Annotated in this window: 105 protein-coding genes, 1 pseudogene and 1 riboswitch (1 of these 107 only partly in view); of the genes and pseudogenes, 58 read left to right on the top strand and 48 right to left on the bottom strand. The window is 67.4% G+C overall.

Going from position 1 to position 113,979, the window contains the following annotated elements:
* A protein-coding gene (locus NN2_RS12415; RefSeq protein WP_169812399.1) for a nuclear transport factor 2 family protein crosses the window boundary here: on the bottom strand, window positions 1-290 show its 5' portion. 52 nt of this gene lie to the left of the window's left edge; only the first 290 of its 342 coding nucleotides appear in the window; its start codon is at window positions 288-290; its stop codon lies beyond the left edge, outside the window.
* A 234-nt stretch (window positions 291-524) separates the two neighbouring features.
* Here NN2_RS12415 and NN2_RS12410 point away from each other — a divergent pair, with 234 nt between their 5' ends.
* From NN2_RS12410 to NN2_RS12400, 3 genes are all read left to right on the top strand, one after another.
* Window positions 525-1,307, top strand: coding sequence for a hypothetical protein (locus NN2_RS12410; RefSeq protein WP_063013244.1), 783 nt, complete (start codon window positions 525-527; stop codon window positions 1,305-1,307).
* 225 nt (window positions 1,308-1,532) lie between these two features.
* Window positions 1,533-2,507: a LacI family DNA-binding transcriptional regulator gene (locus tag NN2_RS12405; RefSeq protein ID WP_082856943.1), complete on the top strand. Its 975-nt coding sequence runs from the start codon at window positions 1,533-1,535 to the stop codon at window positions 2,505-2,507.
* A 331-nt stretch (window positions 2,508-2,838) separates the two neighbouring features.
* Entirely contained in the window at window positions 2,839-4,338 is a 1,500-nt protein-coding gene (locus NN2_RS12400; protein ID WP_063013240.1) for an FAD-binding protein, read from the top strand.
* 205 nt (window positions 4,339-4,543) lie between these two features.
* On the opposite strand, the gene NN2_RS12395 is transcribed toward NN2_RS12400, so the two are convergent.
* Together NN2_RS12395 and NN2_RS12390 are read right to left on the bottom strand one after the other, a co-directional pair.
* Window positions 4,544-5,233 carry a Dabb family protein gene (locus NN2_RS12395; protein ID WP_063013238.1) on the bottom strand — a complete coding sequence of 230 codons (690 nt, stop codon included), beginning with the start codon at window positions 5,231-5,233 and terminating at the stop codon, window positions 4,544-4,546.
* Window positions 5,226-5,573, bottom strand: coding sequence for a hypothetical protein (locus NN2_RS12390; RefSeq protein WP_063013236.1), 348 nt, complete (start codon window positions 5,571-5,573; stop codon window positions 5,226-5,228). The genes NN2_RS12395 and NN2_RS12390 overlap by 8 nt, the downstream gene beginning before the upstream one ends.
* A 104-nt stretch (window positions 5,574-5,677) precedes the next feature.
* Here NN2_RS12390 and NN2_RS12385 point away from each other — a divergent pair, with 104 nt between their 5' ends.
* On the top strand, window positions 5,678-6,394 hold the full coding sequence (locus NN2_RS12385) for a PadR family transcriptional regulator (RefSeq protein WP_063013234.1): 717 nt from the start codon (window positions 5,678-5,680) through the stop codon (window positions 6,392-6,394).
* Here NN2_RS12385 and NN2_RS12380 read toward each other — a convergent pair.
* Window positions 6,359-7,135, bottom strand: coding sequence for an IclR family transcriptional regulator (locus NN2_RS12380; RefSeq protein WP_063013268.1), 777 nt, complete (start codon window positions 7,133-7,135; stop codon window positions 6,359-6,361). The two genes, NN2_RS12385 and NN2_RS12380, sit on opposite strands and share 36 nt — an antisense overlap.
* Before the next feature lie 294 nt (window positions 7,136-7,429).
* Here NN2_RS12380 and NN2_RS12375 point away from each other — a divergent pair, with 294 nt between their 5' ends.
* The 10 genes from NN2_RS12375 to NN2_RS12330 all read left to right on the top strand — a co-directional run bounded on the left by NN2_RS12375 (window position 7,430) and on the right by NN2_RS12330 (window position 18,254).
* A complete protein-coding gene (locus NN2_RS12375; protein ID WP_063013232.1) occupies window positions 7,430-8,674 on the top strand; it encodes an ABC transporter substrate-binding protein in 1,245 nt (414 codons plus the stop codon).
* A 38-nt stretch (window positions 8,675-8,712) separates the two neighbouring features.
* Complete coding sequence (locus NN2_RS12370; protein ID WP_063013230.1) at window positions 8,713-11,484, top strand: ABC transporter permease subunit; 2,772 nt, start codon at window positions 8,713-8,715, stop codon at window positions 11,482-11,484.
* A 2-nt stretch (window positions 11,485-11,486) separates the two neighbouring features.
* The gene (locus NN2_RS12365) at window positions 11,487-12,230 is read left to right on the top strand and encodes an ABC transporter ATP-binding protein (protein ID WP_063013228.1); all 744 of its coding nucleotides are present in this window, start codon (window positions 11,487-11,489) and stop codon (window positions 12,228-12,230) included.
* A 220-nt stretch (window positions 12,231-12,450) separates the two neighbouring features.
* A complete protein-coding gene (locus NN2_RS12360) occupies window positions 12,451-12,984 on the top strand; it encodes a VOC family protein (protein WP_063013226.1) in 534 nt (177 codons plus the stop codon).
* Between the two features lie 234 nt (window positions 12,985-13,218).
* Window positions 13,219-14,175 (top strand): SMP-30/gluconolactonase/LRE family protein, encoded by a 957-nt coding sequence (locus NN2_RS12355; RefSeq protein ID WP_063013224.1) that lies wholly within the window; start codon window positions 13,219-13,221, stop codon window positions 14,173-14,175.
* Window positions 14,176-14,220: 45 nt separating this feature from the next.
* Window positions 14,221-15,126: an SDR family NAD(P)-dependent oxidoreductase gene (locus NN2_RS12350; RefSeq protein WP_174554965.1), complete on the top strand. Its 906-nt coding sequence runs from the start codon at window positions 14,221-14,223 to the stop codon at window positions 15,124-15,126.
* A 32-nt stretch (window positions 15,127-15,158) separates the two neighbouring features.
* Window positions 15,159-16,388 carry a cytochrome P450 gene (locus NN2_RS12345; RefSeq protein ID WP_063013220.1) on the top strand — a complete coding sequence of 410 codons (1,230 nt, stop codon included), beginning with the start codon at window positions 15,159-15,161 and terminating at the stop codon, window positions 16,386-16,388.
* Window positions 16,389-16,398: 10 nt separating this feature from the next.
* Entirely contained in the window at window positions 16,399-16,719 is a 321-nt protein-coding gene (locus NN2_RS12340; protein ID WP_063013218.1) for a 2Fe-2S iron-sulfur cluster-binding protein, read from the top strand.
* 2 nt (window positions 16,720-16,721) lie between these two features.
* Window positions 16,722-18,002 carry an NAD(P)/FAD-dependent oxidoreductase gene (locus NN2_RS12335; RefSeq protein ID WP_063013216.1) on the top strand — a complete coding sequence of 427 codons (1,281 nt, stop codon included), beginning with the start codon at window positions 16,722-16,724 and terminating at the stop codon, window positions 18,000-18,002.
* Between the two features lie 33 nt (window positions 18,003-18,035).
* The gene (locus tag NN2_RS12330; RefSeq protein WP_063013214.1) at window positions 18,036-18,254 is read left to right on the top strand and encodes a hypothetical protein; all 219 of its coding nucleotides are present in this window, start codon (window positions 18,036-18,038) and stop codon (window positions 18,252-18,254) included.
* Between the two features lie 114 nt (window positions 18,255-18,368).
* Here NN2_RS12330 and NN2_RS12325 read toward each other — a convergent pair whose 3' ends face one another.
* Window positions 18,369-19,610, bottom strand: coding sequence for an NADH:flavin oxidoreductase (locus tag NN2_RS12325; RefSeq protein WP_245658668.1), 1,242 nt, complete (start codon window positions 19,608-19,610; stop codon window positions 18,369-18,371).
* Window positions 19,611-19,624: 14 nt separating this feature from the next.
* The gene (locus NN2_RS12320) at window positions 19,625-20,221 is read right to left on the bottom strand and encodes a TetR/AcrR family transcriptional regulator (protein ID WP_227463140.1); all 597 of its coding nucleotides are present in this window, start codon (window positions 20,219-20,221) and stop codon (window positions 19,625-19,627) included.
* A gap of 133 nt (window positions 20,222-20,354) precedes the next feature.
* Between NN2_RS12320 and NN2_RS12315 the strand changes: the two genes are divergently transcribed.
* Together NN2_RS12315 and NN2_RS39190 are read left to right on the top strand one after the other, a co-directional pair.
* Complete coding sequence (locus NN2_RS12315; RefSeq protein WP_063013208.1) at window positions 20,355-21,206, top strand: SDR family oxidoreductase; 852 nt, start codon at window positions 20,355-20,357, stop codon at window positions 21,204-21,206.
* A 132-nt stretch (window positions 21,207-21,338) separates the two neighbouring features.
* Entirely contained in the window at window positions 21,339-21,638 is a 300-nt protein-coding gene (locus tag NN2_RS39190; protein ID WP_228795478.1) for a hypothetical protein, read from the top strand.
* Here the strand turns inward: NN2_RS39190 and adhE are convergent.
* The 7 genes from adhE to NN2_RS12280 form a co-directional block, all read right to left on the bottom strand.
* A complete protein-coding gene (gene adhE, locus NN2_RS12310) occupies window positions 21,611-24,271 on the bottom strand; it encodes a bifunctional acetaldehyde-CoA/alcohol dehydrogenase (RefSeq protein WP_063013206.1) in 2,661 nt (886 codons plus the stop codon). The genes NN2_RS39190 and adhE overlap by 28 nt on opposite strands.
* Before the next feature lie 722 nt (window positions 24,272-24,993).
* A complete protein-coding gene (locus tag NN2_RS12305; protein ID WP_063013205.1) occupies window positions 24,994-25,965 on the bottom strand; it encodes an alpha/beta hydrolase in 972 nt (323 codons plus the stop codon).
* Window positions 25,966-25,968: 3 nt separating this feature from the next.
* Window positions 25,969-26,679 (bottom strand): GntR family transcriptional regulator, encoded by a 711-nt coding sequence (locus NN2_RS12300; RefSeq protein WP_063013203.1) that lies wholly within the window; start codon window positions 26,677-26,679, stop codon window positions 25,969-25,971.
* On the bottom strand, window positions 26,676-27,950 hold the full coding sequence (locus tag NN2_RS12295; protein ID WP_063013200.1) for a CaiB/BaiF CoA transferase family protein: 1,275 nt from the start codon (window positions 27,948-27,950) through the stop codon (window positions 26,676-26,678). The genes NN2_RS12300 and NN2_RS12295 overlap by 4 nt, the downstream gene beginning before the upstream one ends.
* On the bottom strand, window positions 27,947-29,047 hold the full coding sequence (locus NN2_RS12290; RefSeq protein ID WP_063013198.1) for an acyl-CoA dehydrogenase family protein: 1,101 nt from the start codon (window positions 29,045-29,047) through the stop codon (window positions 27,947-27,949). Before NN2_RS12290 ends, NN2_RS12295 begins: the two co-directional genes overlap by 4 nt.
* Complete coding sequence (locus NN2_RS12285) at window positions 29,044-30,204, bottom strand: acyl-CoA dehydrogenase family protein (RefSeq protein WP_063013267.1); 1,161 nt, start codon at window positions 30,202-30,204, stop codon at window positions 29,044-29,046. The genes NN2_RS12290 and NN2_RS12285 overlap by 4 nt, the downstream gene beginning before the upstream one ends.
* Window positions 30,201-31,001 (bottom strand): enoyl-CoA hydratase-related protein, encoded by an 801-nt coding sequence (locus NN2_RS12280; protein ID WP_063013196.1) that lies wholly within the window; start codon window positions 30,999-31,001, stop codon window positions 30,201-30,203. Before NN2_RS12280 ends, NN2_RS12285 begins: the two co-directional genes overlap by 4 nt.
* Window positions 31,002-31,135: 134 nt before the next feature.
* On the opposite strand from NN2_RS12280, the gene NN2_RS12275 reads away from it, so the two are divergent.
* From NN2_RS12275 to NN2_RS12265, 3 genes are all read left to right on the top strand, one after another.
* Window positions 31,136-31,894, top strand: a complete 759-nt coding sequence (locus tag NN2_RS12275; RefSeq protein ID WP_030517585.1) for an SDR family NAD(P)-dependent oxidoreductase — start codon at window positions 31,136-31,138, stop codon at window positions 31,892-31,894.
* Window positions 31,891-32,289 carry a VOC family protein gene (locus NN2_RS12270; protein ID WP_063013194.1) on the top strand — a complete coding sequence of 133 codons (399 nt, stop codon included), beginning with the start codon at window positions 31,891-31,893 and terminating at the stop codon, window positions 32,287-32,289. The genes NN2_RS12275 and NN2_RS12270 overlap by 4 nt, the downstream gene beginning before the upstream one ends.
* Before the next feature lie 84 nt (window positions 32,290-32,373).
* Complete coding sequence (locus NN2_RS12265) at window positions 32,374-33,939, top strand: FAD-dependent oxidoreductase (RefSeq protein ID WP_063013192.1); 1,566 nt, start codon at window positions 32,374-32,376, stop codon at window positions 33,937-33,939.
* A gap of 45 nt (window positions 33,940-33,984) precedes the next feature.
* On the opposite strand, the gene NN2_RS12260 is transcribed toward NN2_RS12265, so the two are convergent.
* A complete protein-coding gene (locus NN2_RS12260) occupies window positions 33,985-34,785 on the bottom strand; it encodes an IclR family transcriptional regulator (RefSeq protein WP_063013265.1) in 801 nt (266 codons plus the stop codon).
* 238 nt (window positions 34,786-35,023) lie between these two features.
* Between NN2_RS12260 and NN2_RS12255 the strand changes: the two genes are divergently transcribed.
* The 11 genes and pseudogenes from NN2_RS12255 to NN2_RS12205 all read left to right on the top strand — a co-directional run bounded on the left by NN2_RS12255 (window position 35,024) and on the right by NN2_RS12205 (window position 47,226).
* Window positions 35,024-36,106: a ferredoxin--NADP reductase gene (locus NN2_RS12255; RefSeq protein WP_082856936.1), complete on the top strand. Its 1,083-nt coding sequence runs from the start codon at window positions 35,024-35,026 to the stop codon at window positions 36,104-36,106.
* Window positions 36,107-36,257: 151 nt separating this feature from the next.
* Complete coding sequence (locus NN2_RS12250) at window positions 36,258-37,454, top strand: 3-ketosteroid-9-alpha-monooxygenase, oxygenase component (RefSeq protein ID WP_063013190.1); 1,197 nt, start codon at window positions 36,258-36,260, stop codon at window positions 37,452-37,454.
* Between the two features lie 41 nt (window positions 37,455-37,495).
* On the top strand, window positions 37,496-38,680 hold the full coding sequence (locus NN2_RS12245; RefSeq protein WP_063013188.1) for an acyl-CoA dehydrogenase family protein: 1,185 nt from the start codon (window positions 37,496-37,498) through the stop codon (window positions 38,678-38,680).
* A gap of 19 nt (window positions 38,681-38,699) precedes the next feature.
* Window positions 38,700-39,077 (top strand): annotated as a pseudogene (locus NN2_RS12240) (VOC family protein); the annotation flags it as partial.
* 163 nt (window positions 39,078-39,240) lie between these two features.
* Window positions 39,241-40,866, top strand: coding sequence for a flavin-containing monooxygenase (locus tag NN2_RS12235; RefSeq protein ID WP_063013184.1), 1,626 nt, complete (start codon window positions 39,241-39,243; stop codon window positions 40,864-40,866).
* Window positions 40,867-40,941: 75 nt separating this feature from the next.
* Entirely contained in the window at window positions 40,942-41,910 is a 969-nt protein-coding gene (locus NN2_RS12230; RefSeq protein WP_063013182.1) for an alpha/beta hydrolase, read from the top strand.
* Window positions 41,911-42,019: 109 nt separating this feature from the next.
* On the top strand, window positions 42,020-42,907 hold the full coding sequence (locus NN2_RS12225; RefSeq protein WP_063013180.1) for an SDR family NAD(P)-dependent oxidoreductase: 888 nt from the start codon (window positions 42,020-42,022) through the stop codon (window positions 42,905-42,907).
* Entirely contained in the window at window positions 42,907-43,791 is an 885-nt protein-coding gene (locus NN2_RS12220) for an SDR family NAD(P)-dependent oxidoreductase (RefSeq protein ID WP_063013178.1), read from the top strand. The genes NN2_RS12225 and NN2_RS12220 overlap by 1 nt, the downstream gene beginning before the upstream one ends.
* Window positions 43,788-45,779 (top strand): flavin-containing monooxygenase, encoded by a 1,992-nt coding sequence (locus NN2_RS12215; RefSeq protein ID WP_063013176.1) that lies wholly within the window; start codon window positions 43,788-43,790, stop codon window positions 45,777-45,779. The genes NN2_RS12220 and NN2_RS12215 overlap by 4 nt, the downstream gene beginning before the upstream one ends.
* Window positions 45,776-46,969, top strand: a complete 1,194-nt coding sequence (locus NN2_RS12210; RefSeq protein WP_063013174.1) for an NADH:flavin oxidoreductase — start codon at window positions 45,776-45,778, stop codon at window positions 46,967-46,969. Before NN2_RS12215 ends, NN2_RS12210 begins: the two co-directional genes overlap by 4 nt.
* Window positions 46,966-47,226, top strand: a complete 261-nt coding sequence (locus tag NN2_RS12205; RefSeq protein ID WP_039778610.1) for a hypothetical protein — start codon at window positions 46,966-46,968, stop codon at window positions 47,224-47,226. Before NN2_RS12210 ends, NN2_RS12205 begins: the two co-directional genes overlap by 4 nt.
* A gap of 53 nt (window positions 47,227-47,279) precedes the next feature.
* On the opposite strand, the gene NN2_RS12200 is transcribed toward NN2_RS12205, so the two are convergent.
* Window positions 47,280-47,804: a nuclear transport factor 2 family protein gene (locus NN2_RS12200; protein WP_063013172.1), complete on the bottom strand. Its 525-nt coding sequence runs from the start codon at window positions 47,802-47,804 to the stop codon at window positions 47,280-47,282.
* Window positions 47,805-47,964: 160 nt separating this feature from the next.
* On the opposite strand from NN2_RS12200, the gene NN2_RS12195 reads away from it, so the two are divergent.
* The 3 genes from NN2_RS12195 (at window position 47,965) to NN2_RS12190 (ending at window position 50,470) form a co-directional block, all read left to right on the top strand.
* Window positions 47,965-49,668 carry a 3-ketosteroid-delta-1-dehydrogenase gene (locus tag NN2_RS12195; RefSeq protein WP_063013170.1) on the top strand — a complete coding sequence of 568 codons (1,704 nt, stop codon included), beginning with the start codon at window positions 47,965-47,967 and terminating at the stop codon, window positions 49,666-49,668.
* Between the two features lie 98 nt (window positions 49,669-49,766).
* On the top strand, window positions 49,767-49,919 hold the full coding sequence (locus NN2_RS37100; protein ID WP_156511315.1) for a hypothetical protein: 153 nt from the start codon (window positions 49,767-49,769) through the stop codon (window positions 49,917-49,919).
* Window positions 49,919-50,470, top strand: a complete 552-nt coding sequence (locus NN2_RS12190; RefSeq protein WP_063013168.1) for a flavin reductase family protein — start codon at window positions 49,919-49,921, stop codon at window positions 50,468-50,470. The genes NN2_RS37100 and NN2_RS12190 overlap by 1 nt, the downstream gene beginning before the upstream one ends.
* Before the next feature lie 181 nt (window positions 50,471-50,651).
* Here NN2_RS12190 and NN2_RS12185 read toward each other — a convergent pair whose 3' ends face one another.
* Window positions 50,652-52,544: a sensor histidine kinase gene (locus NN2_RS12185; protein ID WP_063013166.1), complete on the bottom strand. Its 1,893-nt coding sequence runs from the start codon at window positions 52,542-52,544 to the stop codon at window positions 50,652-50,654.
* Window positions 52,545-52,642: 98 nt separating this feature from the next.
* Window positions 52,643-53,449: an SDR family NAD(P)-dependent oxidoreductase gene (locus tag NN2_RS12180; protein WP_063013164.1), complete on the bottom strand. Its 807-nt coding sequence runs from the start codon at window positions 53,447-53,449 to the stop codon at window positions 52,643-52,645.
* Window positions 53,450-53,947: 498 nt separating this feature from the next.
* Here NN2_RS12180 and NN2_RS12175 point away from each other — a divergent pair, with 498 nt between their 5' ends.
* The 3 genes from NN2_RS12175 (at window position 53,948) to NN2_RS12165 (ending at window position 55,720) form a co-directional block, all read left to right on the top strand.
* Window positions 53,948-54,154, top strand: coding sequence for a hypothetical protein (locus NN2_RS12175; protein ID WP_156511314.1), 207 nt, complete (start codon window positions 53,948-53,950; stop codon window positions 54,152-54,154).
* Between the two features lie 220 nt (window positions 54,155-54,374).
* Window positions 54,375-54,854 carry a MaoC family dehydratase gene (locus NN2_RS12170; RefSeq protein WP_063013160.1) on the top strand — a complete coding sequence of 160 codons (480 nt, stop codon included), beginning with the start codon at window positions 54,375-54,377 and terminating at the stop codon, window positions 54,852-54,854.
* 74 nt (window positions 54,855-54,928) lie between these two features.
* Window positions 54,929-55,720 (top strand): SDR family NAD(P)-dependent oxidoreductase, encoded by a 792-nt coding sequence (locus NN2_RS12165; RefSeq protein ID WP_063013158.1) that lies wholly within the window; start codon window positions 54,929-54,931, stop codon window positions 55,718-55,720.
* 153 nt (window positions 55,721-55,873) lie between these two features.
* Here the strand turns inward: NN2_RS12165 and NN2_RS12160 are convergent, their stop codons facing one another.
* Window positions 55,874-56,995 carry an acyl-CoA dehydrogenase family protein gene (locus tag NN2_RS12160; RefSeq protein ID WP_063013263.1) on the bottom strand — a complete coding sequence of 374 codons (1,122 nt, stop codon included), beginning with the start codon at window positions 56,993-56,995 and terminating at the stop codon, window positions 55,874-55,876.
* A 124-nt stretch (window positions 56,996-57,119) separates the two neighbouring features.
* Window positions 57,120-58,133: an AraC family transcriptional regulator gene (locus NN2_RS12155; RefSeq protein WP_063910736.1), complete on the bottom strand. Its 1,014-nt coding sequence runs from the start codon at window positions 58,131-58,133 to the stop codon at window positions 57,120-57,122.
* A gap of 150 nt (window positions 58,134-58,283) precedes the next feature.
* Here NN2_RS12155 and NN2_RS12150 point away from each other — a divergent pair, with 150 nt between their 5' ends.
* Together NN2_RS12150 and NN2_RS12145 are read left to right on the top strand one after the other, a co-directional pair.
* On the top strand, window positions 58,284-59,291 hold the full coding sequence (locus tag NN2_RS12150) for a zinc-binding alcohol dehydrogenase family protein (RefSeq protein ID WP_063013154.1): 1,008 nt from the start codon (window positions 58,284-58,286) through the stop codon (window positions 59,289-59,291).
* 69 nt (window positions 59,292-59,360) lie between these two features.
* On the top strand, window positions 59,361-60,281 hold the full coding sequence (locus NN2_RS12145; protein ID WP_082856940.1) for an alpha/beta fold hydrolase: 921 nt from the start codon (window positions 59,361-59,363) through the stop codon (window positions 60,279-60,281).
* A gap of 5 nt (window positions 60,282-60,286) precedes the next feature.
* On the opposite strand, the gene NN2_RS12140 is transcribed toward NN2_RS12145, so the two are convergent.
* The 5 genes from NN2_RS12140 to NN2_RS12120 form a co-directional block, all read right to left on the bottom strand.
* Complete coding sequence (locus tag NN2_RS12140; protein ID WP_063013152.1) at window positions 60,287-61,687, bottom strand: WS/DGAT/MGAT family O-acyltransferase; 1,401 nt, start codon at window positions 61,685-61,687, stop codon at window positions 60,287-60,289.
* A gap of 56 nt (window positions 61,688-61,743) precedes the next feature.
* The gene (locus NN2_RS12135; RefSeq protein WP_063013150.1) at window positions 61,744-62,460 is read right to left on the bottom strand and encodes a polysaccharide deacetylase family protein; all 717 of its coding nucleotides are present in this window, start codon (window positions 62,458-62,460) and stop codon (window positions 61,744-61,746) included.
* A 45-nt stretch (window positions 62,461-62,505) separates the two neighbouring features.
* Window positions 62,506-64,518, bottom strand: a complete 2,013-nt coding sequence (locus NN2_RS12130) for an SDR family oxidoreductase (RefSeq protein WP_063013148.1) — start codon at window positions 64,516-64,518, stop codon at window positions 62,506-62,508.
* Window positions 64,519-64,835: 317 nt separating this feature from the next.
* Window positions 64,836-65,516: a biliverdin-producing heme oxygenase gene (locus NN2_RS12125; protein ID WP_063013146.1), complete on the bottom strand. Its 681-nt coding sequence runs from the start codon at window positions 65,514-65,516 to the stop codon at window positions 64,836-64,838.
* 392 nt (window positions 65,517-65,908) lie between these two features.
* Window positions 65,909-66,658 carry a helix-turn-helix domain-containing protein gene (locus NN2_RS12120; protein ID WP_063013144.1) on the bottom strand — a complete coding sequence of 250 codons (750 nt, stop codon included), beginning with the start codon at window positions 66,656-66,658 and terminating at the stop codon, window positions 65,909-65,911.
* 276 nt (window positions 66,659-66,934) lie between these two features.
* Between NN2_RS12120 and NN2_RS12115 the strand changes: the two genes are divergently transcribed.
* From NN2_RS12115 to NN2_RS12100, 4 genes are all read left to right on the top strand, one after another.
* Complete coding sequence (locus tag NN2_RS12115; RefSeq protein ID WP_245658667.1) at window positions 66,935-67,240, top strand: hypothetical protein; 306 nt, start codon at window positions 66,935-66,937, stop codon at window positions 67,238-67,240.
* A 243-nt stretch (window positions 67,241-67,483) separates the two neighbouring features.
* Window positions 67,484-69,328 (top strand): asparagine synthase (glutamine-hydrolyzing), encoded by a 1,845-nt coding sequence (gene asnB, locus NN2_RS12110; RefSeq protein ID WP_063013142.1) that lies wholly within the window; start codon window positions 67,484-67,486, stop codon window positions 69,326-69,328.
* Between the two features lie 186 nt (window positions 69,329-69,514).
* A complete protein-coding gene (locus tag NN2_RS12105) occupies window positions 69,515-70,750 on the top strand; it encodes a cytochrome P450 (RefSeq protein WP_063013140.1) in 1,236 nt (411 codons plus the stop codon).
* Between the two features lie 126 nt (window positions 70,751-70,876).
* Complete coding sequence (locus NN2_RS12100) at window positions 70,877-71,596, top strand: TetR/AcrR family transcriptional regulator (RefSeq protein ID WP_030517733.1); 720 nt, start codon at window positions 70,877-70,879, stop codon at window positions 71,594-71,596.
* A gap of 28 nt (window positions 71,597-71,624) precedes the next feature.
* Here NN2_RS12100 and NN2_RS12095 read toward each other — a convergent pair whose 3' ends face one another.
* Window positions 71,625-73,007 carry a threonine/serine exporter family protein gene (locus NN2_RS12095; protein ID WP_063013138.1) on the bottom strand — a complete coding sequence of 461 codons (1,383 nt, stop codon included), beginning with the start codon at window positions 73,005-73,007 and terminating at the stop codon, window positions 71,625-71,627.
* 200 nt (window positions 73,008-73,207) lie between these two features.
* On the opposite strand from NN2_RS12095, the gene NN2_RS12090 reads away from it, so the two are divergent.
* A complete protein-coding gene (locus NN2_RS12090) occupies window positions 73,208-75,229 on the top strand; it encodes an acyl-CoA dehydrogenase family protein (RefSeq protein WP_082856935.1) in 2,022 nt (673 codons plus the stop codon).
* Window positions 75,230-75,294: 65 nt separating this feature from the next.
* Entirely contained in the window at window positions 75,295-76,026 is a 732-nt protein-coding gene (locus NN2_RS12085; protein ID WP_245658665.1) for a phosphatase PAP2 family protein, read from the top strand.
* Window positions 76,027-76,058: 32 nt separating this feature from the next.
* Here NN2_RS12085 and NN2_RS12080 read toward each other — a convergent pair whose 3' ends face one another.
* A complete protein-coding gene (locus NN2_RS12080; protein ID WP_030517729.1) occupies window positions 76,059-76,952 on the bottom strand; it encodes a nuclease-related domain-containing protein in 894 nt (297 codons plus the stop codon).
* Between the two features lie 145 nt (window positions 76,953-77,097).
* Window positions 77,098-78,792, bottom strand: a complete 1,695-nt coding sequence (locus NN2_RS12075; protein WP_063013136.1) for a GMC oxidoreductase — start codon at window positions 78,790-78,792, stop codon at window positions 77,098-77,100.
* 272 nt (window positions 78,793-79,064) lie between these two features.
* Between NN2_RS12075 and NN2_RS12070 the strand changes: the two genes are divergently transcribed.
* From NN2_RS12070 to gcvP, 7 genes are all read left to right on the top strand, one after another.
* The gene (locus NN2_RS12070; RefSeq protein ID WP_036500985.1) at window positions 79,065-79,634 is read left to right on the top strand and encodes a CDP-alcohol phosphatidyltransferase family protein; all 570 of its coding nucleotides are present in this window, start codon (window positions 79,065-79,067) and stop codon (window positions 79,632-79,634) included.
* Between the two features lie 101 nt (window positions 79,635-79,735).
* Window positions 79,736-80,134 (top strand): glycine cleavage system protein GcvH, encoded by a 399-nt coding sequence (gcvH, locus tag NN2_RS12065; RefSeq protein ID WP_063013135.1) that lies wholly within the window; start codon window positions 79,736-79,738, stop codon window positions 80,132-80,134.
* Between the two features lie 219 nt (window positions 80,135-80,353).
* Entirely contained in the window at window positions 80,354-80,824 is a 471-nt protein-coding gene (gene odhI, locus NN2_RS12060) for an oxoglutarate dehydrogenase inhibitor Odhl (RefSeq protein WP_036500944.1), read from the top strand.
* 54 nt (window positions 80,825-80,878) lie between these two features.
* On the top strand, window positions 80,879-81,652 hold the full coding sequence (gene ftsR / locus NN2_RS12055) for a transcriptional regulator FtsR (protein WP_174554964.1): 774 nt from the start codon (window positions 80,879-80,881) through the stop codon (window positions 81,650-81,652).
* A 79-nt stretch (window positions 81,653-81,731) separates the two neighbouring features.
* Window positions 81,732-82,205 (top strand): bifunctional nuclease family protein, encoded by a 474-nt coding sequence (locus tag NN2_RS12050; RefSeq protein WP_030517724.1) that lies wholly within the window; start codon window positions 81,732-81,734, stop codon window positions 82,203-82,205.
* Window positions 82,206-82,399: 194 nt separating this feature from the next.
* Window positions 82,400-82,990, top strand: coding sequence for a MerR family transcriptional regulator (locus NN2_RS12045; RefSeq protein ID WP_051024556.1), 591 nt, complete (start codon window positions 82,400-82,402; stop codon window positions 82,988-82,990).
* Between the two features lie 92 nt (window positions 82,991-83,082).
* Window positions 83,083-83,178: riboswitch (glycine riboswitch) on the top strand.
* 169 nt (window positions 83,179-83,347) lie between these two features.
* The gene (gcvP, locus tag NN2_RS12040) at window positions 83,348-86,161 is read left to right on the top strand and encodes an aminomethyl-transferring glycine dehydrogenase (protein ID WP_063013131.1); all 2,814 of its coding nucleotides are present in this window, start codon (window positions 83,348-83,350) and stop codon (window positions 86,159-86,161) included.
* Window positions 86,162-86,184: 23 nt separating this feature from the next.
* Here gcvP and NN2_RS12035 read toward each other — a convergent pair whose 3' ends face one another.
* The 6 genes from NN2_RS12035 to NN2_RS12015 form a co-directional block, all read right to left on the bottom strand.
* Window positions 86,185-86,694, bottom strand: coding sequence for a winged helix-turn-helix transcriptional regulator (locus NN2_RS12035; protein WP_245658664.1), 510 nt, complete (start codon window positions 86,692-86,694; stop codon window positions 86,185-86,187).
* Between the two features lie 95 nt (window positions 86,695-86,789).
* Entirely contained in the window at window positions 86,790-88,463 is a 1,674-nt protein-coding gene (locus NN2_RS12030) for a substrate-binding domain-containing protein (protein WP_181063972.1), read from the bottom strand.
* 104 nt (window positions 88,464-88,567) lie between these two features.
* Window positions 88,568-88,828, bottom strand: coding sequence for a WhiB family transcriptional regulator (locus NN2_RS12025; protein WP_030517719.1), 261 nt, complete (start codon window positions 88,826-88,828; stop codon window positions 88,568-88,570).
* 55 nt (window positions 88,829-88,883) lie between these two features.
* Complete coding sequence (locus tag NN2_RS12020) at window positions 88,884-89,432, bottom strand: HNH endonuclease (RefSeq protein ID WP_063013127.1); 549 nt, start codon at window positions 89,430-89,432, stop codon at window positions 88,884-88,886.
* 53 nt (window positions 89,433-89,485) lie between these two features.
* Window positions 89,486-89,617, bottom strand: a complete 132-nt coding sequence (locus NN2_RS38930) for a hypothetical protein (protein WP_255401986.1) — start codon at window positions 89,615-89,617, stop codon at window positions 89,486-89,488.
* Window positions 89,618-89,900: 283 nt separating this feature from the next.
* Window positions 89,901-90,656, bottom strand: a complete 756-nt coding sequence (locus NN2_RS12015; protein ID WP_063013125.1) for an NAD(P)H-dependent oxidoreductase — start codon at window positions 90,654-90,656, stop codon at window positions 89,901-89,903.
* Window positions 90,657-90,860: 204 nt separating this feature from the next.
* Here NN2_RS12015 and NN2_RS12010 point away from each other — a divergent pair, with 204 nt between their 5' ends.
* Window positions 90,861-92,003: a serine hydrolase domain-containing protein gene (locus tag NN2_RS12010; RefSeq protein ID WP_082856933.1), complete on the top strand. Its 1,143-nt coding sequence runs from the start codon at window positions 90,861-90,863 to the stop codon at window positions 92,001-92,003.
* Between the two features lie 155 nt (window positions 92,004-92,158).
* Here the strand turns inward: NN2_RS12010 and NN2_RS12005 are convergent, their stop codons facing one another.
* Both NN2_RS12005 and NN2_RS12000 read right to left on the bottom strand, forming a co-directional pair.
* Window positions 92,159-94,342, bottom strand: coding sequence for a malate synthase G (locus NN2_RS12005; protein WP_063013121.1), 2,184 nt, complete (start codon window positions 94,340-94,342; stop codon window positions 92,159-92,161).
* 154 nt (window positions 94,343-94,496) lie between these two features.
* Window positions 94,497-95,579, bottom strand: coding sequence for a hypothetical protein (locus tag NN2_RS12000; RefSeq protein ID WP_063013119.1), 1,083 nt, complete (start codon window positions 95,577-95,579; stop codon window positions 94,497-94,499).
* A 97-nt stretch (window positions 95,580-95,676) separates the two neighbouring features.
* On the opposite strand from NN2_RS12000, the gene NN2_RS11995 reads away from it, so the two are divergent.
* The gene (locus NN2_RS11995; protein ID WP_063013117.1) at window positions 95,677-96,273 is read left to right on the top strand and encodes a TetR/AcrR family transcriptional regulator; all 597 of its coding nucleotides are present in this window, start codon (window positions 95,677-95,679) and stop codon (window positions 96,271-96,273) included.
* 140 nt (window positions 96,274-96,413) lie between these two features.
* On the opposite strand, the gene NN2_RS11990 is transcribed toward NN2_RS11995, so the two are convergent.
* From NN2_RS11990 to NN2_RS11980, 3 genes are all read right to left on the bottom strand, one after another.
* On the bottom strand, window positions 96,414-97,127 hold the full coding sequence (locus NN2_RS11990; RefSeq protein WP_063013115.1) for a hypothetical protein: 714 nt from the start codon (window positions 97,125-97,127) through the stop codon (window positions 96,414-96,416).
* 158 nt (window positions 97,128-97,285) lie between these two features.
* Window positions 97,286-97,936: a DUF305 domain-containing protein gene (locus tag NN2_RS11985; protein ID WP_063013113.1), complete on the bottom strand. Its 651-nt coding sequence runs from the start codon at window positions 97,934-97,936 to the stop codon at window positions 97,286-97,288.
* Window positions 97,937-99,514 (bottom strand): LVIVD repeat-containing protein, encoded by a 1,578-nt coding sequence (locus NN2_RS11980; protein ID WP_063013111.1) that lies wholly within the window; start codon window positions 99,512-99,514, stop codon window positions 97,937-97,939.
* A gap of 256 nt (window positions 99,515-99,770) precedes the next feature.
* On the opposite strand from NN2_RS11980, the gene NN2_RS11975 reads away from it, so the two are divergent.
* Window positions 99,771-100,145, top strand: coding sequence for a DUF8021 domain-containing protein (locus NN2_RS11975; protein ID WP_227463122.1), 375 nt, complete (start codon window positions 99,771-99,773; stop codon window positions 100,143-100,145).
* A gap of 56 nt (window positions 100,146-100,201) precedes the next feature.
* On the top strand, window positions 100,202-100,675 hold the full coding sequence (locus tag NN2_RS11970; protein WP_030517709.1) for a nuclear transport factor 2 family protein: 474 nt from the start codon (window positions 100,202-100,204) through the stop codon (window positions 100,673-100,675).
* Between the two features lie 19 nt (window positions 100,676-100,694).
* Here NN2_RS11970 and NN2_RS11965 read toward each other — a convergent pair whose 3' ends face one another.
* The 4 genes from NN2_RS11965 to NN2_RS11950 all read right to left on the bottom strand — a co-directional run bounded on the left by NN2_RS11965 (window position 100,695) and on the right by NN2_RS11950 (window position 105,811).
* Window positions 100,695-101,597, bottom strand: coding sequence for a hypothetical protein (locus NN2_RS11965; protein WP_063013109.1), 903 nt, complete (start codon window positions 101,595-101,597; stop codon window positions 100,695-100,697).
* Window positions 101,594-102,658 (bottom strand): hemolysin family protein, encoded by a 1,065-nt coding sequence (locus NN2_RS11960; RefSeq protein WP_030517707.1) that lies wholly within the window; start codon window positions 102,656-102,658, stop codon window positions 101,594-101,596. The genes NN2_RS11965 and NN2_RS11960 overlap by 4 nt, the downstream gene beginning before the upstream one ends.
* Window positions 102,651-104,033 carry a hemolysin family protein gene (locus NN2_RS11955; protein ID WP_063013258.1) on the bottom strand — a complete coding sequence of 461 codons (1,383 nt, stop codon included), beginning with the start codon at window positions 104,031-104,033 and terminating at the stop codon, window positions 102,651-102,653. The genes NN2_RS11960 and NN2_RS11955 overlap by 8 nt, the downstream gene beginning before the upstream one ends.
* Before the next feature lie 341 nt (window positions 104,034-104,374).
* Complete coding sequence (locus NN2_RS11950; protein ID WP_063013256.1) at window positions 104,375-105,811, bottom strand: GuaB1 family IMP dehydrogenase-related protein; 1,437 nt, start codon at window positions 105,809-105,811, stop codon at window positions 104,375-104,377.
* Window positions 105,812-105,879: 68 nt separating this feature from the next.
* On the opposite strand from NN2_RS11950, the gene NN2_RS11945 reads away from it, so the two are divergent.
* A complete protein-coding gene (locus tag NN2_RS11945) occupies window positions 105,880-106,338 on the top strand; it encodes a PPOX class F420-dependent oxidoreductase (RefSeq protein WP_030517704.1) in 459 nt (152 codons plus the stop codon).
* Here NN2_RS11945 and NN2_RS11940 read toward each other — a convergent pair.
* The gene (locus NN2_RS11940; protein ID WP_063013107.1) at window positions 106,335-106,862 is read right to left on the bottom strand and encodes a DnaJ family domain-containing protein; all 528 of its coding nucleotides are present in this window, start codon (window positions 106,860-106,862) and stop codon (window positions 106,335-106,337) included. The genes NN2_RS11945 and NN2_RS11940 overlap by 4 nt on opposite strands.
* A 143-nt stretch (window positions 106,863-107,005) precedes the next feature.
* Here NN2_RS11940 and NN2_RS11935 point away from each other — a divergent pair, with 143 nt between their 5' ends.
* Both NN2_RS11935 and eutC read left to right on the top strand, forming a co-directional pair.
* On the top strand, window positions 107,006-108,427 hold the full coding sequence (locus NN2_RS11935; protein ID WP_063013105.1) for an ethanolamine ammonia-lyase subunit EutB: 1,422 nt from the start codon (window positions 107,006-107,008) through the stop codon (window positions 108,425-108,427).
* Window positions 108,424-109,263, top strand: a complete 840-nt coding sequence (gene eutC, locus NN2_RS11930) for an ethanolamine ammonia-lyase subunit EutC (protein WP_082856932.1) — start codon at window positions 108,424-108,426, stop codon at window positions 109,261-109,263. Before NN2_RS11935 ends, eutC begins: the two co-directional genes overlap by 4 nt.
* A gap of 237 nt (window positions 109,264-109,500) precedes the next feature.
* Here eutC and NN2_RS38155 read toward each other — a convergent pair whose 3' ends face one another.
* From NN2_RS38155 to NN2_RS11905, 5 genes are all read right to left on the bottom strand, one after another.
* Window positions 109,501-111,042, bottom strand: coding sequence for a DEAD/DEAH box helicase (locus NN2_RS38155; RefSeq protein ID WP_439955853.1), 1,542 nt, complete (start codon window positions 111,040-111,042; stop codon window positions 109,501-109,503).
* Between the two features lie 286 nt (window positions 111,043-111,328).
* The gene (locus NN2_RS11920; protein WP_063013103.1) at window positions 111,329-112,306 is read right to left on the bottom strand and encodes a M56 family metallopeptidase; all 978 of its coding nucleotides are present in this window, start codon (window positions 112,304-112,306) and stop codon (window positions 111,329-111,331) included.
* Window positions 112,307-112,369: 63 nt separating this feature from the next.
* The gene (locus NN2_RS11915; protein ID WP_051024559.1) at window positions 112,370-112,807 is read right to left on the bottom strand and encodes a BlaI/MecI/CopY family transcriptional regulator; all 438 of its coding nucleotides are present in this window, start codon (window positions 112,805-112,807) and stop codon (window positions 112,370-112,372) included.
* A 77-nt stretch (window positions 112,808-112,884) separates the two neighbouring features.
* On the bottom strand, window positions 112,885-113,772 hold the full coding sequence (locus tag NN2_RS11910; RefSeq protein WP_063013102.1) for an ABC transporter ATP-binding protein: 888 nt from the start codon (window positions 113,770-113,772) through the stop codon (window positions 112,885-112,887).
* On the bottom strand, window positions 113,769-113,979 hold a 211-nt coding region (locus NN2_RS11905), incomplete at its 5' end, for an iron chelate uptake ABC transporter family permease subunit (protein WP_156511313.1). The genes NN2_RS11905 and NN2_RS11910, both read right to left, overlap by 4 nt.

The following is a 113,979-nucleotide window of genomic DNA, read 5'->3' as shown; positions in this document are numbered from 1 at the left end:
CCTGCTCCCATGTGGAAGACCCTGGCCTTGCAGGTTGTGGATGCGGTATCTCCGTCGATGTCGACGATCATGTTGCCCAACAGATGTTGAGAAGGTCCACAGTGGTCGAGGAACGATCGAATCATCGCGACGGTGGCCACCCGCCCTTCGATCGCCGGCGCGTCGGGACTGCCGTATCGAACGACGACGTCGGGGGCGAACACTTCGTCGAGGCGGCGCCAATCTCGGTCGTCGAGTGCGTAAGCGTATCGATTCACTACATCGGCAATAGCGTCGGATTCAGCTTTCATCGGCCCACGATTCCGGTCGAAAGGCATGAGAAGTGCACGGCGGCATCGTAGGGAGGCCGGCCCGGCGGTCTTCGTGTCTTCTCCCGGTGAGCGAAACGAAGAGACGTCGCTTCGGTTCGCCGCGCCGGCGGCACGGCTTTCCCGATGGATGGAATGGCTCGACGATCTGCGGGCGCCGAGCTCCTAGCGTTGCGTGGTCGCGAGTGACCGAAATCGACATCTCGGAGGTGGCAAGTGTTTTCGGAGCGGGCGTTCTTCTCGTTCATCGAACTGACCGATCCCGACAGGCATCGGGAATACAACGAATGGCATCAGCTGGATCACCGGCCGGAGAATTTGCTGCTACCAGGGGTCGCGTGGGGCGATCGCTGGGCCCGCCGCCGAGACCGCGGCGCAGAGCTCGGGACTGCCGCGGGGGAGCTGGCCGGTACCGACTATATGGCCATGTATTGGTTCCGGCCGCCGTACGAGCAGAGTATCGCCGAATGGACCAAGCTGGGTGAAGACTCCTTCCAGTGGGGGCGGGGCCCGATTCTGCCGGGGATCCGGCGGTCCCTGCTGGCGTTCTTCACTCCGGTGAAAGGCTATGTGGCACCACGGGTTCTGGTGTCGGCCGACGCGCTGCCGTTCCGGCCGAACCGCGGGCTGCACGTCACCCTCACATATCTGGCCGACCCGCACGGTGTGCCCGCGCACGAGCAGTTTCGCTGGCAGGATCGGGTGCGGATCCCCGATCTGCTGGGGTGTCCCGGGGTGGCGGGCGCGTGGTCGTTCGCCCTGCATTCGGTGCAGACGCATCCGACACTGCCGCTCGGGGAGGCACGGCGAGAGTATTCCAGCGGTGCGTTGCGGATTCGCCTGTTGTATCTGGACGGCGATCCCGAGACGGTGTCGAGCGAACTTGCCGAGCATGAGCGGGAATGGGACGCGGCGGACCGTGGTGCCCCCTGTCCAGAGGCCGAGGAGGTGCTGTTCGCCGCGCCGGTGCATTCGATCGTTCCTTGGCAGGACTGGTAGCGGCGATGCGGAGCGCCGAGTTGTCGTCCGGATAGTGGGAAACCATCGAGTCCGGAACTGAGCAACACGCGCTGATACGGACCTTCGTCGTGGTGTTGTCGCATGGCGGTGTGGTGGCGCGAGAGAGCCGGCACGACGAGCTGGACGCGCTCCTCGCACGTGCTAGCGTACGATCGCGCGATTCGGTGAAACCCGTTCGCCGAACCGGTCCGGGAGGTGATGCGGATGCCGTCTGCGAAGCAGCGTGTGACCGCGACCGATGTTGCCCGTTCACTCGGACTGTCGCGCGCGACTGTCGGGTTCGTCCTCAACAGCACTCCCGGGCAGACGATTCCGGAGAAGACCAGGCAGCGCGTGCTGGCCGAAGCCGAGCGGCTCGGATACCGGCCCAACCGAGCGGCGCAGACATTGCGCCGTGGCAGTAGTCGCCTGGTGCTGTTGGTGCTGCCCGACTGGCCGGTCGAAGACAGTATGGCGGACTATGTCGACGAAATGGCTTGTGCGCTGGATCGAGCCGGCTATTCGCTGATCACCTACACCCGCCGGGCGGCGGATCGCTCCCGGCCGCTCTGGGAGTCGGTCACCCCCGACGTGGTGATCGGTCTGGCCGATTTCGATGCGGAAGAACAGGATTCGTTGCGGGCCAGCGGGGTCCGCCGAGTTGTCATCGGAACGGTAGGGCGCTCGGAGGCGGCTGTCGCGGGGGTGGGGCTGCAGGTGGAGCACCTCTATTCCCTGGGGCATCGGCGGCTGGCCTATGCCACCGGCGGTGAAGAGAGACTCGCAGATCTCGTCGCCGCGCGAGTGGCAGCCGCGCAGGGGGCAGCCGAGCGTTTGGGGCTCGAACCGCTCGACGTTCGTGAAGTCGGCGCAGGCGAGGCGTCGGCCGTAACGAGTGTCCTGGCCTGGCGTGACAGCGGTGTCACCGGCGTCGTGGCCTACAACGACACCGTGGCGGCGATCGTTGTCGGTGCTGCAATGCGGGCTGGTATCGGTGTCCCGGCACCCTTGGCGGTGATCGGTCACGACGACACCCGACTGGCGGCTGTGTTCGTACCTTCGCTATCGAGTGTGCGGATGGACGCGGCAGGGGTGGCTCGGTACACCGCCGACCTCGCATTGCACGCCGCCGGTGAACTCGCCGCGGCGCCGGAGCCGGCGTTGCCGACTATGACGATGATCCGTCGCGAGTCCAGTTAGTTACCGCTAATCGCGTTGTGCTGCAGTGTAATCGGCGCAAATCCACATAAAACGTCCCGAACCCGGAGCGTAGCCGGGGTGGACGCGGCCGGCCGCGGCGTCCGTTCGGCGCTTCCGGTGGTGAGTTGTCCGGTTGGTGCCGTGCCGCACGCGCATTTCCCGTAGCCATTGTGCTCGTTGCTACCGACGCTGTAGCCCAGGGACACTAACACGAGATAGTTCACGCATGCTTCGTGAAGATTGTGTTTTACGGGCACACTTCCCCGGCCGTATTCCGCTCGGCGGGAAATGCGATGCGCCGCGGGTACGGGCTCAGCCACTCTTACCGGGTATGCGAACAGAAATTCCTGCAGTCGTTCCCGCGGCCGACGTCGAGGACTGGACCGAGCAAGCGGATGTGATCGTCGTCGGATTGGGCATCGCGGGGGGATGCGCGGCGGCGGAGGCCGCGGCACACGGCGCCAACGTACTGGTGCTCGAGCGGGCTGCGGCCGGCGGTGGTACATCGTCGATGGCCGGCGGCCATTTCTATCTCGGCGGCGGCACCGCGGTGCAGACCGCCACCGGACACACCGACTCCGCGGTGGAAATGGAGAAATACCTCACGGCCGTTTCGCGGGAACCCGATGTGCGCAAGATCCACGATTACTGCGTCGACAGTGTGGCGCATTTCGAGTGGCTGGAAGGTCTGGGCTTTCGCTTCGAGCGGAGCTTCTATCCGGAGAAGGCCGTCATTCAGCCGGGGACCCAAGGCTTGATGTACACCGGCAACGAAAAGGTATGGCCCTTCTGCGAACTGGCTGTCCCCGCGCCGCGCGGCCACAAAGTGCCCGTGGCCGGTGACACGGGTGGAGCGGCGCTCGTGACCGGTCTACTGGTGCAGCGGCTCGAGCAACTCGGTGTCGAGATCCGGTACGAAACCGGAGCACAGCAGCTGATCTGCGATGAGAGTGGAGCCGTGGTCGGAGTGCGCTGGAAACGGTTCGCGGAATCCGGGGCCGTGAAGGCGCGTGCGGTGGTCCTCGCCGCCGGGGGTTTCGTCATGAATCCCGACATGGTGCGGCAATACGTGCCGCAGCTTGCCGAGAAACCGTATCCGCTCGGCTCGTCGTTCGACGACGGCCTCGGTATCCGGATGGGTATGTCGGTTGGGGCTGCCACCGCGCATATGGACCAGTGTTTCGTGACGGCGCCGGTGTACCCGCCTGCCCGGCACCTCACCGGAATCATCGTCAACGCGCAGGGGGAGCGGTTCGTCGCCGAAGACTCCTATCACGCCCGCACCGCCGAATTCGTCTTGGAACAGCCGGATGCGAAGGCATTCCTCATCCTGGACGAATCGCATTTGGCGAAGCGGGATTTCGAACTGGTGCCGTTCATCGACGGGTGGGAGACGGTCGGCGAGATGGAGACCGCGCTCGGCATTCCGCCGGGCAATCTGCAGCGGACGCTGGATGCCTACAACGCGCACGCCGCCGAGCGCTCCGACCCGGAATTCGGCAAGCGACCCGAGTATCTGGAGGCGCAGGACCGCGGTCCCTGGGCGGCATTCAACCTGTCGCTCGGCGTGGCGTCCTATGCCGGATTCACCCTCGGCGGACTACGGACGACCGTCGACGGACAGGTCGAGCGCCCGGACGGGACCACCGTTGCGGGTCTGTACGCAGCCGGCGCCTGTGCCTCCACGCTGGCTCAAGACGGCAAGGGGTACGCCAGCGGTACACAGCTGGGTGCGGGGTCGTATTTCGGCCGCCGGGCCGGTCGGCATGCAGCGTTCTCGGCCGGCGGAGAAGCGGATTCGTCTCACTCGCGGAGCCCGATGACCAGTTGAGGCCGGCCTCCCCGACGGTGCCGGAGGGGATCGGGCCGTGCCGGGGAGTGTGCCGCTCACCGGGAAAGCGGGTTAAAGCCGTGCGAGCCCGGTGGACATGGCCTTGCTTCCGATACGCATGCTGCCCCAACGGAGAGATCCACATCTTCCCCAACTGCGGCACTGGGTGATGTTCAAGCAGCAGGAAGCGTGGGAAGCGGCGGTTCTAGCGTTCCTCCGCCGCTGACAGTGCCGCCGGCGTCGTGTCGGTGATGACCGGCGCCGACATCGCACAGAAACTGTGACACACACGGTCTTTGACGAGCTGCTCGGGGCACTCCGGATCGAACCACCGGTCCACATGTCCCCAGTGCACCGGATGATTCATATAGGGCCCGAGCAGCGTGTCGAGATCGGCGAACTCCTGCTCCCAGACATGGGTCCAGGCCGACGTTCCGGAAGCGTGAGCGACGCGACTGAGCTGCCACGCCCGGATTCCCGGCAGATGTACGGGCATCTGCAGCATCGCGTGTTCGAACCGCCCGAGTTCCGCGGGCGAAGCGGAATCGTCCACGCGTAACAGCAACGTCCGATAGACCGAGGCCGGGCTCGACGAGTTGCGGCGTCCCGCCCGGTCCTGCCCGGGCGATCCACCGCGATATTCGGCGGCATCGACGTGGTGAACGGAGCTGCCGGAGGTCGCCGCGTCGATCGGTGCCCGCCAGCGCGACCATTCCGATTCCGACTCGAATTGCAGGTGGACGAGAAGGTCCCCGCCGTTGCGTGCTCCGGGCAGTGTGGGCGCGACGAGGGTGTACCGAGCGGGAATCGCATCGGCCGCGGAGGTGATGGTGCGTAGTACCGCCGCCCTGTCCGCGGTGTCGTCCAGATGGAGTAGTCGGGTCACCTTATACATGGCACAGCCCTTCTACGGCCTCGGCCGCGGCGGCCATGGACCGGGACCGTTCGACGATCATGGGGGAGACCGACTGCCACCATTGGGCGTACACCGGATCGTGGCGTCCCTTCACTGCCGCGGCCCACCACTGCTGCGGGCCCTCGACGGTCCAGGTCGCGGTGACGACATTGCTCTCCGCATCGATCCAGGCCGGCGGGCTGACCAGGACGCGGTCCAAGGTCAGACCGCGTTCCCGCGCGCCGGGGGCGTATTCGCTCAAATACGCGTCGATGAAAGCGCGCGCGTGGCCGGGTTTGAGCACTATCCGGTCGATGATGTAGATGGTGCTGTCGCTCATGGTGTTCAACGTAAGTGGTGCGCCGCCGAGTGGGTGATCTCGTTCCCGTCAGCCGGGAGCGGCCGGGGGCAATGGGTCCGGAATGCCTTGTAAGCTCGGCGATTATGGGTGCTGACGTCGATTCTTTCCCCAACTTGCCCGCCACCAGCTGGGCAGTATTGGGGATGTTGTCATTCGGTGAGGAATTGACCGGCAACGAATTGAAGAAATGGGCCGACTGGAGTATCGGATTCTTCTATTGGAGTCCGTCGGTAAGCCAGATCTACGGCGAACTGAAGAAGCTCGAGGACCTGTCGCTGGTGCAGTCCCGACTGGTCGCGGACGAGGGCGTGCGCAACCGGCGGCTGTATCGCATCACCGAGGACGGGCTGCGCGCGCTGCGTAACTGGTCGCGCGATGCCGACGTGGACATGCCGGTGCTCAAACATGGTGTGATGCTTCGCCTTTGGATGGGTCATCTGCACGATCCGGAGCAGTTGAAGCGCATCGTCAGGACCCATATCGACAACCTTCGCGAGCGCGCGCGGCGAGCGGGACGGCACGCCGACCGGTCGGATCCGGAGCCGGGATGGTCGTTCACGCAGATGAGTTTGCGATGGTCGCAGCGCTATTTCGAAGCCGAGATCGAGCTGGCCGAGCAGCTGCTCGCGGATATCGATGCCGCGGCCGAGCATTATCGCTCCTCGGTCGTCACCGACGAATTCGGACTTCCGGTGCCGCGTCATCCCGGAAGTTGGCGTGCTGTGGGCGCTGACGATCCGGACGCGGAGACCGGAACCGACCAGTCAGCCTTCGGCGAGAACGGAGGGCGCGGTCGGTAGCGATCGCAAGATGTTCCTGCGCTGCAACGTCGGAGTCGCGAACCGGCCGGCGTTGAGGCTGCGCACGATGGCGGCGGCCGTGAGCTGCACCGGCGTGGTCATGCGGCTGTCGAACGACATCTTGTTGAGCGGACCGCAGATGGACACTGCGGTCCTGGCCTCACCCACCTCCCCGATCGGAGCGGCGATACAGCCGAACCCGGTCGGTGCGCCGTTTCGTTCGACGGCATAACCCAGCTGCCGGACCACCTCGCCGCCCGGTTCGGCGTGGTTGTCGTATGCCAGCAAAGCCTTGCCCAATGCCGTGCGGGCGGCGGGCAGGCGGCCGCCGATGCGCGTCGGAACCTGCGCGGCCAGCCGGCCGCCGATCTTGTCCAGGTACACCACATCGGCGCCGTCGAGCACCGCGAGATGCACCACCATGCCGGTGGCGCGGTACAGGTGATGCAGGTGTTCGCGCGCCGCGGCGTGCACCCGATCTTGGTGGACGGCCAGCGAGCCGAGCTCGACGAGCCTGATCCCCAGGCTGTAGCTGCGGCCCTGGCGCTGCAACCAGCGCAGGCGGACGAGCCGATCGAGCATCCGGTGCGCCGACGAGCGAGGCAGTCCGGTCCGGGACACGATCTCGGTCAGACCGAGACTTTCGTGTCCGTCGAAGGCGTCGAGGACGAGAGTCAACCGGTCGAGGATATTGCTGGGGGTGTTCGCCTCGGCCGCGTGAATCTCCTGCGTAACGGTCATGCTGTGCTCCTCGTTGACCACGGCGACGATCTGACGTGCCTATTTCGATTAGAAAATAGTGGCACATCGACGCCGATCTGTGAAGCGGGTCACGGAGTTTGCTGCCGTCGTGGCAGGTGTGCCGAAATTTCTGCGAACGGTTGTCCCGGTGAACGGGAACCGCCGTCCGCGACCGGGTGTCCGATCCGCACATAATCGCCGCTGACATCGATATGTGATGCACATCATGCGAGGAGCCCGGTGTGCCGACGAACACTCGGCGTGGCTCCTCCTCGCAGAAGGAGATCTCGGATCATGAAACTTGGCGGACTTGCTCGCCACCGGCGAACACTTGCCGGATTCAGCGCATTGGCCCTGATAGGGGCTTTGGGCGCGAGTGCATGTAGTAGCGACGACACCTCGAACAACAGCGCGATCGCCGGTGCCTCGACCACATCGCTGCCGGACAACCCGGCCTCCGGTACACCGGTGAAGATCGGGTTCGTCTCCACCGAGGGCGGCGCGGTCGTCTCGATTCCGGAAATGCGTCAGGGGGCCGAGGCCGCGGTCCAGTATGTGAACAAGAACGCCGGTGGGTTGGCCGGGCATCCGATCGACCTGGTCGTGTGCAAGCAGCAGGAGGAACCGACCTCGGCGACCAAGTGCGCCAACGAGTTGGTCGAACAGAAGGTGGCGGCCGTCCTGTCGCCGGGAACCTCGCAGGGTCCGGCCATCGTGCCGATCGTCGCGGGGGCGGGGATCCCCTACGTCACCCTCAACGGTGTGTCGCAGGTGGAGCTGGCCTCGCCGGAATCATCGTCGCTGTCGGCCGGGTTGCCCGGCACGATCACCGCGATGGCGCAGGCGGCCAAGAAACAGAACATGAAGACGTTCACCATCTTCGCCAGTGACGGCGGCGGTATCGGCGCCATGATCAACGCGATGGGCGCTCCGATCTTCCAGGGGGCCGGCGTCGACCTGAAGGTGGTGCCGATCGCCCTCGGCGTGCCGGACCCGACTCCGCTGGTCACCTCCGGACTGTCCGCCAAGCCGGACGGTGTCAGCGTCATCGCCGATGCCGGAACCTGCACCTCGGTGTACAAGGCGATCCAGACCGCCGATCCGAACGTGCAGAAGGTCTACATCCCGACGTGCCTCGATCCCTCGGTCACCAACATCATCGGGATGGACACGGTCAAGGGCAGCATCGGCATCACCGCCACCGACTACCTGTCCGATCGCCCGGATTCGGTGCTCTACCGCTCCGTGCTGCAGCAGTACGCGAAGGATCTGAACGTCACCGGCGCCGCGTCCTCCGGCTACCAGCTCGTCATGGCCCTCGTCGGGGCCACGAAGAATCTGCAGGGCCAGGCCGATGCGGCGGGCATCAAGCAGGCGTTGAAGACGGCCCAGAACGTCGAGATGCCGGCCGGCGGCGGGATCACGTTCACCTGCAACGGCACCGCCGTGCCGCAGATGCCGTCGATCTGCTCGCATCAGATGCTGATCGGCAAGATCAACGACAAAGGTGTCCCGGTGGACCTCGAAGTGACCGGATAGGTCAAGGGTAACAACGGGATTCGGCCAGAGAGATCGCCATGACAGACCATCTTTCCTACCTCGTGCTCGGCCTCGGAAACGGGGCTGTGTACGCGGCCATCGGACTCGCGCTCGTAATGACGTTCAAGAGTTCCGGTGTGGTGAACTTCGCGACCGGCACGGTCGCGCTGTACACCGCGTACACCTACGCCTTGCTCCGCAAGGGGGAGTTGCTGGTTCCGATACCGGGACTGCCCAAGTCCGTCCATCTCGGTGGGCCCCTGGGTGTCATCCCGGCCATGGCGATCTCTCTGGTCTTCGCCGCCGTCCTCGGCGTCCTCTGCTACGCGCTGGTGTTCCGGCCCATGCGGACCGCGTCGGTGGTGGCGAAGGCGGTGGCATCTATCGGGTTGATGATCGTGATCCAGGCGCTGATCGCGCAGCGGGTCGGCACCGGACTCGTTGCCGTCCAGCCGATTTTCGCCCTGGACACCTTCCGGATCGGGGACCGAACCGTGCCCACCGACCGGATCTGGCTCGCGGCCTCGATCATCGGCATCGCGATCGTCGCGACGGTCGTGTTCCGCTTCACCCGCTTCGGTGTCGCGACCGAGGCGGCCGCCGAATCGGAGAAGGGCGCCTACCTGACCGGATTGTCCCCGGACCGGATCGCGTTCAGCAACTGGGCGCTGTCCTCGGTGGTCGCGGGCCTCGGCGGCATCCTGATCGCGCCGCTGGTGGCGTTGAATCCTGTTGCCTATTCGATGTTCATCGTGCCGGCGCTGGCAGCCACCCTGGTGGGCAATTTCAGTTCGATCTGGCTGACCGTTGCCGCGGGCATCGTGATCGGTGCCCTGCAGGCCGAAGCCACCAATCTGCAGGTTCTCTACAGTTGGATGCCGAAATCCGGTACCGCCGAGGCGATCTCGCTGCTGTTGATCCTGGGATTCCTGGTCGTGAAGGGACGTCCGCTGCCCGATCGTGGCAGTGTGGTGCGCAAGGCACTCGGACGCGCCCCGCGACCCGATCACATAGCGATCCCCGCAATGCTGTCGCTGGTGGTCGCCGTGGTGGCGCTGACCGCGACGTCCGGCAGCTACCGGGCCGCCGTCGTCAGCAGCATCATCTTCGGCGTGCTCGCCCTGTCGCAGGTCGTGGTCACCGGATATGCCGGTCAGATCTCGCTGGCTCAGCTCACCCTCGCGGGTGTTTCGGCCTATGCGTTGAGCGTGCTGAACCAGCACCTGGGGATCCCGTTTCCGTTCGCGCCGATCCTGTCCGCCCTGTTCGCGACCCTCGTCGGCGTGGTGGTCGGCCTGCCGGCGCTCCGAGTGCGTGGCCTGCCGCTCACCGTGGTCACGCTGGCGCTCGCGGTCTTCGTCGAAGCGTTCTGGTTCCGCAATTCCGACCTCAACGGCGGTGTCGCCGGTGCGCCGATCGACAATCCCCGGCTGTTCGGCATCGACCTCGGAATCGGTGCGGGACATGCCTATCCGCGCATCGCGTTCGGTGTGTTGTGCCTGGCGGTACTGACGATGGCCGGACTCGGTGTCGCCTGGTTGCGCCGCAGCAGCCTCGGTACCGACATGCTCGCCGTGCGCGCCAACGAACGTTCGGCGGCGGCCGCGGGCATCGATGTGCCGCGCACCAAACTGATCACCTTCGCGATCGGCGCTTTCATCGCCGGGTTGTCGGGTGCTCTGCTCGGCTATCAACAGACTCTTGCCACGCCGGAGCCGTTCGCGGTGTTCGCCGGCATCGGACTGTTCGCCATCATGTACGTCGCCGGCGTCACCTCGATCACGGGCGCGATCCTGGCCGGTCTCATGGCTCCGGGCGGTGTGGTCTACCTGCTGGTCGACCGCTTCCTGCACATCGGTGACTACTACGCCGTACTGAGTGGAATTCTGCTCATCATCACGGTGATGACCAATCCCGACGGCATCGCCAGTCGCCTGCCGCGGGTTCGGTGGCCTGCGCCGCGCCGCGGCGATCGCACCTCGTCCGGCGGGGTGGAGGTGACCGATGCCGTGACGCCGCGCGACACCGACATTCCGCTGCTGTCGGTCGACGGCGTCAGTGTGTCCTACGGTGCGGTGGCCGCGGTATCGAATGTCACCTTCGAGGTGTTCCCGGGTGAGATCGTCGGCCTGATCGGGCCCAACGGCGCCGGCAAGACCACGCTGATCGATGCCGTCACCGGATTTGCCTCGGCGAGTGGTGCTATCACCCTGGACGGCACCGCCATCGCCGGTGCACCGCCTCATGCCCGCGCACGATCGGGACTGGGCCGCAGCTTCCAGGATGTGGAACTCTACGACGATCTCACCGTCGCGGAGAACGTCCGGGTCGGCGCCGCCCGATCACAGTCGAAACTTCCGGTTGCCCAGTTGGTTTCGCGCACACTGGCCGTCCTCGGACTCGGGGACATGGCCGATGCCGCGGCGGCCTCGCTGTCGCAGGGACAACGGCAACTGGTCTCGGTGGCCCGCGTGCTGGCCGCGGCCCCCGCGGTGGCGCTGCTCGATGAACCCGCCGCGGGACTCGACAACAACGAAAGCCGTTGGCTCGGTGAGAAGTTGCGTTCCGTGCGCGACAGCGGGACCGCGATTCTGCTGGTGGATCACGATATGGAGCTGGTACTCACCATCTGCGATCGGGTGATCGTGCTCGACCTGGGCACGGTGATCGCCAGTGGGCCACCGGAATCGATCCGGACGAATACCGAGGTGCTGCGCGCCTACCTCGGCGTCTCGTCCGACACCGTCGAAGTGGCTTCCGAAGCAGTGCCCGAATTGCAGTCCGGCGCTCTGACCACGCAGGAGGCATAGCCATGACAACAGTGCTGGAATGTCGCGACCTCAGTGCCGGCTACATCAAGCAGCGACCGTGCCTGCGCGGTGTGGACCTGGATCTGCACGCCGGGGAGATCACCTGCCTGCTGGGGCCGAACGGGGCGGGTAAGACCACGTTGCTCTCGACCTTGTCCGGACTGCTGCCTCGCGCCGGCGGTGAGATCCGGGTCGAGGGCGCCGACATCGTGAGCGGACGCCCACGAGCCGCGGTGCGTGCCGGAGTCGTGCTGGTGCCCGACGACCGGGCCTTGTTCCGGCAGTTGAGCACCCGGCAGAACCTGCGTCTGGCCGTGGCAGAGCGCGCCCGGCGCCGGACGGCGATCCCCGAAGTGCTGCAGTACTTCCCGGCCCTGGAGAAGCGGCTGTCGGTCGACGCCGGGCGCCTGTCCGGCGGCGAGCAACAGATGTTGGCCATCGGCCGGGCGATCCTGCAGCGCCCCAAGGTGCTGCTCATCGACGAACTCAGTATGGGACTGGCCCCGGTCATCGTCCGCGAAATCTTGGATGTGCTGCGTGCACTCGCCGACGACGGCATGAGCGTGCTACTGGTTGAGCAGCATGTGCACCTGGCGCTGGGAATCGCCGACCGAGCCGCGATCCTGGTGCACGGCACGGTCGCGGATTCCGATACCGCCGAAGCGCTGCGTGCCGATCCACGCCGAATCGAGCGGGCGTATCTCGGTGAGGCAGTCGAGGAGTCGGCCGCGACGGCGGTCTCCTGATCCGGAGCTCGCCATGCGCGGCCGGCACCGGTGCGGACCGGGCACATCGGTGTCGCCGCAGTGGCCGGCCGAAACACCTGTCGCGATGCGGATCGGTCGACCCCGACTGTTCCGCTCCACGGGACGGCATCCGTGTTCGCCGGTAGGTTCGAGGGAGGATTTCGGTACTACCGTTGTCACCTGGTGTGCGCCGGTGGCGTTGTGTCGAGGAGGGCCGGGTATGCGCGGGATCAACCACGTCGTCCTGTACGTGTCGGACCTACAGCGCAGCCTGGACTTCTACGAGGGTGTACTCGGGTTCCGCCGGCTTCCCGGCGCATTTCCCGGCGCTGCCTTTCTGCGCCACGCGGACTCGGCCAACGATCACGATCTCGGTCTGTTCCAGGCCCGTGAGCGCGCGACGCCGGTATCCGGCGCTGTCGGCCTCTATCACGTGGCGTGGGAGGTGGACACCCTGGCCGAACTCGCGGCACTGCACGAACGTCTCGCCGCGGCAAGGGCTTTGACCGGCACCGGCGACCACGGCTCCACCAAGGCCCTCTACGGGCGCGATCCCGACGGGATCGAATTCGAGGTGTGCTGGCTGGTGCCCGACGAATGTGTCGAGCAGGCCCTGGTGCCGGGTACTCCGCCGACCGCTCCGCTCGATCTCGCCGCCGAGATCGAGCGTTACGGCGCGTCCACTCCGGGCGGTCCCCGCACCGATCCGACCGTGTGGGAGCGCATCGCGGCACGGTACGCGGACGGGTTCTGACAGACCTCTCCCGCTGAATGGGAGGGCGTCGGCTGACGCCGATCGCGGAAACCTATCGTCCTGTCATGCCACGTGCTTGTGACCCAGTTCACCGCCGTGAACCGGGTGCACCGGGCCTCTCGGGCCACCGCCTTCGCACCCTGCGGTAGTCGTGGCTCACGTGTGCTGTGTAGCCGGGAACGCCACGGCTGCACCGACTTTCCGTCCCTATCACCGTTGCTGGAGGGCCTCACAATGACCAATCCCGTCGACACCGTCGACACCGTCGCCGCCGCCGTCGCGGCGGCGCAAGCCCCGACCTACGAGGCCCGCAGGATCTCGACCGGATACTCCTGGCCCGAGTGCCCGCGCTGGCACGAGGGCACCTTCTGGTTCTCGGACATGTACACCGGAACGTTGAAGACCCTCGACGCGGACGGCAACGCCACCGTCGTCGTCGACGCGAACGCACGGGCGGCGAAGACCGACGTGCCGATCGTGCTGGGCGGATTCGGCTGGCTGCCCAACGGGCGGCTGATCGTGGTGTCCATGCACGAGAAGCTGGTGCTGATCCACGGCGGGGGCGGGCCCGAGGACCTGTCGGTGTACGCCGACATCTCCGAGCACTGCTCGGCCGCGGCCAACGACATGGTGGTCGACGCCGACGGGCGCGCCTACATCACCCAGCTCGGCTTCGATCTGTTCAAGGGCGAGGATCCCGTTCCGTCACCTCTGATCGTGGTGGAACCGGACGGCACCGTCGGCACTCCCGAGAAGGTCGGTCCGTTGTTGTGCGCCAACGGGATTGCCGTCAGCGCCGACGGGACCCGGGTCTACACCGCCGAGGTGATGGCCTTCAAGATCACCGTGATGGATCGCGCCGCCGACGGCACCCTGTCGAATCCGCGAGAGTTCGCCACCTGCCCGTTCATGCCGGACGGGATCGGCCTCGATGCCGAGGGCGGGGTCTGGGCGGCCATGCCCGGCGGCGGATATGTCGCGCGTTTCACCGAAGAAGGCATCACCGACGCCGTCTCGCTGCCGCTGGAGAACGGCATCGCCTCGGCCTGCCTGCTCGGCGGTCCCGATCGCAGCACCCTGTACCTGACCGCCGGCTACGAGGTCTTCGACTTCGAGAAGTCCGCTCGGGAAGCGCTGGGTGGCATCTGGGTGGCGGACGTGCCGCAGCACGGCGGCGACACCCGTCCCTGATCCCGTCCGAAGCCCACCGAATTCACAGAGCTCGAGGAAAAGATAATGGCAACACTGGATTTCAGCGACCGCATCGTCGTCGTGACCGGCGCGGGCCGGGGCATCGGGCGCGCCCATGCGCTGCTGCTCGCCTCGCGCGGCGCCTCGGTCGTGGTCGGCGACCTCGGTGCGAGCATCGACGGTTCCGGCGTGGACGGTGACGATCCGGCCGCGCAGGTCGTCGACGAGATCACCGCCGCCGGCGGCACAGCGGTGGCGTGCGCTGCGGACGTGTCCACCGAGGACGGCGCCCGCGCCCTCGTCGACGCGGCGGTCTCCTCTTTCGGCGGTCTCACCGGCGTGGTGAACAATGCCGGCATCGTCCGCACCGCGCCGTTCGACGAGGTGCCCGACGCGGAATATCAACGCCACCTCGACGTCCACTACTTCGGCACGCTGCGTGTATGCCGGGCGGCGTGGCCGCATCTGCTGCGGGCCGAATCGCCGCGGATCGTCAACACCATTTCGCAAGCGATGCTGGGCAATCCGGGGATGTCGCACTACGGCGGCTCCAAGGGCGCGGTGTTCGGCCTGACCCGCAACCTCGCCCTCGAAGGGCTGGACAAGGGCATCAAAGTGAACGCCGTCGCTCCCGGGGCGGGTACCCGCATGGCCGAAGCCGCCGCCGACACCTTGTCGCCGGAAATCATGGAGTACATGCGCACCTCGCTGCTGCCCGAGCACATCGCACCGGTGGTGGCCTACCTTCTGCACCCCAGCTGCGATGTCACCGGTGAGGTGTTCAACGTGGCCGGCGGCATCGTGAACCGGCTGGCACTGGTCAACACCGTCGGCATCCATGACCCAGGCCTGACGGTCGAGAGCGTCGCGGAGCGGTTCGACCAGGTCATGGCGATCACCCCCGATGCCTTGCCGCAGGTCGTCGCGCCGGCGCAGATGCCGGTGTCCTGACCACCTTCGACAGCCCCGACTGGAGTTTGCTCATGAGTACGACAGAAACGGTCACCCCGACCGAATACCCCTTCGAGCCGGTGCCGCCGAAGGACGCCGTCGATCGTTACCGGGCTATCGCCGCGGAGCGGCCGATGACGAAGATGACGATGCCCTTCGGCGGCGACGTGTGGGTCATCCACCGCAACGCCGCCGCCCGCGAGATGCTCAGTGACAGGCGGTTCGTACGTGAACCGTTCCGCACCGGCGAACGGGTGGTGCCCTACTTCGTGGAATTCCCCGACTTCCTCAGGACGACACTGCAATTCGAGGACCCGCCGCATCACACCAAACTGCGCAAACTCGTCCAGCGCTCGATCTCGCCCAAGCGAGTGAAGGCGATGCGGGATTCGGCCGTCGAGTTCGCCAACCATCTCATCGACGAGATGGTCGCCAAGGGCGCGCCCACCAACCTGGTGCACGACTATGCCGTCGCCCTGCCGATCCAGATGCTGGCCAACCTGCTCGGGGTACCGGCGGAGGACCGTCCGAAATTCCAGAAATGGAGTTCGGCGACCCTCGCGGTGGCGAATATGCCCGAGGAAGAAGTCGTCGCCAACATGACCGAACTGGTCGTGTACATGATGGCGCTGATCGAGGAACGGCGGAAGAGCCCGCGCGAGGATCTGCTCAGCGATCTGGCCAATGCCCGCGACAAGGACGACAGCCTCACCGACGGCGAGATTCTGCCGATCGCGCTGGTGCTCATCATCGGCGGATTCGACAACACCGCGAATTTCATCTGCGCCGGTGTGCTGTCGCTGCTGCGCAACCCCGACCAGCTCGAGTTGTTCCTGCAGGATCCGGACGGCATGGCGCCGACCGCCGTCGAGGAGATTCTGCGCCACGGTCGAATGGCGTTGGGAGACAAGGTCGCCGGTGGTGGCGGTCTCGTGCCGTTCGTCGCCACCGAGGATGTGGAAATCGACGGTCAGCTGGTCGCTCGCGGTGAGGCCGTGATGGTCGACCCGGCGGCGGTGGCTCACGACGGTGTGGCCCTCGAACACGACGACGTCTTCGATATCCGGCGCAGCAACAACCCCCATCTGACGCTGAGCTACGGGCTGCACCACTGCCTGGGCGCGCCCCTGGCCCGGATGGAGATGCAGGTCGGGCTGGTCGAGCTGTTCAAGCGGCTGCCCGGGTTGACACTGCACGGTGATGCGGTCGTCGACAACGACAACCTCACCCAGCCGATCGTCGATCTGCCGGTCACCTGGTAGGAGCGTGCCGATGCCCAAAGTGTTCTACACCCAGCCCGACGGCCAGGTGCGTGTCGTCGACGGCGCCGTCGGTGATTCGGTGATGTCGACTGCGGTCCGCAACGGCGTGAACGGCATCGTCGGCCAATGCGGCGGAACCTTGTCGTGCGCGACCTGCCACGTGTATCTCGAGCCGGGCGAATGGGGGTACTTCGCCGATCCGTCCGAGGACGAGGACGAGATGCTGGACTGCACGGCCTCCGATCGCGAGGACAACTCGCGGCTGTCATGCCAGCTCACGTTGTCCGACGGTGTCGATCTGCACGTGATCATTCCCGACGAGCAGGTCTGACGATGACCGAATCGCAGGACGGGACCGATGTGCAGGCGCCGCCCCACAGTGTGGTGGTGGCCGGCGCCGCACACGCCGGGGTGCAGCTCGCCGATCGCCTTCGCGCCGGGGGCTACACCGGTGAGCTCACGTTGATCTCGGATGAGCCGCATCTGCCGTATCAGCGCCCGCCGCTGTCGAAGGCGTGGCTGAAGGGTGAGGCCACCGGTGACTCGGTGCTGTTGCGCGAACCGGACTATTACCGCGACCAGAAGATCGAACTGATCGTCGGTGCCCGGGTCACGCACCTGAGCCGCACCCCGGCCGGCGTCGAGGTGCGGCTCACGCACGACGGTGAGAATTCGATCCGGGAATTCGACCGGCTGGTGCTGGCCACCGGCGCGCGTCCGCGGCGTTTGCCGCTGCCCGGCGCGGATCATCCCGATGTGCTGGTGCTGCGCGACCTCGACGATGCCCGCCTGCTCGCCACACGGCTGTCGGCCGGGCCCGTCGTGGTCGTCGGCGGCGGCTTCGTCGGTCTCGAGGTCGCCGCCACGGCGCGGGCACTGGGAGCCGACGTGACCGTGATCGAGGCAGGGGAGCGGCTGCTCGCGCGGGCGGTGGGTGCCGACACCGCCGAGGCACTGCTCGCCGCTCACCGAATGATGGCGACCGACGTGGTACTGGGAGCGCTGCCGGTGTCGATCGAGCACCGCGACAACAGGATTCACGCGGTACGGCTCGCCGACGGCCGCGAAATCCCGGCGGCGACGGTCGTCGTGGGGATCGGGGCCGAGGCCCGGACCGAGCTGGCCGAGCAACTCGGACTCGACTGCGACGGCGGCATCCTCGTGGACCGGCACTGCCTGGCCTCGGACGGCTGGACTCTCGCCATCGGCGACTGCGCCACCCATGTATCCGAGTCCGGCGCTCGCTACCGGCTCGAATCGGTGGACAATGCGGTCGAGCAGGCCAATGCGGCTGCTGCGGTGCTGCTGGGCCAACCGTGCCCGCAGCGGCCCACCCCATGGTTCTGGTCGGATCAGGGCGATCAGAAGTTGCAGATCGCCGGCCTCATCGGTGGGCACACGTCGATGCTGGTTCGTACCGATCCGCAGCGTCCGCATCGGCGGGTAGCGCTGTACTTCACCGACGATGCGCTGACCGCCGCCGAATGCCTCAACTCCCCAGCGGATTTCGTTGCCTTGCGATCGGCGCTGAGCCGCGGGCATCGGCCGGGGCCGAATGATCTGGCGGACACAGCGGTTCCGCTCAAGAAGCTCCTGGCTCCGGCGCGGAGCTAGGTCTGTGTCGTCGCGATTGTACGGAAATCTGTTATGGCAAAGCTGATCTCGAGCCGCCCTCGGGTGGCGTCGCGGTTGCGTCACATCCGCATCGAAGCCGGTGCGTTGAGGCTCGACTACAAGGCGGGCGCTGAGCAGGCACGCGACGTGGCGTGCGCGCTGACGCAGCTGTCGCCTGATGTCATGGTCACCGTCGACGACGACGTGTGCCGCGATCTGCCGCCTTTGCCGTGTGCTGGATTGTGGTCCTGAGCGTCGTTGCACACGTGCCGGGAAGGCCATTGCGGGCCGGTAGCTCGGCCTCGGCCTCGTCGAATCATCCCATCGCCGAGTGGTCCTCGGCGATGGGAGATCTTTCGAACGTGGTCACACGGGAAGACCGAGTGGCTTCTCGTCGCTGACATCGCTCCGGTCGTCGGTGCTCACCAGCGGGCAACGCGTACCGGTGAAGATGCTGGCCGCGCACAGGTTGCAGTGGATGCACAGCGACTTCTTCGACGACTCCGCTCGGATGCGATTGATCAGATCCGGCTCACGCAGCAGTGCCCGCGCCATCGCCACGAACTCGAACCCGTCGATCATCGCGGTGTTCATGTCGGCGAGGTCGGTGATTCCGCCGAGCAGCACCAGCGGCATGTCCAGTTCGTTGCGGAACTGGCGTGCGTAGTCACGGAAGTAGAGGGGTTCGTACGGGTAGTGCTCGAACACGAAGCGGCCGAACATCTTCATGCCCAGTTTCACCAGACCGCTTTGGGTCTCGGCCATTTCGCGGATCGGTACATCGCCGCGGAACAGATACATCGGGTTGAGTAGCGAGGACCCGCCGGTCAGCTCCAACGCGTCGACATGGCCGTCGCTCTCCACCATCCGCGCGAAGAGCAGGGATTCGTCGAGCCACAGACCGCCGGGTACGCCGTCGGCCATGTTCATTTTCGCCAGCACCGCGATCCGTCCGTCCGCTGCCTCGCGGACCGCCTGCAGAATTCGGCGGGCGAACTCCGCGCGACGGTGGAGCGGGCCGCCCCAGGAATCCTTGCGGCGGTTGATCTTCGGGCTGAGGAACGAGCTGGCGAGATAGTTGTGGCCGAGGTGGACCTCCACCGCGTCGAATCCCACCTCGATCGCGTTCCGTGTCGCGCGGGCGTGATCGTCGATGATCCGCCGGATATCTGCTTCGGTTGCGGCGCGATCCAGGCTCATCGACAACGGATTCGGTCGCGTCGACGGGGCCAGCGAAGGCAGACCGGTGGAACGTGAGTTGGCGACCGGACCCGCGTGACCGATCTGCGCGGATATCGCGGCGCCGGTGGCATGCACCGCCTCGGTGAGTCGTCGCAATCCGGGAAGTGCCTCTGGGCGCCAGTAGATCTGATCGTGTTCGGTGCGGCCCTCGGGTGAGACCGCCAGGTAGGCGACGGTGGTCATGCCGGCCCCGCCCGCGCCCACCGCCACGTGGAAATCGATCAACGCGTCGGTGACCAGGGCGTCGGTGGTGACCCCCTCGAAGGTGGCGGACTTGATCACGCGGTTGCGCAACCGGATCGGGCCGAGGGTGGCAGGCGCCAGCGGATCCGGATGTGCGGGCGCGGGCATCGGGGTGACGGACATGGTGGAACTCCTTGTCAGGACTGGTTGGTGGCGGGAGTGCTGCGGTCGCCCCGGACATCCACGGGAGCGTGAATATCCATCCAGCGCAACATCTCGTCGACCACATCCGCGCAGTCGCCCTCTGCGCCGGCATCGGCCCATTCGACCAGCGCGGCGAAGGATGCGGCCTGGTAGGCGGTAGCGAGCGCGCGGCAGATCGCCAGTGGTGCATCCGGGAGGACACCGGATATGTATGTCGCCAGAGTGTCGATCCACGGCCGGTAGGCCAGCGGCGCGATGGCGGCCAGCTCAGGTTCGGCGGAGATCAGGCGCAACCACCGCGGCGCGATCCGGCTGATCCCCGGGTCGTGCGAGACCGATTCGACGACGGCCGCGCGAATGACAGCCGACGGGTCGGCGTTGTCCGTCGCGTTGTCGAGGGCATCGCGAAGCCTGCTCGTGGCGGGCTCGACACCGAGGTAGGCGATATCCGAACGAGACGAGAAGTGACGCAGCAGGGTTCGGGCGCTGATGCCGGTCGCATCGGCCAGATCGCTCCAGCTGGTCGTCGAGTATCCACGTTCGGACCACAGGTGAAGCGCGCATTCGGCGACGGCCCGAGTGTCCAGCACGGACGGACGCCCGCGCCCGCGCCGAGCTGCGGTGTTCGGGGGCATGGCCACAGTTCACCATTTTTGTCGTAGTGTGTCAATATTGCGCGGAGTCGCAGAAGTGGCAGTAGGCAGAGCGGAAAGCAGGCAAGCGATGGGTGTCTATGTCGTGACCGGATCGGCATCGGGAATGGGACGAGCGGTGGCGGACAAACTTCGTCGAGATGGCCACACCGTGGTCGGGGTCGACCTGCGCGACGCCGACGTGGTCGCTGATCTGTCCACCGCCGAGGGCCGGCGCGCGGCTGTCGATGGCGTTCTCGCCGCAGCGGACGGACACCTCGACGGTGCTGTCCTGGCAGCCGGGGTCGGCCCTGCTCCCGGTGCGGAACGCCCGCGCCTGATCTACGAGGTGAACTATCGCGGCGTGATCGAGTTGCTGCAGGGCTGGCGGCCGCTGTTGGCTGCGGCGACCGATGCCAAGGTAGTGGTCTTCGGCAGCAACGCGACCACGACCACGCCCGCGGTCCCCGGCCGCGCGATCCGCGCACTGCTGGCGGGGGATACCGACAAGGCCCTGCGCGTGGTGCGGATATTCGGCCGGAACGCGCCCTCGTTCGCCTACGCGGCGTCGAAGATCGCGGTGAGCCGCTGGGCCCGGCGCCAGGCCGTCACCGCCGCCTGGGCGGGCGAAGGGATCCGGCTCAATGTGCTGGCGCCGGGCGCCATCTTGACGCCGCTGCTGGAAAAACAACTCGCCACTCCACGGGAAGCCGCGGCCATCCGCCGGTTCCCGGTGCCGATCGGCGGTTTCGGCGACGCGGGCGACCTGGCGGATTGGGTGCTGTTCATGCTGTCCGATGCAGCGCGGTTCCTCTGCGGCAGCGTGGTTTTCGTCGATGGTGGCAGTGACGCGTATTTCCGGGCCGACGATTGGCCGCGTGCCGTGCCAGTACGGAAGATCGCCGGCTACCTCCGGCGTTTCCGCGGGTTTGACGCCCGCTGACGGAGTGGGAGGGGTGCGTCGGCGCATCTGCCGGTCACCGACTGGGCCCGGTTCTAGTGCCTCGTCCGAGAAGGCCCTCGGGCTGCTCGTCTTCATCGGAGTGTCGTGGAGGTCGCAGGCGGTATCGGACTGATGGTGCCACGGCTGAGTGCCCTGGCTGCCGCGGGTCTGTCGGTACTCACCGTGCTCGCCGCCGGGACGCAGGCGTTCATCGCCGACAAGCCCTCGATGGGGATCTTCCCACTGGTGCTTGCCGCGATGCATCGACGAGCACCTGTGCCTTCCAACAGAACATTGTGGCAGGCGAGATCCCGATCTCGGCAATCCACTCGGACTGGCTTTGCATGTCGCGGATCCTCGCGAGGACCCGCGCCGCCGGGGCATGCACGACCTTGGTGGCGCTGTCAGCGGGCATGGTCGCCGTCCCCGTAGTAGCCGAGCCGGAGCAGGGTGGTGATCTCGCTGATCAGCGGCATCCGCGGATTGGTGCGGTTGCTCAGGTCCTGGAAGGCGGTCATCGCCAGTTCCGGGAGCGCCGCGAGGAATTCGTCCTCTGGGACGCCGATTTGGCGGAGTGTGCGCGGCACCGCCAGCCGCTCGAGTAGGTCTCGCACCCCCTGGAACAGTCGGCGGCGGCTCTCCTCGGGTTCATGTCCGCCGAAGACGACCCGGCCGAGCTGGGCGTACTTCTCGGGCGCGACGTAGGCCGAGTAGCCGGGGGCGGGCATGAACTTGGTCGGCAGGCCGGCGTTGTAGCGCAGCGTGTGCGGCAGGAAGACGCCGTTCACGCGGCCGTGGGCGATGCCGAACCGTGCGCCGACGGCGTGCGCCAGAGCGTGGTTGGTGCCGACGAAGGCGTTCGAGAAGGCGAGTCCGGCCAAGGTGGCGGCGTTGGACATATCGGTTCGTGCGGCCAGATCGTGCGGGTCGTCGTAGGCGCGGGGAAGCGCCTCGAAGATCAGCCGTGCGGCCTGCACACAAAAGGCATCAGTATAGGGCGAGGCGAAGATCGAGGCCAGCGCTTCGAGCGCGTGGGTGAGCGCGTCGATGCCGGTGTCGACGGTCAGGGTGCGCGGCATCGAGATGGAGAGCAGCGGGTCCACTATCGCCATGTCGGGCACCAGGGAGTAGTCGACCAGGGTCTCCTTGTGATCGCCCACGGTCAGTACCGCCGCGGGCGAGACTTCCGAACCGGTGCCCGCGGTGGTCGGCACCGCCACCAGCCGCACCATGTGCGGGCTCTGGGGATAGTCGGCCATGCGCTTGCGGGGATCGAGGAACGGCAGCGTGAGGTCCGCGAGATTCGTCTCGGGGTGCTCGTAGAACAGGCGGATCGCCTTCGCGGCGTCGATCACCGATCCACCGCCCGCGGCGATGAGCACATCGGGCCCGAACGCCTCGAGCATCGCGACGCCGCGGCGGATGGCGGCCTCGCCCGGCTCCGGCTCGACCTCGCTGAATATCTTGACGTGCTGAGCGCGCAGCTTGCCGCGTAACTCCTCGACCACGCCGCGCTGTTCGCTCAGCGCGTCAGTGACGATCACGACGCTGTCGCACTCGACGTCGCGCAGGTTCTCCAGCGCGCCCGCGTTGAAGAACGTGTTGGACGGAACCCGGAACCACTGCGGTGGGCTGCGCCGGTAGGACACCGTCTTGATGTTCAACAGCTGTTCGTAGTTGACGTTCTCGGTGGTGCCCGAGCCGCCCCAGGTGCCACAGCCGAGGGAGAACGTCGGGGTGAGGTTGTTGTAGATCCCGCCGAGTGCTCCCACCGCCGTAGGCGCGTTGACCAGGATGCGCCCGGTGCGCACGGCCAGGCTGTAGGCGTCGACGACCGCCTGGTCGTGCGCATAGATGGCCGAGGTGTGTCCCAGGCCACCGCGTTCGGTGACCAGGACGGCGGCGTCGATGCCGTGCTGGACGTCGCGGGCGCGCACCAGCCCGAGCACGGGCATCAGCTTCTCGCGCACCAGCGGATGCTCGGCGAGCCGGTCGAGATCTGCGGGCAGCGGAGCGAGCAGCACCTTGATCGACGGGTCCACGGTGAATCCCGCGCGGGCGGCCAGGTCGGGCGCCGCACGGCCTACTGCCTCGAGATTGGCCTTCTCGCCGCACCCGAAGGCAAAATCGGCGAGCGACTCGGCCTGCTCGGCGGTGATCAGGTATGCGCCCATCCGTTCGAATTCGGCGACGGTCTCGTCGTAGATCGCGTCGTCGATGATGCAGGTCTGCTCGGCCGGGCAGATCACCGACGCGTCGAAGGTCTTGGAGATGAGGATGTCGACGACGGCGGCCTTGATGTCGGCCGTTCGATGCAGGTAGATGGGCGCGTTGCCGGGCCCGACGCTGAGCGTGGGCTTTCCGGCCGCGTTGGCCAGAGCGACGATCTTCTGGCCGCCGGTCACCCAGATGAAGTCGACCCCGGGGTGTCCGAACAGATAATGGGTCACCTCATGGGCGGCGTCGGGGACGACCTGCAACGCGCCCGCGGGCATGCCCGCCGCCTCGGCTGCAGCGCGCAGGATCTCGACGGTGCGCTCGCATGATTGGACAGCGAACGGCGAGGGCCGGAATAGCACCGCGTTGCGCGTCTTCGCCGCCACGATCGCCTTGTACAGCACGGTGGAGGTCGGATTGGTAACCGGGGTGATGGCCAGTACCACGCCGATCGGTTCTGCGACCCGCGTGATGCTGCGCTCGACGTCCTCGTCGATAACTCCCACGGACTTCTTGTCACGCAGGTAGTCGTAGAGGAACTCGGTGGCGATGTAGTTCTTCACGACCTTGTCCTCGAAGACGCCGAAGCCGGTTTCCTCGATAGCGACCCGCGCCAGTTCGGCGGCCGACCGGATCCCGGCGCGCACCATCGCCGCCACGATCGCGTCGACCTGCTGCTGGTCGAGTTTGCGGAATGCCTTCGCCGCGACGGACGCCGCGTCGACCATCGCGTCCACCTCGTGGTACCGGGAGATGCCGGTGTCGCCCGGCGCGATGGCGTCGGCGGTGGCGGTCTCACCGCTGCGATGCACGGCTTGGGAGGCTGGGCTGCTCCGGGTATCGGTCATGAGATCTCCTCGCGTGGAGATGCCGGTGTCCTCGGTATCCGAGGCGCATGTTCGCGACGGTACTCCCGCTCGGCGGCGTTGACTGCGGTCTTTGTGCCCTGCTATCGGCAATGCCGCGCCGCGACGGCACTCACCCGGCTGCCGCTGGGCCGAGGCCATCACCACGATCGCTCGTCGCATCCCGGCCGGTCGTTTGCTCGTCTTCGTGATCTTCTGCAACCGCCGCGGACGATCGGAGCCCCCGAGAGTCTGAGATGCCCTCATCTTGGCGAGCGGCCGCCCCGCGTCGGCGATATTGCGGACGCAGGGCACCACTTCGTCACGGGCGGCTGCCCGTAACCGTTGCCGGTCCACAGGACCATCTCGACGAGACCGAGCCAATTGCCGTCCGCGAGGCGGGCCCGCGCATGCTGCGTGAACGGGGTGCGGCTGTCGCCCCGGCGGAACCTTAGCCACGGCGGCAATGTCGAATAGCGTGTGACTACACATCAACCTCACCCCGACGTCGCCGAGCGTTGGACGCAGGCGCATGCGGATCATGTTGGCGCGTATGTACGGCCGTCCGCAATCGTGGTGATGGCTTCGGCGCAGCGGCAACCGGTTCCGATGATCGCGAAGCTCATGCGAGGGCCGACATCAGCCCGCTGTCGGATTCGGCTGCGTCCGGCCGACAGTTGGCCCACTGGGCAAGCGGTCTTCTGAGCGGAATTCGTTGTCGAGGATCAGCGTTCGTCGCGGAACCGCGCCGCGACCAGCGCCCCTACCTCGGCGATCGCCGCACGCCCTCGCGCGACCGATGGCGCCTGCATGGCGAATCCGTGGCCCACTCCCGGGTAACGCAGCTGCACAGTCGGCACGCCTGCCTCCCGGAGCCGGTCGCCGTAGGCTTCGACGCCGTCGCGGATCGGGTCCGCGTAGCCTACGGCGATGATCGCGGGTGGCAGATCGGCGAGCGAATTCGCTAGTGCCGGAACGCCATAGGCGTCGTCGGTCGAGGGATCGGGGCCGAGGTAGAGACTTTTCATCCAGTCGATGTCCTCGGCGGTGAGGAAGGGGGACGAGCCGAACTCGCGCATCGAGGGGCGGTCGGTGCGGCGCTCGACGCCGGGGTAGAACAGCACCTGCTGCGCGATCGCGGGGCCGTTGTCGTCGCGGCTGCGCAATGTCGTGGCGGCGGCGAGTCCGCCGCCGGCGCTGTCTCCGCCGACGCCGATCCTGGTCGCGTCGACGCCCCAGTTCGATGCGGTGTCGACGGCCCAGCACAGCGCCGCGTAAGCCTCGTCGTTGGCGACGGGGTAGCGGTACTCCGGGGCGAGGCGGTAGTCGACGTTGAACAACACCGCTCCGGTCGCGTCGGCGATATCGCGGGCGAGGCGGTCGAAGGACCGCAACGTGCCCATGATCATGCCGCCGCCGTGGAACCACACCAGGGCGGGCGCATCGGATTCCGGTGCGGTCAGCGGATGGTAGACCCGCACCGGGACGGCGCCGTGCGGGCCGTCGAAGGTGGTGTCGCGAACGGTGCGCATGTCGGGGCCGGGGGGACGCACGATGGATTCGAGGGACCGGCGTGCGGCTTCGACTCCGGCGGCGTGCATGGGGCCGGTCTTGTTCGCGCGGACTCGCTCGAGAATCACTTCGACGTCGGGATCCCAGGCGAACTGGTAGGGCTTGTACCCGCTTGATGCGGTCACGGTTCACTCCTCGAGAGGTACGGGAGGCGCGTCGGTTCGCGTGGCGCGCAGCATCATCCCGGTGCTGGTCTCTCCGCCGCGGCGGTGCTCGTTCATCAGCTCGACGAGCCGTTCGTTGTCGTGGCGGGTCAACGCTTCGATCATCTGGTCGTGTTCGGCCACCACGCGGGCGCGCGCGGCCGGGTCGTACAGGTAGGCGGCGTGGTAGGGCATCGCGAGAGTCCACAGCCGGCGGATCTCTGCGACGATGAGATTCAGTGGGGATCGCTCGAAGATCACGAAGTGGAAGGCGTGATTGTGCATCCGCATCGCGAGTACATCACCCCGTTCGGCTGCTTCGACCACCTGTTGTGCGGTGTGGGTGGCTTCCGCGAGGGCGTCGGCGGGAAACGCGGGCAGCGACAGCAGCACCTCACGTTCCAAGGCCGCGCGCATCAGATAGATCTGGTCGAAATCCGACTGTTGCAGCCGCGCGACCGTATAGCCCACATTGGGTTCGTGTGCCACCAGGCCCTCAGCGGTCAGATGGCGCAGTGCTTCGCGGATCGGCAACCGGCTGACACCGAGGCGTTCGGCCATCAGGACTTGGCGGATCGGCTGGCCGGGAAGCAACTCCCCGGTCACGATCAGGCGTTCCAGTTCCGCGACCACCCGCCCGGCGGCGCGGCCGACGTCGCGGCTCGTCGGTGCGGGACTTTCAGTCGGTCTGCTCACGGGTCCCCGAAGATACCAGCCGAGCGCCAGGCGCCGATTCGATCGGCGGGGTAACCCATCGCGGTCAGCACCGATGCCGTGTCGGCGCCACGGGCGACCGCAGGGCGGGGGCGGCGGTGCGGCGATCGGCTGAGCGAGATCGGTACACCGACGCCGCGATAGTCCGGCGCTTCGATGAACAGCTCGCGGTGCCTGGCCTGCGCCGACTGCAGAGCCTCGTCGACGGTGTTCACCGAGCTCGCCGCGACACCTGCCTCCTCCAGCCGGGCGGCGAGTTCGGCTCGGGGCCAGGCCGCGATCAGTTCGCCGAGCAGTGCTACGAGTTCCTCCCGATGTGCGTGCCGCTGCGCGTTGGATGCGAAGCGTGGTTCGTCGGCGAGCTCCGGTACACCGAGTGTCTTTGTCAGCGAACGGAATTGGCGGTCGTTGGCGGCGCTGACGAAGAAGTCGCCGTCGGCGGCCCGGAACACCTGATAGGGGACCACGGTCGGATGGAAATCGCCGGTTCGCTGGGGGACGCGTCCGCTGGCGATCCAGTTGGCCGCGTGCGGATGCAGGAGGGAGATGACCGCGTCCAGCAACGCCATATCGACCAGTTGCCCGTGCCCGCTGCGGTCGCGCTCGAGCAGCGACAGCAGGATGCCGTTCACGGCGAGATTGGCGGTGACGATATCGACGATCGGCACGCCGACACGCAGGGGGTTGCCGTCGGGATAGCCGTTGATACTCATCAGGCCGCCGAAGGATTGCAGGACCGCGTCGTAGCCGGGAAGCCCGCCCATCGGGCCGTCGACGCCGAATCCGGTGATGCGGCAGTAGATCAGTCGCGGATACAGCCGACTGAGCACGGTGTCGAAATCGAATCCCCAGCGAGCCATCGTGCCGGCCTTGAAGTTCTCGATGATCACGTCGGCGCCGGCGATGAGGTGACCGAGGATCTCGCGTCCTTCGGTGGTGCGCAGATCCAGGCAGATGTTGTCTTTGCTGTGGTTGAGGCTGCCGTAGTAGGCACTCGTACCGGAATCCACGAACGGTGGCCCCCAGCCGCGGGTTTCGTCGCCCGCCGGCGCCTCCACCTTGATGACCTCGGCGCCCTGGTCGGCCAGCATCTGCGCCGTATACGGGCCGGCCAGGACGCGGCTCAGGTCCAGGACGCGCAGTCCGGTGAGCACGCCGTTGCCGGTGGCGGTGTCGGCGCCGCGCCATGCCGCCCGGCCGTCGATGCGCAACTCGTCACCGGCCTCGGCCGGTGCGGGTGGGGTGATGCTCATCGGGAATTCCCTTCTGCGACAGTGGGTTCGCCGGCCGACTCGGCGCCGACGACGACATCCCACAGGTCCGTGCCCTCGTCGAGGATCTGCCCGGCGAGGACGTCGGCCCAGTAATCTTCGGACCCGTAACGGTCCCGCCAGGCCCACAGCGCCGTGGTGAATCGTCCCAGGCTGTGTTCGGTGGTGAATCCGATCGCCCCGTGGATCTGGTGCCCCGCGGCTGCGACTTCGCGGGCCGATGCCGAGGTCACCGCCTTCGCGGCGGCAATCGAGGCCCGGCGTAGGTGCGGGTTGGCCACGGCTGCCTCGGTCGCGGCAGTGGCTGCCGTCTGCATCAGTGCGGCGCGGGCGGCGAGCCCGGCGAGGCGTTGCTGAATGGCTTGGAATTTCGCGAGTGGACGTCCGAACTGGGTGCGTTCGCCGGCGTAGCGCAGCGTTGCGTCGCGCACCGAACCGGCTGCGGCGGCCAGGGCGACCGTATAGGACAGCGCGCCGCGCTGCTCGAGTTCCGTTGCGCCGACCGGTGATTCGGTATAGAGATCGACGGGTGTCGCGTCGAACCGGTAGTCGTCGAGTGCGGCGCCGAGCAGATCGGTGCCGGGCTGCACCTGCACGCCCGGGGCATCGGTGGCGACGATCGCGATCGACGGGAGCGCGGCCGGGGTCGGCGGCTCGAGCAGGACGACCAAACGGGCGGCGTCACGACCGTGCACGACATCGGTGACGATGCCGTCGAGGACGGTGGTGCCGTCCACTTCGCGTGTGCTGCAACGATCGTCGGCGATCACCACGGTGCTCGGCTCGGCTGCCGCCGTACCGGTGCAGTGCGCGAGCAGCGGACTCGCCAGCAGGCTGTGCTCGATCAGGAGGGTGATCGCGCCGCGCTCCGCTGCGGCGTACGCTACCGACAAGGCATCGGCGGATGTGCCGCCGCTTCCGCCCTGGGTCTCGGGAATGCCGATCTCGGTGAAGCCCGCTTCGGCCAGTGCGTCCCAGACAGCGCGGTCGGATGCGATGGCGGGCGTGGTCGTATCGATGCCGATGCGGTCGATCATGTCCGCGACCGCCGCGACCAGTTCGGTATTCGGATAGGTCATCGCAATCCCATTCCGCGCGCGACGATTCCGCGCAAGATCTCGTTGGTGCCGCCGCGCAGCGTGAATGCCGGGGTATGCAGCACACCGGCAGCGAGCAACCGTGCGAACCCGTCGCCGCCGCTGCGGCGCGGTTCGATATCCGTGCACGCGCGAATGGCCTCCACCACATCACCTTCGAAACTCGAGCCGAGATCTTTGACGATCGCGGCGAGCACATCGGGTTTGCGTCCGGCAGCGAGTTCGGTGGTCACGGCCAGCGACATGCGCCGCAGGGCCCAGGCCTGCGCGGTGAGCGATCCGAGGGTGGTGCGTTGCTGCGGTGTAGCTCCCGAGCGGCGCAGTTCCTCGGCCCAGGCGCGCAGCAGCGGCATGGTCGACAGATAGCGCTCGGGCCCGGAACGCTCGTAGGCCAGTTCGCTCATCACCTGCGCCCATCCCGAGCCGCGTTGTCCCAGCAACGTGTCCGCGCCGACGTGCACGTCGTGGAAGACGACCTCGTTGAAGTGCCGGCCTCCGTCGATGCTCTGCAGTGGCCGTACCTCGATGCCGGGCGTGGACAGTTCCACCAGGAACTGCGACAGTCCGCTGTGGCGGTCGCCCGGACCGCCGTCGGTGCGGGCCAGCAGGACCATGGCATGGGCGACGTGTGCGCCGGTGGTCCATACCTTCGTGCCCGAGATCGTCCACGAGCCGTCGGGGCGCTGCACCGCCTTCGTGCGGACGGCGGCCAGATCCGAACCGGCGTCGGGTTCGCTCATACCGATCGCGAAGAACAGCTCGCCGGCGGCGATTCCGGGCAGATATCGCTGCTTCTGCTCCTCGGTCCCGTTGGCGAGGATGCCCGGCGCCATCTGCCGGTCGGCGATCCAATGCGCCGCGACGGGCGCGCCGTGGGCCAGCAGTTCCTCGGTGACGACGAAACGCTCGAGCAATGAACGGCCATGTCCCCCATAGTGTTCGGGCATCGTCATGCCGAGCCAGCCGCGACGACCGAGTTCGGCGCTGAAGGCGGGATCGAATCCGCTCATCCAGTTGTCGGGCGCCGGGGTGAACACGCCGGTGTCGAGTTGTTCGCGCAGAAACGCGCGCACCTCGGCGCGCAACTGCGCCACCTCGGCGGGACCGGCCTGTGACCGGCTGCCGGTAGCGGCGGTCATCGGCCCGGTCCCCGCGATGACCAGGACGCTTCGCCCTTGCGCGACATGGACCACATCTGCACGCCCCGTTCGATTTCCAGCGCCGAGGCCCAGCTCACCGCGGGGGGCCCGAGTTCCAGGCGGGCGCTGGCCATGATGCGGCGGGTGAGTTCGGGATCCGCGGCCGCCGGCCCGGTGAGTTCGGCGATCCGGCCGTCGAGATCGGCTTCCTCCGCCACCAGGTGGGCGAGCCCGCGCTCGACCGCTTCGGTCCCCGTGAGCGAGTGTCCGCACGCCGCCAGTGCAATGGTGCCCGACCATCCGACCGCGCGGCCGAGCAAGGCGAGATGTCCACCGCCGGGGTGGATTCCGCGAGCCAGGAAACCGCTGTCGAGGCGGGCCTGTGGAGTGACGGCCATGAGATCGGTGGCGAGAGCGAGATTCAAGCCCGCGCCGACGGCGCCGCCGGCCACCCGCGAGATGGTGGGAACCGGCAGCGAGCCCACCCGGACGAAGGATCCGTAGACCGCGGAGGTGCGGCGCACCGCGTCCGGGGAGGCGGGATCGGCCGATGACGCCGCCAGATCTCGGGTATCGGCACCGCTACAGAAATACGCGCCGGCCGCGCGCACCACGACCGCACCGATGTCGGTGTCGGTCTCCACGCGCGCGCAGAAGTCGTCGATGAGGGCGGCCATCTCCAGGCTGATCGCATTCTTGCGCCGCGGATTGTTCAGGGTCACAGTGGCGACCCCGTCGGTGAACTCGGTGCGGACCGGCGGTTCGGACGGGGTGCCGACGGGAGTGTCGGACGTCATGCGGCACACGCTAGCAGATTGGATCCAAAATAAAATCCAATAATGATTGACAATCTGCACCAGGCTCGGCGAGTGTGCAAGGGCAGGTCGCCATCCCTGCGATGTGATGGCGCAATCAAGGGAAAGGTGCATTCGTGTTCGAGTTGGATGGACGGATCGCCCTGGTCACCGGTGCTGGCCAGAGCGTGGGCGAGGGGATCGCGACGGTCCTCGCGCGTCAGGGTGCGACGGTTGTGGTGAACGACCTGCACGCCGACCGCGCCGAGCGGGTGGCCGCGGCCATCGCCGGGGAAGGTAATAAGGCGATCGTGCGGGCGTTCGACGTCACCGACTATCGGGCCACGGTCGATGCGGTGCGTTCGGCCGAGGCCGAGCTGGGCGGGCACGTGGACATCCTGGTCAACAACGCCGGCATCGCCGAGGACCGGGTCAGCAAGCCGTTTCGGGAGCTGACGCCGGACCAGTGGGCGCCGTCGATCGACCTCAACATCTACGGCGCGATGAACTGCATCAAAGCGGTCATCGACGGTATGTGCGATGCCGGCTGGGGACGCGTCGTGCAGATTTCTTCGGGTAGTGCGCGCACCGGACAGAACATCAACGTGTCGATGTACGCGACCGGTAAGAGCGGTATCGAGGGCTTCATCCGCCACCTCGCCGCCGAGACCGGTCAGTACGGCGTCACCGCCAACATCGTGGCGCTCGGCCTGCAAGCCAACCTGGTGGACAAGATGCCGCCGGAGCAGATCGAGCGACTCATCGCCGGAGTGCCGATCGGGCGACTCGGCGACCCGATCGAGGTCGGCGCGTTCTGTGCCTACCTCGCCTCGAACGAGGCGGGCGGGATGACCGGACAGACCCTGGACTTCAACGGCGGATCGCAGACCCGATGACCGTTGCGCCGACCACCCTGTCGCTCACCGCGATCCGGGTATCGGATCTGCCCGCCGCTACCGAGTTCTACACCGCCGGTTGCGGATTCACCGAGGAACGATCGATTGCCACCGATGCCTTCGATGCGGTGATTGTGCGTGCCGGGACGGCCGGGATCCAGTTGATCGCGCCGCGCGCGAATGCCACGGCACCCGACCACGGCAACATGCTGGTGAAGCTGGTGCTCAACACCGCCGACGTCGCCGCACTGCTGGCCCGTGGGTGCGCACACGGTGGCACCCAGGAAATGCCCGCCACCGTGCTGACGGAATTCGGTTGCACGATCGGCAAACTCCGTGACCCCGACGGTTACCTCATCGAGGTTGTCGGGCCCGCCGAACTACAGGACCGCTGAGCGGGAAGTCCGGGCGTGGTGGCGATCCACGGCATTTAGCGTGGCGCCGTTCACGCCCGGACCGGAGAATGGAGCAATGCGGCGATGACCTGGGATAATTCATACGACGTCATAGTGGTGGGCTCGGGTGGCGCCGCCCTCGCGGGCGCGCTCGCCGCGGCCCATCGCGGTCTGTCGACCTGCGTAATCGAGAAGACCGATCGCTTCGGCGGCACCTCGGCGTATTCGGGCGGTAGCGTGTGGCTGCCCGGCAACCATGTGCTCGAGCGGCAGGGCGTCGAAGACTCGGTCGGCGCGGGACTGACCTACTTCAGCTCGCTCGTAGGTGAACACACCCGCCCGGAGGTACAGCGCGCCTACCTCGAAACCGGCCCGGTCGTCGCCGACTTCCTCGAGAACACCGTCGGTATCCCGCTCGAACACCGACCCTTCCCCGACTATTTCGACGCGCCCGGACGAAGTGCCAACGGGCGCAGTATCTTCGCCGGCGCGATATCCGCCGAAGAGGTCGGCGATCGACTGACCGACATCCGGCCGATGGTGGCGGCCGACCAGTTCGGCATCGAGCTGGACCGGTCGATGCTCGACGGCGGTCAGGCCTGGATCGCGCGCATGGTCCTCGCCCTCGACGCGACCGGCAACGCCGACCTGATGCTGTCCACACGCGTCACGGAACTGGTCCAGGACGAGTCGGATCGGGTGACCGGCGTCGTGGTGGCCGGCCCGGCCGGCACTCCGACTCGGATCGAGGCGCGTGCCGGCGTTCTGCTCGCCGCGGGTGGCTACGAACGTTCGGCGGAGCTGCGCCGGACCTGGCAGGACATGCCCACCGCGGACTGGAGTTCCTCGCATCCGGACACCGGGACCGGCGACGCGGTGTCGCTCGCACAAGCGGCAGGCGCCGCCCTCGACCTGCTCGATCAGTCGTGGTGGTGTCCGGCCACGCTGTTCCCCAACGGGCACGCCGCATTCACCCTCGGGGTGCGCGCCGGAATCGTCGTCGACGAGACCGCGCAGCGCTTCGCCAACGAGATGCTGCCCTACGATCGCATGGGCCGGGAGATGCGGGAGCGGATGCGCCTGGGGCACGGTGACGGCTTCTGGTTCATCTTCGACAACCGATTCGGTGACGACCTGCCCGCCATCTGCGTCCCCGTCCCCGACCGGGCGGAGATGTCGGAGGCCGGACTGTGGCACACCGCCACCGATCTCGCCGGTCTCGCCGCGGCGATCGGCGTCGACGCCGAGCAGCTGACCGAGACGGTACGCCGGTTCAACGAATTCGCCGGGCGCGGCAAGGATGACGATTTCGGTCGCGGAGAGGATCCGTTCGGTCGCTTCTTCGTCGGCGCCGCCTCGCCCGAACCGTGTCTGCTTCCTCTCGACGGTGCACGATTCCATGCGGTGCGCCTGGTCCTCGGCGACCTCGGAACCAAGGGCGGCGCCGTGATCGATCGCGAGGGCGCAGTGCAGCGGCCCGACGGATCGGTGATCGCCGGGTTGTACGCCGCAGGTAATTCCGCGGCTTCGGTTGCGGGGCTGGTATATCCCGGTCCCGGTGTCCCCCTGGGGTCCGGCATGGTCATGGCCTATCGAGCTGTCTCGGATATGGCAGGGCGGCTCAGCGCCGCGGACGCCACCGCATCCTGATCGAGGCTCGGGCCGCGACGTACAAACCGTCGCGGCCGAGCCGCATCAATGGGAGGCCAGGTCGGCTGCTACGCAGCGATCCCAGATCTCGCGGGCCGCCATCCGCACCGGACCGACGAGTTTGCGGTAGTCGAGCGTGGTGACCGACGCGCAGACGGAGATACCGGCGAGGTTGCCGTAGATATGGTCCGCCGGGCCGATGGATACCCCGACACAGCCGAGTCCGGCGAAGGCTTCTCCGCGATCGAACGCGGCGCCGCGCTCCCGGATGACGGCGAGTTCCTCCTTCAGCCGGGCGTCGGAGGTGATGCTCTGCGTGGTGCGTCGCACGAGTTCACCGGTAGCCATGTGGTGCAGGGTCTGCACGATCTGCGGATTGTTCGCGGTCTCGCTGAATGCGATCTGTGCCTTGCCCACGGCGGTCAGGTGGGCGGGCACCCGCTGTCCCACGGCCGTCGGGGTGGGTCCTGATGCGCGTCCGTTGACCTTCGCGAGGTAGACGGTGTCACCGTGGTCGACCACACCCAGCTGGATGGTGAACCCGGTCTGCTGGGCGAACGCCTGCATCACCGGACGCGCTCCTTGCAGCAGACGATTCTGATTCAGGGCCGCCTGTCCCATTTCGTAGGCTTTGACGCCGAGTTCGTACGTCTGCTCGGGCGAGCGTGCGAGCCAGCCCGCGCTCGCGAGCTGTTCGAGCAGCCGGTGCACCGATGAGCGGGGCAGACCGGTCCGGGAGGTCACCTGGGCCAAGGTCAGCGGCCCTACTCCATTGAAAGTCTCCAGCACCAGCGATACCCGCTCGACCACCGAGACCGGGACCCCGGCAGTGCTTGTTGTTCTCACCAGACCTCCCACCAGCCACGTCGCTGTGATGCTCGCCACGGTACTACCACGTGCATGTGCACGTCGAACAGCCGTGACGAGCGCGGGCACGACGATCGCACGGATATGGGATCGGCATCGGACGACCTTCCCGATGAGCGAGATATCGCCCTTTTTCGCCGATTTTCGCGGCATAGCCTGCCGTGGCCCCCGGCTCCGGGATCCGGGCGCGTAGTGCTGACCACGATCAGGAGTGCGGATGTCCACGAAGACGAGTACCGATCCGGAGTCCCGCGCCGATGCGGCGGAAGCGACGGCGGCAACTCGCGTCGCCCGGGTCCGGATCACCGAGATCGTCGAAGAGACTGCCGAGGCGCGATCGTTCGTCGTCGAACCGCTGGCCGGCATGACGAAAACGGAGTATCGCCCGGGGCAGTTCCTCACCATCCGAGTTCCCGACATCGGTACCGGCTCGGCGCGGTGCTATTCCCTGTCGAGTTCACCGCACACCGACCCGGCGATGAAGTTCACCGTCAAACGGGTCGCGGGCGGCCACGGGTCGAACTGGCTCTGCGACACGGTGCGGATCGGTGACGAACTGGATGTGCTTCCGCCGGCCGGCACCTTCGTCCCGGCCTCCCTCGACGAGGCCGTGGTCCTGGTGGCGGGCGGCAGCGGAATCACGCCGGTCATCGCGATCGCGAAATCGATCCTGTTCGGCGGCGCGGGCGACGTGGTCTTGATCTACGCCAACCGCGACCAGGAGTCGGTCATCTTCGCCGCGGAGCTGCGTGAGCTGGAAAACCGTTTCCCCGAGAGGTTTTCGGTGATCCACATCCTGGAGTCGGTGCAGGGCTACCCCAGTCGCCGGGCGCTGTCGATACTGCTGCGCCCGCTGCGCGACCGGTCGGTCTACATCTGCGGCCCGGCACCGCTGATGGACCTCACCGCCGAAGTATGTGGACAAACGGGTTTCGCGGCCGCGCGCGTGCACTCCGAGCGGTTTCTGTCCCTGCGGCGCGACCCGTTCGCGGCCGACGATCAGAACGAGGTGTCCGGCTCTGGCGAGGTCGTCTATCAGGTGCGTGTGTCGATCGACGGCGCCGACCGTCAGGTGCCGTGGACGGCCGGGCGCAAACTCCTCGATGCCTTGCTCGCCGCCGGGATCGAGGCGCCGTATTCGTGCCGCGAGGGCGCGTGCAGCGCCTGCGTCTGTTCACTGACCGAAGGGCGAGTGACTCTGGCGCACAACGAGATTCTGACCGACGACGATCTCGCCGACGGCTACATCCTGGCGTGTCAGGCCGAACCGGTGAGCGACGAGATTTCGATCGAATACTGATCGGAGCGGCGCCGGCTCGGCGTCGCCGCCGGATCGAGGCGAAAACCCGTCCCATTCAGTAGGAGACCCACGTCACACCCTCGCTGCCGCCTGCGACGCTGATCCCACCGCGAAAGGTTGCCTACTCGCAACCGTCTGACCAGGAGGTATCGTGAATTCCGCGACCGACGCCAAAGACAAGATCCGCGTGATCGACAGCGGTGTACCGCCGCAGCGATTCGCTCGCGGCTGGCACTGTCTGGGGCTGGTCCGCCACTTCGACGACGGGCAGCCGCACCAGATCTCGGCTTTCGGCACCGAACTGGTCGTATTCCGCGGTGAGGATGGAAAACTCAACGTGCTCAACGCCTTCTGCCCGCACATGGGTGGAAATCTGGCGCGAGGCACGGTGAAGGGGAATGACATCGCCTGTCCGTTCCACGACTGGCGCTGGCGCGGCGACGGCAAGTGCGCGGGCATTCCTTATGCGCGGCGGGTTCCGCCGCTGGCGCGGACCAAGGCGTGGCCGACCAGGGAGATCAGCGGCCAGCTGTTCGTCTGGAACGACCCGCAGGGCCGCACACCGCCCGCCGAGCTCGAGGTGCCGGAGGTGCCGACCTATGGCGATCCGGGCTGGACGGACTGGGTCTGGAACCACGTGGACGTAGAAGGCTCGCACTGTCGCGAGATCGTCGACAACGTCGTCGACATGGCTCACTTCTTCTACGTCCACTACGGCATGCCGACATATTTCCGCAACGTGTTCGAGGGACACACCGCGAACCAGCTGATGCGTTCACGGCCCCGCGCCGATGCCGTCGGAGTCAGTCAGAGTACCAACTACAGCCTCGAAAGCCAGTCGGACGCAACGTATTACGGGCCGTCCTACATGGTGGACAAGTTGTGGAGCGGAGGTGTGGACCCGGACGGTGACCCGAATATCTACCTCATCAACTGCCATTACCCCGTCACCCCGACCTCGTTCCGGTTGCAGTACGGGGTGATGGTGCGCAAGCCGGTCGGAATGGACGACGAGGCCGCCGACCAGATCGCGGCCGCGGTCGCCAAGGGCGTGGCGATCGGCTTCGAGCAGGACGTCGAGATCTGGAAGAACAAGGCGCGCATCGACAATCCGCTGTTGTGCGAGGAGGACGGGCCGGTCTATCAGCTGCGCCGCTGGTACGAACAGTTCTACGTCGACGTCGAGGACATCAAGCCGGAAATGGTCAACCGATTCGAATTCGAGATCGATACCGAACGCGCACTGCAGAACTGGCAGGCCGAGGTGGACGCCAACCTCGCCGCCGGACGCAGTGCCATCGCCCCCAAGTTGTCGTCCGGCCGCTCGGAAGCGGTTACCGGTTCCTGACCCCGATTCAGCCCTTCCAGCTTCGACCAGGAGTACCTCAGATGTCCTACGCAGTGCTCGACAACATCATCGCGATCGCCGACGAAATCCGCGCCGGCGCCGAAGAAGGGGAGTCGCTCGGCCGGCTGCCCGATGATATGGCCAAGGGCCTCAAGGATGCCGGGCTGATCCGGCTGTTGCAGCGCAAGAAGTACAACGGCTTCGAAGCGCATCCGCGGGTGTTCGCCGAAACCGTGATGAAGACTGCCGGCATCTACGGTTCCGCGGGCTGGGTCGGCGGCATCGTCGGAGTTCATCCGTGGCAGTTGGCCTTCGCCGATCCGAAGGTGCAGGAGGAGGTCCTCGGCGCCGACGGTGACACATGGCAGGCGTCGCCGTATATGCCCGGCGGTGTGGCGGTGCCTCGCGACGGTGGCTATGTCCTCAACGGCCGGTGGCAGTTCTCCTCCGGCACCGATCATTGCGACTGGATCTTCCTCGGTGCGCTGGTCGGAGGGGACGACGGAAAACCACTGATGCCGCCGCGGGGACTGCATGTGATCCTGCCCCGCTCGGACTACGAAATCGTTCCGGACTCCTGGGACGTGGTCGGGCTGCGTGGCACCGGCAGCAAAGACATCATCGTCAAGGACGCGTTCGTTCCGGACTACCGGGTGATGGATTCGGCGAAGGTCATCGACGGCACCGCGGCCAAGGAGTACGGGGTCACCGAGACGTTGTACAAGATGCCGTGGTCCACCATGTTCCCGCTGGGCATCACGTCGGCGACGATCGGTATCTGCGAGGGACTGCTGGCGGCCGGGATCGAGTATCAGCGCGATCGGGTCGGTGCGGCAGGCACGCTCGTCAAGGACGATCCCTATGTGCTGCACGCACTTGCGGAATCGGCGTCCGAGATCGACGCCGCCCGCCAGCAGCTGCTGGCCAACGTCGACCGCATCTACGACATGGTGGATCTCGGCGAGGAGATCGACTTCGAGACTCGGGCCAGGGTGCGGCGGGACCAGGTACGTGCTGCCTGGCGCGCCGTTCGTGCCGCCGACGAGATTTTCGACAGGGCCGGCGGCAACGCCCTTCGTATGGACAAGCCGCTGCAGCGGTTCTGGCGGGATGCACATGCCGGCCTCCATCACGCGATCCACGTCAGCAGCACCACCTATCACGCGGCGGCGATGGCCTCCCTGGGAGTCGAGGTGCCGCAGGGCCCGCTTCGCGTGATGATCTGATTCGTTCCCGAAAGGAACACCTGCACCGATGACCGAAATCGAGGGACTCGGATACGTCCGAGTGCTCGCCACCGATATCGACCGCTGGCGCGAAGTGGGTTTCGAGGTACTGGGATTGGATGCGGTAGGGCGCGCCTACGACCAGGTGATGGCCCGCGACTGCCCGGTGTCCTCCACGCTGGGCCGGCACACCAACGACAAGATGGTCTCGTTCTACGGGCGGGTGCCCGGCGGCTGGGATATCGAGTACGGCACTGGTGGCGTGCCGGTCGACGAGAACTATTACACCGCCGAGGAGATCACCGCCGATAGCTACTGGGGCCACGAATGGATGTGGGCCCGGCAGCTGAAGCAGGCGCAGCAGGCCGAAGCGCAGCAGGCGTCCGTCGCCGTCTGACCAGCCGCGACCGGCGTTCGCCGGTCGAAGTCGCACAACTCGATCCCACTCAGCGGTGTTGCGGGCCCGGCCGGCCCGCTGGGTGGGAACGCGTCGTTTCCGGGGGAAATACGCCACTTACGGTGTGGCTCAATCGATCACCTCATCGAGGGAAGTGAATCCAGTGACAAATCAGGACAGCGAATTCGACGCCGTGGTCGTCGGGGCGGGGATCTCCGGGCTCTACGCGGTGTACAAACTGCGCGGCCGCGGCATGCGCGTGCACGGCTTCGAATCCGCCGAGGGTGTGGGCGGAACGTGGTACCACAACCGATACCCGGGTGCGCGCTGCGATGTCGAAAGTATCGACTACTCATACTCTTTCGACGACGAACTGCAACAGGAGTGGACCTGGTCGGAAAGGTTCGCCACGCAGGCGGAGATCCTGCGCTATCTCGAGCACGTCGCAGACCGGCACGATCTGCGCTCGGCCTACGACTTCCTGACTCGAGTGACCGCGACCGTCTACGACGAGCAGGCCCAGCGCTGGACCATCTCCACCGACACCGGCCGCACCGTGACCGCGCGCTTCTGCATTCTGGCGACAGGAGTGCTGTCGGCGACGAACAAGCCCGACATCCCGGGCCGCGACACGTTCGCCGGGGAGAGCTACCACACCGGCGAATGGCCGCACGATCCGGTCGATTTCACCGGTAAGCGGATCGGCGTCATCGGCACCGGCTCCTCGGGTATCCAGGCCATCCCGGTGCTCGCCGAGCAGGCCGAACACCTCTATGTCTTCCAGCGCACCCCGAACTATTCGATTCCGGCAGGTAATCGGCCACTGGACCCGGAGTTCGTGGCCGAGGTGAAGGCCAACTACGCCGAACGGCGGCGACTGTCGCGCCGCAGCGGTGGCGGCACACCCAACAGTCCGCACCCGAAAGGGGCACTCGAGGTCGACGCCGCGGAGCGGACCAGGATCTACGACGAGTGGTGGCAGCGCGGGGGTTACCTGTTCGCCAAGGCCTTCCCGGACCAGACGACGAGCCTGGCCGCCAACGACACCGCGCGCGAGTACGTCGAGGCGAAGATCCGTGAGATGGTGCGCGATCCGCAGGTCGCCGATCAGCTCATCCCGAACGACCATCCCATCGGCACCAAGCGGATCGTCACCGACGACGGCTACTTCCACACCTACAACCGCGACAACGTCACCCTGGTGAATCTACGCACCACCCCGATCGCCGAGATCACCGAGACCGGCGTGCGCACCGCGGAGGCGTCCTACGACCTCGACGTGCTGATCTTCGCCACCGGTTTCGACGCGATGACGGGTTCTTTGTCGCGCATCGATATCCGGGGCCGCGGCGGGCGTGAACTGCGCGAGGAGTGGGCGGCGGGACCGCGCACCTACCTCGGGCTGGCCATGGCCGGATTCCCGAACATGTTCATTCTCGCCGGGCCCGGAAGTCCCAGCGTGCTGGCCAATATGGTGTTGATGGCCGAACAGCACGTCGACTGGATCAGCGACTGCCTGGACTACCTCGACGAGCATGGTTTCACCACGATCGAGGCCGATGAGGAATCGGTCGGCGAATGGGTGACCGAGTGCAACGAGGTCGCCGCGCGCACGTTGTTCCCCACTGCCAACTCCTGGTACATGGGCGCCAACATCCCCGGCAAGCCTCGCGTTTTCATGCCCTACATCGGCGGTTTCGGCAAATACAACGAGATCTGCGCGGAGGTCGCCGCGGCCGGCTACAAGGGCTTCGAACTGAGCGGCACCCCGGCACCGGCCGCCCCCTGATTCCGGCCGCAATTCCCGCGGACGGCGTGAGCGTGCCGTCGCGTACCCATCGAACGAAGTAAGGACGTGGTCTCTATGGGCGGACAACGACGGTCCGACCTGCATCCCGATGTCGAGGCGATGCTGTCGGCACTGGAATCGTTTCCGGATGTCACCGAGCACGACCCCGCCGAATTGCGCGAGATCATCGTGTCCCGGCGGGCTCCGCTGACACATATGCCCGCCATGCGTCTGGCGGAGGACCGGGTGATCGCGGGACCGGGTGGAGACCTGGCGCTGCGCCTGTACGTGCCGGAAATCCATGTGCCGAAACTGCTTCCGGTAGTCGTGTTCGCCCACGGCGGTGGTTTCGTCTTCTGCGATCTCGACAGTCACGACGAGTTCTGCCGATCGATGGCGCAAGCCGTCGGTGTCGCCGTGGTGTCGGTGGACTATCGGCGTGCTCCCGAGCACCCCGGCCCCGCGGCGATGGAGGACATGTACGCGGCGGTGCAGTGGGCCGCCGCCCATGCCGGCGAATTCGGCGGTGACGCAACTCGACTCGTTGTCGCCGGAGACAGCGCGGGCGGCAATCTGGCGGCGACGGTGAGCCTGGCCGCGCGCGATCGCGGCGGTCCGCGGATCGCGGGGCAGGTCCTGCTCTACCCGGTGATCGACGACGATTTCGGTACCGAGTCCTACCAGCGCTACGGCGAGGGGTACTACAACACGACCACGGCCATGCGCTGGTATTGGCAGCAGTACGCGCCGCAGGGCACCGACAGTCCGTATCTTGTGCCCAGCCGGGCCGAGTCCCTGGCCGGATTGCCGCCGGCGGTGGTGGCCACCGCCGAGTTGGATCCGCCGTGCTCGGCCGGTGAGGATTACGCGCGCCGTCTCGCCGATGCCGGGAACGCGGTAACCGCCCACCGCTTCGATGGGCTGTTCCACGGATTTCTGACCTTCCCGAGCCTGTCACTGACCGAGCCTGCGCGCCAGCACCTTTGGCACATGATGCGTGAGCTTCTCGCCTCGGCGGCGGTGCCCGATTCACTGTCCCAGTGATGCCCGATTCACTGTCCCATTGAGCGGAAGCGGTGGCCGAGCGGGACTGGTCGGCAGCCCACGATGGATGCGGGTGTGAACCCGGACACAGCGAATGCGGAAGGTAAGCATGACACAGCGACTCAGTGGCAAGAAAGCCCTGGTCACCGGTAGTAGCCGCGGAATCGGACGAGCGATCGCGCAGCGTCTGGCGGCTGAGGGCGCGACGGTGGTGGTCACCGCGCGCTCACATGCGCCGAGCCCTGCGGTGCGTGCGGGCGCGACCCATCTGCTGGCCGGTTCGCTGGACGAAACCGTGCAGTTGATCGAGGCCGCGGGTGGCCGCGCGGTGGCGATCCCGGCCGACCTCGAGGACGCCGAACAACGCGGCCGGCTGATCGACACAGTCGTCGCGGAACTCGGCGGCATCGACATCCTGGTCAACAACGCCGGTTTCGCCGATTACAGCTCGATCGAGCAGATGAGCGACGCGACGTTCCATCGGACCGTGCAGCACTATCTCGAAGTGCCGTTCGTACTGAGCCGGGCGGCGATTCCCCATCTGCGCAAACAGGGGGCGGGCTGGATCGTCAACATCGGTTCCTCGACCGGGCTGAGTCCGATCCGGCCGTTCCGGGAGTACAACAAGACCTCCGGGGATGTCGTCTACGCCTCGGCCAAGGCCGCGCTGCATCGTTTCACGCAAGGCCTGGCGGCGGAGCTGCTCGACGACGGAATCGCGGTCAACGCGGTCGGCCCGTCGACGGCGATCATGACTCCGGGTGCGTCGGCACTACTGCCCGAGGGCTACGAGACCGAGCCGGTGGAGTACCTGGCGCAAACCGTGCTCGAGATGTGCACGGTGCCGGCGGCCGACCGCACCGGCCTGGTGGCCTTCAGCCTCCATTACCCGTATACGACGCACACTCCGGTGATGTCGCTGGACGGCAGCGCCGAATTGCCACGGCGAGAACCACCTTCGTGGGCGAACCCGAACATTCTTCCGGAGGGCGTGTGATGACCGCGGCCGCCCGGGAACGATTCTCGCGGGGCACCGCGGTGGTGACCGGCGCTGCAGCCGGTATCGGCCGTGGCCTGGCTCGACATCTCGGCAGCCTCGGCATGACCGTGGTCGTCGCCGATATCGATGCCGGTCGTGCGGCAGAGGTCGCGGCCGAGATCGTCGCCGAGGGCGGCGGTGCCGAGGGGTACGGGGTAGATGTGGCCGACGAGGCCGCCGTCGACACCATGGCGGCGGCGATCTTCGACCGGCACGGCAGCGTCGAGCTGCTGATCAACAATGCCGGAGTGGAGTCCTCGGGACTGCTCTGGGAGATCGACCCGGCCCGATGGCGGCGGGTGATGCAGATCAACGTCGACGGCGTCTTCTACTGCCTGAAGTCCTTTGTGCCGCATATGATTCGAGCCGGATCCCCGTCGTGCATCGCGAACCTGTCCTCGGTGGGCGGCCTCAACACCGTCGCCGTGCAGTCGCCGTACATCGTGAGCAAATTCGCGGTGCAGGCGATGACGGAATGCCTGCATCAGGATCTGTCGATCATCGGCGCGCCGATCCAGGTCAGTGCCGTGGTGCCGCATTCGATCCGCAGCGAGATCTTCCTCGCCGCGCAGCGCGAAGCACCCACGTCCGATCCCACCGCCAATGCGGTGTTCGCCGCCATGCAGCGCGACAACGTCGAAAAGGGACTCGACCCGCTCGCGGCAGCCGAGCACATGGTCGAACAGATCGCCCGCGGGCAGTTCTGGGTCTTCTCCGACGACGAGATGTGCACGGCGTCGGCGACCAGGCGTGGCGACCAACTGCTGAATCTGCGCCCGCCCGCGAATCCACGAGACATGCTCGCCCGGATGGGCGTGCCACTCCCGGAAGGTAACTCATGACAGAGACCATCGTCACCGGCGTCCCATCTTCCTCCGACGCTACCGCCGCCTCCGATCCGGAGGCCGCACTCCACCGGGCCATCGACGAGTGCGAGGTGGCGCCGCTGCTCATGTCGATGGTGCACGTAACCGGCGACGTGGGACTGCTCGACGAATTCGGTCCGCGCCTGACGATCGAGGAGCCGGGCAATCACTACCGCACCGGCACGCGTCCGACGGTCCCGCCCGGCACCTATCCCGACGATGTCGCCGCGGACATCCGCGCCCGCGCGCGCGAGGTCTTGACGCCCGATTCGGTTGCAACCCTGGATGTTCCGGACGACGAGCTGTTCCAACGCATGGCGACGGTCTGCACCGCGCAGCGGGTGGACGACGAATTCGTGCCGATACTGCTGGAACAGGCCGGATTCACCAAGGATCGGCGCCATGTCCCGGTGACGGTCACCCCGCCCGCGGACTTCGACGTCGTCGTGATCGGCGCCGGGATCGTCGGCATCAACGCCGGAATCAAGTTGGCGGAAGCGGGTTTTCCGTTCACCATCTTCGAGGAGCGCGACGATATCGGCGGCACCTGGCAGCGCAACACCTATCCCGGCGCGGCTGTGGACACCCCGAGTCACTACTACTCCTACTCGTTCGAGCTGAACCCGAACTGGTCGCGGTATTACCCGACCGGACCGGAATATCAGGAATACCTGCTCGGTGTAGTCGAGAAATACCGGCTGCGCGAGCACATTCGATTCGGCACCCGCGTGCGATCGGCCACCTGGCTGGACCAGGAGAACCGCTGGGAGGTCGTCACCGAGGATCGCGACGGTGAGCTGACCCACCACCGCGCCCGCGCGGTGATCACCGCGCTCGGCATGCTCAATTCCCCCAACATTCCGGATGTGCCGGGTATGGACACCTTCGCCGGGACGCTCGTGCACACCGCCGAATGGGATACCGAGATCGATCTGCGCGGCAAGCGCGTGGTCGTTCTCGGTACCGGCTGCACCTCGGTGCAGGTCGTAGCGAGCATCGTCGACGAGGTCGACACCCTTGACGTGGTCGTGCGCAGTCCGCACTGGCTGGTCCCGGAGAAGACGGTCGGCGGCGACGTCCCGGCCGGCGAGAAGTGGGCGATGGCCCATCTGCCCTTCTACGACAAGTGGTTCCGGCTGCGCACCTATTGGTTCGCCTCCGACAACCTTTATCCGCTGCCGCGTATCGACAAGGAATGGGCGGCCACCCACCTGTCCGCATCGCCGGCCAACGACATGGTCCTGCGCACCGCGCAGGAGTATCTGCGCAACAGCTTCCCGGACCGGCCGGATATGGTCGAAAAGCTGACTCCCGATTTCCGCCCCTACGCGAAGCGGATCGTCAAAGACCCCGGATTCTTCAAAGCGCTGAACCGCGACCACGTACACCTGCACAGGGCCTCGTTCGAGCGAATCACACCCGACGGTGTCGTGACCACCGAGGGCACCGTCATACCCGCCGACGTGATCATCCTCGCGACCGGATTCGAACTGCAGTTCACCACCACGATCGACATCGCCGGCCGCGACGGCGCGACGCTGGCGCAGATCTGGAAAGGCGGCGAGGACCCGCGGGCGTACCTGGGAGTACAGGTTTCCGGATTCCCGAACCTGTTCATCACCGCCGGGCCGAACTCCGCGCCCAATCACGGTGCTGGACACAACATCACCGGTGAGGAGCAGGTCCACTACATCATCGAGTGCCTGCAGTACTTGCTCGAGAACGACCACGCCGCGATGGATGTCGAGCAGCGGGCGCAGGACGAGTACAACGAGCGCGTCGACGAGGCGCTCGACGAGACCGTATGGGTGCACCCCGGCGCGCAGGTCAACGGGTACTACCGCAATTCCGCGGGGCGTGCGGTCGTGCCGTGCCCGTGGCGGCTCGTCGACTACTGGACCATGCTGCGCGCCCCGCACCCCGAGGATCTGACCTTCCTGCCGCATCGAAAGGCATTGTCGTGACCGCGAATTCGATTCCCGATGTTCTCGCCCCGGCTCGGCTGGGCCCGGTGACGCTGCGCAACCGAACCATCAAATCCGCGACCTTCGAGCACATGGCCCCGGGTGCGCTGGTCAGTGATCAGCTCATCGAATTCCACCGGCAGGTGGCTGCCGGGGGAGTCGGGATGACGACGGTCGCCTATTGCGCGGTGGCGCCGGAAGGTCGTACCGAGGCCGATCAGCTCTGGATGCGCGACGAGGCGATACCCGGCCTGCGCCGGCTCACCGACGCTGTCCATGCCGAGGGGGCGGCAGCGTCGGCCCAGATCGGTCACGCCGGACCGGTGGCGAACGCGAAATCCAACGGCTACCCGGCGTTGTCGGCGTCGCGGCGGATCAGCCCGATGGGTCCGCAGCTCACCCATGCCGCGACACTCGCCGATATCGCCCGGATCCGCACCGCTCACGGCACCGCGACCCGGCTGGCGATCGAATCGGGATTCGATGCCGTGGAAATCCATTTCGGCCACAACTACTTCGCGAGTTCGTTCCTGAGCCCGGCCCTGAACCGGCGCAAGGATTCCTACGGTGGCTCACTGCGCAATCGCGCTCGCCTCGTTCGCGAGGTCGCCGCGGAGGTGCGCGAGGCCGCAGGGGACCGCATCGCGGTACTGGCCAAACTGAACATGGACGACGGTGTGCCGGGCGGGTTCTGGCTCGACGAGGCAATCCAGGTCGCGCAGTGGCTGGAAGCCGACGGCAGTCTGGACGCCATCGAACTCACCATCGGCAGTTCCCTGCTTAATCCGATGTATTTGTTCAAAGGCGAGGCACCGCTGAACGAATTCGCCGCGGTCATGTCACCGCTGATGCGGTTCGGCGTGAAGGTCGCGGGCAAATTCTTCCTGCACGACTATCCGTACGAAGATCTGTTCATGCTCGACGCGGCGCGCCAGATCCGGGCGAACGTGTCGATGCCGCTCGTGTTGCTGGGCGGCATCACGGACAAGGCTGCTATGGACACCGCGATGGCCGAGGGATTCGAATTCGTCGCGATGGCTCGTGCCCTGCTGCGCGAGCCGGATCTGATCAACCGGATCGCGAAGGATAACCAGACGAAGTCGTTGTGCATCCATTGCAACAAGTGCATGCCGACGATCTTCTACGACACGCACTGCGTATTGGCCGTGCCGCAATCGGCCGCGCGATGACCATGCGTCCGCTCGACTGCGAGCAGTGCGGCCAGCGCGTGCTGATCGAGAAATTCAGTGCGGCGCATACGTCTGTCCAGTGGACCGGCGAGGCCGGACGATGCCCGGTGATCGCGGCCCAGGGCCGGGGTGTGGGGCATCAGGAACGCGGCTGCGATGTCCTGCGTCGCCGGATCGACCGCGCGGTGCGCGAACACGCCCTGCCGGAATCCAGAATTCAACTGCCGACCGGTGACGATATCCCGCGGCTGCACTGAGAAACGCGCGCCGGGTGAGCCCGCGACCACGCGGGCGCACCCGGCCTGAGCGCTTACGAGACGGAGTCCGATTCTGCTGCGGGCAGCGCCTGTTTGCACCATGCCAGCTCGGCTTCGCCGAGAGTGCCGAGTTCCATGGCACGTCGGCACCACTCGGGAACGAGCCGGACGAATTCGGCGGGATCGTAGATATCTTCCTCTTTGGAAAACTTTCCATTCCCGGCGTAGGTCAGAATGCTGATGTTGTCGGCGCCCATCTGTGAGCCGTCACCCGGATCGCGCATCAGATTGTTCAGCTTCACCACGATCACACCGTTGACATCGTCGATCAGATGCCAATAATCGGGAAACGAGGTCATCGCGGAACCCGGAAACTGCGCGAGGGTCGGCTCGGCCCACGCCCAGATGGCGTCGGGTCCTTTCAGAACTCCGACCATTTGCTCGTGATATTCGGCGTCGGGGGTGAACAGGTCGACGAATTCGCGCCAGCTGCCCGTGCCCGAGGCCGCGCGGGTGACCGTCGCATGCCAGGTCTGAAACGCCGATTCCAGTTCTTCTCTGCTCCACGTGTTACTCATGTCCGGACGCTAACCGGGCACCGGACGGTGCGACAGAAGCCGTTTCCGCTCAGCGGAATTCGCGGGCTCTCCCACTGAATGGAAGACCACGTTCGACTGCCGTTCGCGCGAATCTAGGTTGGGGCAATCCGTCCCACCCCTGAGAGTGGAGTTCCGAATCATGGCGAAGAAGCCGATGCCCCCGCTCACGACCGCCCACGAGGTGATCGTCGACCTACTGGTCGTTGGTTCCGGCACCGGTATGGCCGCGGCGCTGGCGGCCCACGAACAGGGGCTGTCGAGTGTGATCGTCGAGAAAACCGCTTATGTGGGTGGTTCGACCGCGCGGTCCGGTGGTGCGTTCTGGATTCCGGGTAACTCCAGCCTGCCCGATTCGGACCCCGATCTGGCCGAGGCGCGCGCATATTTGCGGTCGGTCGTTGGTGATACCGCTCCTGCCGAGCGTGGGCAGGCTTTCCTCGATGCCGGTGCCGCGGCGGTCGAGATGCTCGAGCGGACCACGCCGATGCGATTCTTCTGGGCGAAGGGCTATTCGGACTACCACCCGGAGGAGCCCGGCGGCCGGGCAGAGGGCCGGACGTGCGAGTGCCGCCCGTTCGATGCCTCGATCCTGGGGGAGCAGCGTCCGCGGCTGCGTCCCGGTGTGATGGAGGCACCGGTGCCGATGCCGGTCACCGGCGCGGACTACAAGTGGATGAATCTTGTTGCGCGCAAACCGATCAAGGCGTTCTCGCGCATTCTGCGGCGGGCGGCCCTCGGTATCGGCGGCATGGTGATCGGACGCGAATATCTGGCCGGGGGACAGGCTTTGGCAGCGGGTCTGTTCGCGGGCGTGCTGCGAGCGGGAATTCCGGTGTGGACCGAGACCAGCCTGGTCCGGCTGATTCGTGACGGCGACCGGGTCGCCGGCGCGGTGGTGCGCCAAGGTGATCGTGAGGTCACGGTGACCGCGCGGCGAGGGGTGGTGCTGGCCGCCGGAGGCTTCGATCACGATATGGCCGCGCGGTACAAGTTCCAGTCGCCGCGGCTCGATGCCGACGCCAGTCTGGGATCCGAGGGCAACACCGGTGACGCCATCACTGCGGCCCAGGAACTCGGTGCCGGGACCGCGCTGATGGATCAGGCATGGTGGTTTCCCGCTTTCGCGCCACTGCCCGGCGCGGCGCCGCTGGTCATGCTCGCCGAACGCTCGCTGCCGGGCTCGTTCGTCGTCGACCAGACCGGCCGGCGCTTCGTGAACGAGGCGATGGACTACATGTCGTTCGGACAGGCCCTGCTGTCGCGGGAGCGGCGAGGAGATCCGGCCGAACAGATGTGGCTGGTATTCGATCAGCGTTACCGCAACAATTACATCCCTGCCGGACAGTACTTTCCCCGCCAGCCCCTTCCGCAGGCCTGGTTCGAGTCCGGTATCGCCCACCGTGCCGACGATCCCGCTGCACTCGCGCGGGCTATCGGGGTACCCGAGGACGCGTTCACCGAGACCTTCCAGAATATGAACCGCTACGCCGAGACCGGAACCGATCCGGAATTCGCGCGCGGCGCAAGCGCCTACGACCGTTATTACGGCGATCCCACCGTTTCGCCGAACCCGAATCTGGCACCGCTGCGGAAAGCCCCGTACTACGCGGTCAAGATGATTCTCAGCGATCTGGGCACCTGCGGTGGGGTGGTCGCCGACCAGGACGCGCGGGTCCTGCGTGAAGACGGCGGCGTCATCGAAGGGCTGTACGCGATCGGCAACACCGCCGCGAACGCCTTCGGCGCCAGCTATCCCGGAGCCGGGGCGACCATCGGCCAGGGGCTGGTCTTCGGGTACATCGCCGCGCGCCACGCCGCGCAGGAGACGACCGAGCCGGCCTAGACGACAATGGTGAAAAGCGCTCCACTCCAACGCATATCGATGAAGACGATCGGCGCCGGCAGCCAGCACGGGCCGCCGTCGACCGATCCGGAGGCGGCATGAACGACACGACCGAAGAGTGGCTGGGACTACAAGACAAGGTTGTGCTCATCACCGGAGCGGGCCGCGGCCGAAGTGCCGCACACGCGCACCGATTCTCGATGCCCGGCGCCCGGGTCGTACCGGGCGACACCGGACAGGAGCAGCAGTAGTGGCCCGCGCATCGGAAAACAACGGACTGGGGGCCTCGGACTACAAGGCGGTGCTGGGCCATTTCTGCAGCGGGGTCACCGTGATCACAGCGATCTCCGCCGGCAAACCCGTCGGATTTACTTGCCAGTCGTTTTCGTCACTGTCCCTGGATCCGCCGCTGATCTGTTTCTGCCCGGCCCGCACCTCCTCGACCTGGCCACATATCCGGGAATCCGGACAGTTCTGTGTGAACATCCTCGCTGCCGACCAGCAAGGGTTGTGCCGGCAGTTCGCGATGAGCGGCGCCGACAAATTCGCCGGAATCACCTGGCATCCCGCGGCGAACGGCGCCCCCAGGCTGGAGGGAGCGATCGCGTCACTGACCTGCGCGCTGGAGCGTGAGGTCGACGGCGGTGATCACACCATCGTGATCGGCCGGGTGATCGAAGCGGATGTGCAGCATGCGGGCCCTCCGCTGCTGTTTCATCGCTCCGCATTCAAACAGCTGGCCCCCGAACCCGATCCACGGTCCAGCACATGGATGCCACTGGACACCTGGCGGTGGGGGTGAGGCAGCACGGTTTTCGAGGAATCGAACTATGCATGCCTCATCGACGGTGTCGAACACCGGACTCTGCAACGCATCGGTCTGTCCGACGCACACCGCATGCGCGCGGTACCGAATTCTCCTGTGCGGCAATCAGGTTCACGTATCCATCACCTCGGATTCGTGGTCGACGACCTCGCGTCGCCTACTCGATGGCCTCTGACGAGGACAACAGCGTCGCGGGGATGGATACGACCGCGCTGATACCGCCGTACTCGGATTCGGTCAGCCGCACCGACAGTCCGTGCTGTCCGGCGAGTGCGGCCACCACGAACAGGCCTAGACGGAAGTCGCCTGTCAGTGCGGCGATGCCGAAATCCGGTGCCGCCGAGAGAAGCTCGTTGCGCCGCCCCAATTCTGCGGGATCCATGCCGAGCCCTTGGTCGCACACCGCCAAGCGCACATCGCCACCGATCACGCGGCCGTCGACGCGCACCCGCGACTGTGGCGGGGAGAACGCGGTGGCGTTGTCCATCAGCTCCGCCAGCAGGTGAACGACGTCGGCGACCACATGACCGGCGATTCGCACATCGGGCAGTCGGGTGATGTCCACGCGCTGGTAGTCGGTGGTTTCGGCCGCGGCGCTGCGCACGATGTCGAACAGCGACACCGGATTGCGCCAGCGCCGGGCGGGGCGTTCCCCACCGAGGATGATCAGGTTTTCGGCATTGCGTCTGGCGCGGGTCGCCAGGTGGTCCAGTGCGAACAGGGTCTGCAGATAGCTCGGATCATCGGCGTCACGTTCTGCCTGGTCGAGCACCTCGAGTTGCCGGTGCACCACGAGCTGGCTCCGATGGGCGATGTTGACGAAGACAGCCCGGACGCCGTTACGGGTGACAGCCTCCGAAGCGGCAGCCGATATCGCCGCGAACTGTGCCTGGTTGAAGGCGGCGGCCACATCCCCGATCTCGTCGGCGCCCGGATCGAGTCGGACGACTTCATTGTCGATCTGCACCTGCTCTCCACGGCGTAAACGGCTCATGATGGCGGGCAGGCGTCGCTCGGCCAGGTCGGTGGTGTCGGTGCGCAGGCGCACCAGCCGGCGAGCCAGCCGGTCCGCGGCGACGAGCGCGGCCGCGACCGCGATCACCGCGATGGCAACCGCCGCGAAAGCGGCGAGCATCGAGCGGTGCGAGATCCGGTCACCGGCCGCTTGCGCCGACACCCCGGCGGCGGCATTCTGCGCGCGCCAGAGTTCGAGTAGTCCGGATGTTGCGTGCGCGGCTGCTTCCGATGCGGCGTCGCCGACGATGCCGGCTCCGGGCGCGGCGACGATCAGCGCATCTTCGGCGGCGATGGTCGTGCGCCAGTCGCCGCTGTCGGACAACGCGCGCAGCCGATCTCGCTGCGGACCGGAAAGCTGCCATGCCAAGTGGTCCAGCGCGATCCGGTAGTAGCCGACCTCACGGGTGAAACGCTGCAGCTGTTCGGCGGTGAATCCGCGGGGTGTGGCCGCTGCGGCCAGCGCATGAGCCCGGGACATCGCCTCTACCGCGCGAAACATGGACAGCCCGGTACTCAATTCCCGCGCGGTGGCCGTATCGGGTGCGCGCTGCGCCGCGACGGCCGATCCGGTGGTGATGACCTCGACTGCTCGGTTGTAGTAATCGTAGGCATCGTCGGCGTTCAGCGTGCCGGCATCGATGCCCGAGCGGGTGGCGGGCAGCTTCGCGAGTACCGTCACGGAGTTGCCGAGGACGTCGCGGAATCCGGTGGGATCGATAGCGGCCAGCGCCTCGCCCATAGGAGTGAGGTCGGCAAGCGCGTGGTCGACGTGCGCGCGTGCCGATGCAAGAGTCGGGACCGGCTGTCCCCGCTGGGCGGCCACCATGGTCAGCTGCCGTTCCTGTTGCATCGCTTCGACCATGGTGACCACCGGCTCGAGTGCGCGACGGTTCTGGGCCGCCCAATCACGGGCGTGCTGGCCGGTTTGCAGGAAGTGACCTGCGGCGCCTACGGCGACGAGCAACAACGACATGCAGGGAATGGCCGCCACCGCGACGACGCGGGTGCGGATGCCGATCCGGGGCCTGAACACGGCCGAACGCTAAGGTGGCCACGTCTGCTTCCGGAGCCGGAATCCCGTTGAGCGGAAGTATTTTCGAAATCGCTTCCGGAATTGCTTCCGACCGCCTGTCACATGTGTGAGCCGCCGTCGATGCGGACTTCGGCGCCGGTGATGAAGTATGCGTCGGCGGAGGCGAGCATCGCGACCACCGCGGCCACCGCGTCCGGCTGGGCGAAAATGGCGCCGTCGGGAAGCGGCAGCATCGGCGCGGTCTTGCCGAACAGGGCGAAGTCGGCGTCGGCGGGTAGGCCAGGGCCCACGCTCTGCTTGGCTTCGCCGGTGCCGTCGGTCATGCCCGACGAGATCGAGCCCGGCTGAACGGAATTGAAGCGGATACCCTGCTTGCTGAATTCCATGGCCAGCGCGTGGGGCATCGCCTGGACACCGCCCTTCGAGGCCGCGTAGGCCGACATGTACGGGTGAGCGAACTGCGCCGAGGTGGAGCTGAAGTTCACCACCGCCGGGCCGGTACCCTCGCGCAGCGCCGGCAGGGCTTCCCGGATCACCACGAAGGTGCCGATGAGATTGATTCGGATCACCTGTTCGAAGTCGGCCACGGTGGTCTGCTCGAAGTGTGCCGAGCGCAGAATCCCTGCCGCGTTCACCAGTGCGTCGAGGCCGCCGAGCTCCCGGACCGCTTCGGCTACACCGGTTTTCACCGATTCCTCGGCACCGATGTCCATGACGACGGTGGTCAGGCGCTCTGCGTCGCCGCCTGCTTTGGCGTGCGTATCCTTCAGGCCGTCGGCGCTGATGTCCGCGGCCGCGACCCGGCCGCCCTCGGACAGGATGCGCAGAACCGTCGCCTGTCCGATTCCGGATCCGGCCCCCGTCACCAGGACTCGGCGATCGGCGTAGCGCTGCAGCGTAGTCATTGTGGTGGTACTCCTTTGTTCGTCACCGATGCGCTCAGCATGCTCAGGCGCAGCGATTGTTCAACAGGGTGATTTCACTGGCCGGGATACTGGTTGCGATGCGCCGCGATCCGGTCGGTGATTGTGCGTATCGTCGCAGCGAAGGCGGGATGGTCCGGCCGGTGTACTCGGTATTGCCGATGCTGTAAGCGACCGAAAGCGTTGAGCTGCGGAGAGGGTCGTCGTCCCAGTCGTAGGCGTATGACTTCCTGCCCCGGAGGACTTGCAGGTCGATAATGGTGACCACTCTTCCGCTGAGCGGGAAATTCGCTCAGCGCCTTCGTATCACGCCGGTAACGTCCGCCGGGCGAACAGATTCGGGAGGTCGCGAAACGCCGCACCCTGTCCGAGAGAAGCGCAGTAGAGCCGGCCGAAGGTCGCGCGGACACCTTGCGGGCCCGACATGTGATTCGCCCTGCCGCGCCGGGCGATGCGCAGCGACAGATGGAAGGAACTCCGATGGGCACGTCGACACAGCAGCACCCCCTGGAGACCGTTTTCGACATGCTGCTTGCCGATCTGCGTACCCGTGGGATCGCCTGCAGCGAACCGACGGACCCGATCACCGACCCGGCATTCATCGCGCTGCTCACCGAAACCTATGCGATGGCGCCGCACGAGTATCCGGCCGATGCGCCGCTCGACGTCCCCGCCTCCCAGCCGTGATCGCATTACCGCCGGATGTCGCCGAAACTGCGCTGCTGCCGACCTTCCGGATAGGCGTTGCCGAGAGTCCGCTCTTCTCGCCTGACACTCACACCGGACCGAGTCGGACTCCGCTCGCGCAACTGCTGCGCCAGCCGAGACGCTTGCGGGCTGGATCTCGCTGTGCCTTGAACGAAGGAGATTGCCGATGAGTATCGTTCAGAAGATTTCCACCCCCGCAATGGCACCGGAAAATCCGGATGCGGGACCGTTGGTGGTCGACGGCTTGGAAGGTCTGCGTGGTGCAGCCGGCGCTGTGCTCGGCCCTACGAATTGGGTCCTGATCGACCAGCAACGGATCGACGGCTTCGCCGAAGTGACGGGCGATCACCAATGGATTCATGTCGACGTCGAACGCGCGAAAAGCTCACCGTTCGGGTCGACGATCGCGCATGGATATCTCACGCTGGCGCTGTGCAATCTCTTTCTGCCGCAACTGATCAACGTTCGGAACGTCTCCATGGGGGTGAACTACGGTGCCGACCGCGTCCGGTTCCCGGCTCCCGTGCCGGCGGGGTCGCGCGTGCGTGGTAGCGGCGAAATCCTGGCGTGCACCGACGTGCCAGGAGGGGTGCAGGCCACTATCCGAGTGACTGTGGAAATCGAAGGATCAGCAAAGCCGGCATGTGTAGTCGACAAACTGAGCCGCTGGATCGAATGACGGCGCGTTGCGCAACCGACGACCGCGGCAGGTGCGAGACCGGCGAAAAAGGATTCGGCAAGAAGTGAGGATGTATGCGGCTAGGTGGAAAAGTCGTTGCGGTCACCGGGGCCGGCAACGGGATCGGGCGGCAGGTCGTCCTGCGGCTGCTCGAACGCGGCGCCAGGGTCGCTCTGGTCGATCTGAACGGTGACTGGCTACAGCAGACCCGAGCGCTCGCCGCGGACCACGCCGATCGGATCTCAGTACACATCGTCGATGTCACCGACGTGGCGGCGGTGAACGCGCTGCCGGCGGCTGTCATCGCCGAGCACGGGCAGGTCGACGGGCTGATCAACGTCGCGGGTGTGATCCACCGGTTCGTTCCGGTCTCCGCCCTGGAACGCGGCGAGATCGAGCGCGTCGTACAGGTCAATTTCTGGGGCACGGTGAACATGTGCCTGGCGTTTCTCCCCGAGCTGCGGCAGCGGCCTCAGGCCGGACTCGTCAACGTGGCGAGTTTGGCAGGCCTGCTGCCCTTCGCGGGGCAGACGATTTACAGCGCGACGAAGGGTGCGGTCAAACAATTCAGCGAAGGGCTGTACCAAGAGCTCGCCGACACGGACGTCGCTGTCACCACCGTCTTCCCGGGCAACATCAGCACCGACCTCAGCCGTAATTCGGGAGTCGCGATGATCGACCCGGGTAACCGTAAAGTGCCGGCCACGACTCCGGAGCACACCGCCCGGCGCATCGTCGGCGGCATGGAGAAGGGGAAGTTCCGCGTCGTGGTCGGCCGGGACGCCGGCCTCCTGGACAGGCTGGTACGGCTTTCGCCGCGCTGGACGACGGATCTGATTTCCCGACAGATGAAGACCGTGCTCTGAGCCCAGTACCCGCGATCGACGATCTTCATCCATACGAATAGCGGTAACCCCCGCGGGCAGCCGACATTCCGACGGCGATTACGGTGAGAGACGGGAGGAAGACGGGAGCGCCGCCGCATCCTGCCCCCCGGAAACCGCCTCTCACCAGGCAATCTACAAGCTACGCCCGATAATCAATTTCATGATCTCGTTCGTCCCGCCATAGATCTTCTGGATCCGAGCATCCGTGAACACCCGTGAGATCGGGTATTCCGCCATGTACCCATATCCGCCGAACAGCTGGAGGCATTCGTCGGCGACGCGGCATTGTTGTTCTGTCAGCCACCATTTCGCTTTGGCGGCGGTGGGGATGTCGAGCTCGGCGCGGAGGTGTTTGGCGACGCAGTCGTCGAGGAAGGCCCAGGCGACCGAGGCGATGGTGTCGCATTCGGCGAGGGTGAATTGGGTGTTCTGGAAGTTGAAGATGGGTTTGCCGAAGGCCTGGCGTTCCTTGGTGTAGGCGACGGTCATCTCGACGGTCTTCTCGATCGCTGCCGCGGCGGCGACGGCCAGGATCAGACGCTCCTGCGGTAGTTGCTGCATGAGCTGGATGAAGCCGGTGCCCTCGGTGGCGCCGAGGAGGTTGGTCTTCGGGACGCGCACGGCGTCGAAGAACAGTTCGCAGGTGTCCTGGCCGTGCTGGCCGACCTTCTCGAGGTTGCGGCCGCGCCGGAAGCCGTCTCGGTCGGTCTCGACGGCGATCAGCGAAACCGATTCCGCGCCTTTGCCTTCGGAGGTCTTGGCGGCGACGATCACCAGATCGGCGAGCAGGCCGTTGGAGATGAAGGTCTTGGCGCCGTCGATGACGTAGTGGTCACCGTCGGCGACCGCGCGGGTGCGGATGCCCTGCAGGTCGGAACCGGTGCCGGGTTCGGTCATGGCGATGGCGGCGACGATCTCGCCGGAGGCCATCTTCGGCAGCCATGCCTGCTTCTGTTCCTCGGTGCCGTAGGCGTTGATGTAGTGCGCGACGATCGTGGAATGCACCGGGTTGCCGAGGCTGGGCGCCATGGTGCGGGTCTGCTCGATCGCGATCACGGCCTCGTGGGCGAAGGTGCCGCCGCCACCGCCGTACTCCTCGGGGATGGAGATGCACAGCAGACCCAATTCGCCTGCGCGGTTCCAGATTTCGCGGTCGACGTGGTGCTGGCGGCCCCAGCGATCCTCGTTCGGTGCGCACTCCTTCTCGAAGAAGCGGCGCGCCAAATCGGTGAGCGCGTCGAGATCTTCGTCCATCCACGGGGACCGATGCACCGGCACGGGGAAACTCCTCTGGTCGAATACGGTGTTCGTTCGCCAAGGTAGGAGCGCGCCGCGCGGCAGCCAATGACCGCAGCGCTCGATCTTGTGACCGGATCGCTCAGGGCGCGGCGGCGGGACCGCGATAGGAACCGGGGGAGCTGCCGGTCCAGCGCCGGAACGCGCGGGAGAAGGCGCTGGGTTCGGAGAATCCGAGCCGGCGCGATATCGCTGTCACCGTCTCGCCGCGCACCAGCGCCGCGATCGCGGCATCGCGCAGGATCTGTTCGCGGATGCGGCTGGGCGAGGTATGTTCCTCGCTCAATTTGCGCCGCAGTGTCGCGGGGCTGACGGACAGTTCGCCGGCGATCTGTTCGACACCGGGCCAGTGCCGTGGTCCGCCGCGCTCCAGGATCCGGCGCACCTGCGCCGCGGTGGACACCGAATCGTCGCCGCGGCCGATCACGGCCTCGGGGGCGTTGCGCAGGAAGCGCAGCAGATCGTCCTCGTCGCGCACGAGGGGTGCGGTGAGCAGGGCGGCATCGAACACCAGGGCCGGATGGGGCGCCGAAAAGCGCACGGGCGCATCGAAGATCAGGTCGTAGTCGTCGAGATCGTTGGGCGGATAGGGGACTTCGACGCGCAGCAGTCGCAGCGAGCCGCCCACCGACCAGTCCAGGAAGCGGTAGACGACCATCAGCATGGTGTCGATGATCAGGCTGTGTGGATGACGGATATCGCTGAGGTCGAACGCGATTCGCGCCTCGCGGGCGTCGGTGCTCAGCTGTAGCGGCGGAAATCCCGGCAGGGCCTTCTGGAACATCCGGAACCGGAGCAGTGCGGTGGCGAGATCGCGGGAACCGAGCAGGGCGAAGCACACCAGCCGGAAGGTGCCGCGCGGCATCGGGTGACGGCCCAATCCGAGTAGTTCGTCGTCGGTGCTGCGCCACAGTTGCTGCACCAGATGCACGGCTTGCCCGACGGTGACGCGGGCGCGGCCCTGGTTCAGCAGTTGCGGCGCGATGCCGGCTTCGGCGAGCAGTTCCCCGGTGTCCCACCCGCGCCGGCGCGCCAGGTCGACGATCGCGTGCACGCGCCCGATGGGCAGCGTGAAGGCGGTCGACGGTGGGGGCACTCGGCGACGCTATCAACGCCGCGTTCCGGCGCTCGTGACCGCCTCGGCGGCCGGATGTGCCGGGTTCGTCCGCGTGCACGACTACCATCGATCTTCCCGCCGTGGCGCGGGCGTTCCGGTGTCGGAAGGAGTGCGATGAGCCCTGCGACGATGGCCGCCTGGCAGGTGGTGCGGCCCGGTCCGATCGACGAATCCCCGCCGGTCCGCGCCCGGATCCCGATTCCCGAGCCGGCCGCGGGAGAGGTGCTGGTGCGAGTGCTGGCCTGCGGCGTGTGCCGCACCGATCTGCATGTCGCCGAGGGTGATCTGCCGGTGCACCGGCAGCGGGTGGTGCCCGGTCACGAGGTCGTGGGGGAGGTGGTGGCTGCGGGTGCCGGAGCGACGGCTGTCGCGCCCGGTGACCGGGTCGGTATCGCGTGGTTGCGCAGCACGTGCGGGGTGTGCGCGTACTGCCGCCGCGGCGCGGAGAATCTGTGCCCGAATTCGCGCTACACCGGATGGGACGCCGACGGTGGTTACGCCGAATATGCCACGGCGCCTGCCGATTACGTGTATCCGCTGCCTTCCGGGTATGCCGACGCGGAATTGGCCCCCTTGCTCTGCGCGGGCATCATCGGCTACCGGGCGCTGCGACGGGCCTCACTGCCGCCGGGGGGACGGCTCGGTATCTACGGTTTCGGCGGCAGCGCGCATCTGGCCGCCCAGGTCGCCCTGGCACAGGGCGCCGAGGTGCACGTGATGACCCGCGACGCCGCCGCGCGGGAGTTGGCCCTGGCGCTGGGCGCGGCCTCGGCGCAGGGCGCGGCCGACCCGCCGCCGGTGCCGCTGGATTCGGCGATCCTGTTCGCGCCGGTCGGGGACCTCGTGCTGCCCGCGTTGGAGGGGCTGGACCGCGGTGGTGTGCTGTCGATCGCGGGTATCCACCTCACGGACATCCCGGTGCTGAACTATCAGCGCCATCTGTTCCAGGAGCGCGAGATCCGTTCGGTCACGGCCAACACGCGCGCGGACGGCCGCGAATTCCTGGAATTCTGCGCTCGGCACCGGATGCAGGTTCGCATCAACCCCTATCCGCTCGAATCCGCCGACCGGGCCCTGGCCGACCTGGCACACGGCCGATTCGCCGGGGCGGCTGTGCTGCTGCCCGGAGCCCGCTGACCGCACCCGGTACCATCGAATTGGAACGCGTTCTAATTCATGACCGGGCCGGCGGTGCAGGAGGTTGCGATGGCGGCGGAGCGGCAGACGGCGGGCAATGGTCGCGGGGCGGCCGGCGGGCGCTTCGGTACGCGCGTATCGGGCACGACCTCGGTGCCCGCGGGGCGAATGGTGGATCTGCCCGGGCGCGGGCGGACCTATCTGGTCGATATTCCGGGGCCCGAGGGCGCACCGACGGTGATCCTGTTGCACGGTCTGGTGACCACGGCGATGCTGAACTGGTTTCCGGCCCTGGCGGAGTTGTCCGAGCACTATCGGGTGGTGCTGTTCGACCAACGCTGGCACGGGCACGGAATCCGTTCGCCGCGTTTCGATCTCGACGAACTGGCCGACGACGTCGTCGCTGTCGCGGAGGTGACCGGCGTGGACCGGCCGATCCTGGCGGGGTACTCCATGGGCGGCATCGTCGCCCAAACGGTCGCGCACCGGCGCCCGGACCTCGTCGGCGGCCTGGTGCTGTGCGCGACGACTTACCGTTTCCGGGAGAAATGGCGGGAACGGCTGTTCCACGGCGGGATGGCGCTGCTCGCCGGGGTGATGACCGAGACGGCGGGTCGTAGAGTGGCGGAGGCGGCGACCAAACTGCCGCATGTGCCCGAAATATCCTGGGAGACAGGGCGAATGGATCGCTGGGCGCTGGCGGAGCTGCGCACTACCAGCGGGTGGGCGATGACTCAGGCGATCGCCGAATTGGGGCGCTTCGATTCCTCGCCGTGGCTGTCGAGCCTGCGGGTGCCCACGGGCGTGGTGATCACGACACACGACCGGGCGCTGCCGGTCTATCGGCAGCTGGAGATGGCGACAATGATCGCCGGCGCGGAGATTTTCCTCGTATCGGCCGGACATGCGGCATGTGTACTCGAGGCGGACGCCTTTGTCCCTGTGCTCCTCGAGGCCTGCGCGGCGGTGGCCGCTCGGCGGGAGAGCTGAGGCGCTCAGCGCTGGGTCTGAGCCGCCTTCAGTAGCGCGGAGATGCTGTCGTGTACGGCGTCGGCCATCCGGTCCGGATCGGGAACCAGTTCACGGCAGGCGATGAAGCCGAAATCGAGATCGCCGTTGGCCGACAGCACCGTGACGTTGAGGCCGGCGCCGTGGAAGACCGGGCCGAACGGGAACAGCGCGTCGATGCGGTAGCCGAGGAAGTACAGCGGCTGCTGCGGTCCGGGCACATTGGAGATCACCAGGTTGTGCACCACCGGATGCCGTTCGGCGAGTTTGAACGACGAATAGGCGCGCACCGCGATCCGGAAGGTGTTCGGCGGCGCGTATTCGGCCCAATCCTGCAGGAAGTCCGCGCCCAGGACTTCGTGTTCCTCCTTGGCGCCGACGTTGGCCTCCGCAATGAGCCGCAGCCGTTCCACCGGATCCTCGACGTCGGTGTAGAGCTGGGCGAACAGCGTCGACACCTTGTTGACGCCGCGTTCGTGCCGTGTCGTCTCGTGGGTGGAGACGGGCACCGAGGCGATCAGCGAGGTGTCCGGTAATTCGTCGTGTTCGCTCAGGTATTGCCGGAGCGCCCCCGCGATGACGGTGAGGACGACATCGTTGATCTTCACGCCGAACGCCGCCCGGATCTCCTTGATATCGGCGAGCGGGGCGGTGGTGAAGGCGACGCTGCGATGACGGGTGATGGTGCGGTTGAACGGCGTGCGCGGCGCGGTGAACGGAATTGCCATGCCCTGTTTGTCGGCACGCCTGCGCTGCACCATCCCGCCGAGCTTGCCCAGCGTCTTGGGCACCATGCCGACCACGCCGAGTTTCGCCGGCATCCGCACCAGCCCTTCGGCCGCGAGGGCGAGATCGTTGGGTTCGGCGGACTTCGTGTCGGTCTCGGCCGGCGGATCGGGGTAGTGCACACCCGGCTCGGCATCGCACAGATAGGCCATCATGTTGGCGCCGGTGACGCCGTCGACGGCGGCGTGATGGTATTTCGACACCACGGCGACCTTGCCGTCGGCCAGGCCCTCGATCACCCACATCTCCCACAGCGGCCGGGCGCGGTCCATCGGCTGCGCGGCGATGTCGCCGACGAGTTCGGCCAGTTCCTTCGGGCCGCCGGGGGAGGGCAGCCCGAGGCGGCGGACGTGCCGGTCGAGGTCGAAGTCGTTATCGGTGACCCAGACCGGGTGGTCGAGGTCGAACGGGACCCGATGGACGCGGCGGCGCATGGAGGGGATCAGGTGCAGGCGGCGGCCCAGTTCCTCCTTCAGCGCGGTGAATTCGTAGTCGGTCCCGTCGGCGGGCGGGTCGAGAATCAGCAGCGCGCACACGTGCAGTAGTTGGGTGTCGGTCTCCAGGTACAGAAAGCTGGCATCCAGCCCGGTCAGTCGCTCCATACCTACAGACTATTAGAACACGTTCTAGTTTTGGCCGAAACGGCCGGGGAGTTCGGTCACATTCCGGTGGGTTTCGTGCCAGCGATCAGTTGCGAGACGGTCACGAAACCGTAACCGCGCGAACGGAGTTCCGCGACGATGCGCGGAATCGCTGCCGCCGCGGCCGACTGGTACATCGCATGCAACAGAATGATCGAACCCGGCCGGGCGCGGTTCACCGTCTTCGAGACTATGGCATCGGTGCTCGCCCCACCGGCGGAATCGGATTCGACATCCCACATCACGGTGGTGCGGTCGTGGTGCGACAGATACCAGGGGAGTGCGACCAGCTTCTTTCCGTAGGGCGGGCGGAAGGTCACCGGGCCGTGGTATCCGGTGCGCTCGATTTCGGCGTCGGTGCGCTCGACCTCGTCGCGGACCGTGGCCGGGGTGACGAAGACCAGCCGCCGGTGGGTGTAGCTGTGGTTACCGAGCTCGTGCCCGGCCGCCGCGATCTGCGCCCCGTAGTCGCGATGGGCCGCCAGGTCGCGGCCGACGAGGTAGAACGTGGCCGGAACATGTTCGGCGGCAAGGGTTTCCAGAATCGCGGGGGTGCGGTCGGTGGGGCCGTCGTCGATGGTCAGCGCGACGACCTTTGCGCTGGTGTCGACGCGGTGGACCAAGCGGCCGGCGACCTGGAAGGTCCGCGAATTCATCAGGACGTAGGTGCCGATCGACAGCACTGCCGCGAGGACGACGACGATCGCGCCGCCGAGCAGAAGCCTGCGTTTCACCGGCGAAACCTACCACCGGACACCGGGTCCGGTGGTAGGTGCGGATCACCAGTGCAGGCCGGGCAGCCGGTTGACGATACGAGCCGCGGGGGTGGGCAAACCCATCAGCGGCTGCACCACCGGCGCGAGCGCGAGCAGCGGACTGCGGCCGCCGGTCTCGCCCGTATCGGCGGCGGCGCGGCCGTGCTTGGCCGCGGTGGATTCGCCCGTCCGCCGGAAGCCTTGGTGCAGAATGGCCTTCTTCACCGAGGGCATGACCGTGTCGATGACCTGGGCGAAGGTGCCGATCGGAGTGTCGATGCGCGCGGGCCGCTCCTCGAGTGCGCGCACCACGATCGCCGCCGCCTGTTCAGGGCTGTGCACCGGCAGTGACCGGTACATCTCGGTCGGGGCGATCATCGGCGTGCGCACCAACGGCATCCGCACCGAGGTGAAGGTGATGCCGGCGTCGGCGTTCTCGACCGCCGCGATCTCGCTGAAGGTGTCCAGTGCCGATTTGCTCGCCACGTACGCGGCGAAGCGCGGCAGTTTGGTCTGCACCGCGATCGAGGAGATGTTGACCACGTGGCCGAATCGGCGCTCCCGCATCGCCGGCAGCAGCGCCAGGATCAGCCGCACCGCTCCGAAGTAGTTGACGGCCATCGTCCGCTCGAAGTCGTGCATGCGGTCGGTGGAGTTCAGCACCGAGCGGCGGATCGAACGCCCGGCGTTGTTCACCACGTAGTCGACATGGTGATGGTCGGCGAGCACCTGCTTGACCAGCAGTTCGACCGCCTTCTCGTCGGTGATGTCGCACGAATAGCTGTAGGCGTCGCCGCCCTGCTCGCGCACCTGGGCGGCCGCCGCCTCGAGCTCGTCGACCCCGCGCGCCACCATCAGCACCGTCGCGCCGCGCTGCGCCACCGCGTGCGCGGTCGCCAGGCCGATCCCGGAGGAAGCGCCGGTGATGAGCACGATGCGGTCGCGCAGCCGGTCGCCGCCGCCGTGGCGGCGCGCCCGGTCGGGATCCAGGTGGGCGCGCCAGTACCGCCACAGATTCTCGGCGTAGGTGTCGAAGGCGGGGACCTCGAGATCGGTGCGGCGCAGCAGCGCCCGGGTGGAATCGGAAACGAATTCCGACGCGAACGAGGTGTGCGGGGCGACCTCGGCGGGAATGCCGAACTGGCTCAACAGGAAATCGCGCGCCGCGGTGACACCGGGCAGCCGGTTCAGCGTTGCCATTGCGGTGTGGCTGCCCGGCACCGGGCCCATGCCACCGGGTGCGCCGGCTGCTCGCGACAGCGCGCCGTAGATTTCGGTGAACGGCTGCGGACGCGGGTTGACCAGGTGGAAGGTGCGCTTGTTCAGCCCCGGGCGGCCGATGAGCTCAACCATGGCCTGGGCGACGTAGTCGACCGGGACGATATTGGTCGCGCCGAGATCCGGCAGCGGCAGCGGCAGCCCACCCGGGAGCGCGGCCAGCCGCGCGATCGCGGGGAAGAAGTAGTACGGACCGTCGATCTTGTCCATCTCGCCGGTGCGGGAATCGCCGACCACGATGGCCGGGCGATACACCCGCCAGCGCAGCCCCGCGCTTTCGCGGACCAGTCGCTCGGCGGCGAATTTCGTTCGGTGGTAAGGAGATTCGAGATTCTGGCCGAGGTCGAAATCGTCTTCGAAGAATTTGCCGCGATGGTCACCGGCCACCGCCACCGACGACACGTGGTGCAGCATCGCATCCAGTTCGGTGGCGAGCGCGATCACCGCGCGGGTGCCGTTCACATTCGCCGCGTAGGCGGATTCCTCATCGGCGGTCATGTCGTAGACCGCGCCCAGATGCACCACATGCTGTGCGGCCGGCGGTTCGTCCACCAGCCCCAGTCCCTCGGCCGTCAGGTCTCCGACCAGCGGAAACACCCGGTCGGTGGCATTCCATCGGGCCGCGAGTTCGGCCAGTTTGGCCGCCGAGGCCTCGCGTACGAGCACGTGCACCACGGCATCGGAATCGGAGGTGAGCAATCCCTCCACCACGCGACGTCCCAGAAAACCCGTTCCACCGGTCACGATATAGGTGGCCATAACCCCTCCTTGCATGTCGAACATGTTGTCGCACAACGTTGTTCGTCCGACATGCGTCGGTGGATGCGGACTGAACGAATCGGCCTCTATCAGAATCGAGGTCGCTGTAGGAACCCCTGCGTGCCTAACTGGTGAGTAACTTTAGCTGGCGGCGAGTTGTGCCCGCAACCAAACGGCGCCCCCTGTGGTGTGGGACTTGTCACCACGTGGGAGCGCCGATCGGTATGTGTAACAACGATTTTGATGTAACTCGGAGACGCATCTGGCTACTTATTGGCAACCTTCCGGTCGATTGTCCAAGAGCGTCGGAGGTCGGTTCAGCCTTCGCGGCGGACCGGGAATTCGCTTGCCAGATCCGCGAATACGGCACTGTTGAGATCGAAGGCGTGCCGGCACTCGCCGAGTACTCGCTGCTTCTCCAGATCGTCGACGGCCAGTTCGTCGAGCAGGGTGCGGTAGCCGCGCTTGAATGCGGCCGGGCTCGCGATCTGATCGAACACGTAGAAGCGCACCCCGTCGCCACGCTTGGGCAGCTGCCACAGCTTCGCCGCGGTGCCGCGAATGACCTGACCGCCGGACAGATCACCCAGATAGCGGGTGTAGTGATGGGCCACATAGCCCGCGGGCCAGGTCTGTGCGCACTCGGTGATGCGGGTGGCGTACTCGGCGGTGGCGGGCAGGGCGTCGATGTCGTCGCGCCACTGCGGCCCGCCCAGATGCGCCAGATCGTCCTCGAGATGCGCCAGGCGCGCGAGTTCGGGCCGGATGAACGGACCGGCGACCGGATCGTCGGCGAGGGTGTCCCAGTGCGCCTCGAGCGCCCGGTAGATGTGCCAGAGCTGGCCGGTGTAGCGATAGAAGGCCCGGACGTCCAGGGCGCCGCCCAGCATGTCGCTCATGAAGGTGGAGTTCTCGGCGCGTTCGTGCTGTTCGGCGGTGGCGGAGCGGATCTGCGCGGAGAACGGCACGGGCTGCTCGGTGGAGGTGGCGTCCGGCATGATCGGAGATTTCCTCGCTTCGTGGGGCGACAAGTATGGGTAACCTAACTTCGCCTCCGACGATACCGGTCGACAAGCGTGACGGAATCAAACTTTCGGACGAGAAACCCACGCGCGGCCGTGTGCGCGGCGACCGGTGGATGTCGATGAACTGCCGTTTCGTCGCCGGCGGCGGACGGGGTGAACAAATCGTGCAAACCTCGCCGACTTTGCGAGTTTTCTCGCAGTCTGGTGGAGGTTTGCACGAAAAGTTCAGCACAACCGCCCCCGACCGTGTTCCCTGCGGGTCTGCGGGCGGTCCCGGCCTCGGACGTGGATCGTTCGTGGGCGCGGTCTTCCCGCTCGAGCATGGCGAACATGCGATGCTGGTGGCGCGGCAGAACCCTTGTAGGTCAATCGCTTTGGGGCGGGCGGTCGAACTTCTCGATCGTGGCTTTCGATGTCGATCGGTCTTGCAGGACCAGCTCCCACGGGCCCACGTTCACGTCGAAGTTCTTGCCGAACCCCACCCATTTGCCTGCTAGCCGGGTCGCCGTCAGTTCGGACAGCAGTTGGATCGCCCCGAAATACCGCGCGCCTTTGTAGTAGCCGCTGGGGGCCGTGGTTTCCGACCAGGTGCCCGTCGCGATATGCCCGTCGAGGGTGAGGTCGAGTTCGAGTGTGCCCGCCGCCGACTTCGGCAGGCTGCGTACGGTGAGCCGCTGCTCGTGCTGGAGCACGACCACGTAATGCGAGGACGTAAAGGTCTGTTCGCGGCCGGAGGAGTAGAACTCGTAGCGGGACAACCAGATTCCGGAGTACGTGCCGGAATTGGGCTGCGGTGCGGACTGGCCGGGATGGCGTTCCCGGGGGACGTCACCGATGGCTGAGTGGACTTCGTGGCCGGCCGTGTCGTCGCCGGACAGGCTGCGTCCGGCCATCACGGCGCCGAATCCGAGGCTTTCGATGGGCAGGCGCATCACCTGTTCCAACGCCCGCGCATGCGACGGGCGGGGATTGGCGGTCGCGCCGGATTCCCATCGCTGCACGAGTCGTTTCGTCGCACTGGCGCATCCGGCCTCGCGCAGCATGCGGGCGAGATCATCTTGGCTCAGCAGCCGCGCCGTGCGGGCGGCGCGCAACGCGACGTTCGGCGTTCTCATGCGCCCACCGTAGAGCAATGACGCCTGAATGTCGCCCCGTTTGTGTGCTGATTGACGCCGTTTTCGTCGTCGCCCGGCGGCGGTGGTCCGCGCGAATCTGTCCGTAGTTCCGGCGCCGGGAGCTTCGGTTCCGGGCGCCGGGGGATTCCGAACCGAACAGCGAGGGGTGTGTGCGATGTGGGTCTTGTTCCTGCTCACCGTGGGATTGCTCGTGTTGACTGTCGCGCTGGTGCGCCTTCCGCTGCGCGGCGAGGTGCGTCGCCGGGATCGGCGGTCGTGAGGGATGCGTGCCCGGTCGCGCTGGGGTGGGTGCATCCGGAGTCGCCGTGTCTCGACTGGGATATCGCTCAGGTACGGCGGCTGGCGGTGCGGCTGGGCTATCGGCTGGTGTGGGCGCCGGAGACGAGTCGGATACCGCTCGCCGATCAGGCTCGAGCGGCCGGTGCCGACGTCGTAATTGCGCCGTCGACAGAGCATTTCGACTTTCTCGCCCTGAATTCTGTGATGGCCGTCGCCGACGTCGCAACCGTGAATCCGCGGTTGTTGTTCGCGCGGTGGGCTACCGGTGGGCAACCCAACTGAGAGCCGTTGTGGGGGCGGGGTGACGATGGGGGTGGTGGCGCGTTTCGGACGGTGTGGTCCGGTGCGGCGAAACGTGTTTCCGGACGTTCGCCCGCCGCGGGCGAACCGAACTGTTCGGGCGAAAGCGACGAGTTCGGACAAGCTCGGACAAGTCGGACGCCTGGTGGCGCGCGCGAGACTCCTTGTGTTACAACGGTTTTACGGATAGTTCCCTAAGCTAATTAATTATTGAGAGGCGGCGGAATGTGCGGAATCGCGGGCTGGGTGGCGTTCTCGGACGACCTCACCCGGCAGCAGGGGGTTGTCGACGCGATGACCGAAACCATGGCCTGTCGCGGGCCGGACGGGCGGGGCACCTTCGTTCGTACACACGCGGCACTGGGGCACCGACGGCTGGCCATCATCGACCTGCCGGGCGGGACGCAGCCGATGACCGTACCGACCCCGGCCGGCGACGTAGCGATGGTGTACTCGGGGGAGGCCTACAACTTCCGTGAACTGCGCGAGGAGCTGCGCGGACTCGGGCACCGCTTCGACACCGACAGCGACACCGAGGTGGTATTGCACGGCTATCTGCAATGGGGTGAGTCCGTCGTCGACCACCTCAACGGCATGTACGCCTTCGCGATCTGGGACCAGCGCGACCAGAAGCTGGTGATGGTGCGCGACCGGATGGGGATCAAACCGTTCTACTACTACCCGACCCCCGACGGTGTGCTGTTCGGCTCCGAGCCGAAGGCCATCCTCGCCAACCCGCTGGCGGCCGCGACCGTCGACCTGGACGGTCTGCGCGAGCTGTTCGCCATGACCAAACAGCCCGGTTGGTCGCTGTGGAAGGGGATGGAAGAGGTGCTGCCGGGCACGCTGGTCACGGTGGACCGCAACGGAATTCGCACCCGCACCTACTGGCGGCTGCATGCCGTCGAGCACACCGACAGCCAGGAACGGACCGTCGCCCGGGTGCGTGAGCTGCTGACCGACATCGTCGATCGCCAGCTCATCTCCGATGTGCCGCGCTGCGTGCTGCTCTCGGGCGGACTGGACTCGAGCGCGATCACAGGCCTGGCCGCGGCCCGGCTCGCCCGCGACGGCGAGCAATTGCGCACGTTCTCGGTGGATTTCGCCAACCAGGAGCAGAACTTCGTTCCCGACGAGATGCGCGACACCCCGGATTCGCCGTTCGTGCGGGAGGTGGCAGCCCTTGTGCGCTCGGCCCATCGCGACGTGATGTTGAATCCGGCGGATCTGGCCGATCCGGCGGCGCGGCGCGCGGTCGTCACCGCCCGCGACATCCCTGTCGGTTTCGGCGATATGGACACCTCGCTGTATCTGCTGTTCGCGGCGATCCGGCAGCAATCGACCGTGGCGCTGTCGGGGGAGTCGGCCGACGAGGTGTTCGGCGGGTATCGCTGGTTCCACGACGAGGTGGCACTGAAGGAGGACAACTTTCCGTGGCTCGCGTTCAACAGCGCCCTGACCGGCGACTCCCGCTGGCAGATCCTGAACCCGGCCCTGCGTGAACGGCTCCGGCTCGAGGAGTTCGTCGCCGACCAATACAGCGCGGCGGTGGCCGAGGTCGAGCACCTCGACGGCGAATCCGAGGTCGAACACCGGATGCGGACTGTTTGCCACCTGCACCTGACCCGGTTTGTCCGCACGTTGCTCGACCGCAAGGACCGCGCGTCGATGGCGGTCGGCCTCGAGGTGCGGGTGCCGTTCTGCGACCACCGCCTGGTCGAATACGTCTACAACACCCCGTGGTCGCTGAAGACGTTCGACGGCCGGGAGAAGAGCCTGCTGCGGCATGCGGCCGAGCATGTGCTGCCGGAATCGGTCGTGCGGCGCGTCAAGAGCCCGTACCCGTCGACGCAGGATCCGGGCTACGCGGCGGTGCTGCAGCAGCAGGCGAAACATGTTCTCGCCGAGAGTGATTCACGGCTGTTCGACCTCATCGACCGGCAGTGGCTGCAGCGGGCGGTTGCCCTCGACCCGGCGGGCATCGACAGCGCCGTGCGCGCCGGATTGGACCGCATCATCGATCTGCACACCTGGCTGGAGCTGTATTCTCCGCAACTGCAGCTGGATTGAGCGCTCGTCCGGGCCGGCCCCGTCCCCCCTCGGAGCCGGCCCGGACGCTGTCCATGCTGGTCAAATACCTTGCCAGCCGTTTGCTCGCGCGCCGGAACAAGCACGTGAACATTATTTACTAATAGGTGTTCACAAAACGGGTGTGGTGTGGTTCACTCCATAGGAACGTGTTCCAAAGGAGGTACCGTGTCCGCGCCGTCTCTGCCGTCCATCAGTCACGATTTCGATTTCACCGACCCCGATCTGCTGTCGCAGCGCCTGCCCGTGGCCGAATGGGCCGAACTGCGCCGCACCGCCCCGGTGTGGTGGGTCGACCAGCCCAACGGAGTGAGTGGATTCGACGACGGCGGCTACTGGGTGGTGAGCCGGCTCGACGACATCAAGGAGATCTCGAAGAACTCCGAGGTCTTCTCCACCCACGAGAACACCGCGGTGATCCGTTTCAAGGGCGACATCACCCGCGAGGAGATCGAGATCCAGCGGGCCATGCTGGTCAACACCGATCCGCCTGCGCACGACAAGCTGCGCCGCATCATTTCGCGCGGCTTCACCCCGCGTGCGGTGGAGAGCCTGCGGGCCGCGCTGCGCGAGCGGGCCGAGCGGATCGTGCACGAGGCGAAGAAGACCGGCGGCGGCGACTTCGTCCAGCAGGTGGCCTGTGAGCTGCCGCTGCAGGCCATCGCCGAACTGCTCGGCGTGCCGCAGGAGGATCGCGTCAAGCTGTTCGAGTGGTCCAACCAGATGATGGGCTACGACGACCCCGAGTACGCCGACAGCTACAAGATGGCCAACGCCCAGGTCATGGGCTACGCGTGGAACCTCGCCGAGGAGAAGCGCAAATGCCCGGCCGACGACATCGTCTCCCAGCTGCTCAACGCCGATATCGAGGGTGAGGCGCTGGGCTCGGAGGAGTTCGCGTGGTTCGTCATCCTGCTGGCCGTGGCCGGTAACGAGACCACGCGCAACGCCACCACCCACGGCATGAAGGCCTTCGTGGACAACCCGGCGCAGTGGGAGCTCTATAAGGCCGAGCGGCCGCGCACCGCGCCCGACGAGATCGTGCGCTGGGCGACCCCGGTCATCGCGTTCCAGCGAACCGCGTTGTCGGACACCGAAATCGGCGGTCAGGCCATCAAGAAGGGCCAGCGGGTCGGCCTGTTCTACTCCTCGGCGAACTTCGACGAGGAACGTTTCGACAAGCCGTTCGACTTCGACATCATGCGAAACCCGAACCCGCACGTGGGTTTCGGCGGCACCGGCACCCACTACTGCGTCGGCGCCAACCTGGCCCGGCTGCAGCTGGATCTGATCTTCAACGCCATCGCCGACGTGATGCCCAACCTGCGTGAGGTTTCCGAGCCGGTCCGGCTACGCTCGGGCTGGTTGAACGGAATCAAGAGCTGGCAGGTCGCCTACGAGTGAGCGCCGCGGCCGCCGGGGCAGCGCCCTCGGCGTCCCCGGTCTCCGGCGGCCCAGGACACAGCGTGCGTACCGGCCTCGACGTACCCGTGACGTCGGGGCCGGTGCGCATGCGACGAAGGACGACGCATGACAGCCGCACGACGGGGCCGGATGCCCGCGGTCAGCGACGCCGACATCCGGCGCGTGGCCCGCACGCTCCTGGTGGAGCAGGGACCCGAGGCGGTGACCCTGCGCGCCATCGCGCGTGAGCTGGGTATCACCGCACCCGCGTTGTATCGGTACTACGCCTCCCGCGACGACCTGGTGGGTGCGCTGCGCAGCGATATCTGCGCCGACCTGGCCCAGGAGCTCGCCGAACAGGTGGCCGAGTTGCCCGAGGACGGCATGGTCCAGCTGTTCGCCATCTGCAAGGGTTTCCGGCAGTGGGCCCTGGCTCACGCCCACGAGTTCACGCTCGTCTTCGCCTCGCCGGCCGGGGGGTCGGCCAGCGCCATGCGGCAATTCGACGAACCGTTCGGCCGCATCTTCCTGGAGGCCGCGGGCCGGCTGCTGACCACCTACGACATCGTCACCCCGCCGACCGATGTGATCCCGCACGCGCTGCGCGAAGACCTCATCGGATTCCAGACCGAACTGCTCACCGTGCTCGCCGAATCGGGGCAGAAATTCCCGGCCGAGAAGCTGGACCTGGGTGTCACCTATCTGATGATCCAGTTCTGGGCTCGGCTGTACGGGCATGTCACCCTCGAAGTCTTCGGCAACTACCCGATGCCGGTCGGCAACCCTGATGCGCTGTTCGATGCGACGCTGGCCGATCTGGCCCGCTCCATCGGGTTCGCGGCCTGAGGCATCCCGGGCCGCGAACCCGGCGGTCTCAGGTGAAGTCGTCGGGGCGCACCCCGGTGACCCGCCGCAGGATCCGCGGCCGGCGCAGCCACCGGGCGAACCACTCGCCGAGCGTGATACCGCCGCCGAGGGCACAGCCGACTACCAGCGCGGCGAACATCTGATTCAGCCCGACCAGCAGATCGTCGTTGATCAGGGCGAACAGGCCGCGATAGACCTTGAGACCGGGAAGCAGCGGAGTGATGCCCGCGATGGCGACGACCAGCGGGGGCGTCACCGCGCGGCGGGCCAGCAGACCACCGGCGAGACCGATCGCGGTCGCCGAGACCGCGGCCGCGATCACCGGCCCGAAACCGGCGTGCTGCACGAACAGGTAGCACACGGTGATCCCCGCACCGCTGATGGCGGCGACGGCGAGGGCCCGGCGCTCGGCATAACAGGCGAGCGCGAACGCCGCCGCCGCCACCGCACCGGCGGTGATCTTCAACGGCAGATTGGTGATGTCGTAGGACGGCGACATGTCGATCGGCGGCACCTGGGCGCCGAAGGCTTGCGCTCCGCGCAGTGCCAAACCGACCCCGCCGATGATCGCACCGGTCATGACCAGCACTTCCAGCATGCGGGCGGCGGCCGTGATCGGTGCGCCGGTGATCGCGTCCTCGACCGCACCGACCAGCTGTAAACCACTGAGCAGCACGGTGATCCCGGCCGCGACGATCACGCTGGGATTGGTCTCCAACCCCTCGGCGAAGGTCTGCAGCAGTATTGCGGGCAGGGTCGCGATGATGCCGCCCATCATGTTCTGGAAGAAGAAGGGCAGGCCGCGCTTGTTCAGCTCGCGGTTGCATCGGTCGATCAGCAACGTCGTGGCGAAACTCACGGCCGCGACCAGCACGCCACCACCCAGCAACAGCGCGATGGACGCCGCCAGCAACGACCAGCCGAAGGTGGCGACCCACCGGTTGTAGGGGTGCGGGGCGGTGGTGATCGCGTCGAGGGCGGCGTGCGCCTCCTGAGGCGGCACCACCTCGCGGCGGATCCGCCGGGTCAGGCGGTCGACGGCCGACAGGCGAGTGAAGTCCAGCGAGCGGTACTGCACCACCCGCATGGTGCTGGCGGGCGGCAGCGACGGACCCCGATCGGCGGAGATGCGAATCGAGTTGTAGGTCACATCGATATCGCACTGCGCCAAACCGTATGTCGCGGCGATGAATTCGACCTGTGTGCTGGTGTCGGTCACGGCGGTGCCCGACGCGAGCACCACCTCGCCGACTCGCTCGGCCAGGTCGAGCACCTCGGTTACCGCGGCGTCGTCGGTGAGATCGATCGGCTTCAGCGGGGCCGGTGCCTCGACCACCGAGTCCACCGTGGCGCGCCGCTGGGCGACCAGCCGATCGGTTACCGCTCCCATCGCCCGATGCCACAACGAACTCGGCCGGGTTTCCGGCCCCGTGCGGACGAGTTCGGGCTCCAACTCATCTGTCACACTGCACACGGTAGCCGGAGTCGCCGCGCGGCCCGGGGTCAGCTCCCTCACGCCGCCGGAAGCGGCGAATAGAGCAAACCGCTGGTTATCGTCGGTGCTTCCCAGTCCCGCTACAGTCGATAACCATGGGCACCGATACGGCTACGGGTACTGAAGCAGCAGATTCCGTGAGATCGGACTCCGCGCAGTCGGAGGCCGGGACATCGAGCACCGGGATATCGAAGAACGGGAAGTCGACCGCCGACCATCTGCGGGCCGCGCTCGACGGCCCGTGGCGCGAGGTCCGCGAACAGGCGCGAAGGCAGTTGGTCGACGACCGGTTGTTCGGTGATCCCTACCTCGACTACCGCCAGGCTCGCGCGCGAGTACTGGACCAGATGCGCCTCATCGCCGAATTCGGTTATGCGGAAAAAGGTTTCAGTCTGGAGCACGGTGGCACCGGCGATCCCGGCGGGGCCGTGACCGGCCTGGAGATGCTCGCCTACACCGATCTGTCGCTGTGGGTGAAGGCCGGCGTGCAGTGGGGTCTGTTCGGCGGCGCGGTGGAAAACCTCGGCACCGACCGCCACACCGACATCGTCAAACGGCTGCTGTCGCTGGATCTGCTCGGCTGTTTCGCGATGACCGAATCCGGGCACGGCAGCGACGTGGCGAATCTGGAGACCACCGCCACCTACGACCCGGCGACCGGTGAGTTCGTGGTGCACAGCCCGACCGCCTCCGCCCGCAAGGACTACATCGGCGGCGCCGCCGAACACGCCCGGATGGCGGCCGTCTTCGCCCAGCTGATCACCGGCGGCGAGAGCAAGGGCGTGCACTGCTTCCTCGTCCCGATCCGCGACGAGGAGGGCAACGACCTGCCCGGGGTCACCACCTCGGACTGCGGTCTCAAGGGCGGTCTGCCCGGCGTCGACAACGGTCGCATCGAATTCGACCACGTCCGGATCCCGCGGGAGAACCTGCTCAACCGCTACGCCGACGTCGAACCCGACGGGACCTACCGCTCCGATATCGAGAACCCGAGCCGCCGGTTCTTCACCACGCTGGGCACACTGGTGCGCGGACGGATCAGTGTCGGCGGCGCGGCCGCCGCCGGTGCGCGGGTGGCGTTGAGTATCGCGCTGCGCTACGGCGACAAGCGCCGCCAGTTCTCCGATCCGGACGACGGCAGCGAAATCCTGCTGCTGGACTATCGCAGCCATCAGCGCCGGCTGTTCCCGCATGTCGCGCGCGCGTTCGCGCTGGCGTTCGCCCAGAACGATCTGGTGCGGCGCATGCACCTGGTGCAGACCGGGCAGAATCTGGACCCGGAGGCGCAGCGCGCGCTGGAGAAGCGGGCCGCCGGCCTGAAGGTCGCCCAGACCCGCCACGCCACCCGATCCATCCAGGAATGTCGCGAATGCTGCGGCGGCGCAGGCTATCTCACCGAGAACCGGCTGGTCACCCTGAAGGCCGACACCGACGTGTTCACCACCTTCGAAGGTGACAACGTGGTGCTGACCCAGCTGGTGGCCAAGGAGCTGCTCACCGCCTACTCCGACGAGGTGCGCGATCTCGACGCGCTCGGCTGGGTGAAATTCGCGGCCACCATGGCCCGCGACGTGGTGCGTGAGACCTCGGGTGTGCGCCAGCTCATCCAGCGCCTGCGCGACCGCTCCGACGACGGCGTCGACGAGGGCGATCTGTCCCGGCGTTCGGTGCAGCTGCAGCTGTTCGCCGACCGCGAGGACTATCTGACCCGCACCGCCGCGCACCGGCTGCGCGCGCGGGCCGAGGAGACCGGGCCGTTCGAGGCGTTCAACAACGCACAGGACCACATCCTCGCCGCCGGTGAGGCGCATATCGACCGGCTGGTGCTGGAGGCGTTCATCGAGGGCATCGCCGATATCGAGGATCCCGACGCGCGAGCGCTGGCCGACACCGTCTGCGATCTGTTCGTGTACTCCACCATCGAACAGAATCAGGCCTGGTACATCATGCACCGCTTCATGTCGGTGGATCGGGCCAAGTCGGTGCGCCGCGGTGTCAACGAACTCGTGGACCGATTGCGGCCGGAGTCGGCCACACTCGTCGAAGCGCTCGGCGTGCCCGAGGCCATGCTGCGCGCGGCGATGCTCGACGACGCGAGCGCGCATCAGGGCGCGTGAACCCACGCTCGATATCGGCGGCCGGTGACGGTGGGGCGGTGGCCGGGCGCGGCTATGGTCGACAGGTGCCCGCTCCACCGCCGGTCGCTCGATATCGAGCGCATGTCGTTGCCGCCGCCGTCACCCTGATCGGCCTGCTGATCACCGTGACGGTTCCGCTGAGCTTCCCCGCCGGCGGGGGGCCGACGGCGTTCGATCGCGCGATCGACGATCGCGTGCACGAGGGGTTGGACGCGCATCGTGGCGTCTACGACGCGCTGGTGGTACCGAGCGACGCCTATATCATGTTGCCGCTGTTGCTGATCGGTGTGCTCTACTGCGCCCGCCGGCGCGACTGGTGGGGTGCCGGATTTCTGGTGCTCGTCCCGGAGCTGGTGGTCGCGATCAACACCTGGGCTTTGAAACCGCTGTGGGACAGGCATTTACAGCACTATCTCGCCTACCCGAGTGGGCACTCCGTCCAATTCGTCGCCATCGCAACGGGTTTGCTGCTCGTCGCCGCCACCGTGCGCTTGCGCCTCGTCCTCGGCGTGGTCGCCGTACTCGCGCTGGCGGCCGTGGCGGTGGGCATGGTGGGTCTCGGCTATCACTATCCGACCGATGTCGTCGGCGGCACCGCGTTCGCCGTCGCGGCGGTGACCGCATGCTGGGCGGTGACGACGGCACTGCGCACGCGGTTCGAGACCCGGCCGCTCCGGGCGGAGGCCGCCGGCGAGTCCGGTGCCGGTGCACAGGCGGAGTCGGGCGAGGATGCCGCGGGGGGCAGCGATCGTACGGCGGGCACGCCCGCGGCCTGAGGGATGCCCGCGGCGGGCGCCGCCGGTCCGGCTCAGCCGGGGCCGAAGTTCAGGACCAGCGAGATCACGAACCAGACCACCCAGGCAGCGCCGACGAGCATGCCGATCGCGAGCAGGATGCGCAGCACCGCCCGGCCGGGATCGATGCGGTCCGCCTCCTTCGGATACAGGTTCCACGGGCTGTACCAGGGCATCGTGATCGCGACGGGGCGCCCGTAGGACTGATCGGCGTGGGCCTGTTCCTCCAGGAACGCTTCCGCCTGCGCCTGTTGCGGGCCGCCGTACCACAGCGTGGTGTCCACCGGTCCGCCGAAACCCTCGGCGACGAGATCCTGCGGGGCGGGCAGATACGGCAGAATGCCCAATCCGCGGAAGGTCAGCGCGACCTCGTTGACCGTCCACTGCGCCCTGCCCTGCGAGGTGAGCGCGGTCAGGCAATCGGCCAGCCGCCTGGGATCGTCGCCGAGCACCACCTGGAAGCCGGGATCGTTCCACAGCTGGCGGATCGTCGGCTGGGCCCCGTGCGGCGGCACCACCACGACCACGCCCTGCACCACGCGCTGGCCCAGGCCCCGTTCGGCCAGCCAGTTCTGCAGTGCGTGGGTGTGCTCGCGGGAGCGGTCCAGCGGTGTGCCGCGATCGCCGCCCTCGAAACTCACCACGTGCCCGCCGACCCGCCACGGCCCGTTCAACGGGACCTCGAGGTCGCCGCTCACCCGCTCGACCAAGGCCTCGGCCTCGATCACCACGCAGGTGGTCGGCGTCCAGATCACCGCATCGAACTGATGCAGCCGGTCGGCGTAGAACAGGCTGCAGTTGACCGTTGCCACACCCTGCGGGTCACCCGGCCCCTTCCAGGTACGCAACCAGTCGATGAGGACCCGCTCGGCCAGGGTCCCGGCCGCGTTCTGCACTCGCACGAGCATTGGCGACCGCCCTTCCGTCGACACCCGATACCGGAAAGCATAAGGGGCACTACGGGTCCGGGGGAGACTTCGACGCGCCGGTGTCGGCATATCGCGCCTTCGCCGCCCGGCGGGGCAGTGGCGAAGGCGCCCGGTATGCAGACCGTCAGCGCTCGGCGGGCGCGGGATCGATCGGCGCGATGGGCAGCCGAAGCGCTCCGGGCGCGGTATCGGGCACGGTGGCGTAGTGGGGGGCGACCGGGTCGATGCGGCGGTAGCCCGCGCCCAGTTCCGGCCGCGGATCGGGTTCACCCTTGTTGGGCCAGAACGCCATCGCGCGTTCGGCCTGCGCGGTGATCGTCAGCGACGGGTTCACCCCGAGGTTCGCGGTGACGGCGGATCCGTCGGCGATATGCAGTCCGGGATGGCCGAATACGCGCTGATACGGGTCCACCACACCGCTTTCGGGTCCTTCGCCGATCACGCAGCCGCCGATGTAGTGCGCGGTGGCGGGGATGTTGAACACGTCCATGACCAGGCCGTGCACGTCGCCGTCGACCTTCTCCCCGAACCGGCGGCCGACCTCGTGAGCCAGCGGAATCCAGGTCGGATTCGGTTGTCCGGTGCCCTGTCTGGTCTTCAGCTGCCCCCAGCGGCGGAACGAGGTCAGCGAATTGTCCAGCGACTGCATCACCAGCAGGATCACCGACTTCTCCGAGGCGTGGCGGGCGTTGAGGCTGCGCGCGAACACCAGCGGGTGCAGCACGATGGCCAGCAGGAAGCGCAGGAACCGGAACGCGCCGCCGTCGACGATCGGCACCGACATCGGGAACAGCGCGTTCTGCCCCTTGCCGTAGTGGCAGACCTCGACGTGGGTGTCGGGTTCGGGATGGATCGAGGAGGTGATGGCGATGCCCTCGGCGAAATCGCTGCGCTGCCGGCTGACCACATTGAGAATGGCCTCGGAGTTGCTGCGGGTCAGCTCGCCCAGCCGGGGCGACAGGTTCGGCAGCACCTCGTCGTCGCGCATCTTGTGCAACAGCTTCTGGGTGCCCAGCGCCGCGGCGGCGAAGACGACCTGTTCGGCGGTGAAAGTCTTGCGGCCCTTGCGAACCCAGCGATCCGAACGCTGCGTCTCGATGGCGTAGCCGCCGCCCACCATCGGACGCACGCGCGTCGCCGTGGTCAGCTCGAACACTTTCGCACCGGCCTGTTCGGCGAGGTACAGGTAGTTGGTGGGGGTGGTGTTCTTGGCGTTGTGCGGGCAGCCGGTGAAGCAGCGCGCGCAGTGGATGCAGCCGCTGCGGCGCGGGCCGGCGCCGCCGAAGTAGGGGTCGTCGACCTCGACGCCGGGCTGCTCCTCGTTGAAGAACACGCCGACGTTGGTGGGGTGATAGGTATCACCCACGCCGAGATCGTCTGCGATGGAACGGATCACCTCGTCGGCGGGCGTGACGCGCGGATTGGGCGCCACGCCCAGCATCCGCTTGGCCTGGTCGTAGTAGGGGGACAGTTCACTGCGCCAGTCGGCGATATGGGCCCACTGCTTGTCGGTGTAGAAGTTCGGCAGCGGTTCGTAGAGGGTGTTGCCGTAGATCAGCGAGCCACCGCCCACACCGGCGGCGGAGAACACCGCGCACTTGCCGAGCACGCTGATCCGCTGCGGCCCGGTCAGGCCCAGGCGCGGCGCCCAGATCGACTTGCGCACATTCCAATTCGAATTCGGAATGGCCTCCGCGGGCCAGCGCCGGCCGGATTCCAGAACGGCCACCCGATAGCCCTTCTCGGTGAGGCGCAGCGCACTGACGCTGCCACCGAAGCCGGAGCCGATCACCACCACGTCGTAGTCGAAGTCGGGCATGTCTTCCTCTCGTCACCGCGTTCACAATGAAACGGTTTACGACTCATTGTGTCACTCGCTAGTGTGCCATCCGGGCGGATGCGACCGGTAAACCTATCGTGCCGCCGTACCCGTCGCGGCGTGCCCGAATGGCGCGGCGGGATCGGTTCGGGTAAGCAACAGGCGTGAGCAACCGACCGGCCGGCGGGTCCGGCCCCGACCATCAGGCCTCCGAGCCCCCGGAGCCCGCGCGCGAGTCCGCGGACGCCGCGGTCGGCACGGAGACCGACCGCATTCTCACCGTGCCGAACGTGCTGAGTGTGCTGCGGCTGATCGGCGTGCCGGTCTTCCTCTGGCTGCTGCTGGTCCTGCATGCCGACGGCTGGGCGTTCGCGCTGTTGGTCGCCAGTGGCGTCACCGACTACCTCGACGGAAAGCTGGCGCGGCTGCTCGATCAGTACTCGCGGCTGGGCGCGCTGCTGGACCCGTTGGTGGATCGGTTGTATCTCATCGCCACCGTGCTCGGCCTGCTGGTGCGCGGAATCCTGCCGTGGCCGTTCGTCGTCGTATTGATCGGCCGCGACCTGATCCTGAGCGCGACGCTGCCGATCTATCGCCGCCGCAACCTCGATCCGCCGGAGGTCATCTACCTCGGCAAGGCGGCCACCTTCGCGCTGATGTCGGCGCTGCCGTGGCTGCTGGCCGGCCAGATGGATTGGGCGGCGGCCGGTTTCGGCCGGGCCTTCGGCTGGGCGCTGCTGTGGTGGGGTACGGCGGTCTACGTGTGGACGGGTCTGCTGTATCTGCGCAAGGCCTTCGCCGTCGCCCGGACCATACCTGTTGCGCCGCGAGCAACTTCGTAGCGGGTGTGGCGATCCGACGTGTCGGCACGGGTCGATAGAGTTGTGCCGAACGCCGGTCGGCCGACACCCGTGAAAGGACGCCCCGTGAGAGGAATCAGCCTGTGACCAACCTTCCCGAGGATCTTCGCTACACCGAGGAACACGAGTGGGTGCAGCGGATCGCGCCGAACCGCGTGCGGGTCGGTATCACCGATTTCGCGCAGTCGCAGCTCGGTGATGTGGTGTTCGTGCAGCTGCCGGCAGTCGACACCGTGGTGTCGGCCGGCGAGGCGATCGCCGAGGTCGAATCGACCAAGAGCGTCTCGGAGATCTACGCTCCGCTGAACGCGAAAGTCGTTGCGGCGAACGAAGATCTCGACTCCGAGCCGGAATCGCTGAACACCGATCCCTACGGCGACGGATGGATGTTCGAGCTGCAGATCGACGACGCCGAGGCACTCGATACCGCCCTCGGTGCATTGCTCGATGCCGCAGGTTACCAAGGAGTTATCGAGGGCTGAGTCAGCCTTCCCAGTTCTACCTGCACGGGTGCGGCCCAGCAGGGTACGGTCAATGCCAACAGATGTGCCGGCGGCCGGTGCCGGGAACTCTGCCGGAACTTGCCGGTGACACCTGACAGCGCGACAGCCTGTCGCGATGGGTGGCGACGGTGAGGGCAGTGCGCTCGGAATTGGCGCCGGATACCGGTACGGAAAATCGGTTCGAGGAGGAGAGCAAGGGTGAGCGAGAACAAAGACCCGGGATACGGGGAGAGCGCGGCCGAAACGACTTCGGTGTTCCGCGCTGACTTCCTCAACGAGGTCGACGCGTCGCGCTCCGGTGAGCAGACCGGCGAGCAGCCGGTGCAAGGGGTCGAGGGGCTGCCCGCGGGTGCTGCCCTGCTGGTGGTCAAGCGCGGTCCCAACGCGGGGTCGCGGTTCCTGTTGGATCAGCCCACCACGTCGGCGGGCCGTCACCCCGACAGCGACATCTTTCTCGACGATGTCACCGTGTCCCGTCGGCACGCGGAGTTCCGGCAGGACGAGGACACCTTCCAGGTCGTCGACGTGGGCAGCCTGAACGGCACCTACGTCAACCGGGAGCCGGTGGATTCCTCGGAGCTGCAGAACGGGGACGAGGTGCAGATCGGCAAGTTCCGGCTGGTCTTCCTGACCGGACCGCGACCGCAGGTCAACGAGCCGAGCGCATAACGGCCGAGGCGGATTCCACTGATGACTGGCGCAGCGCAATGGACACGCGGAGGAATGTCGATCGGCTCCGTGCTGGACCTGCTGCGTCCGGATTTTCCGGACATCACCATTTCCAAGATCCGCTTCCTCGAATCGGAGGGGCTGATCCGCCCGGAGCGCACGCCTTCGGGATATCGCAGATTCTCGGTCGCCGATGTCGAGCGGCTGAAATTCGTGCTGACCGCGCAGCGGGATCAGTATCTGCCGCTGAAGGTGATCAAGGAGCAGCTCGAAGCGATCGACCGCGGCGCGGCGACCCTGGGTGTGCGCGAGGCGCGGGCCCGGGCCGACGGCGCCGGTGTGGACGGCTCGGGGCGTGCGCCCGAGTCCACCCGCACGGTGGGCGCCCCCGCGGCGCCCCGGCGGCTGGGTGTGGTGTCCGGCGAGGTGTCGCCGGACGAATTGCGTCTCGATCACGAAATGCGCGTCACGCGTGCCGATCTGCTGGAGCAGGCCGGGATAGATGAGAAATTTCTCACCGAACTGATACGCGCCGGGCTCATCACGCCCGGCGCTGCCGGATTCTTCGACGCCGAGGCCGTCACCTTGGCTCGCACCGCCCAGGCGCTGAGCGAATTCGGTTTGGAGGCACGGCATCTGCGGGCGTTCAAGCTGGCAGCGGACCGGGAGGCGGCCATGATCGCCCAGATCGCCGCGCCGATAGCCAAGAGCCGCGACGCCGATGCCCGGGCCCGCGCCGAGGAGACCGTACGCGAGTTGGCGGCGTTGTCGCTGACGCTGCATACCAGCTTGGTGAAGACGTCGGTGCGGGCTTCCCTCGGCGGCTGAATTCTTCGCCTAGACTCGGTGATACGGCCTGCCCAGCTGGGCTCGTGCGGGCGGCCGGCGAGTATGGGAGGCCAGTGCGATGAGTGAAATGCGTGTGATCGGCATCCGGGTCGAGCAGCCCCAGAACCAGCCCGTGTTGCTGCTGCGTGAAGAGTCGGGCGACCGTTATCTGCCCATTTGGATCGGTCAGGCCGAGGCGACCGCCATCGTGCTCGAGCAGGAGGGGGTGACCCCGATCCGGCCCCTGACCCACGACCTGATCAAGATCCTGATCCACGACCTCGGCCACACCTTGAAAGAGGTGCGAATCGTGGATTTGCAGGAGGGAACCTTCTACGCCGACCTCGTCTTCGACAACGACGTGCGGATCTCCGCACGTCCGTCGGATTCGATAGCTATCGCCTTGCGGGTCGGTTGCCCGATCTACGCGGAGGAACCGGTCCTCGAGGAAGCCGGGCTGGTGATGCCCGACGAACGCGAGGACGAGGTGGAGAAGTTCAAGGAGTTCCTGGAGTCGGTGTCACCGGACGATTTCAAGGCCACCGACAGCTGAGCTTCTCGCCCGGGTTACCGGCGACCGCGTATGACGGTCAGGTGATCTCGACTGTGCTCTATACCTCACGTAGAGGGTGAGAAACACGCCGCACGCGGAGTTTGGCTCCATGCCCGTGCTGCCGAGACAATCGACAGAGTAGCCTCGACAGTTAGGCCGTTGTTCTTCTTCGGCGATGCAGTGAGGGAGTAGCAGTGGGAGACCGACCGCAGCAACCAGCACCCGACCCGCGGCCCACCGCGGTCGTGCAGCCAGGGCTGTTCCCTGACGACACGGTGCCCGACGAGCTGGTCGGTTACCGCGTTCCCAGCGCCTGCCAGGTGGCCGGTATCACCTACCGGCAGCTCGACTACTGGGCCCGCACCGGGCTCGTCGTCCCCTCGATTCGCAGCGCCACCGGTTCCGGCAGTCAGCGCCTGTACTCCTTCAAGGACATCCTGGTTCTCAAGATCGTCAAGCGGCTGCTCGACGCCGGGATCTCACTGCAGAACATCCGCATCGCCGTCGATCATCTGCGCAGCCGCGGGGTCGAGGATCTGGCCGGGATCACGCTGTTCTCCGACGGCACCACCGTCTACGAATGTTCCTCGCCGGAAGAGGTCGTCGATTTACTGCAGGGCGGTCAGGGCGTCTTCGGTATCGCCGTCAGCGGGGCCATGCGCGAGCTGACCGGCGCGATCGCCAACTTCCCGGCCGAACGCGCCGAGACCCACGAGGCGAGCGACCGGCCCGAGGACGAATTGGCCTACCGGCGCAAGGCACGCGAGAACCGCAAGACCGGATAGTCGTCGCTCGCCGAATGTGATGCAGCCGACTGCGTGCTGAGCTGGGTCGGAAACATGGCGTTTACCGCGCACCGCTTAGACTGAGGGTGCGTCGCCGCCGTGCGGGAGAGTTCCGGGTTTCGTCCCGGACGCCGAAGGAGCAGCACCTCCCCGTCAATCTCTCAGGCATCAGGGACCGTACGGAGTTCGACGCCTCTGGAAAGCGGCGGCCGCACACAATGCGGGCCGCCCGCCCATGGGGAAAGGGATCGCGCGCGACCCCGAATCTCTCAGGCGCCACGACAGAGGGGGAGGGCCGACAGTCGTCGACGGTGGCACCCGGGGTGCCGGTCGACCCGCCCGAGCCTTGGAGCTGCCGTGACCCGTAGTTTCGCCGAGCGCCACATCGGACCCGACACCACCGAACTGGATCGGATCCTCGATACCGTCGGCGTCGGGTCGATGGACGAACTCGCCGCACGTGCCGTGCCCGCGAGCATTCTGGACGCCGCCGGCGAGACCGGACTGGACGCGCTGCCGACCGCGGTCTCCGAACACGACGCTCTCACCGAACTTGCGGCGCTGGCGCATTCGAACACCGTCGCCACGTCGATGATCGGCCTCGGTTACTACGACACCCTGACCCCGCCGGTGCTGGTCCGCAACCTGCTGGAAAACCCCGCCTGGTACACCGCGTACACGCCGTATCAGCCCGAGATCAGCCAGGGCCGGCTCGAAGCGCTGCTGAACTTCCAGACCATGGTCTCCGATCTGACCGGGATGGAGGTGGCCAACGCCTCCATGCTGGACGAGGCCACCGCCGCGGCCGAGGCGATGACGCTGCTGCAGCGCGCCAACCGCAAGAGCACCTCCCAGCGCCTGCTCATCGATGCCGACCTGTTCCCGCAGACCCGAACCGTGCTGACCACCCGGGCCGAACCGCTCGGCATCACGCTGGTCGAGGCGGATCTGAGTTCCGGCGAACTGCCCGAGGGCGACTTCTTCGGCGTGGTCCTGCAGACTCCGGGCGCCTCCGGCCGGATCGCGGACCCGACCGCGGTGATCGCCGCGGCGCACGCGCGGGGTGCGCTGGTCGCGGTCGGCGCCGACCTGCTGGCGCTGACGCTCATCGCCCCGCCCGGGGAGCAGGGCGCCGACGTATGCTTCGGCACCACCCAGCGGTTCGGTGTCCCGCTCGGCTTCGGCGGTCCGCACGCCGGATATCTCGCGGTGCGCACCGCACACGCGCGGCAACTGCCCGGCCGGCTGGTCGGCGTTTCGGTCGACGCCGACGGGGACCGCGCCTACCGGCTCGCGCTGCAGACCCGCGAACAGCACATCCGCCGCGAGAAGGCGACCTCGAACATCTGCACCGCGCAGGTGCTGCTCGCGATCGTGGCCGCGATGTATGCCTCCTACCACGGCGCCGACGGGCTGCGCGCGATCGCGCGGCGGGTGCACGGTCACGCCGAGCGGCTCGCCACCGGGCTCGGCGACGCGGTCGTGCACGAACGCTTCTTCGACACCGTCCTGGTGTCGGTGCCCGGTGGCGCCGAGGCCGTGGTCGCCAAGGCGAAGGGGCGCGGTATCAACCTGCGTCTCGTCGACGCCGACCATGTGGCGGTGGCCTGTGACGAGGCGACCACCGAGGCCCAAGTGGCAATCGTGCTGGAATGTTTCGGCGCCGACGGGGTGCCGGAGACGGCCACGCTGCCCTCGATCGAAACCCGGACCTCGGCCTATCTGACGCATCCGGCGTTCACCCGTTATCACACCGAAACCGCGATGCTGCGGTATCTGCGGCAGCTGTCGGACAAGGATATCGCCTTGGACCGCAGCATGATTCCGCTCGGTTCGTGCACCATGAAGCTCAACGCCACCGCCGAGATGGAGCCCATCACCTGGCCCGGTTTCGCGCGCCTGCACCCGTACGCGCCGCTGGAGGACGCGCCCGGCATGCTGCGGGTGATCGAGGATCTCGAGCACTGGCTGGCCGCGGTCACCGGGTACGACCGGGTGAGCCTGCAGCCCAATGCCGGTAGTCAGGGCGAGTACGCGGGATTGCTCGCGATCCGCCGCTATCACCTCGACCGCGGCGACACCCACCGCGACACCTGCCTGATTCCCTCCAGTGCGCACGGCACCAACGCCGCGTCGGCGGCGATGGCCGGGCTGCGGGTGGAGGTCGTGAAATGCCGGGACAACGGCGACGTCGATCTGGACGATCTGCGCGCCAAGATCGCCGATCACGCCGATCGGCTGGCCTGCATCATGATCACCTATCCGTCCACCCACGGCGTGTACGAACACGAGGTGGCCGAGTTGTGCGCGCTTGTGCACGATGCGGGCGGACAGGTGTACGTCGACGGCGCGAATCTGAATGCTCTTGTGGGACTTGCCCGCCCGGGGCGCTTCGGCGGCGACGTCTCGCACCTGAACCTGCACAAGACCTTCTGTATCCCGCACGGCGGCGGAGGTCCCGGCGTGGGCCCGGTCGCGGTGCGCGAACATCTGGCGCCCTACCTCCCCGGCGATCCGCTGCAGCCGGATTCGCACGCGGTGTCCGCGGCGCGGTACGGTTCGGCCTCGATCCTGCCGATCACCTGGGCCTATATCCGGATGATGGGCGCCGACGGCCTGCGCCGGGCCACGCTGACCGCGATCGCCTCGGCCAATTACCTTGCGCGGCGGCTGGATTCGCATTTCCCGGTGCTCTACACCGGGGAGAACGGCATGGTCGCCCACGAGTGCATCCTGGATCTGCGCGAGATCACCAAGCGCACCGGCGTGACCGTCGACGATGTGGCAAAACGCCTGGCCGACTACGGATTCCACGCCCCGACCATGAGTTTCCCGGTCGCCGGGACGCTGATGGTCGAGCCCACCGAAAGTGAGAACCTCGAAGAGCTCGACGCCTTCGCCGACGCGATGATCGCGATCAAGGGTGAGATCGACGAGGTTGCCGCCGGCACCTGGCCGGTCGAGCAGAGCCCGCTGCGCGGCGCCCCGCATACCGCCGCTTCGCTCGTCGGCGAGTGGGACTATCCCTACAGCCGCGAGACCGCCGTTTACCCGCTGGGTGTGCACTCCGGCCGGGCCAAGGTATGGCCTGCGGTCCGGCGCATCGACGGAGCCTTCGGTGACCGCAATCTGGTGTGCTCGTGCCCGCCCCTCGAGGCCTACACCGACTGAGTTATCTGCCGAGCGCGGGCGGGTCACGCTTCGGCGGCGACCGCCTGCGCGTAGGCCTCGGCGAGGCGTTCGGTGGCGGTCGGCTTGCCGGTATCCGGGCGCGCGATGCCGAGGTGGCGTTCGCGCAGCTCGTCCATGAATTCCGCCCACAGTTGCGGGCCGCCGGCCTCGAGCAGTTCCGCGCGGACGCGCAATTCGGGGGTTGTCGGACGGTGTCGCAGGCCCCAGGAGGCGAGGGCGGCCAGGACCGGAACCAGCTGGATCGCGGGTTCGGTGAGGCTGTAGGCGGCGCGCTGTCCGCGGCGGACCTCGTCGCGGGTCAGCAGTCCGGCGTCGACGAGGGTTTTGAGCCGGTCGGCGAGGATATTGGAGGCGATGCCCTCCTCCGACCGGGACTGCAGCTGCCGGAAATGACGGCGGTCGCCGAACATGATGTCGCGCAGCACCAGCATCGTCCACCGATCGCCGACCACCTCGACGGCGGCGTTGATCGGGCAGCCCGACCGCTGTTCCGAAAGCTGTTCCTCGGACACCACACCTCCTTCGCCAACTGCTTGCATCTTACTAGCACTAGCGGCTGTGACGGTGCCCGAGATCCGCTGGCTGGTGAAGCCGGCGGCGAACGGCCCTACGGCGTGGTCAGCGCGTGGTTGACCGCGGTGCCGAAGGTCATGTCGTCGGAGGTGCTGACCTTGGTGTAGGTGCCGCCGGTCTTCTGAGCCAGATTCTGCAGGGTCTGCGCCCCCTGGCCGCCCACGACGATCACATCCACCCGCACCGGATGCGCGGCATCGGCGACGCCGGTGATATCGGTGATCAGCTGATCCCCGGTCACCGAGGAATTGTCGTTGGGGCCGCCGGTGATGAGCAGCACCGAATTCGTCTTACCCGGGGAATAGTTCTTCACCGCGCTGCGGTAGGCGGCCTCGAGCGACGGGTAAGTGCGGTCGGTGCTCGAACCGGCCAGCGTGACGTTGCCCAGGGCAGTGGACAATTCGGAGCGGTGTTGCGGTGTGAGCGCCTGGGTGGGCGCGACCATTCGATACGGATTGCCGTCGGTCAATTGATTGGCGTAGATCCAGGCGCCGGCACCGAAATCCGGCGGCATCGTGTCGAGGGTCGACTGGACCGCGGCGAGAGCGTTGTTCAACCGCGACATCGAACCGTCGCTGGGCGCCATCGACGCCGAGGTGTCGATGAGAATGGTGGCCTGCACGCCCAGGACCGGATGGGCGAGCACCGACTGCACCCGATCGAGGACCGACTTCGCCGGCACCGCGGTGGGTGTGGCGGCCGCGGCGCCGAATCCGTTGTCGGTGAACAGCTTCTGTTGTTCGGGAGCGCGCAGGAAGTCGGCGAACATGCCGGCCGCCAGGTTCTGGGTCTTGTCGACCCAGCTTCCGGTGAGCATCGCGGCGGGATGATCGGCGACCGGCGCGGCACCGGTCGGATGGAACAGCGCGACGCTCGGCCGGGTCTTGGCTTGCTGCTCGGTAACTGCTACCGCGTGGATCGGGGAGTTGGGGCCTTGCGCGGAATCGGCGACCGCCGCCAGCGCGGAGGCGGTGTCCCCGGATTCCGGTGCGTCGGCGGCCAATCCGGAGATGGCGGCGATGACCTGACCGGACGCGGCGGATTCATCGGTCAGCGGATCGGAGCCGGAGACGGCCGACCCGACCGCGACCGCGGCGGCCAGCGAATCGTCACCTGGTGGCATCGCCATCCGCAGCGGACCCCAGCTGCCGAGGCCGATATCGCCGAGCGACCCGCGCTGCAGGCGCGCCAGATCCGACCAGCTGAGGTTGGCCTTCTCCATCGCTTGCGCCAGGGTGCCGGGGGCGGCCACCGCGATCGGGCTGACGGCGATCGAGGCGGGCGTGCCCTGCACCAGTCCCGGAACCCGCATCTGCTCGACCGCCCGCGAAGAACTCGGAATCCAGAGACCGGGTTGTGGGCCGAGCTTGGCGTCCCAGTTCGGGGCGGTGAGCCCGGTCACCATCGCGGCGGTGGTCCGTTCGGTGACGGAGACCTTCGCGCAGTGATCGCGGACCTGGGGGTGGGTGGCGTTGTAGCGGTCGGCGGCGGCGCGCACGGGAGCGGCGATATCGGGATCGACGGTGACCGCGAGCGTCACCGGGCCCTCGATGCACTGGCCGGCGGCGCTGCGGTTCTCCGATGCCGAACGATTGCTGAGCCAGAACCAACCGGCGACCGCCACGATCAGCAGCAGGACCGCCACCACGGTGATAACCAAACCTTTGCTGACGCCCCGTGATCCGTCCGCGCTGCGATGTGTGCCCACGATTTTCCAGTGTATGGTCACGCGAAAACCGGCGCTCGACCAGGATCGGTCGAGCGCCGGGCTCGGATCGTGCGAGTGACGCGGACCACTCGCACGTGTCGTTCTCAGTCGCGGATCAGCTTGCCGCGGTCGAATTCGTGACCGCCCCACACACCGGACTGGCCGGTGCCGGCCGCGAACTCCGCGCACTGCCGGCGAATGGGGCAGCCGGCGCAGATTCCGCGCGCGTAGTCGAAGTCCTGCGACGGGTACGGGAACCAGGCATCGTGGTTCGGGTCACCCTTGCATGCGGCCTGGTCCCAGCTCTGTGTATCCGAGACCGGGAGCAGATCCACCAGGGTGAGTGCCGGAGTCGTAGTTGTCATATCGGATCCCTCCTTCCTCGGGATGTGCGGGTGTTCACTGTGCGCCGGTGGCTGTTCACTGTGCGCCCGTGGCGACGAGGTCCTTCCAGATCCGCCGTTGCCGCCGCTGCATGTCGGTGGGCGCCTTGGGTTCCCAGAGCAGTCGCATCCCGGCCTCGTCCGGGGTGCGGTCGGCCTTGCGGGTGTTGCACGGTCCGCAGGCGGCGACCAGGTTGTTCCAGGTATTGGGTCCGCCCCGGCTGCGCGGGCGGATGTGGTCGACGGTGCGGGCCCAGCCGGCGCAGTATCCGCACCGGTGACGGTCCCGCCGCAGCACACCCGCGAGGGTGGCCCGGCTCTCGTCGTGCACGAGCACGCTGTGCTCGAGATAGACGTAGCGCAGCAACCGGATCGTCTGCGGCAGAGCGATTTCCAGATGCTTGGAGCGAATCGGGAAATGCGGTTGCCGCTCGGCCACGGTCTCGGCGGTCCCGCTGATCACCAGCACGACCGCGCGATCCGCGCCGATATCGGTCAGCGCCTCGTAGGACGCGTTGAGGACCAGTACCTGGGCGTGTATCCAGTTGTCGGGAGCGAGGGTTCTTTCGGCGTGACGAGACAGCATGGGGGTCACCATGTTTCGTGAAAAAGTGGAACGAGGAGAGGAGGGGGAGCCGATCAGGCCTGCCGGAAGAGGCGACCGGATTCCCGCTCGGCTTGCCGCAGAATGCTCTGCGACTGCTCGACGCCGGTCGAATGTCGCTGCCCGGCAAGATCGTTCATCTCGTCGCGCATACTCTTCGGATACATCGGCCACCTCCTCCTTCCCGTTACTCGTCGAATGGCCCCGCTGTGCGGCGGGACCGGTTGATCATCGTTGTCATGGTGACACAGCGTTACCGCCGTTGTCGGGTCATTTTTTCGTCGCCGCAACCGATCCGGCGGGCGACGCTAACCCCCGTTGCCGCAGTTACAGCGCTGGGGGTGTTCGAACTATTCCCTGACCTCGCGGAGTCGTGTGTGTGTTCGGCCACGCCGCGACCGGCGTAGGGCGATCGGATCTGTGGGTTCGGTCTTCAGCCTGGTGCGCATCTCAGCCTGCGCAGTGCAGCCCGAATCCGGTCGCGTCGCAGCCCAAGCCGTCCCGCAGTCGCAGGCTGCGGTCGTAATCGCCGCCGGCCTGGGTGCGGTACGGGATCGGCTCGATCGCGTCGATCCGCGACAATCGCGCCCGCAGGTCGTCGGCGATGGCGGAGAAACGTTCGGAGTCGACCCGGATGGTGCCGTGGACGAGGAACGGGGGCAGCACATCCATGCCGGGGTAGTAGAGGATGCCGTGGTGGATGGGAAAGAGCAGGTCGTCGATGTGGCCGTTGATGCCACGTTCGGAGTAGGCCGGCTCCCGTCCGCCGATGGAGACCACCAGCATGGCTCGCCGCCCACTCAGCGCGCCCGCACCGTATCGGGGCAGCGCCGTGCTGCCGGATCCGTAGGCGAAGCCGTTGGTGAACACCCGGTCCACCCAGCCCTTGAGGATGGCGGGCATCGAGTACCACCACAGCGGAAAGTGCAGCAGCACCGCGTCGGCCCACCGCAGTTTGTCCTGTTCAGCCGTGATATCGGCGGTCAGCGTGCCGTTGCTGTACGCCTCGCCGGAGGCCTGCATGAAGGTGCCCGTACCGGACTCACCGAAATCGGCGGCATCGGCCTGCGCCTTCCAGCCCATCGCATACAGATCGCTGACCACGACCTCATGTCCTGCGCCGCGAAGGTGTTCCACCGCAACATCTTTGAGAGCTCCGGTGAGCGAATCGGGTTCGGGATGCGCATACACGATCAGAATTCGCATATGTGGCGACAACGGTTCGATACCGCCGCGCATTCCCGCGCCCGAGCGCCCGGATGTGTCGCCGACAGGACCGGAATGTGAGATTTGCGTGACAAACTGGTTGAAAAATATTGCGCGGCAATCGAATTGTGGGAGCGGGCGTGCTGATACTCTGTGGCCGAGGGGTCGCCGCAGATCTCCGTCACGACATCTTGGGGGAGTGATATGTCGACAGATCGACGAGTGCTCGAAAACTTGGAGACCGCCACCGTGACGGGCGGGGAGGGCGCATTCGCGCCTTCCAGCGCGGTCGCCGGCAAGCTGGAGGCCATTCGTGCCGAGGCGGGTCTTCCCGCGCTCGCGGCGGCGGTGTGGCGCGGGGGCACCCTGATCGGCTCATGGGCGAGCGGGGTGCGGAAACTGGGAGATCCGACGCCGGTGACGACGGCCGACGAATGGCATCTGGGGTCCGACACCAAGGCGATGACCGCGACGTTGATCGGTCTCCTCGTCGATCGCGGACAACTCGCTTTCTCCGATCGCCTCGACACCGTGCTCGCCGGTGAGACGATCGACCCCGGTTATCGCGCCACCACCATCGAACAGCTGCTCCAGCATCGCGGCGGCGCCCCGGCCGCCATGCCCGCCGACATCAAGCAGCGGATGTGGTCCGACGGCGATGACCCCGGCGCCCGGATCCGAGCCGTGCGGTCGCTGCTGAGCCGCCCGCCCGCACAGGCACCCGGCACGTACGCCTATGCGAATGCCGGCTATCTGATCCTCGGCATCGTGCTGGAACGGATCGCGAAGACGCCGTGGGAGAACATGATTCGGACCGAGCTGTTCGCGAAGCTCGGCATGACGTCGGCCGGCTTCGGACCGCCCGGCAACGGCACCGCCGTCGATCAGCCGTGGGGGCATACGAATGCTGGGAACGCGCTCGAACCCGGTGCGGGGAACACGCTCGAACCCATTGCACCCGCGGATCCGCGCGCGGACAACCCACCGGCCTACGGACCGGCGGGACGGGTCCATGTCGGTCTCGCGGACTGGGGGAAATTCCTCACCATGCACGTCCGGGGTGCTCGCGGTGAGCCGACCTTGCTGTCCGCGGCGACGATGGCGCGTCTGCATCAACCGCCGCCGGGTGGCGACTACGCCGCCGGTTGGCGCGTCACGACCAGGGACTGGGCCGGCGGTGTCGCGCTGACCCATACCGGTAGCAATTTGCTGTGGCTGGCGACCACCTGGTTGGGGCCGGCGCGCGATGTGGCCTTCGCGACGGCGACCAACTGCTGTGCCGACTCCGCCGACAAGGCGCTGGACGACGCGACCTGCGTGCTGATAGAGGCCTTCGTCGGCGGGTGATCGTCGGCGCGTGCGATCGACGGGACCTCCGCGGCGAAGCCGCACGGACGCCGGCCGCCGAAGAGTGTTCCGAGCGCGAAGCAGCCCCGGTCGTTCGATACGACCGGGGCTGCGACGTCACGGTTCGCCGCGACAGGGTCACGACGAGTTTCGGATCAGCCCTTCGCGGCGAGCGCCTTGGCCTCGCGGCGGCGGCGGTGCAGGATGGGCTCGGTGTAGCCGTTGGGCTGGCAGGCACCTTCGAGGATCAGTTCCTTGGCGGCCTGGAAGGCGACGCTGCCGGCGAAGTCGGGGGCCATCGGCTTGTAGGCGGCGTCACCGGCGTTCTGCCGGTCGACGACGGGCGCCATCCGCTCCAGGCTCTCGACGATCTGCGCCTCGGTGACGATGCCGTGGCGCAGCCAGTTCGCCATCAGCTGGCTCGAAATGCGCAGGGTCGCACGGTCTTCCATGAGCGCGACATCGTTGATGTCGGGCACCTTGGAGCAGCCGACGCCCTGATCGATCCAGCGGACCACGTAGCCCAGGATGGACTGCGAGTTGTTGTCCAGCTCGTTGCGGATCTCCTCGGCCGACCAGTTGGTGTCGGCGGCCAGCGGGATCTCCAGGATCTGGTCGACGGTGGCGCGCGGGCCGCCCTTGGCGATCTCGGCCTGCCGCTTGAACACGTCCACCAGGTGGTAGTGGGTGGCGTGCAGGGTGGCGGCGGTCGGGGAGGGCACCCAGGCGGTGGTGGCGCCGGCGCGCGGGTGGCCGATCTTCTGCTCGAGCATGTCGTGCATCAGATCCGGCATGGCCCACATGCCCTTACCGATCTGCGCCTTGTGCTGTAGGCCGGTGGCCAGGCCCTTGTCGACGTTCCAGTCCTCGTAGGCCAGGATCCACTGCTGCTTCTTCATCTCGGCCTTGCGGATCATCGCGCCGGCCTCCATGGAGGTGTGGATCTCGTCGCCGGTGCGGTCCAGGAAGCCGGTGTTGATGAACACCACGCGGTCCTTCGCGGCCGCGATGCAGGCCTTGAGGTTGACGGTGGTGCGGCGCTCCTCGTCCATGATGCCGACCTTGAGGGTGTTGCGGGGCAGGCCCAGCACATCCTCGACCCGGCCGAACAGCTCGTTGGCGAAGGCGACCTCGTCGGGGCCGTGCATCTTCGGCTTCACGATGTACACCGAACCGGTGCGCGAGTTGCTGACCTTGGCGTTGCCGTTGAGCGAGTGCACCGCGATCAGCGAGGTGATCAGGCCGTCGAGGATGCCCTCGGGCACCTCGTTGCCCTGCGCGTCGAGGATCGCGTCGGAGGTCATCAGGTGGCCCACGTTGCGGACGAACAGCAGCGAGCGGCCGTGCAGGACCACGTCGTTGCCGTCGAGGCCGGTGTACACCCGGTCCGGGTTCATGGTGCGGGTGAAGGTCTTGCCGCCCTTGCTGACCTCTTCGGCCAGATCGCCCTTCATCAGGCCCAGCCAGTTGTGGTAGCAGAGCACCTTGTCCTCGGCGTCGACCGCGGCGACCGAGTCCTCGAAGTCCATGATCGTGGTGACCGCGGACTCGAGCACGACGTCCTTGACGCCCGCGTCGTCGGTCTTGCCGATCGGCGATTCCGGGTCGATCTGGATGTCGATGTGCAAACCGTTGTGGCGCAGCAGGATCGAGCTCGGCGCGGACGGATCGCCCAGGTAGCCGACCAGGGCCGAGGAATCGGCCAGCCCGATGTCGGTGCCGTCCTCGAGGGTGACCTCGAGTTCACCGTCGACGATCTTGTAGGCCTTGGAGCCGACGTGCGAGCCGGTGATCAGCGGCACGGCGTCGTCGAGGAAGTTGCGCGCCCATTCGATGACCTTGTCGCCGCGGACCTTGTTGTAGCTGGTGCCCTTCTCCGCGCCGTTGGCCTCGGAGATGGCGTCGGTGCCGTAGAGCGCGTCGTAGAGCGAGCCCCAGCGCGCGTTGGCGGCGTTGATGGCGAAGCGCGCGTTGCTCACCGGCACGACCAGCTGCGGGCCGGCGGTGGTCGCGATCTCGTCGTCGACGTTCTGGGTGCCGATGGCGAAATCGGCGGGCTCTTCGCGCAGGTAGCCGATCTCGGCGAGGAACTTCTTGTAGGCGGCCTTGTCGTAGCCCTTGCCCGGGTTCTCGGCGTGCCAGGCGTCGAGTTTGCCCTGGATCTCGTCGCGTTCGGCCAGCAGGGCGCGGTTGCGGGGAGCGAGGTCGTTGATGACGCTCTCCGCACCGGTCCAGAACGCGGCGGAATCTACGCCGGAGCCGGGGAGCGCCTCGTTCTCCACGAAGTCGTGAAGAACCTTGGCCACCTGGAGCCCGCCGACCTGAATCCGCTCTGTCATCTACTGCCTCATTTCGAGAAAGCCGGATGGAAAAAGTACGCCTGTCATGTTACCCATGGGTAGTTGCGTGGTCGCGGTCGGCATCGATTGAGCAGGCCCGATTGTATCGTGGGCCACAACTGGGGTCGGCTGCCCCGGGTCGTCTCCGGGGCGATCAGGCCGTCCGGGCGAGCTGTGCGGTTTCGGTGTCGTGCGCCGGCTCGGGAAGGTGGCGGGTGCGCTGGGGGACAGTCGCCAGCAACAAGCCGCCCACGGCCCAGCAGCTCAGCACCGCCAGTGCCGCTGCCGAGCCCGCACCGCCGAAATAGGCGGTCGAGCGCAGCGCGGTGGCGGCCGCGCCGGGCGGGAGCAGTGTTCCCAGGGTGCCCCAGCCGGTCGGCAGCAGTTCCGGTGCGGACATGGCGCCGGAGAGTGGAATGCCCAGTGCGACAAAGGTTGCCGCGCCCACACCGAGTCCGGCGAGGCCGAGCACGGCACGCAGGCCGAGGAGTGCGAGTGCGATCGCGCCGATGGCCAGGGCGACCACTCCCGCGTTGGCGAGATAATTTCCGGTCAGCACGTCGAGCCAGGTGTGCAGTACGGCCGTGACGGCGAATCCGGCGATGAGCGCGACGGCTACGGCCGCGCCGATCCGGGCGGTGCGGCCCAGCGCCAGCAGCGACAGGGCGGCGCCGGTCAACAGGCCGCCGATGACCATGGGGACCAGGGTGAGGCCGAATACCGCGCCGTGCGGGTCGGCGGCAGGCGTGGCGACGACATCGGTGACCACCGGCGCCGGCGAAAGCTGTTGCGGCATCGGGGTGCTGGGTGCGGGTTGGCCCGCGGCAGGACTACCGGGCTGCGGCGACTGCCCGGAATTCGTCTGCGGCGCAGCGGATCGGCTCATGCTCCGGGCGGCTTCGGTCAGGGCTTGGGCGACGGCCGGGCCGGCGGCGGAGGCGGTCAACACCTCCGGTCCGTTCGCGCCGATCACGATGGCGCCGTAGATATCGCGATCCTCGATGGCCTGAACGGCCGTCGTGCGGTCGGGATATGTCGTCGTGTCGATCGCCGAATCGCCGAGCGCGCCGAGGCCCTGGCGCACCTGTTCGACGGCGGGGGCCGGGCCGGCCAGCCCGACCGGGAGGTGACGTGGGGCCAGGTTGGAGGTCGGCCAGGCGAAGGCCGTGACCAGCACGGTGATCAGGGCGGACAGGGCCAGAACCGGTCCGAGAACGGTGGCGGGCGACGGTCGCATCGCAACTCCAAAGAGAAGGAACGTTCTTTTTGCATTTCGAGCATGCGCCCGCGGCCGGGAGATTGTCAAGAACGAACGTTCTTTTTATGATGCGGACATGCCGCGACTGACCGAACAGCGTCGCACCGCCCGGCGAAACCAGCTGATCGCTGCCGCCGTGCGCTGTGTGGCCCGGGAGGGATTCCACAAGACGACGATGTCGGCGGTGATCGCCGAATCGGGGATGTCGGCGGGGGCGGTCTACGGCTATTTCGCATCCAAGAACGACATCATCCGCGCGATCGCCGACTCCGTGCTCGGCCGGATGACGGCGAATCTGGCTCGGCTCACCGAGGGGGCGACGCCGGTGGCGCCGATCGATGCGCTGGAGTCGGTGCTCGGGCAGATCGCGGATCTGGCTCGCGACGGCGATATTCCGCGCGTCGCGGTGCAGGCGTGGGCGGAGGCCGGGCGGGACGAGGTGGTGGCCGGGATCGTCCGTGAACGCCTGGCTCAAGTCCGGAATGCCTGGCGGGAATTGCTCCTGCGCGCCCGTGAGGCCGGATTGCTCTCCGCCGCAGCCGATATCGACGCGCTCGCCCAGGTCATGCTCGGCGCGATGATGGGCTTCCTGCAGCAGTACCTGTTGATGGGCGACGTACGCCCGGATTCCTACGCTGCCGCCTATCGCAGTCTGGCGGGCGCCGGAGAGTAGGCGAACCGATCGCGAGATTCGTCGGCACGGTGCCGGGAGCTCGCGGTATGCCATCGTGAGCCGCCGGGTTTCGGGTCAGGCGGGAAGCTGACCACTGCCGTCGTGCAGCCAGGAGTTGCCGGACTGACCGGCAGGGGAGATTACCGCCGGGGCTCGACCCACAGCGCTTCGGCCAGGACCCGCAGATCGCCCTTCGGCGTCGACATGGCCACGCCGACAGTGTGTTTGCGCCCGGAGGCGGCGATCGGCCAGGACCAGACCAGGTACTTCTCCCCGGCGCGAACCGGTCCGATGCGACGGGTGGTGAGGGCGGCCGTGACGCCCCCTGGCCGCATTCCGAACAGTTCGATGGCTGCCCAGCCGCCGGGGCAGTCGACGGCCGACCAGATGTTCTCCGTGGTCAGATGCCCTCCGGGCCCGGCCAATTCGGCATCGGGAACCCAGGCGGCCGCGACGAGATCGTGGTCGCGCATCCGCCAGGGATACAGTCGCAGGCCTCGGCCCGGTGCATTCGCGGTGCCGCAGCCGTAGCAGTCGGGAATGGGCCGGCCCGCGGCGAACGAGTCGCGAGACGCGACAACCGCCTCTTCCCATGCGGGTGGCGGGGTGACGGCTAATTCCACCGAACCCGGGCTCGCCTCGGCGAGGATTGTGCCGTCGGAATCGGTGAGCACACTGCCGGATTCGGAATCGGTGATCAGGACCGGGGTGCGCACCGGAACACCGCGCCGGAAGTCGACGCGCACCTCACCGCCGACGCGATCGGCGAGCATGCCCGCCACGTAGCCGCCGAACGCCAGATCCGGATAACCGTGGATATGCGTGGGAATGGTGATCGCCGTACCGACAGTCATCCGCGTCCGAACCTCTCGATTGTGTGCCGACCCAGGGACCATAGCGGCACCCACCGACATCCTCGGGTCCGCCGGACGATCCGCACCGGACCGGCCCTCTCGCCGCGGCCGCCGAACCTGCGGACAAGGAAGTGTCGACCATGGCCGCCGGAATCGGCCTAGGGGAGTGGTTGCGCGCCGCGCTGGTTCAGCATCAGCGCGATCAACCCGGTCTCCTGGCTCTGGGCGACGAGCATGGCCCGGGCCTGCTCTTTCACCGGGCCGGAGGCGATCTGCCGGTCGGCGGCGCGAGCCATCGCGATACCGCCCTCGTGATGGCGGTACATCAGTTGCAGGAAAAGGATTTCCGCGTCACGCCCCCGGGCGGCCGAGAGCCGGTCCAGTTCGGCCGTGCTCGCCATTCCCGGCATGCCGGCCGCCGACGCGGTGGTGGCGGGCCCGCTCGCCGCGTGATGGTGTGCGGAAACCGTATCCGCGCTCATCCATGCCATCGGGTGATCCGACATCGGGGCGGCGTTCGCCAGGCGCAGCCATCCGAGCATCGTGCCGATCTCCACCCGCTGCGACTGGTCGATCTGCTGTGCCAGCCGCGGTACCTGTGGGTCGACCCCGGGGTCCAGACGCTGCACCATCTGGATCGCCTGCTGATGGTGAGCGGTCATATCCTGGGCGAATCCGATTTCGGTGGCGTCGAGAACCGGTGCGGCGGTGTGGTTCTCGGGCAGGACGACCGGCCGCAGCGCAGCGCCGATCACCAACAGGATCAACGCCGCCGCCGCAGAGGAGCCCCAGCGCAGCCATCGCGACATCTAGGACCCCACGATCGAATGCTGGTCGGCCGGTGGTGAATACACGTCGTTGTCCAGCTGCAACACCATGAATCCGTTGTCGTTGCAGGAGGTCCACAGCTGGCTGCCGTGCCATTCCGGAGGCGCGAAACACCAGTCGGAGGACACGTCACCGAAGGCCAGCATCCCGGCGCGCGGTGACAGGGCCTGGGCCGGATCGAATTTCCCGTCCAGAATGGCGCGCGCCACCGAAAAGCCTTCCAGCGCCGGTGGTCCGATCAGCGAACCCAGTGCGTGCGGCGAGTTCCACAGTTGCAGATTCTGTCCGGTGCGGGCGGGCGGATTGAAGTAGGCGATCTCGTGCACCTGGAACGGATCGCGCACATCGAACACCCGGATGCCGGACGATTCCCGCCCGCAGGCCAGTGCCGTCGGATTCTCGGGACGGTCGGCCGCGCAGTAGTGCGGGTCGTAGGAGAACACCGAACCGCCCATCGAGGAGGCGAGCATGCTGTCCTGATTCTCCGGCAGATCGATCCGCAACTTGATCTTCTCGACCACCTTGGGGTTGTTCTCGTCGGAGATGTCGACCAGTTTCACCCCGCCGGCTCCCGCCTCGTCGACGGTGAACAGATACGGTGTGCCGTCGTAGCTCACCGGCACGCTGTGCTGGGTTGCCCAGCCGTCGGTCCAGAACACCCGGCCGATGTGGTTGACCTGCGGATTCGGATCGCGCCGCTGAACCGCGCTGATATCGAGCACCGTGAATCCGCCCAGCGCCGACAGATACATGCGGTTGCCGTCGGGACTGATGCCGAAGCCGTGCGCCTCGATGCCGGTGAGCCCCTGCCAGATCACGTGCGGATTCGCCGGATCGGTGAGGTCGACCGCGCTGACGAAGCCGGGTGCGATGCCCGAGGCCCAATAGGTCCGGCCGTCGGGGGAGAAGCCGCCCTCGTGGGTGGTGATGGGCAGGGGCATGGCCAGGTTGGTGCCCGGCCCCGGATTGAGCAGCCGCGGATGCGCGCAGTCGGAGATGTCGTAGACCGACAGGTAGCCGGTACCCTCCAGGAACGGAACTCCGGTGCCCACCAGCAGTTTTCGCGCGGTGTTGACCTTCAGGCTCTCCCAGGTTCCGGCCATCATCGCCGGTTCGGTGAGGGTGGTGCTCAACACCGGATGCGCCGGATCGGAGGCGTCGATCACCTGCACGCCCTGGGCGGGACCGAGCAGATCGCCGGGGAAGAACGAGCCGGTGTAGGAGCAGTGGTCGTAGGTGGTCGAGGTGATGCCGGCGCCGTGGCCGGCATATCCGCCGACGAACGACATATTGCAGCTGTAGCCCTGTGTGCTGCGGCCGGAGGCGCGGTCGGCGGCCGGAACATCGCCCTGCATACCGGTTTCCGGTCGCGAGCCCGGGCCGCAGTCGGCCGGGGGCACCGCGACCTTGCCGATATCGAGGAATTGCTGCACCTGGGTGGCGATATCGGATTGCAGATCCGCCGACGCGCCGCCGACCGGCAGAATCGCGGCCGCGAGTAGGGCCGCGGCCGCGGCGATGAGTGGTTTGGGCGTGCGCCTGCTCGACCTCCGCGCCATTGCGGGACCCCCACCTTCCACAGTGAAACGGGTTAAGCGTCCCGCGCGCGGAGGTAGTCGGTACCGCCGGTTGCGGGCAATGCATCGAAACGGTAACCCACCCACCTTCTCATCGGGTCCGTTTTCGGGGAAAGCCGTCCGGGGCCACCGAGCTGTTGCGCCACAGCAACACGTGAGACAAACTCTGCGAATGGGAATGAAACACGTTGCAGTCATATCGGGTGCGGTGGCTGCCGCGTTGAACGCCGGAGTGGGAATGGCTGCGGCAGCACCGAATCCGGCCGATACGCCCCGGCAGGCCGTCGCCCGCGCGTATATCGATGCGCTGGTCTCACACGATGCGAGCGCGGTGCCGTTCGCGCCGGACGCCACCCGTGTCGAAGCCGGGTTGAAGACGGGCTATTCGGGCCCGCAATTGACACAGGAACTGAATCACGGCGTCCAGTATTCGGTGATTCAGGACATTCGCGATCTGCGGATGACCGAATGCGGTGATGTGGTGACCGCGCGCTATCTGCTCGACTCCGGTGTCGCCGGGGTGCGGTTGATGACCGTCGACATCACCGAAACCTTCGTCATTCCCGACGGCACCATTCACACCATCAACGCCACCATCGACCCGGTGGTGTAACCGCGCCCGGCGCGGGACCGGAAAGCAACCGGAAATCCGGAGAGCGAGGAAAAGGTATGTCCGACAACGATGATCCGCGCGCGGTCGTGCGGCGGCTGTGGGCGGCGCTGGCCCGGCGCGACTGGGACGCAGTGGCCGCATCGCTCACCGAGGACTGCATCTACCTCGACGTGCCGACCGGTCCCACGCTGGCCGCGAAGGGGCCGGCCGATACCGTCAAACGCCTGCGCATCGGACTGGCCGGGCTGTCCGAATACACCAATCACGACGGGCTGCTGGTCGCCGACGGCCCGGACGTGATCTACGAGCACTCCGAAACCTGGGTGTGGCCGACGGGCGAGCGCGCCGAGCTGCCGTTCGTCTCCGTGCACCGGGTCCGCGACGGGCGCGTCTCGCTGTGGAAGGACTACTGGAACTTCGAAACCCTTACCGCGGCAGCGCCGCCCACGTGGCTGGCGGATTTCGCGGCGGCGGATATGTCGTGGATCTACGACGCCACGGCGGAATTGAGTATCCGCCGCGCGAACTGAGCCGCTCGGCGCCGTCCGCTCAGGACGGCCCGAGCAGTGCCCGGCAACGGCCGAGCAGTTCGGTGCGCAACGGCTCCGCCCGCCGGGCCAGCTCGGACTGGGCGCGAACGTATTCGGCACGGCCGCCGGGGGTTTCGATGGCGATCGGCCGGTAGCCGTAGTCGGTGAGGTCGTACGGGCTGGCGCGCATATCGATTTCGCGGGCGGCGCAGGCCAGGGCGAAGCAGTCCAGCAGCAGATCCGAATCGATCAGCGGGACCAGCTTGAATGCCCACTTGTACAGATCCATTCCCGCGTGCAGGCAGCCGGGCTGTTCCCGGCGGATCTGGTCGTCGCGGTTGAGTTGTTCGATATTATGCGGCGCCGCCTCGGGGGTGAAGAAGCGGAAGGCGTCGAAGTGCGTGCAGCGCAACGACATCGAATCGACCACGGCGTCGGTGCCGGCACGGCCGAGCCGCAGCGGGACCTGCCGGTGGCGCACATCGTCGCTGCGGTAGACCATCGCCCATTCGTGTAATCCGAAGCAGGACAGTTGCGCCGGCCGTGCTGCGGTGGCTGCCAGCAGGGCCGCGACGAATTCGACGGTGTCGCGGCGGCGGTCGAGAAAGGCCGGGTCGGCGGTATGGACAGGGCCGGCGGCCGTCTCGACGCGGTGATAGCCGCGGCGCTGCGCGTACTCCTCGGCATCGGCCAGAGCCACGCCGAAACCCGGATGCCAGCGGCGCAACTGGGCCGGTTTGTGCCCGTAATAGGTGAACAGGAAGTCGATCACCGGATGTTTGCGGCCGTCGGCGCGTTGCCGCAGGTACGGGCCGACCATCTCGTCGACCCGGTCCCTGTGCGCCTGTGCCCGGTTCCGCCACTGCGTCGGCGGCAGCACCCGAAGGTCCTGCGCCGCAGCCGGTGTCGCGTCCACGGTCATTCCGCCACCCGGTGGGTGGCATCGCGCACGGTGCCCACGAACTCTTCCACCAGATCCTCGAGGGCGACGATGCCGACGGTATTGCCGCGGGTGTCGATGACCCGGCCCAGATGGCTGTTGGTGCGGCGCAACCGGGCCAGCGCCTCGTAGAGCGTGGTGCCCATGCTCAGCGTCGGCAGCGGCCGGATATCGGTGCGCGGGATCGGGGTCGACGGCCCGGCCGAATCGTCGGCCACCTTGTCCAGCACGTCCTTGACGTGCAGATAGCCCACCAGGGAGCCGTCGCCGGCGCGCACCGGATAGCGGGAGAAGCCGGTCTCGGCGACCGCGGATTCGATATCGCCCAGGGTGGTGCCGTCGCCGCGCAGCGGCACGCAGCGCGTCGTGGCCAGCGGCACCATCACATCGGCGACGATGCGGTCGGTGGTGCCCAGCGCCTGGGTGAGACGGCGATGCTCTTCCTCGTCGATGAGACCTTCCGAGCGGGATTCGCCGATCATCTCCGCCAGCTCCACCGACGACACGGTCGCGTCGAGCTCGTCCTTGGGCTCGATGCGCAGCGCGCGCAGGGTGAGATTGGCCGCCAGGTTGTACAGGCCGATCAGGGGACGGGCCAGGCGCAACCACCACAGCATGATCGGCACCAGCAGCAACGCCACCCGCTCCGGCCCGGCCAGGGCGATGTTCTTCGGAATCATCTCGCCCATCAGCATGTGCAGGATCACCACGAGGCCCAGGGCCAGCGCGAATCCCACCGGATGCAGCAGCTGATCCGGCACGCCGACCAGGTCGAACGGGCGCTCGAGCAGATGCGCGATCGCCGGTTCGCCGATGCGGCCCAGCAGCAGCGAACAGATGGTGATGCCCAGCTGGGCGGCGGCCAGCATCATCGACAGATGCTCGGCCGCGCCGATCACCGTGCCGGCTCCCCGTTTACCTTGGGCGGCAAGGGTTTCCAGCCGGTCACGGCGGGCGGAGATGAGCGCGAACTCCGCGCCGACGAAGAAGGCGTTGGCGCCGAGCAGGACGACGGTGAGCAACAGTCCGAACAGATCACCCATGGCTGAGCTCCCACGTCGTCATCGCATCGGCGTCCACCGGCTGCAGCAGCACCCGGTCGATGCGTCGTCCGTCCATGCGTTCCACCCGGGCCAGCCAGCCGCCGTGGGTGTGCGGCTGCATCGCGTGCCCGTTGGTCGCGCTCGGGGTGGGCAGCAGCACCTCGTCGCCGGCCAGCGGAATCCGGCCCAGGGTGGTCAGGACCAGTCCGCCGAGGGTGTCGTATTCGCCCTCGGGCGCGTCGTAGCCGGTGGCCCGGGACACCTCGTCGATGCGCAGCAGCCCGGAACAGTTCCAGCCCAGGGCGGTGCGGCGCACGTCGAGTTCCTCCTCGTCGTGCTCGTCGCGGACGTCGCCGAGGATCTCCTCGATGATGTCCTCCATGGTCACCAGGCCCGCGGTGCCGCCGTATTCGTCGACGACCAGCGCGAGCTGCATCCCGTCCGCCCGCACCCGTTCCAGCACGGTGTCGCCGTCGAGGCTGGCGGGCACGATCGGCACCGGCCGCGCGATCGAGGACAGCGCGATGGTGCCGCGCTGCGCGACCGGATACAGGAATGTCTGTTTGACGTGCACGATGCCGAGGGTGTTGTCCAGATCGCCGTCGATGACCGGGAAACGGGACAGGCCGGTGCGGCCGGCGGCGGCGATGAGGTCGCTGATGGTGTCGTTCTGATCCAGCGTTTCGATCTTCACCCGCGGCGTCATCAGATCCTCGGCGCTGCGCTCACCGAACAGCAGCGAGCGGTCCACCACGAGGGCGGTGCGCTGATCGAGCGAGCCCCGCATCGCGGAGGTGCGCACCAGCGAACCCAGCTCCTGCGGCGAGCGTGCCGACCGCAGTTCCTCGGCCGGTTCGATGCCCAGCCGGCGCACCGCCCAGTTCGCGGCTCCGTTGAGCAGTTTGATCAGCCAGGAGAAGACGGTGGTGAACACGATCATCGGACCGGCCGTCCAGCGCGCGGTCGTCAGCGGTTTGGCGATCGCGATGTTCTTGGGGACCAGCTCGCCGTAGGTCATCGACAGCGAGGTCGCCAGCACCAGCGCGATGAACAGGGAAACGCCCTGCGCGGTCCCGGGGCCCGCGCCGAGCGCGGTGCAGATCGGCTCGATGAGCCGGGCCAGCACCGGTTCGGCGATATAACCGGTGACCAGGGTGGTGATGGTGATGCCGAGCTGGGAGCCCGACAGCTGGAACGACAGGGTGCGGTGCGCGTGGCGGACCTGGCGCGCGCGACGGTCGCCCTCGCGGGCGTGCGCTTCGACGGTGCTGCGCTCGAGTGCGGTGAGCGAGAATTCGGCAGCGACGAAGATCGCCGTGCCCGCGGTGAGTGCGATGAATCCCAGCAGGCTGACGATGGTGAGCACTACGGACACGATCGGCACCGCCCACCGGGTAACGGAGGATCTGCGGAGACGGAGGCGCCGGGTTGGTCACCCGGCTCGGTAGAGGAGCCCTCCTGTGTGGCGCCCTCGGACGCGGGTGACAACTGGTTCCTTTCGCAAGTGGACGAGCCGAACTAAACGCAATGCCGGTCGGCGGAGGTCCGCCGGTCGGCACAGCCTATGTTACCGGGATCTTCGCGGCGACCGAGCGGCGCGGCGCGCCGCGACCCCTCCGGTGCGGCGGATCGGGCTCGCGGCGAACGCGGAGACGCCCGGTGTGTGCCGGATCCTGCCGGATCGCCCTCCGCGAGCCGCGCCGAGTGTGGTGAGCCTCACCACCCCGAGGGCAGCGGGCGTCCTTCCGCGAAACCGGCGGCCGACTGCACGCCGAGCACCGCCTTCTCGTGCAGTTCGGCGAGCGTGCGGGCCCCGGCGTAGGTGCAGGCGCTGCGCACACCCGAGCAGATGTGGTCGATGAGGTCCTCGACGCCGGGACGTTCCGGGTCCAGTCGCATCCGGGAGGAGGAGATGCCCTCTTCGAACAGCGCCTTGCGGGCGCGATCGAATCCACTGTCGGCGGCGGTGCGGGCGGCCACGGCGCGCTTGGAGGCCATGCCGAAGCTCTCCTTGTAGGCGTTGCCGTCGCGGTCCATGCGCAGATCACCGGGCGATTCATAGGTACCGGCGAACCAGGAGCCGATCATCACGTTCGACGCGCCCGCGGCCAGCGCGAGCGCCACGTCGCGGGGATGGCGGACTCCGCCGTCGGCCCAGATGTGCACGCCGAGATCCTTTGCGGCCGTGGCACATTCGGCGACCGCGGAAAACTGCGGGCGGCCGACACCGGTCATCATGCGGGTGGTGCACATGGCGCCCGGGCCCACGCCGACCTTGACGATGTCGGCCCCGGCCTCGGCCAGATCGCGGGTTCCGGCCGCGGAGACCACATTGCCCGCCACCAGCGGCACGCCTAGTTTCAGGTCCGCCACCGCGCGCAGGGACTCGAGCATCTTCTCCTGGTGACCGTGGGCGGTATCGATGACCAGGACGTCTGCGCCGGCGTCGACCAGAGCCTTCGCCTTGCCCGGGATATCGCCGTTCACACCGACCGCGGCCGCGATGCGCAGCGTGCCGTTCCGGTCCACGGCCGGGGTGTAGATGCCGTCGCGGACCGCGCCGGTGCGCGTCATGACACCGGCCAGGGTGCCGTCGTCGTGGACCAGCACCGCGAGGGTCGCGTGCGCGGCCTCGAGCAGGCCGAAGATCTCACGCGGGGAGGTGGTCGCGGCGGCGCTGACGAAATCGGCGTCGGCGACCGTGCGCAACCGCGCGAATCGGTCGACATCGGCACAGGCGGATTCGGTGACGACGCCGACCGGCTTGTCGTTCTCGACGATGACCACGGCGCGATGGGCGCGCTTGTGGATCAGGGCCAGCGCGTCCGACACCGAATGATCCGGCCCGAGGGTGACCGGGGTGTCGGCGGTGAGCGAACGGCTCTTGACGAAGGAAATGGTGTCGGAGGCCGCGCTGATCGGCAGATCCTGCGGCAGCACCACGATGCCGCCGCGGCGCGCGACCGTTTCGGCCATGCGGCGTCCGGCGACCGCGGTCATGTTCGCGACCACGATGGGGATGGTAGTGCCGGTTCCATCGCTGGTGGACAGGTCCACATCGAACCGCGACGACACATCGGTGCGATTGGGTACGAGGAACAGATCGTCGTAGGTGAGGTCGTACGGCGGCGTGTGTCCTGGGAGAAACTGCACTCCGGCCATTGTAGGGGAATCGATCATGGCAGGGTGGTTGCGAGAGGACCGTCGAGAAAGGATCGCCCATGCCACGGATCGCGACCGCCACGGAGGTCGACCGGACCGAACTGCTCGACTTCGCCCGCCAGCGTCATCGCGGTGTCCTGGTCACCACGCGCGCCGACGGCGCCCCGCAGATGTCGCCGGTGACCTGCGGCGTCGACGAGGCGGGCCGGATCGTGATCTCCACCTACCCCGGACGGGCCAAGACCCGCAACGCGCGCCGCGATCCGCAGGTGTCGATCTGTGTGCTGTCCGACGACTGGGACGGTCCGTACGTCCAGATCGACGGGCGTGCCGAGGTACTCGACATGCCGGAAGCGCTGGACGGGCTGGTGGACTACTACCGCTGTATCGCGGGCGAGCATCCCGATTGGGAGGACTACCGCGCGGCGATGGCGCGGCAGAACAAATCGCTGATCCGCATCGAGGTCGAGCGGTGGGGGCCGGTCGCCACCGGTGGATTCCCGCCGTCTCAGGACTAGGCGGCGCCGGGGCGGTCGCGGCGGAGCAGTCGGCGCCACCACCGCGGGTGGCCGTCCCGGCGCCGCGTGGAAGTGGTTGCGAGAGAGTCTTTTCCGCTGGGGGCGGCCGTTCGTTGCCGGGTGTGCCGGTCGGCGCGCCAGCGCGCGACGACCTCGTCGGCTCGGGCGGGTGCGAGGCGGACGTGGGGGCCGTGCGGCATCCGGATCCATTCCACGATGCGGATGTTGAGATCGGACACATAGGCGCGGACCTCGGCCTCGGAATCCATCTCCGCGACCCGCTCGGGTAACCGCTCCAGATCGCGGCGCAGCACCAATGAGGTCGGCAGCAGCGCCTCGCCGCCCACACCTTCGCGGCGCAGGTAGTTGTTCAGCCACCAGTTCTCGTCGTAGGGCTCGCCCACGCCGGGCAGCGGTTTGCCGGTTCCGGCCAGATTGTCGAATTCACCGCGTTCGGTGGCCTCGCGGATCTGCTTGTCGATCCAGGATTCGAAACCCATGCCGGCCGGTTTGCGTTCGGTCAAGTGCGCCTCCTCGCAGTGCCGGAGTGCTTACCCGATCGTAACGCGTTGGGACATAACGGACATCGAGGGGTGTGGGTGCGGCGGTACGCTGGCAGCCACCACCGGCGGTGAGGGTGGACAGGACGCCGATCCGGAGGAGACCGATGACGCGGTATCAGCAGACCCTCCACGGCCGGACCTACGCCTTCGACGGGCTGGCCGACCTGCTGGCCAAGGCGACACCGCTGCGCAGCGGTGACGAACTCGCCGGGTGCGCGGCGAGTTCGGACGCGGAGCGCGCCGCGGCGCAGTGGGCGCTGGCCGAGGTGCCGCTGCGCGACTTCCTGAACGACCCGGTGGTGCCCTACGAGACCGACGAGGTCACCCGGCTGATTCTCGACACGCATGATCGCGCGACCTTCGCGCCGATCGCGCAGCTGTCGGTCGGCGGCCTGCGGGACTGGCTGCTCGCGGTGGCCGCCGGATCGGAGGCGGATCCACCGGCAGCGGTATTGCGTTCCGTGGCATCGGGTTTGACGCCGGAGATGGTCGCGGCGGTGAGCAAACTGATGCGCAATCAGGATCTGATCGCGGTCGCGCGGGCCGCCGAGGTGCGCTCCGGTTTCCGCACCACCATCGGACTGCCGGGCCGGCTGGCCACCCGGCTGCAGCCGAATCACCCCACCGACGATCCGCGCGGTATCGCCGCGGCGGTGCTCGACGGATTGCTGCTCGGCTGCGGGGATGCGGTGATCGGCGTGAATCCGGCCACCGACTCGCCGCGGGCCGCCGCTGAGCTGCTGACGCTGCTCGACGAGGTGCGGACCCGATTCGACATTCCGGTCCAGTCCTGCGTGCTCGCCCATGTGACCACCACGCTGGGGTTGATCGAGGCGGGGGCGCCGGTGGATCTCGTCTTTCAGTCCGTCGCCGGGACGGAAGCGGCGAATGCGAGCTTCGGGGTGAATCTGTCGCTGCTGCGCGAGGCCAACGAGGCCGGACGATCGTTGGGGCGCGGAACCGTCGGGAACAACGTGATGTATCTGGAAACCGGGCAGGGCTCGGCGCTGTCGGCGGGCGCGCATTTCGGTACCGGCGGCAGGCCCGTCGATCAGCAGACGCTCGAGGCGCGTGCGTACGCCGTCGCGCGCGAACTGGCGCCGTTACTGGTCAACACGGTCGTCGGCTTCATCGGCCCGGAATATCTGTACGACGGCAAACAGATCGTCCGGGCGGGGCTGGAGGATCACTTCTGCGGCAAACTGCTCGGCCTGCCGATGGGCGTCGACGTCTGCTACACCAACCACGCCGAGGCCGATCAGGACGATATGGACACCCTGCTGACGCTGCTCGGCGCGGCCGGTGTCGCCTTCGTGATCGCGGTGCCGGGGGCCGACGACGTGATGCTCGGCTACCAGAGCCTCAGTTTCCACGACGCGCTGTACGTGCGCCGCCTGCTGGGCCTGGCGCCCGCGCCGGAGTTCGAGCAGTGGCTCGCGCGACTGGGCATGCTCGACGCCGCGGGCGGTATCGCCGCGGTGGAACCGCTGACCTCGCCGCTGCGGGAATTGGCGGGGCCGCGATGAGCGCCATCGGGACGAATCCGACCGGAGCCGGACAGGCGCGCGATGGGCGTCGATCAGGTGCGGACAGCGAGTTGTTCTGGCGGGAATTGCGTGGGACGACGCAGGCGCGGATCGGGCTCGGGCGAACCGGTGACGCACTGCCCACCGCGCGCGTACTGGAATTCCGGGCCGCGCATGCGGCGGCGCGCGACGCGGTGCACACCTGCGTGGACGTGGATGCGCTGTGCGAACGGGTCGCCGCGCTGGACGTCGGGACGCCGATCCGGGTACGCAGCCGGGCCCGAGACCGTGCGGAGTATCTGCGCCGGCCCGATCTCGGACGAGAACCCGAGGACTCCTCGGCGGTACGAAAGCCTCTGTCGCCCAGTGCTTTCGATGTGGGAATCGTTCTGGCCGACGGTTTGTCCCCGAGTGCGCTCGCGACACACGGACCGGATCTGCTCGCGGCCCTGGTCGACGAACTCGCCCCGCACTACACGCTGGCCCCGCCGGTGATCGCGACGCAGGCGCGGGTGGCGATCGGTGACCATCTCGGCGCCGCGCTCGGCGTGCGCACCGTGCTGGTGCTGATCGGCGAACGCCCCGGTCTGTCGGTGGCCGACAGTCTCGGCATCTACCTCACCCACCGCCCCCGACCGGGCCGCACCGACGCCGAACGCAACTGCGTGTCGAATATTCACCCGCCCGAGGGTCTGGGGTATCGACAGGCGGCCACCGTCGTCGCGGGTCTGGTAGCGGGTGCGCGTGCACTGGGACGATCCGGCGTGGACCTGAAGGACGGGTCTGCCGCCGATGCGGTGAAAACCACTGTGGTGGAAGCCATTCCGGAGCGCTGACAGCGAAAGCGACGCTGCACGGTCGAAAGTGCGCCATACCGAGAGGTGCGGTAGGAGCGAACCGTGCCCTTCTCGCCGGTTCCGTCCGGTGCGGATGCGGGCGCGGGGGACGAGGGGCGTGGTCGGTGATGATGGCACGGTAGGCCGAATCAACGGTTCGCAGTCGGAAACCGGGACCGACGTCGGTCGCCGGGCACGCTGCCGCGTCGACGGGGTTGAGTTGTCCCGGTAGGTGATTCAGTTGGCGCGGCGGTTGCGGGAGTGTGGCGGCCGGGTGTTTCGCCGGGGCCTTGCGCGTGTGTCGGCTTCTTGCGTGTCGACCGTCCGAGGCGGGGCGGCGGCCGGATCCGGGACTGGGCGTCCAGTCGGCGGGCGGGCCCCGGCCAAGACGGCGAGCCGGGGGTCGCCGGGGCGGATGCGCACGTGCTCGAATACCACCGCGGCTTCGCGGAGCACGGTGTCCGCGCTCGTATCGGTGCCGATCGTGACCACGGTGCCGCTCGCGCCCGCGCGGCCCGTGCGGCCGGAGCGGTGCAGATAGTCCTTGGCATCGGCGGCGGGATCGACGTGGACCACCAGCGTGACGTCGTCGACGTGGATGCCGCGTGCGGCCACGTCGGTGGCGACGAGAACCGGTGCCGCACCGGAGGAGAACGCGGCCAAGGTGCGCGTACGCTGCGCTTGGCTCAGCCCGCCGTGCAGCGCGACGGCGCCGACGCCCGCTTCCCGCAGCCGCCCGGCGAGTTTGTCCGCACCGTACTGGGTGCGCACGAACAGCAGAGTGCGCCCGTCGCGCGCTGCGATCTCCGCGACCACTGCGCGCTTGTCGGTCGCTCGCACCTGGAGGAGGTAGTGGGAGGGTTTCGCCGTACCGGAAGAGGAGAGCCCGCTGAAATCATTTCCGGTGGGCGGTCTGCCGATCCCATCGGCGGGAGTGGGTTCGACAGTCGACGTCGTCGGCGAGCTCGCCACTTGCGGCCGGGCTTCCCGGCCGGTCCCGGCAGCCGGGTGCGGTGAATTCTCTTGTCTTTCAGCGTATTTGCGTGCCGGGGGCGTTCCGGCCGCAATGGCAGCTGGAGCATCGGCACTCTCCGCAGCAACCACCGAATCGGTTGCCTGCGAGCCCGGGCGGGCCGCGGCGTGCCCGGGAGAAGGCGCCCGCGTTTCCGCGGTGGTCGTGACGTCGTGATGGACGGGGTCGTTCAGATAGGTGTGCACCAGCGTGTCGACGGCGGCATCCAAGGTCGCGGAGAAGAGCAGGTGCTGAGTGCCGGCGGGCAAGCGGTCGAGGATCGTGCGGATCTGGTCGACGAAGCCCAGTTCGGCCATGTGGTCGGCCTCGTCGATCGCGACCACGCGGATCGCGTCCAGGCCGACCTTGTCTTGGTCGATGAGGTCGGTGAGCCGGCCGGGGGTCGCTACCAGCAGGTCCACGCCGCGGCTCAGGCGATCGGCCTGCCGTTTGATCGGCACACCGCCGACGGCCGTCGCCACCCGCAGGCCCAGCGACAGCGCGGTCTCGTCGAGGGCCGTCTCGATCTGCAGGGCCAACTCGCGGGTCGGGGCGAGGACGAGCGCACGGGGGCGGCGCGGTGCGGACGCGCCGCGCCGCAGCCGGACCAGCATCGGCAGGCCGAAGGCCAGGGTCTTGCCGGAACCGGTGGCCGCGCGTCCCAGCACATCGCGACCGGCGAGCACATCCGGAATGGCCGCCGCCTGAATGGGAAATGCGGTCTCGAGGCGCTCCCGCCGCAACGCCTGCACCAGTTCGACCGGCAGGCCGAGTTCCGCGAATCCGGGCCCCGCGGCCGGACCGCGAGAAGCTTCGCCGCCCGGCGATGAGGTCGAGAGTTCGGAGCGCCCGGCTCGGCGACGGTCCTTCGGCGCCCGGTCTCCGGCATCCGGTGTGCGGTCCGATCGTCCCGTGCGCTCGCCCGCCGGCCGGCCGGACCCGGCCCGCCCGGAAGCTTCCGAGGATCGCGCGCCCCGGGGGCCGCCGCGTCCGAAAGGCTTGTCCCCGCGATTGTTCGCGTGCCGGCCGTGAGCTCCCGGGGAACGCCGCCGCTCAGGCACTCAGCAACCGGTTCAATTCGACCAGCCACGGAATCGCCACCGCGAGGGTCGGCACCACCAGGATCGCGGCGGCCGTCGCGTAGGCCGCGGTCGCGATGCGCAGATCGCCGAGCGGACCGGTCAGGCGCTGGATGCGGATGAGTGTGGTGGGCCCGCCGGCGGCCATGGCTCCCTGCGGGGCGGTGGAATTCGAGCACGTCACCAGCGCGCGGGCCAGCGGGGTGGGTCCGGTGACCTTGACGGCGGAATCGTCGGCGAGCAGTTCGATCAGCAGCTTCACCGAATCCAGCGCGGATTTGCTGCGTACCACCCGCGGGAATGCCTCGTGCGCGGCGGTGAACGCCTCCAGCACCAGGTCGTGGCGCGCCCGCAGATGCGAACGCTCGTGGCTGACGATCGCGGTCAGTTCGGATTTCGACAGGTTCGCGAACGTTCCCTGGCTGAGCACCACGCGCTGGCGCAGACCGGGCAGGCAATAGGCGATGGGCTCGGCGGCGGCGAGGACGCGGATATCCGCGGCACGGGTACCGGCCAGCGGCGAGGCCGCGATCAGATCGCCGTGCCCGATGTCGCCGCCTTGGTCGAGCAGGTCGACCAGCATCCGGTGCCGGGCCCGGCGGCGGCGGGTGTGCACGCCGACCCGGATCGCGGCGTAGATCAGGCGTGCGCCGACCAGCAGGGTCAGCGCGAAGACCACGACGTAGATCAGCCAGAGGCCCAGGCCGAGCGCGTCGATCTCCTTGGTCGGGGAGGTGGTGGGGCGACCGTCGGGTCCCGGGACCAGCAGCAGACTGGCGATGGCCAGCCCGGATCCGAACGCCGACAACACCGCTGCCAGCGCGACCGCCTGCCACAACACCAGCGCCGCGCGGGGAGTCCGGTACGGCCAGGTGGCTCGGCTGAGCAGAGCCGGGACCGGTCCCGCGAGAAGCAAGGCGAGACCGGCGAAGACCGGCGCTGTTGCGTTCATACTCAGCTCACTGCGTTGTGGGGCCAGGGGCCCGAGATCGCGGCGCCGGAGAGCACCACGCAGCTACTGCGGCGGGGCGACTCCGTTGTCGTCGGATGCGGTGTTCTCGTCCTCGGACGGGTTGCGCGCGGTCTCGGTTGCTTCGAGCTTAGCGAGTGCATCGCGGAGTGCGGCAGCCTCATCCTTTCCGACCTGTTCGACGAAGTGCACGAGCGCGGCGCGGCGGGACCCGACTTCGTCGGCCTGCTGCAGCGCGTCGACCATCAGACTGGCCACGAGTTCGTCGCGCGTGTGCACGGGCGCGTACCGATGTGCCCGGTCGTCGCGCTGTTGCACGACCAGATTCTTCTTCGCCAGTCGCTGGAGCACCGTCATCACCGTGGTGTACGCGAGCTCGCGGCGCGCGGCGAGGGCTTCATGGACCTGCCGTACCGTCTGCGGTTCATCGGCCGACCACAACTGGTCCATGACCGCTTTCTCGAGTTCACCAAGACCTGCCATCCCTCCAGCTTACGGAGGCAACGACACAAATGCGTACTACAGTTCGTCGTAACCGGTGGGTAGCTATGTGGGATTTTTCATAAACCGGTCGGGGAACTCGTTGCGGCATCGTCCGGGCGCGGTCCGCCGACGGCGCCGACGACGTGCCGCGCGCCGATGGGCACGATCATCGGGCGCTCCGACACCGGATCGGTGTGCACCTCGGCACGCAGGCCGAAGACCGTCCGCAACAGTTCGGTGTCGATCACCTCGCTCGGCGCGCCCTGGGCGACGATGCGGCCCTCACGCATGACGATCAGCCGGTCGCTGTAGCGGATGGCCAGATTCAGATCGTGCAACACCATGACCACGGTCCGGCCCAGATCGTCGTGCAGCCGGTCGACGAGGTCGAGCACTTCCAGCGAGTGGGCCAGATCCAGATAGGTGGTGGGCTCGTCGAGCAGCAGGATGTCGGTGCCCTGGGCCAGTGCCATGGAAATCCACGCCCGCTGGCGCTGCCCGCCCGACAGTTCGTCGAGGGTGCGGTCGGCCAGTTCCGACACGCCGGTCTGGGCGAGGGCGTGCGCGACCTCGGTTTCGTCGTCGGCCGACCATTGGCGCAGCCAGGACTGATGCGGGTGGCGGCCGCGCGCGACCAGATCGGCCACGGTCAGGCCCTCCGGCGCGACCGGTGTCTGCGGCAGCATGCCGACGATGCGGGCGACGTCGCGGGTCTTCATGGTGGCGATCGCCTTGCCGTCCAACAGGACTCGGCCCGCGTTCGGCCGCAGCAGCCGGCCCAGTCCGCGCAGCAGTGTGGATTTGCCGCAGCCGTTCGGGCCGATCACCGTGGTGATGAGGCCGGGTTCGATATCGACGCTGAGGCCGTCGACGATGACACGGCCGCCGTAGCCGAGGGTGATGTTCTCCGCGGCGAGGCGGTGGGCGTCGTTGCCGGTGTTCCGGTGCGGGGTTCGGGTGCTCACAATGTCGCCTTCCGGTTCACGCGTATCAGCAGCAACAGCAGGAACGGTCCGCCGAACGCGGCGGTGACCAGGCCGACCGGCAAGTCGACCGGTACGACGGTTCGGGCCGCGACATCGGCGGCGATCACGATCAGCGCCCCGGTCAGCGCCGAGCCGATGACCGGCTCCCCGGGGGTGCGCAGCAGCCGGCGGGCGATCTGCGGCGCG

Source organism: Nocardia nova NBRC 15556 (genome assembly GCF_001613005.1).
Classification (GTDB): Bacteria; Actinomycetota; Actinomycetes; order Mycobacteriales; family Mycobacteriaceae; genus Nocardia; species Nocardia nova.
The sequence above is the reverse complement of the archived record's forward strand: the minus strand, read 5'-3'. Positions and strand labels throughout refer to the sequence as shown.

What these genes read in the sequence shown, in the direction of transcription:
- NN2_RS12405 (WP_082856943.1), top strand. Translation starts at nt 1,533, where the DNA reads ATGCCGTCTGCGAAGCAGCGTGTGACCGCGACCGATGTTGCCCGTTCA.
- NN2_RS12400 (WP_063013240.1), top strand. Translation starts at nt 2,839, where the DNA reads ATGCGAACAGAAATTCCTGCAGTCGTTCCCGCGGCCGACGTCGAGGAC.
- NN2_RS12395 (WP_063013238.1), bottom strand. Translation starts at nt 5,233, where the DNA reads ATGTATAAGGTGACCCGACTACTCCATCTGGACGACACCGCGGACAGG.
- NN2_RS12390 (WP_063013236.1), bottom strand. Translation starts at nt 5,573, where the DNA reads ATGAGCGACAGCACCATCTACATCATCGACCGGATAGTGCTCAAACCC.
- NN2_RS12385 (WP_063013234.1), top strand. Translation starts at nt 5,678, where the DNA reads ATGGGTGCTGACGTCGATTCTTTCCCCAACTTGCCCGCCACCAGCTGG.
- NN2_RS12380 (WP_063013268.1), bottom strand. Translation starts at nt 7,135, where the DNA reads ATGACCGTTACGCAGGAGATTCACGCGGCCGAGGCGAACACCCCCAGC.
- NN2_RS12375 (WP_063013232.1), top strand. Translation starts at nt 7,430, where the DNA reads ATGAAACTTGGCGGACTTGCTCGCCACCGGCGAACACTTGCCGGATTC.
- NN2_RS12370 (WP_063013230.1), top strand. Translation starts at nt 8,713, where the DNA reads ATGACAGACCATCTTTCCTACCTCGTGCTCGGCCTCGGAAACGGGGCT.
- NN2_RS12365 (WP_063013228.1), top strand. Translation starts at nt 11,487, where the DNA reads ATGACAACAGTGCTGGAATGTCGCGACCTCAGTGCCGGCTACATCAAG.
- NN2_RS12360 (WP_063013226.1), top strand. Translation starts at nt 12,451, where the DNA reads ATGCGCGGGATCAACCACGTCGTCCTGTACGTGTCGGACCTACAGCGC.
- NN2_RS12355 (WP_063013224.1), top strand. Translation starts at nt 13,219, where the DNA reads ATGACCAATCCCGTCGACACCGTCGACACCGTCGCCGCCGCCGTCGCG.
- NN2_RS12350 (WP_174554965.1), top strand. Translation starts at nt 14,221, where the DNA reads ATGGCAACACTGGATTTCAGCGACCGCATCGTCGTCGTGACCGGCGCG.
- NN2_RS12345 (WP_063013220.1), top strand. Translation starts at nt 15,159, where the DNA reads ATGAGTACGACAGAAACGGTCACCCCGACCGAATACCCCTTCGAGCCG.
- NN2_RS12340 (WP_063013218.1), top strand. Translation starts at nt 16,399, where the DNA reads ATGCCCAAAGTGTTCTACACCCAGCCCGACGGCCAGGTGCGTGTCGTC.
- NN2_RS12335 (WP_063013216.1), top strand. Translation starts at nt 16,722, where the DNA reads ATGACCGAATCGCAGGACGGGACCGATGTGCAGGCGCCGCCCCACAGT.
- NN2_RS12330 (WP_063013214.1), top strand. Translation starts at nt 18,036, where the DNA reads ATGGCAAAGCTGATCTCGAGCCGCCCTCGGGTGGCGTCGCGGTTGCGT.
- NN2_RS12325 (WP_245658668.1), bottom strand. Translation starts at nt 19,610, where the DNA reads ATGTCCGTCACCCCGATGCCCGCGCCCGCACATCCGGATCCGCTGGCG.
- NN2_RS12315 (WP_063013208.1), top strand. Translation starts at nt 20,355, where the DNA reads ATGGGTGTCTATGTCGTGACCGGATCGGCATCGGGAATGGGACGAGCG.
- NN2_RS39190 (WP_228795478.1), top strand. Translation starts at nt 21,339, where the DNA reads ATGGTGCCACGGCTGAGTGCCCTGGCTGCCGCGGGTCTGTCGGTACTC.
- adhE (WP_063013206.1), bottom strand. Translation starts at nt 24,271, where the DNA reads ATGACCGATACCCGGAGCAGCCCAGCCTCCCAAGCCGTGCATCGCAGC.
- NN2_RS12295 (WP_063013200.1), bottom strand. Translation starts at nt 27,950, where the DNA reads ATGAGCATCACCCCACCCGCACCGGCCGAGGCCGGTGACGAGTTGCGC.
- NN2_RS12290 (WP_063013198.1), bottom strand. Translation starts at nt 29,047, where the DNA reads ATGACCTATCCGAATACCGAACTGGTCGCGGCGGTCGCGGACATGATC.
- NN2_RS12285 (WP_063013267.1), bottom strand. Translation starts at nt 30,204, where the DNA reads ATGACCGCCGCTACCGGCAGCCGGTCACAGGCCGGTCCCGCCGAGGTG.
- NN2_RS12280 (WP_063013196.1), bottom strand. Translation starts at nt 31,001, where the DNA reads ATGACGTCCGACACTCCCGTCGGCACCCCGTCCGAACCGCCGGTCCGC.
- NN2_RS12270 (WP_063013194.1), top strand. Translation starts at nt 31,891, where the DNA reads ATGACCGTTGCGCCGACCACCCTGTCGCTCACCGCGATCCGGGTATCG.
- NN2_RS12265 (WP_063013192.1), top strand. Translation starts at nt 32,374, where the DNA reads ATGACCTGGGATAATTCATACGACGTCATAGTGGTGGGCTCGGGTGGC.
- NN2_RS12255 (WP_082856936.1), top strand. Translation starts at nt 35,024, where the DNA reads ATGTCCACGAAGACGAGTACCGATCCGGAGTCCCGCGCCGATGCGGCG.
- NN2_RS12245 (WP_063013188.1), top strand. Translation starts at nt 37,496, where the DNA reads ATGTCCTACGCAGTGCTCGACAACATCATCGCGATCGCCGACGAAATC.
- NN2_RS12230 (WP_063013182.1), top strand. Translation starts at nt 40,942, where the DNA reads ATGGGCGGACAACGACGGTCCGACCTGCATCCCGATGTCGAGGCGATG.
- NN2_RS12225 (WP_063013180.1), top strand. Translation starts at nt 42,020, where the DNA reads ATGACACAGCGACTCAGTGGCAAGAAAGCCCTGGTCACCGGTAGTAGC.
- NN2_RS12220 (WP_063013178.1), top strand. Translation starts at nt 42,907, where the DNA reads ATGACCGCGGCCGCCCGGGAACGATTCTCGCGGGGCACCGCGGTGGTG.
- NN2_RS12215 (WP_063013176.1), top strand. Translation starts at nt 43,788, where the DNA reads ATGACAGAGACCATCGTCACCGGCGTCCCATCTTCCTCCGACGCTACC.
- NN2_RS12205 (WP_039778610.1), top strand. Translation starts at nt 46,966, where the DNA reads ATGACCATGCGTCCGCTCGACTGCGAGCAGTGCGGCCAGCGCGTGCTG.
- NN2_RS12200 (WP_063013172.1), bottom strand. Translation starts at nt 47,804, where the DNA reads ATGAGTAACACGTGGAGCAGAGAAGAACTGGAATCGGCGTTTCAGACC.
- NN2_RS12195 (WP_063013170.1), top strand. Translation starts at nt 47,965, where the DNA reads ATGGCGAAGAAGCCGATGCCCCCGCTCACGACCGCCCACGAGGTGATC.
- NN2_RS37100 (WP_156511315.1), top strand. Translation starts at nt 49,767, where the DNA reads ATGAACGACACGACCGAAGAGTGGCTGGGACTACAAGACAAGGTTGTG.
- NN2_RS12180 (WP_063013164.1), bottom strand. Translation starts at nt 53,449, where the DNA reads ATGACTACGCTGCAGCGCTACGCCGATCGCCGAGTCCTGGTGACGGGG.
- NN2_RS12175 (WP_156511314.1), top strand. Translation starts at nt 53,948, where the DNA reads ATGGGCACGTCGACACAGCAGCACCCCCTGGAGACCGTTTTCGACATG.
- NN2_RS12170 (WP_063013160.1), top strand. Translation starts at nt 54,375, where the DNA reads ATGGCACCGGAAAATCCGGATGCGGGACCGTTGGTGGTCGACGGCTTG.
- NN2_RS12165 (WP_063013158.1), top strand. Translation starts at nt 54,929, where the DNA reads ATGCGGCTAGGTGGAAAAGTCGTTGCGGTCACCGGGGCCGGCAACGGG.
- NN2_RS12160 (WP_063013263.1), bottom strand. Translation starts at nt 56,995, where the DNA reads ATGGACGAAGATCTCGACGCGCTCACCGATTTGGCGCGCCGCTTCTTC.
- NN2_RS12150 (WP_063013154.1), top strand. Translation starts at nt 58,284, where the DNA reads ATGGCCGCCTGGCAGGTGGTGCGGCCCGGTCCGATCGACGAATCCCCG.
- NN2_RS12145 (WP_082856940.1), top strand. Translation starts at nt 59,361, where the DNA reads ATGGCGGCGGAGCGGCAGACGGCGGGCAATGGTCGCGGGGCGGCCGGC.
- NN2_RS12140 (WP_063013152.1), bottom strand. Translation starts at nt 61,687, where the DNA reads ATGGAGCGACTGACCGGGCTGGATGCCAGCTTTCTGTACCTGGAGACC.
- NN2_RS12130 (WP_063013148.1), bottom strand. Translation starts at nt 64,518, where the DNA reads ATGGCCACCTATATCGTGACCGGTGGAACGGGTTTTCTGGGACGTCGC.
- NN2_RS12125 (WP_063013146.1), bottom strand. Translation starts at nt 65,516, where the DNA reads ATGCCGGACGCCACCTCCACCGAGCAGCCCGTGCCGTTCTCCGCGCAG.
- NN2_RS12120 (WP_063013144.1), bottom strand. Translation starts at nt 66,658, where the DNA reads ATGAGAACGCCGAACGTCGCGTTGCGCGCCGCCCGCACGGCGCGGCTG.
- asnB (WP_063013142.1), top strand. Translation starts at nt 67,484, where the DNA reads ATGTGCGGAATCGCGGGCTGGGTGGCGTTCTCGGACGACCTCACCCGG.
- NN2_RS12100 (WP_030517733.1), top strand. Translation starts at nt 70,877, where the DNA reads ATGACAGCCGCACGACGGGGCCGGATGCCCGCGGTCAGCGACGCCGAC.
- NN2_RS12095 (WP_063013138.1), bottom strand. Translation starts at nt 73,007, where the DNA reads ATGGGAGCGGTAACCGATCGGCTGGTCGCCCAGCGGCGCGCCACGGTG.
- NN2_RS12090 (WP_082856935.1), top strand. Translation starts at nt 73,208, where the DNA reads ATGGGCACCGATACGGCTACGGGTACTGAAGCAGCAGATTCCGTGAGA.
- NN2_RS12080 (WP_030517729.1), bottom strand. Translation starts at nt 76,952, where the DNA reads ATGCTCGTGCGAGTGCAGAACGCGGCCGGGACCCTGGCCGAGCGGGTC.
- NN2_RS12075 (WP_063013136.1), bottom strand. Translation starts at nt 78,792, where the DNA reads ATGCCCGACTTCGACTACGACGTGGTGGTGATCGGCTCCGGCTTCGGT.
- ftsR (WP_174554964.1), top strand. Translation starts at nt 80,879, where the DNA reads ATGTCGATCGGCTCCGTGCTGGACCTGCTGCGTCCGGATTTTCCGGAC.
- NN2_RS12050 (WP_030517724.1), top strand. Translation starts at nt 81,732, where the DNA reads ATGAGTGAAATGCGTGTGATCGGCATCCGGGTCGAGCAGCCCCAGAAC.
- NN2_RS12025 (WP_030517719.1), bottom strand. Translation starts at nt 88,828, where the DNA reads ATGACAACTACGACTCCGGCACTCACCCTGGTGGATCTGCTCCCGGTC.
- NN2_RS12020 (WP_063013127.1), bottom strand. Translation starts at nt 89,432, where the DNA reads ATGCTGTCTCGTCACGCCGAAAGAACCCTCGCTCCCGACAACTGGATA.
- NN2_RS38930 (WP_255401986.1), bottom strand. Translation starts at nt 89,617, where the DNA reads ATGTATCCGAAGAGTATGCGCGACGAGATGAACGATCTTGCCGGGCAG.
- NN2_RS12015 (WP_063013125.1), bottom strand. Translation starts at nt 90,656, where the DNA reads ATGCGAATTCTGATCGTGTATGCGCATCCCGAACCCGATTCGCTCACC.
- NN2_RS12010 (WP_082856933.1), top strand. Translation starts at nt 90,861, where the DNA reads ATGTCGACAGATCGACGAGTGCTCGAAAACTTGGAGACCGCCACCGTG.
- NN2_RS12005 (WP_063013121.1), bottom strand. Translation starts at nt 94,342, where the DNA reads ATGACAGAGCGGATTCAGGTCGGCGGGCTCCAGGTGGCCAAGGTTCTT.
- NN2_RS12000 (WP_063013119.1), bottom strand. Translation starts at nt 95,579, where the DNA reads ATGCGACCGTCGCCCGCCACCGTTCTCGGACCGGTTCTGGCCCTGTCC.
- NN2_RS11995 (WP_063013117.1), top strand. Translation starts at nt 95,677, where the DNA reads ATGCCGCGACTGACCGAACAGCGTCGCACCGCCCGGCGAAACCAGCTG.
- NN2_RS11990 (WP_063013115.1), bottom strand. Translation starts at nt 97,127, where the DNA reads ATGACTGTCGGTACGGCGATCACCATTCCCACGCATATCCACGGTTAT.
- NN2_RS11985 (WP_063013113.1), bottom strand. Translation starts at nt 97,936, where the DNA reads ATGTCGCGATGGCTGCGCTGGGGCTCCTCTGCGGCGGCGGCGTTGATC.
- NN2_RS11980 (WP_063013111.1), bottom strand. Translation starts at nt 99,514, where the DNA reads ATGGCGCGGAGGTCGAGCAGGCGCACGCCCAAACCACTCATCGCCGCG.
- NN2_RS11975 (WP_227463122.1), top strand. Translation starts at nt 99,771, where the DNA reads ATGGCTGCGGCAGCACCGAATCCGGCCGATACGCCCCGGCAGGCCGTC.
- NN2_RS11970 (WP_030517709.1), top strand. Translation starts at nt 100,202, where the DNA reads ATGTCCGACAACGATGATCCGCGCGCGGTCGTGCGGCGGCTGTGGGCG.
- NN2_RS11965 (WP_063013109.1), bottom strand. Translation starts at nt 101,597, where the DNA reads ATGACCGTGGACGCGACACCGGCTGCGGCGCAGGACCTTCGGGTGCTG.
- NN2_RS11960 (WP_030517707.1), bottom strand. Translation starts at nt 102,658, where the DNA reads ATGGGTGATCTGTTCGGACTGTTGCTCACCGTCGTCCTGCTCGGCGCC.
- NN2_RS11945 (WP_030517704.1), top strand. Translation starts at nt 105,880, where the DNA reads ATGCCACGGATCGCGACCGCCACGGAGGTCGACCGGACCGAACTGCTC.
- NN2_RS11935 (WP_063013105.1), top strand. Translation starts at nt 107,006, where the DNA reads ATGACGCGGTATCAGCAGACCCTCCACGGCCGGACCTACGCCTTCGAC.
- eutC (WP_082856932.1), top strand. Translation starts at nt 108,424, where the DNA reads ATGAGCGCCATCGGGACGAATCCGACCGGAGCCGGACAGGCGCGCGAT.
- NN2_RS11920 (WP_063013103.1), bottom strand. Translation starts at nt 112,306, where the DNA reads ATGAACGCAACAGCGCCGGTCTTCGCCGGTCTCGCCTTGCTTCTCGCG.
- NN2_RS11915 (WP_051024559.1), bottom strand. Translation starts at nt 112,807, where the DNA reads ATGGCAGGTCTTGGTGAACTCGAGAAAGCGGTCATGGACCAGTTGTGG.